The organism is Streptomyces rhizoryzae (assembly GCF_023155275.1).
GTDB classification, from domain to species: domain Bacteria; phylum Actinomycetota; class Actinomycetes; order Streptomycetales; family Streptomycetaceae; genus Streptomyces; species Streptomyces rhizoryzae.
This window is the reverse complement of the sequence record NZ_JALMUV010000018.1, coordinates 1-111871: the sequence shown is the minus strand read 5'-3', so window position 1 is coordinate 111871 and position 111871 is coordinate 1. Positions and strand designations below refer to the sequence as shown.

Here is a 111871-nt window from a genome sequence, read left to right as displayed (position 1 = left end):
GAAGTGCTCGGGCAGCAGCTGCCGGCGCGTGCCGGTGTAGTCGGCGAGCGCGTCGAACACGTCCTCCGGATCCGCCGCGATCTCCCGCTGCGTGGTGGCTTCTACCTGCCCCATGTGTGCCTTCCTCCAGTAGTCGGCTGCCGGACCTGGTGCGCCGCCAACCCGCGGTGCGCGGTCAAGCCAACCACCCCGGGGCAGCGCGCCCAAATCCGGGCCGCCGCCCCCGAAGCGAACGTGTGTTCTATTATCGAGCCGGGGGGTCGGCCGGATCGCAACAGGAGCCCCGATGCGCTGGGACAATCTGGGCGAAAGCCCGTCCGCGCTGTTCGGCGCGGATGTCGTCACCCGTACGGTGGACACCCCCGAATTCCGCGGCATCACCTTCCACGAGGTGCGCGCCCGCTCCCTCGTCAACCGCGTCCCGGGCGCCTCCCGGATGCCGTTCGAATGGACCGTGAATCCGTACCGCGGGTGCAGCCACGCCTGCGTCTACTGCTTCGCGCGCCGGACGCACAGCTACCTCGACCTGGACACCGGCCTCGGCTTCGACTCGCAGATCGTGGTCAAGGTCAACGCCCCCGAGGTACTGCGCCGGGAGCTGGCCGCGCCCCGCTGGCGCGGCGACCACATCGCGATGGGCACCAATGTCGACTGCTACCAGCGGGCGGAGGGCCGGTACGGCCTGATGCCCGGCATCCTCGCGGCGCTGCGGGACCGCGCCAACCCGTTCTCGATCCTCACCAAGGGCACCCTGATCCTGCGGGACCTGGAGCTGCTGCGGCAGGCCGCCGCGGTCACCGACGTCGGCATCTCGGTCTCGGTCGGCTTCCTGGACCGCACGCTGTGGCGCACCGTGGAGCCCGGTACGCCCGCGCCCGAGCGGCGGCTGGACGTGGTGCGCACCCTCACCGCCCACGGGATCCCCTGCGGCGTCCTGATGGCGCCGGTGATCCCCTTCCTGGCCGACGCCCCGGAGCAGCTGCGGGCCACGGTGCGGGCGCTCGCCGAGGCGGGCGCCGACTCGGTCACCCCGCTCGTGCTGCACCTGCGGCCCGGCGCCCGCGAGTGGTTCATGGCCTGGCTGGCCCAGCACCACCCGCACCTGGTGCGCCGCTACGAGGCGATGTATGCCGGCGGCGCCTACGCCCCCACGGGGTACCAGCGCCGGATCACCCGCCAGGTCCACGAACTGGCCGCCGAGTACGGGCTCGGGCCGTCCCGGCCGGGCCGGGCCCGCCGGATCCCGCCGGAGCCCGCTCCGGCCCCGGCTCCCGGGAAGGCCGCCGAACGGGCCGCGCAGGGCACGCAGTTGACGCTGCTCTGAGCGGTCGTGGCGCGCCTCCTGCGCGCCTGTGGCGGCCGTTCCGGGACCCCGGGCGGCGGCCCGCCGGTCAGGACACCCGGACCGCCGGAGCAGCCTCCAGGGCGCGGGCCAGGCGGTCCCTGGCGGCCGTCTGCGCGGCGATCCGGCGGTCGATGACGGCGAGCCGCTCGCGGGCGATCCGCAGGCCCGCCGCCGAGGGCGGGGCGGTGGACAGGTCGCCGTCCAGGCACGCCCGGAAGCAGGCGACGTCGGCGAGGGTCAGGCCGGCGTCGAGGAGGTACCGGATGTTGCGGACCCGGACGGCGGCGCGCTCGTCGTAGACGCGGTAGCCGTTCGCGGCCCGTTCGGAGCCGATCAGGCCCGCGCTCTCGTACTTGCGCAGCGCGCGCGGCGAGACGCCCGTGCGGTCCGCCAGTTCACCGATCCGCACCGGACCGCCTCCCCTCGTCCCACCGGTCCGGCGGCCCGGTCCGGCCGCCGCGCCCCGGCCCGGACGTACGCTACCGGCCGGGTCAGCCGATCACCGCGCCACCGTCCACCGGGAGGATCACCCCGGTCACGAAGGACGCGCCGGGGGCGGCGAGCCGGGTGATGGCCCAGGCCACCTCCTCGGGGCGGCCGGTGCGCCCCATCGGGGTGTGCGCGATCTGCCAGGACCGCACGGCCGCCTGCTGCTCGGGGGACAGGCCCTGGTGGTCGCCGATCGGGGTGTCGATCGCGCCGGGGGCCACGCCCACCACCCGGACGCCGCGCGGCGCCAGCTCCACCGCCCAGCTGCGGGTGAGGAGTTCCAGGGCGGCCTTGGTGGCGGCGTAGACGGCGTTGCCGGGCCAGGCCCGCTGGCCGACCGAGGTGCTGAGGTTCACCACCACTCCCCCGGTGCGCTCCAGAGCGGGCAGTGCCTCCTGGGTGAGCAGCACCGGCGCGACCAGGTTGGTGGCCAGCTGGGGCGCCATGGACTCCTTGGTGTGGCTGCCGAGCGCGCCGCTGCCGACCACCGCGGCGTTGTTGACCAGGACGTCCAGCCGGCCGTGCGTGGCGAGGGTGTGCCGGATGACGGCCGCGGGGGCACCGTCCGCGGTGAGGTCGGTGGGGAAGGGGGTGATCGTGCCGCCGCCGGCCGTTTGCGCGGCGGTCTCGGCGAGCGGGCCCGGGCGGCGCCCGACCGCCACCACGCGCGCTCCCTCGGCCGCGAACGCGCGGGCGGTGGCCCGGCCGATGCCGGTGCCGGCCCCGGTGACGACGACGACCCGCCGTGCGGTGCGGGAGGGGGCTGCGGACTCGGGAGGTGTCTGTGCCATGCCGGGGAGTCTGCGACCCTGCCCCCAGGGGCAGGGTCAAGCCCGGCGGTCACCGAGGGCGTCCGGCCGCGGCCGGATGCGGTTGACCGCCGTCCACCGGGGCCCGACCCTCGGTGGCAGGGACCGGACGAGAGGCGGAGAGGATGCGCGGTGAGGGGTGGGAGGCCGGCGGGGCCTCGTGGGGGACGGCGGAGCAGCCGGTGTGTCCGGTGCGCGTACGGGAGATGACGGAGGCCGATCTCGACGCGGTCTCGGCGGTGCGGATCCGCGGCTGGCAGACGGCGTACCGGGGCCTGATGCCGCAGGCGTATCTGGACGCGCTGAGCGTGCCGGAGGACGCCCGGCTGCGGCGGGAGCGGTCGCGCGCCGCAGCCCCGAGGTGTGGGAGCTGGTGGCGGACCGGGACGGGGAGGTCGCCGGCTGGCTGGCGGCCGGCCCGGCCCGGGAGCCCGAACTCCCGCCGGCGGACGGGGAGTCCGGGGCCGGGGCGCCGGGCGCCCGGCTGCCGACCGCGGAGCTGATGGCCCTCTACGTGGCGCCCGGCCTGATCGGGACGGGCATCGGCCGGGCGCTGCTGGACGCCGGGACGGCCCGGGCCCGGGCGCGCGGGTTCGGCGCGATGTACCTGTGGGTGGTGCGCGGCAACGTCCGTGCCGAGCGGTTCTACCGGCGGGCCGGTTTCGCGCCGGACGGGGCGGTGGCGGCGTCCGACGTGGCCGGCCGGCGCGTCCCGGAGGACCGCTACCGGCGCCGGCTGCGGTAGGCGGGGACGGGGCTCCGCCGGACGGGCGCCGGAAGCGGTCAGTCCCCGGGGGCGCCACCGCCCGGCCGCGGTCCGCCTTCCGCGCGCGGTGCGCCGTCGGCGGCCGGGCCGCCGAGGGCCGGGCCCGGTGCCGGCGGGTCCTCGTGGACGCCGAGCCGGGCCAGCGAGGCGGCGGCGGCCGCGGCCAGCCGGGGGTGTCCGGCGGCCGCCCGCAGTGCCGGTACGGCCCGTTTGTCGCCGAGCGCGCCCAGGCCCTCCACACAGGCCAGCGCCACCCGCCAGTAGGGGGTGTGCGGGGTGAGCAGCCGCTCCAGGGTGGCGATCAGCGCGGGCACGGACTGCGGGGCGCGGAGTTCGGCGAGCAGGCGGACGGGGTGCAGGGCGTAGGCGGTGCGCAGCGGGTTGGTGGCGAGGGCGGCCGCGGCACGGGCGGTGCGCGGGTCGTTGAGCCGGCCCAGGGCGTGCGCGGCGGTGGCGCAGCGGACCGGCTCCCGGTAGTTGAGCAGCAGTACCAGGGTCTCGAAGGCGCGTTTGTCGCCGGCGCAGCCCAGGATGAAGGCGGCGATCTCCCGGGCCCACAGGGGCCGCTCCACCGCGGTCAGCATCCGGGCCAGTTCCTCGCGCCCCGCGGGGGTGTTCTTGCGGGCCAGGCCGAGCAGCCGTTCGTAGGCGACCAGATCCTGCGGTGAGCGGAGTTCGGCCCGCACCCGGTCCGTCAACTCGTGGAATTCGTCTTCCATTTGCCGCTCCCCTCCCTGCCGGCCGCGCCCGTCCGTGCGGCGTGGCCCGCACCACAACCTCATGCCCCGCCTTACCCCTGGCGCTTCGGTTACCCACCGGTTAACCTGCTGTCACGAGCAGTACCCCTGCTCGGGCGGCCTGGTGACGCAGCCGCCGGAGTGTGACGTCGGTTCGGCACACCCACCGCACCACGTGTGCGCGGGCACCGCGGCCCGCGCCGCGCCTTTCGCACAGTACGCCCCACAGGGAAGCGGCACGGCCTCGGGACAGGGCCCGCCGCCCCCTCCACCGCACGGCGCCGGCCGCGGCGCACGTGGCTTTCCGGGGCTTTCGCCGCCGGTCGGCCGCGCAGTGCCGCGGGCCCTCGCGCCCGTGCGCCCACCCCTTTGAGTCGTCACTCTTCCCCCTTGCCGGGGAACACCCTCAGGAGTCTCGCGATGGGCCCTCAGTCCACCCCTGATCTCGCCCCTGTCCCCTCCTCCCCCGCCGCCCCCTCCGCTGCCCTGCCGCTGGCCACCGTGGCCGTCGTCGGCCTGGGCACCATGGGCACCGGTATCGCCGACGTGCTGGCCCGGGCCGGCCGCGAGGTGATCGGCATCGATACCGACGAGGCCGCGCTGCGGCGGGCCCGCACCGCCCTGGAGGACTCCACCGCCCGCGCCGTGCGGCGCGAGCGGATCACCGAGCGGGAGCGGCAGGAGGTGCTGGCCCGCTTCCGCACCTCCGGCGACCTCCGGGCCGCCCGGGACGCCGACCTCGTCATCGAGGTGGTGCCGGAGGACTACGACCTCAAGCGGGAGGTCTTCGCGGCGCTGGACGCCGTCGTCCGCCCGGACACCGTCCTGGCCACCGGCACCAACGCCCTGTCGGTGACCCGGCTGGCCGCCGACTCGCAGCGCCCCGAGCGGGTGCTCGGCCTGCACTTCTTCAACCCCGCACCGGCCATGAAGCTGGTCGAGGTGGTCTCCTCGGTGCTCACCGCGCCGGCCGCGGTCGCCGCCGTCACCGCGCTCGCCCGCGAGCTGGGCAAGGACCCGATCGCGGTCGGCGACCGCCCCGGGTTCGTCGCCGACGGCCTGCTGTTCGGCTACCTCAACCAGGCCGCCGCGATGTACGAGTCGAAGTACGCCACCCGCGAGGACATCGACGCGGCGATGCGGCTGGGCTGCGGTCTGCCGATGGGCCCGCTGGCGCTGCTCGACCTGATCGGCGTGGACACCGCCCGGACGGTCCTGGAGGCGATGTACGCGGCCTCCCGCGACCGGCTGCACGCCCCCGCGCCGATCCTGGGCCACCTCGCCGAGGCGGGTCTGACGGGCCGTAAGGCGGGGCGCGGCTTCTACACCTACCGGGCGCCCGGCTCCGCGACCGTCGTGCCGGACGAGCGCACCCCGGCCGCCGCGGGTGGCGGGGAGCCGGCCGGGCGGCCGGTCCGCAGCGTCGGTGTCGCCGGTTCCGGGACGATGGCCGGCGGCATCGCCGAGGTGTTCGCCAAGGCCGGCTACACCGTGGTGCTGGCCGCCCGCGGCCAGGAGAAGGCCGAGCGCGCCAAGGCCCGGATCGCCGCGTCGCTGGAGCGTGCGGTGGCCAAGGGGCGGCTGACCGCCGAGGCGCGGGACGCGGCGCTGGCCGCGATCACCCCGGCCGGGTCGCTGGACGCGTTCGCCGACGTCGACCTGGCGGTGGAGGCGGTGGCCGAGGACCTGGCCGTCAAGCAGCAGCTGTTCGGGACGCTCGACAAGATCTGCAAGCCGGGCGCGGTGCTGGCCACCACCACCTCCTCCCTGCCGGTCGTGGCCTGCGCCCGGGCCACCTCCCGGCCGCAGGACGTCATCGGCATGCACTTCTTCAACCCGGCGCCGGCCATGAAGCTGGTCGAGGTGGTCCGCACGGTGCTGACCGGGGACGCGGCGCACGCCACCGTCCGCGAGGTGTGCGCCGCGCTCCGCAAGCACCCGGTGGACTGCGGCGACCGGGCCGGTTTCATCGTCAACGCGCTGCTGTTCCCGTACCTGAACAACGCGGTCAAGATGGTCCAGGAGCACTACGCGTCGCCGGACGACATCGACGCCGCGATGAAGCTGGGCGGCGGCTACCCGATGGGCCCGTTCGAACTCCTCGACGTGGTCGGGCTGGACGTGTCGCTGACCATCGAGCGGGTGCTGCACGCCGCGTTCCGCGACCCCGGGCTGGCCCCCGCGCCGCTGCTGGAGCACCTGGTCGCGGCGGGCTGCCTGGGCCGCAAGACCGGCCGCGGCTTCCGTGAGTACGCCCGGCGCTGACCCGCGGCGGCGCCCACCGGACGGGGGCGGCTGGGGCGGGCTGCTGGAGCCGCGAAGCGGCCGGTACGGCGGCCCGCCCCAGGTCACGGGCCCCGCGGCGGTACCTCATGCCGCGGGCCGGGTGAATATGCAGTACCGTCCCCACATGTCCCAGCCCGCTCGCCCGCAGCCCTCCGACGCCTCCGGCACCACCCCTCCCGGCACCCGCCGGGCGGCCGCGCAACGCCTGAAAATGCGCCGTGAACTGTCGGCCGCCGCCATGGAACTGTTCGCGACGAAGGGCTACGAGGCGACCACGGTCGACGAGATCGCGGCCGCGGCGGGCGTGGCCCGGCGCACCTTCTTCCGCCACTTCCGCTCCAAGGAAGAGGCGATCTTCCCCGACCACGACGACACGCTGGTGCGCGCCGAGGCCGTCCTGGACGCCGCGCCGCCGCACGAGAACCCCCTCGACACGGTGTGCCGCGGCATCAAGGAAGTCATGCGGATGTACGCGTCCGCGCCGGCGGTGTCGGTGGCCCGCTACCGCCTCACCCGCGAGGTACCCACCCTCCGGGAGGCCGAGATCGCCTCGGTGGCCCGCTACGAGCGGCTGTTCACCCGCTATCTCCTGGGCCACTTCGACGAGGGCGCGCACCGCGAGGGCGACGACGACCCGCTGCTGGCCGAGGTCGCCGCGTCCGCGGTGGTCACCGCGCACAACCACGTGCTGCGCCGCTGGCTGCGGGCCGGTGCGGAGGGCGATGTGGAGGCCCAGCTCGACCACGCCTTCGCAATCGTCCGGGAGACCTTCGGCGCCGGGATCGGCGCGGGCCGGGCGTCCACGGAGACCCCGCCGGCGACGGTGTCCCGGGAGGGCGAGGTGCTGGTGGCGGTCGCCCGCACCGACGCCCCGCTCGACGAGGTGATGCGCACCATCCGCAAGGCCCTCACGGAACGCCGCTGACCGGCGGCCGGCACCCGCCGGCCAAGGCCCCGACCCGCACCGCCCTGCCCCGCCGTTCCCCGGCCGCGCAGGGCGGTTCGCCGTTCCGCGCCGACGCGGCCCTCACCCGAACGGCGTACCCGGGCCCCCGCCCACCGTCCGCACACCCTCCGGTACACAACGGGACGAAATACCCCACCAGCGGCCGTTCTGCCGCTCATGCGTGGCGCACGGATGACATCTGAGGGAAATTCTTGGCACTCAGTGTCTTGTCGGCTGGCACGCGGTGTCATACGTTGGAGGTGTCCGGGCGGCCGGCACACCGGGAAAATCCCGGTGGGGCGGCTGTCCCCGCACCGTACTTCCGCGCGCCCGGACGCCTGCGTCACAGGCACCCATCCGCGCCCACCGGCGCGAGGCCGGCACCACCGCCGAACCGACGGCACCACCCCGCTGCACCTCCCCCGACGTTCCCTCAAGCCGTTCCCTACCTTTCCCCGAGCTCTCCACTGCGTTCGAGCAGGGGATGCCCCAACGCCGGAGGCACACCGTGAACCAGATACTCGACGCGATCCTCGCTCCGGACACCACCCGCGAGGACTTCGCCGCCCTCCCCCTCCCCGAGTCCTACCGCGCGGTCACCGTCCACAAGGACGAGACCGAGATGTTCGCCGGGCTGGCCACCCGCGAGAAGGACCCCCGCAAGTCGCTGCACGTCGAGGACGTGCCGGTGCCCGAACTCGGGCCGGGCGAGGCCCTGGTGGCCGTGATGGCCTCCTCGGTGAACTACAACTCGGTGTGGACCTCGATCTTCGAGCCGCTGTCCACCTTCGGCTTCCTGGAGCGCTACGGACGGCTCTCGCCGCTGGCCAAGCGGCACGACCTGCCGTACCACGTGATCGGCTCGGACCTGGCCGGTGTGGTGCTGCGAACCGGGCCCGGCGTCAACGCCTGGGCGCCCGGCGACGAGGTCGTCGCGCACTGCCTCTCGGTCGAGCTGGAGTCCTCCGACGGCCACAACGACACCATGCTCGACCCCGAGCAGCGGATCTGGGGCTTCGAGACCAACTTCGGCGGCCTCGCCGAGATCGCGCTGGTCAAGTCCAACCAGCTGATGCCCAAGCCGCGGCACCTGAGCTGGGAGGAGGCGGCGGCGCCGGGCCTGGTCAACTCCACCGCGTACCGGCAGCTGGTCTCGCAGAACGGCGCGGCCATGAAGCAGGGCGACAACGTCCTGATCTGGGGCGCCAGCGGCGGACTCGGCTCGTACGCGACGCAGTTCGCGCTGGCCGGCGGCGCCAACCCGATCTGCGTGGTCTCCAGTGAGCAGAAGGCGGAGATCTGCCGGAGGATGGGCGCCGAGGCGATCATCGACCGGACCGCGGAGGGCTACCGGTTCTGGAAGGACGAGCACCACCAGGACCCCCGGGAGTGGAAGCGCTTCGGCAAGCGGATCCGCGAACTGACCGGCGGCGAGGACGTGGACATCGTCTTCGAGCACCCGGGGCGGGAGACCTTCGGCGCCTCCGTCTACGTCACCCGCAAGGGCGGCACCATCGTGACCTGCGCCTCCACCTCCGGCTACCAGCACGAGTACGACAACCGCTACCTGTGGATGTCGCTGAAGCGGATCGTCGGCTCGCACTTCGCCAACTACCGGGAGGCGTGGGAGGCCAACCGCCTGATCGCCAAGGGCAAGATCCACCCGACGCTGTCGAAGACGTACCGCCTGGAGGAGACCGGCCAGGCCGCCTACGACGTGCACCGCAACCTCCACCAGGGCAAGGTCGGCGTGCTCTGCCTGGCCCCCGAGGAGGGCATGGGCGTGCGCGACGAGCAGCTGCGCGCCAAGCACCTCGATGCCATCAACCTGTTCCGCGACACACCGGCGGAGCGGACCGGCGACACCGCCGACAACGCCTGAGGACAGGTCTCATGACTGAGCGTCAGAAGGATCGTCCGTGGCTGATGCGGACGTACGCCGGGCACTCCACCGCCGAGGCGTCCAACGCGCTGTACCGGCGCAACCTCGCCAAGGGCCAGACCGGCCTGTCGGTCGCGTTCGACCTCCCGACGCAGACCGGTTACGACCCCGACCACGTCCTGGCCCGCGGCGAGGTGGGCCGGGTCGGGGTCCCGGTGTCCCATCTCGGCGACATGCGGCGGCTGTTCCAGGACATCCCGCTGGAGCAGATGAACACCTCGATGACCATCAACGCCACCGCGATGTGGCTGCTGGCCCTCTACCAGGTGGTCGCCGAGGAGCAGGGCGCCGACGTCAGCGCGCTCCAGGGGACGACGCAGAACGACATCGTCAAGGAGTACCTCTCGCGCGGGACGCACGTCTTCCCGCCCGGGCCCTCGCTGCGGCTGACCACCGACATGATCACGTACGCGGTCAACCACCTCCCCAAGTGGAACCCGATCAACATCTGTAGCTACCACCTGCAAGAGGCCGGGGCCACCCCGGTCCAGGAGATCTCGTACGCGATGTCCACCGCGATCGCCGTGCTGGACGCGGTGTTCGCCTCCGGCCAGGTGCCCGAGGAGCGGCGGGGCGACGTCGTGGCCCGGATCTCGTTCTTCGTGAACGCCGGCGTCCGCTTCGTCGAGGAGATGTGCAAGATGCGCGCCTTCGGCCGCATCTGGGACCGGATCACCCGCGAGCGGTACGGCGTCGAGAACCCCCGGCACCGCCGCTTCCGCTACGGCGTCCAGGTCAACTCGCTGGGGCTGACCGAGGCGCAACCGGAGAACAACGTCCAGCGGATCGTGCTGGAGATGCTGGCCGTCACCCTCTCCAAGGACGCCCGGGCCCGCGCCGTCCAGCTCCCCGCCTGGAACGAGGCGCTGGGCCTGCCGCGCCCCTGGGACCAGCAGTGGTCGCTGCGCATCCAGCAGGTCCTGGCGCACGAGTCGGACCTGCTGGAGTACGAGGACATCTTCGCCGGGTCGCACGTCGTCGAGGCCAAGGTGGACGCCCTGGTGGCCGACTGCCTGGCGGAGATCGACCGGATCCAGGAGATGGGCGGCGTGATGGCGGCCGTGGAGTCCGGCTACCTCAAGTCGCAGCTGGTGTCCGCGCACGCCGAGCGGCGGGCCCGGATCGAGTCCGGCGAGGAGAAGATCGTCGGCGTCAACTGCTTCGAGGGCACCGAACCGAACCCGCTGACCGCCGATCTGGACACCGCGATCATGACGGTGGACCCGGCCGGCGAGGAGGGCGTCGTGCGGGCCCTGCACACCTGGCGCGACAACCGGGACGAGCTGCGCGCCCAGGAGGCGCTGTCGGCGCTGAAGAAGGCCGCGGCGGGCGACACCAACCTCTTCCCGGCGACCCTGGAGTGCGCCCGCGCCGGTGTCACGACCGGTGAGTGGGCCTGGGCGCTGCGGGACGTCTTCGGCGAGTACCGGGCGCCGACGGGCGTCTCGGGGGCGCCGGTGGCGGTGGCCGCCGCGGCCGGTTCGCCGCTGGCCGCGGTCCGCGAGAAGGTCGCCCGGACGGCCGGCGAGCTGGGCGGCGGCCGGCTGCGGCTGCTGGTCGGCAAGCCCGGCCTGGACGGCCACAGCAACGGTGCCGAGCAGATCGCCGTACGGGCCAGGGACGCTGGCTTCGAGGTGGTCTACCAGGGCATCCGGCTGACCCCGGAGCAGATCGTGGCGGCGGCGGTCGCCGAGGACGTGCACTGCGTGGGGCTGTCGATCCTGTCCGGGTCGCACGCCGCGCTGGTGCCGGACGTACTGGACCGGCTGCGCCGTGCCGGCGCCGCCGACCTGCCGGTCGTCGTCGGCGGCATCATCCCCGCCGCGGACGCGGCGGCACTGCGCGAAGCGGGTGTCGCCGCCGTCTTCACCCCGAAGGACTTCGGGATCACGGAGATCATCGGCCGTATCGTCGACGAGATCCGCACCGCGAACCAACTCGACCCCCTGGAGGTCCCCGCATGAGTGCGCCTGTGCAGCGGCTGCGTCCGCGCCGTTCGTGTCTGGCGGTGCCCGGCAGCAACCCGCGCTTCCTGGAGAAGGCCCAGGGCCTGCCGGCCGACCAGGTCTTCCTGGACCTGGAGGACGCCTGCGCGCCGCTGGCCAAGCCGGAGGCCCGGCACACCATCGTGAAGTTCCTCAACGAAGGCGACTGGACGGGCAAGACGCGGGTGGTGCGGGTCAACGACTGGACCACCGAGTGGACCTACCGGGACGTGGTCACGGTCGTCGAGGGCGCCGGGCAGAACCTCGACTGCATCATGCTGCCGAAGGTCCAGGACGCCTCGCAGGTGGTGGCGCTGGACCTGCTGCTGACCCAGATCGAGAAGACCATGGGCCTGGAGGTCGGGCGGATCGGCATCGAGGCGCAGATCGAGAACGCCAAGGGCCTGGTGAACGTCGACGCGATCGCCGCGGCCTCGCCGCGCCTGGAGACCATCATCTTCGGCCCGGCGGACTTCATGGCGTCCATCAACATGAAGTCGCTGGTGGTCGGCGAGCAGCCGCCCGGCTACCCGGCGGACGCCTACCACTACATCCTGATGCGCATCCTGATGGCCGCGCGGACGCACGACCTCCAGGCCATCGACGGCCCGTACCTCCAGATCAAGAACGTCGACGGGTTCCGCGCGGTGGCCGGCCGGGCGGCCGCGCTGGGCTTCGACGGCAAGTGGGTGCTGCACCCGGGCCAGGTGGCGGCCGCCAACGAGGTCTTCTCACCGTCCCAGGAGGACTACGACCACGCCGAGCTGATCCTCGACGCGTACGAGTGGCACACGTCCGAGGCGGGCGGGAAAAAGGGGTCGGCGATGCTCGGCGACGAGATGATCGACGAGGCGAGCCGCAAAATGGCGCTGGTGATCGCCGGAAAGGGCCGGGCCGCCGGCATGGCCCGCACGTCCGTTTTCGAAGCCCCGGAGGCATGAGCGCGATGCAATTCGGCCGCACCTACGAAGAGTTCACCGTCGGCGACGTCTACAAGCACTGGCCGGGGAAGACGGTCACCGAATACGACGACCACCTTTTCTGCCTGCTGACCATGAACCACCACCCGCTGCACATGGACAGCAACTACGCGGAGCGGACCACCGACTTCGGCCGGAACGTCGTCGTCGGCAATTACATCTACTCGCTGCTGCTGGGCATGTCGGTGCCCGACGTCTCCGGAAAGGCCATCGCCAATCTGGAGATCGAGTCGCTGCGGCACGTGGCGCCGACCTTCCACGGCGACACGGTCTACGGCGAGACGACGGTGCTGGACAAGACGCCGTCGAAGTCCAAGCCGGACCGCGGCATCGTCCACGTCGAGACCCGCGGCTACAAGCAGGACTCCACGCTGATCTGCGTGTTCCGCCGCAAGGTGATGGTTCCCACGGCCGCCTACATCGAGGAGCGCGGCGGCGAGCAGCCCGGCCGCCCCGAACCCGCGGCCCCCACGGCCGGAAAGGAGAAGTGACCGATGGCGCGGCTGGCACGAACCGAGGGTCTGACCGACATCCAGCGGGAAATCCTCTCCACCGTCCGCGACTTCGTGGACAAGGAGATCCTTCCCGTCGCCACGGAGCTGGAGCACCGCGACGCCTACCCGGTGCAGATCGTCGAGGGGCTGAAGGAACTCGGTGTCTTCGGGCTGATGATTCCCGAGGAGTACGGCGGCCTGGGTGAGTCGCTGCTCACCTACGCACTGACGGTCGAGGAGATCGCCCGCGGCTGGATGAGCGTGTCGGGGATCATCAACACCCACTTCATCGTGGCGTACATGCTCAAGCAGCACGGCACGCAGGAGCAGAAGGACTATTTCCTGCCGAAGATGGCGGCGGGCGAGATCCGCGGCGCCTTCTCGATGTCCGAGCCGGCGCTCGGGTCGGATGTCTCGGCCATTTCCTCCAAGGGGGTGCGGGACGGCCGGGATTACCTCCTGACCGGCCAGAAGATGTGGCTCACCAACGGCGGTTCGTCCACCCTGGTGGCGGTGTTGTGCCGGACCGACGAGGGCCACCCGGAGGGCACGCCTCCGCACAAGTCGATGACCACCTTCCTGGTCGAGAAGGAAGCGGGCTTCGGGGAGGTCCGGCCGGGGCTGACCATCCCCGGCAAGATCGAGAAGATGGGCTACAAGGGCGTCGACACCACCGAGCTGATCATGGACGGGCTGCGCATCCCGGCCGACCGGGTCCTCGGCGGCGAGACCGGGCGTGGCTTCTATCACATGATGGACGGCGTCGAGGTGGGCCGGGTCAACGTGGCCGCCCGCGGCTGCGGGGTCGCCCAGCGCGCCTTCGAGCTGGGCGTGGCGTACGCCCAGCAGCGGCAGACCTTCGGCAAGCCGATCGCCCAGCACCAGGCGATCCAGTTCAAACTTGCCGAAATGGCGACAAAGGTGGAGGCGGCCCATGCCATGATGGTTAATGCCGCACGCAAAAAGGACTCCGGGCAGCGAAACGACCTGGAAGCGGGCATGGCCAAGTACCTGGCCTCGGAGTACTGCAAGGAGGTGGTCGAGGACGCCTTCCGCATCCACGGCGGCTACGGCTTCTCCAAGGAGTACGAGATCGAGCGCCTCTACCGGGAGGCCCCGATGCTCCTCATCGGCGAGGGCACGGCCGAGATCCAGAAAATGATCATTGGCCGTCGGCTACTTGAGGAGTACCGGATCCAGGGGTGAACGCCCCTTTTCGGGGGATTTCCGGTAGATAAAGATCACACCCTGTCATCGTTCTTCGGCCACGGATTGGCTCTGGCTCTTGGCCAGTTGCCGCTCGCAACCGATAGCATCCCAGGAAAGCCGCCGTCCCCCGTATCCATACGCGGCATCCTCCGCTACGAAGGTCATCCATGCCCCACAGCCAATCCTCTGCACAACGCGGTCGCGTCCGCCTCGCGCGCGGAGCATCGCCGTGGCTCCTGCCGACCGTGGCCACGGCGGCGGTCAGCCTGGTCCGTGCCCGCCGGTCGGGACGCTGGGCCGCCGTCGCCGTGCCCACCACCGCACTCGCGGCGGGCATGCTGTGGTTCTTCCGCGACCCCGAGCGAGAGATCGCCACGGGCCGCGTCATCTCTCCGGCCGACGGCGTGGTGCAGAGCATCATGCCGTGGAAGGACGGGCGCACCCGCGTCGCGATCTTCATGAGCCCGCTGAACGTGCACGTCAACCGCGCGCCCCTGGCGGGCACCGTGACGTCCGTGGAGCACATCCCCGGCGGATTCGTTCCGGCGTTCAACAAGGAGAGCGAGAACAACGAGCGGGTCGTCTGGCACTTCGACACCGAGCTGGGCGACATCGAGATGGTGCAGATCGCCGGCGCCGTCGCCCGGCGCATCGTCCCCTACGTGCCCCAGGGCACCAAGGTCGAGCAGGGCGAGCGCATCGGTCTGATCCGCTTCGGCTCGCGGGTGGACGTCTACCTTCCGGAGGGCGTCGAGCCGGCGGTCGAGGTCGGCCAGGCCACTACCGCGGGGGTGACTCGCCTTGACCGTGATTGATCCCGAGACCCAGGCGGGCTGGGCACCGGAGAACGACGACGATGACGACATGCCGCTGTCGACGCGGCTGTCGATAGCGGACACCCTCACTCTCGGTAACGCCATCTGCGGCTTCATGGCCGTGTACTTCACCACCACCGGCGTCCTCATCCCGCACCTGACGGGCACCGAGGACGGCGGGATGGCGCGGCACAGCGCCGCGATGGCCGTGATCCTGATGCTGCTCGCGTCGGTCTTCGACCTTTTCGACGGCCTGGTGGCGCGCAAGCTGCGGGCCTCCGCGATGGGCGCGGAGCTGGACAACCTCTCCGACCTGATCAGCTTCGGGCTGGCCCCCGCGTACTTCGTCGTGACCTGGGGCATGGTCGCCCAGGACGCGCACCAGCGGGTGTCGGTGGTCGCGGCGGTGGTGGTGCTGCTGGCGGTCGTGCTGCGGCTCGCCCGCTTCTCCTGCGTCACCCTGCGCGACGGCATCTTCCAGGGCATGCCGAGCCCCTTCGGCGCCCTGACCGTCGTCGCGATCGTCCTGCTGGAGCTGCCGTTCCTGCCGACGCTGCTGGCGATCATCGGGGTGGCCTGGCTGATGGTGAGCCGGGTCGAGTACCCCAAGCCGCGGGGCCGGCTCGCGGTGGCGATGCTCAGCTGGATCGTCCTCAGCATGGGCATGCTCGCCGCCTGGGCCCTGGACGCCCCCGGCGGCCAGCTGCTGCTCCAGACCGGCTGCTCGCTCCAGATCGTCCTGGGCGCCATGATCCCGGTCTTCGCGACGGCCCGGCGGGTCAACACCTTCCGCGACAACCGCCGCGAGTCCCGCGCCGAATCACGCGCCGCGCACCAGCCGTAACGGGCCGCGCACCAATACCCGGGAGGCCCCGGGCGGAACTCCTCCGCCCGGGGCCTCCTCGGCGTTCACGGGCCATGCGGCCCCCTGGGGCCCGCGGCCTCAGACCAGGAAGTCGCGCGCCAGCTGCGCCGCCGCCCGCTCCAGCAGCGGACCGGCCTCGGCCATGCTGCGGGCCGGGTCGGGCTCCAGATCCGCCAGCGCGTACGCGCGCCGGATACCGGCCGCGGCCAGCGCCTCCTGGGACAGCTGGAGCCGCCCGCACACCGCGGCCACCTCGATCCCGGCCTTGCGGGCCGCCGCGGCGACCCCGGCCGGGGCCTTGCCGTGCAGGGTCTGCGCATCGAGCGACCCCTCACCGGTGATCACGAACGTGGCCCGGGCCAGCGCCGGCGCGAAGCCCAGCACGTCCAGCATCACGTCGATCCCCGGCCGGAACGCCGCGTCCAGCCCCACCAGCGCGCCGTAGCCGATACCGCCCGCCGCACCGGCACCGGGCGCCAGCGCGTACTCGGCGGCCTTGGGGCCGACGGCCCGCTCCAGCACCTCGGCGAAGTGCGCCAGCGCCGCGTCCAGGACGGCGACGTCCGCCTCGCTCGCCCCCTTCTGGGGGCCGTAGACCGCCGGGGCGCCCTTGGGGCCGGTCAGCGGATTGTCGACATCGCTGGCCAGCACGATCTCCGTACGGGCCAGCCGCGGGTCCAGGCCCGACAGGTCGGCGGTGGCCAGCTCCCGCAGCCCGCCGCCGCCAGGGCCGACCGGCGCGCCGGAGGCGTCCAGGAACCGCGCGCCGAGCGCCGCCAGCATGCCCGCGCCGCCGTCCGTCGTGGCGCTGCCGCCGACCCCGAAGACGATCGAGGTGGCCCCCGCGTCCAGCGCCGCGAGCAGCAGCTCGCCGGTGCCGTACGTGGTGGCCGTCAGCGGCGCGAAAACGCCCTTCGGGAGGAGCTGGAGGCCCGACGCCTCGGCCATCTCCACCACCGCCGTACCGTCCTCGCGCAGCGCGAAGGTGGCCGTCACCGGCTCGCCGGTGGGCCCGGTGACCCGCGCCTCGTGCCGGGCGAAACCGGCCGCGAGGGCCGCCGCGGTCGTCCCGTCGCCGCCGTCGGCGACCGGCACCGCCGCCACGTCCAGCCCGGGGACCACGTGCCGCAGCCCGGCCGTGACGTGCTCGGCGACCTCGACGGCCGTGAGCGAGCCCTTGAACTTGTCCGCGGCGATCAGCACATGTGCTGTGTTTGTCCTTGCTGCGTCCGCCACCGTGTTTCCCCTTGCTTTCGAACTGGCAGTCGCGCCGCTGCGACCTTATCCGGCCGACACCCCCGGCGAACAGAGCGAATGCGGAGCACCCGGCCGCAACGGGGCCGCGGGGGCCGGCCGGGCGGCTCGGGGCGGGGGGCTGCGGTGACCTGGGGCGGGGGCTCACCCGGGGGCTCATGGTGCTGCTCACCCGGGGCGCGCGGGCGGGCCGGAGCCGGCCACGCCTCCTGCTCCTCTCGCTCCTCCCGCCGGGCGCCACGCGCCCCGTCCGCTCCCCCTCCACCGGCCCTCCGCTCCCCCGGTCCTCCTTCTCCGCCCTGCCGTCGAGGGCCTGGGGGGTGTCCGTAAAGTCGCGTCGTTCGCCCGGAGGGCGGCCGGGCGGTGTCCGGTGCGTGCTCTCGGCGTGCCGGGCGCCGGACGGCAGACGGGACGTTGCGGACATCCCCTAGGCTCGCGCGCGTGACAACCAGGGACTACGCCACCTACCTCGCCGGACTGCCCCGCGTGCTCGCGGGCGCGGGCGTCATCTTCCGGGACACGGAAGACCGCCTGCTGCTCGTGGAGCCCAACTACCGGGACACCTGGCTCCTGCCCGGCGGCACCATCGAGTCGGACGCCGGGGAGTCACCGCGCCAGGCCGCCCGCCGGGAGACCCTTGAGGAGATCGGCCTGGACATCGAACCGGGGCCGCTGCTCGCCGTCGACTGGGTCCGCAGTCGGGCCCGGCCGCCGCTGGTGTCCTACCTCTTCGACGGCGGAGTGCTCAACGCGGAGCAGTGCGCGGCCATCCGGCTCCAGGAGGAGGAACTCCTGTCCTGGCGCCTGCTCCCCTGGGAGGAGGCCGGGGCGCTGCTCGCGGACGACCTGCGGCTGCGGGTCCGCGCCGCCCTGGACGCCCTGGAGACCGGCCGCGGCCCGGCGGAACTGGAGGACGGCCTCCCGCCGGCCGGCCGCACGGCGACGGAGCCGGCGGGCTAGGGAGCCCCCGCCGAGGGCACGCCACCGAGGGCGCGCCGCCCCGCCCGCTTCTGCGCCCGCCGGCACGCGGCGGGGCTGCCGCCCCGGCCGTGCGGGCCGGCGGCCGACGCCCCGGCGGGGCCACGAACGGCTGCGGCGCCTGGTACCCCGGTATGAGAACCACGGGTTGATTCCTCCCGTGCCCCTTCGCCCTAGCCTCATTCCCATGAAAGAGATCGCGGCACGCATCGCGCGGGTGCCGGGAGTCGTCGGGGTGACGCTCGGGGGCAGCCGCGCACGGGGAACGAACCGACCCGATTCCGACTGGGACCTGGGGCTCTACTACCGCGGGGCACCGGACCTGACCGCACTGGAGGCACTGGCGGCGGAGGTGACCGGCGGCCCCGTCGAGATACACCCGCCGGGCGCCTGGGGCCCGTGGGTCAACGGCGGGGCGTGGCTGGTCATGCCCGACGGCAGCCATGTGGACTGGATCTTCCGGGACCTCAACCGGGTGCGGCAGGTCTGGGCGGACTGCCGCGCAGGCCGCTTCGAGACCGGTATGCAGGCCGGGCACCCGCTCGGCTTCTGGTCGCCCGCCTATGCGGGCGAGGTCGCCCTCGGCAGGGTCCTGATCGATGGGACCGGCGAGCTGACCCGCCTCCAGGAGGAGACCCGCACCTATCCGGAGCCCTTGCGCACGGCCCTGACGGACACCGCCGTCTGGGACGCGGGCTTCTCGGCCGCGATGGCCGCCAAGTCCGCCGCGGCGCAGGACGTCCTGCACGCCGCGCTGTGCCTGTCCCGCGCCATCGGCGCCCTCGTCCAGGCCCTCCACGCCCACCACGGCGTCTGGTGCCTCAACGAGAAGGGCGCCCTCGCCGCGGCGGCCGCCCTTCCCCACACCCCGCCCGGCTTCGCCACCCGCGCCACCGCCCTCCTCGGCGAACTGGGCCGGACCCCGGAGGAGTTGCGTCGCTCCCTGACCCTGGCAGAGCAACTGATCACCGAAGTCCGGGAGACCGTCGCGACGGATCGCGGCACCCACATGACGGTTCGTGGCAACCACGGCGATCGGGGGGAGGACTAGGGAGCGAAGAGACGGGAGCCAGGGGTGGGGTGAGCAGGGGTGGGGTGAGCAGGGGCGGCGTGAAGGGGAAGGCGGAGCGGTCGGAGGCGGGGTGGCCGGCGACCACCCCGTCAGGTGCTGACGCCGACGGCGCGGCGGTAGGTGGTGGGGTCGGGGATGAGGTCGAGCATGGCGCGGGCGACATCGGCGCGGGGGATGGAGCTGCCCGCGGGGCCGGCTTCGACGGCGTGGCGGTAGTGGCCGGTGCCCGGCTTGTCGAGCAGGCGGGGCGGGCGTACGGAGGTCCAGTCGAGGTCGGTGGTGCACAGGACGGCTTCCATCCGCTCCAAGTCGGTGTAGACCTCCTTGAGAACGGCCCAGAGCAGCGGGCTGAAGACGCGGCGGCTGAGGAACGGCTGGCCGGCGCCGGTGCGGTTGAGCGGGCCGGCGCTGACCACGAGGAGGCGGCGGGCACCGGCCGCGGCCATCGCCTCGGTCACCGCGCGGGCGGAGGTGGAGGCGGGCCGCAGCGGGTCGTGGCGGCCGGCCTGGCCGATGCCGGAGAGGACCGCGTCGGCGCCCCGCATGGCGGGTTCGAGGGAGGCGGCGTCCAGGGGGTCCGTTCGCAGGACCGTCAGGCGCGGGTCGCGCCGGGTCAGCTTCTCCGGGCTGCGCAGGGCGGCCGTGACGTCGTGCCCGTCGGCCAGGGCGTGGTTGACGATCTCCCGGCCGACGCCGCCCGAGGCTCCGACGACGGTGATTCTCATGGTTCCTCCAGCCGGTCCGAGGTGCCGTGCCACCACCGACAAGGGTAGTGAGTGAGCGCTTACCCACGAGTGTGGGTGAGTGTTCACTCACTTGTCAATGTAGGCTCACGTCCATGAGCCATGGACCCTCCGCGCCGCTGTCCGGAGGCGCTCTGACGCGCTCCCGGATCCTGGACGCCGCCGCCGCGCTGATGACGAACGTGGGGTTGGCGCACACGACCACCAAGCAGATCGCCAGGGAAGCGGGGTGCTCCGAGGCAGCTCTGTACAAGCACTTCCGGAGCAAGGAGGAGATCTTCGTACGGGTCCTGCACGAGCGGGTTCCGCAGTTCTCCGAGACGCTGGCGGAGTTGCCGGAGCGGGCCGGTGACGAGCGGGGGCCGGCCGAGCACCTCCGGGACGTGACGCTGGCGGCCCTGCGGTTCTACCGGCGGTCCTTTCCGATCGCGGCGTCGCTGTTCGCCAGTCCGGAGCTGCTGGCGACGCACCGGCGCAAGCTGGACGAGCTGGGCGCCGTGGGGCCGCAGAACGCGGGGCAGCACCTGGCGGCGTATCTGGCGGCGGAGCAGAAGCTGGGGCGGCTGGCGGCCGCGGCGGACCCGTACGCGATGGCCAACCTGCTGATCGGGGCGTGTTTCCACCGGGCCTTCCTCGACCTGTTCTTCGCCGGGGAGGCGCCGGAGGGGGCGCTACGGCCCGCGGACGAGGAGGAGTTCGCGACGGAGACGGTGCGGGCGTTGCTGGGCGGGACGGGCGTCTGACCGGTCGCGCCCGACTGCCCCGTTCCCGCGGGTGGGGCGGAGGGCGGGGCCGGGCGGGGGCGGGGCCGGCCCCGCCCGGCCTCGTCCGAGCCGGTTCCACCTCCGGGGCCGCCTGGGCCGGCCAGCCGGCCGAAGCCAAGCCGTCCCCTGCCCCAGCCCGGTCGTCCCCCTCACGCAGGCCATCCCCCCGAGCGGCCCCAGGCGCAAGCCGTCGCCAAGCGCAAGCCGTCGCCAAGCGCAAGCTGTCACCAGGTACAAGCAAGCGCAAGCTGTCACCAGGTACAAGCCGCCCCCAAGCACGAGCCGGCGCCGGGCGCAGGCCACCGTCAGGCACCAGCTGTCACCGGGCCGAGGCCGTCGTCAGGCGCACGCCTCCGGGGGGAACAGGCCGTCCTCGGCGCGTTCGAAGGTGAGGAGGCGGCGTTTGCGGTCGAGGCCGCCGCCGTAGCCGGTGAGGCTGCCGTTGGCGCCGACGACGCGGTGGCAGGGGACGATGATGCCGATCGGGTTCCGGCCGTTGGCGAGGCCGACGGCGCGGGCCGCAGTGGGGACGCCGAGCCGCTCGGCGAGTTGGCCGTACGAGACCGTCTCGCCGTAGGGGATGGTGCGCAGGGCCGCCCAGACGCGGCGCTGGAACGGGGTGCCGCGCAGGGTGAGGGGCAGGTCGAAGGCGGTCAGTTCGCCGCGGAAGTAGGCACGGAGCTGGGCGATGGCCCGGGCGAACGGCGGGACGGCGGGGTCCGCGGGCGCGCCGAAGGTCTCCTCGGGCGGCCGGTGGCGCTGGCCGGCCATGTAGAGGCCGGTGAGGGTGTCGCCGTCGGCGACGAGGGTCAAGGGGCCCACGGGGGTGTCGGTGAGGACGGTGTGTGTGAGGACGGTGGGGGTGCGGGGGCCGGTGGGGGCGGTGGCCGGGGCAGGTGGGGTCATGGCGGGGCTCAGTTTCCGGGGAGGTGGTTGATGGGGTGGTCGTCGGTCGCCCAGAGGTACTGGACGGCGTAGGCGCGCCAGGGGCGCCAGCGGGCGGAGTGGCGGATCAGGGCCGCCGGGGTCGCGGGCAGGCCGAGGCCGGCGGCGGCGCGGCGCAGGCCGAGGTCGGTGGGGGTGAACGCGTCGGGGTCGCCGAGGGCACGCATGGCGATGCACTCGACGGTCCAGGGGCCGACGCCGGGGAGCGCGGCGAGGCGGGCGCGGGCCTCGTCCCGGTCGCTGCCGACGCCGAGTTGCAGGGTGCCGGTGGCCAGGGCGTCGATGACGCCGGTGAGGGTGGCGCGGCGGGTGCGGGGCATGGCGAGGGATTCCGGGTCGAGTCCGGCGAGGGCGGTGGCGGTGGGGAAGAGGTGGGTGAGGCCGCCGCCCGGGTCGTCGACGGGCCGGCCGTGGGCGCGGACCAGGCGACCGGCGTGGGTGCGGGCGGCGGCGGTGGAGACCTGCTGGCCGAGGACGGCGCGGACCGCGAACTCGTCCGGGTCGGCGGTGCGCGGCACCCGGCGGCCGGGAGCCTTGTCGACCAGGGGTGCCAGCTGGGGGTCGGCGCGGAGGACGTCGTCAACGGCTTCCGGGTCGGCGTCGAGGTCGAGCATCCGGCGGCAGCGGGCGATGGCGCCGGCCAGGTCGCGCAGGTCGGTGAGGGAGAGCCGGCAGTCGATGTGGTCGGGGCGCGGGGCGAGGGCGGCGATGCCGTGCCCGTAGGGGAGGGCGAGCGTGCGGCGGTAGGCGCCGTCGCGCCACTCCTCGACGCCGGGGACGGCGGTGGCGGCCAGGTGGCCGAAGAGGTTGTCGGGGTTGAGGGGTTGGCGGAAGGGGAGCCGCAGGGCGAGGGTGCCGGGGGTGGCGGCGCGGGTGCCGGGGCCGGCTCGGCCGCGGAGTTCGGTCGGGGAGAGGGCGAAGACCTCGCGGACGGTTTCGTTGAAGCTGCGGATGCTGGCGAATCCGGCGGCGAAGGCGATCTCGGCCATGGGGAGCGCAGTGGTCTCGATCAGGAGCCGGGCGGTCTGCGCGCGCTGGGCGCGGGCCAGGGCGAGCGGGCCGGCGCCGAGTTCGGCGCGCAGTTGCCGTTCGATCTGGCGGGGGCTGTAGCCGAGGCGGGCGGCGAGGCCGGGCACGCCTTCGCGGTCGACGATGCCGTCGGCGATCAGGCGCATGGCGCGGGCCACGAGGTCGGCCCGTTCGTTCCACTGCGGGGAGCCGGGGCTGGCGTCCGGGCGGCAGCGTTTGCAGGCCCGGAAACCGGCCTGCTGGGCGGCGGCGGCGCTGGGGTAGAAGCGCATGTTGCGGGGCTTGGGGGGCACTACCGGGCAGCTGGGCCGGCAGTAGATGCCGGTGGTGAGGACGGCGGTGTAGAACCAGCCGTCGAAGCGGGCGTCCTTGGACTGCACGGCGCGCAGGCAGCGCTCGGTATCGGTGTGCATGTCCTCCAGGATTGCTCAGTGGAACGGGGCGCGGCTGGCGGAAATCCGACATCAACCTCGGCTCATCTGGGGGCCTGCGGATCGCTCACCGAGGGCGGGAGGCCACTTATCGGGGCTTGCGGAACGGTCGCGTGGAGGGCGGGCGGACAAGGTCCGGGCGCGCCTGCGGATCGACCGCCTTGGGCGGGCGGGGGGCGAAGGCGGAGGCGAGGCCCTGCGTCCGCGGAACGGGGGCCTTGTGGCACGGGCTTCGCTCGTCGGGGCGCCCCGACGGATCGGTCTGCCGGGTGCCGGGGTGGGTTCGCCCGCCCGGGGCCGCTCCGGGGCCGCCGAGCGGGCCGTCCGCGGCCGGCGGTCGTCCGTCCACGGCCGAGGCGCCGGATTGCGCCCCGGGCCCACCCGGTCTCCCCCGCCGGTCACCCCTCGGCCAGGGCCGCCTCGTACGCCTCCCGGGCGCGGTCGTTGAAGACCACGAAGCGGATCTCGTCGAAGGCGGTGGGGTCGCTGGCGAGCGCGGCGCGGACGGTGGTGACGGCGGTGCGGGCGGCGTCGGGGAGCGGCCAGCGGTAGACGCCGGCGGAGATGGCGGGGAAGGCGACGGTCCGGGCGCCGAGTTCGGCGGCGGTGCGGAGGGACTGGGTGTAGCAGGAGACGAGGAGCGCGGTGCGGTCCTCCGTGGCGGAGTGCACCGGGCCCACGGTGTGGATCACCCAGCGGGCGGGGAGGCGGCCGGCGGTGGTCGCGACGGCCTGGCCGGTGGGCAGACCGCGGCCGTAGTGGCCGGCGCGCAGGGCGCGGCACTCGGCGAGGATGTCCGGGCCGCCGCGGCGGTGGATCGCGCCGTCCACGCCTCCGCCGCCGAGCAGGGAGGAGTTGGCGGCGTTGACGACGGCATCGACGGCCTGGGCGGTGATGTCGCCCTGGACGAGGGTGAGGGTGCTGCGCATGGGACGAGCCTAGGTCCGCGGGCGGGCGGGCGGGAGGGCACCGCCCCGCACCGCCGCACGCCCCCGCCCGGCACGGTGCGCCTCCACCTCGCCCGGCCCGGACCCCGGCCCGACCCATTCCCCTCGTCAGCGTCCCCCTCCCCCGCTCGCAGCGTCCTCCGCGATCTGGCCCCCGTCCTGGCCCCCGTCCTCGCCCCCGTCCCCGTCCGGCACCCACCGGAGCACGTCGCCCGGCTGGCAGTCGAGGGTGCGGCAGATCGCGTCGAGGGTGGTGCAGCGCACCGCTTTGGCGCGGCCGTTCTTGAGTACGGCGACGTTGGCGGGGCTGATGCCGACGGCGGCGGCGAACTCGCCGACCGACAGCTTGCGCCGGGCGAGCTGGACGTCGAGGTCGACGATGATCGCCATCAGATCACCCCGGCGATCCCGGTGGCCAGCTCCGTCGCCTTCCGCAGCAGGCTGCGCAGGGTGGCGGTGAACATGGCGAACGAGGCGCCCAGGCCGGCGCCCGCGAGCGCGGCGGTCAGGGCGCTGATGACCTCCATGCCGTCGTCGGGAGAGGGGATCTCGGCCACGGCCAGGTGTCCGGCGACACCGGGGCCAGCAGGGTCGCCGCGGTCGCGGCGCCGGTGATGAGGTCGACCCGGCGGAAGGCCCGCGGGGTGAAGAGGGCGCCGCGCCGGACCATGGCGAGCAGCCTCCAGCCCGCGGCGAGAGCCACCCGGACGCAGGCGACGCCGAGAATCGCCACCGTCGCGTAGGGCGCGGCGAAGGGGGCGTAGGGCTCCGACGCGCCGATCGACCGCCCCCTCAGCCGCGCCCGCCGCGCAGGCGGCGCCAGACGGCCTTGGCGGCGTAGTGGCCGGACATGCCGTGGACGCCGGGGCCGGGCGGGGTGGCCTGGGAGCAGAGGTAGACCGCGGGGTGGGCGGTCTCGTAGGGGACGCGGGTGAGCTTGGGGCGGATGAGGAGGCGCAGGCCCGCGGCGGAGCCGGTGGCGGTGTCGCCGCCGACGTAGTTGGCGTTGCGGGCGGCGAGCTGCGGGGGGCCGGCGACGGCGCGGGCCAGGACGAGGTCGCGGAAGCCGGGGGCGAACCGCTCGATCTGCCGCTCGACGGCGTCGGTGGCGTCACCCTCCCAGCCGTTGGGGACGTGGCCGTAGGCCCAGAAGGTGTGCTTGCCCTCGGGGGCGCGGGTGGGGTCGATCAGGCTGGGCTGGGCGGTGATGAGGAAGGGGACGGAAGGGTCGCGGCCTTCGGTGGCGGCGGCCAGGGACGCACCGATCTCCCCGCTGGTGGGGCCGATGTGGACGGTGCCGGCGCGGCGGGCCTCGGCGGCGGTCCAGGGGACGGGCCCGGAGAGCGCGTAGTCGACCTTGAAGACGCTGGGGCCGTAGACCACGTCGCGGTAGGCGTTGCCCAGGCCGGCGATCCGGGCGAGGGCGGTCGGGGAGGTGTCGAAGACGTAGGCGCGGGCGGGCGGGAGGTCGTCCAGGCGCTTGACCTCGAAGCCGGTGTGGACGGCGCCGCCGTGCGCGCGCAGCAGGCCGGCCAGGGCGTCCGAGACGGCCTGGGAGCCGCCGCGCGGCACCGGCCAGCCGTTGGCGTGCGCGGCCAGGGCGAACATCAGGGCCAGACCGCTGGTGCCCGGACCGCGCAGCGGGGCGTTGGCGTGCGCGGCGAGGCCGGCGATCAGGCCGCGGGCCTTCTCGCCGGTGAAGCGGCGGTTGAGCAGGGCGGCCGGCTGGGCGGCGACCAGGCCGAAGCGGGCGTAGGTCACCGGGTCGCGGGGCAGGCCGAGCCACTGGGTGCGGAGGAAGTCGTGGGCCATGGTGTCCCACTTGCCGATGAAGGGGGCGACCAGGCGGCGGTAGGTGCCCGCGTCGCGCGGCCCGAAGGACATCGCGGTCTCGCCGACGGAGTGGGCCAGCACCGCGGCGGTGCCGTCGGGGAACGGGTGCGCCATCGGCAGCTCGGGGTGGAGCCATTCCAGGCCGTGCCGGTCCAGGGGCATGGCGCGGAAGGCGGGCGAGCCGACGCCGAGCGGGTGCACGGCGGAGCAGGGGTCGTGGCGGAAGCCGGGGAGGGTGAGTTCCTCCGTACGGGCTCCGCCGCCGAGGGCGTCGCGGGCCTCGAAGACCTCCACGGACATCCCGCGGCGGGCGAGTTCGACCGCGGCCGTCAGGCCGTTGGGCCCCGAACCGATCACCACGGCGTCGAGCATCGTCGGCACCTGCGCCACTCCCCTCGTGTCCGACCCTCGCCGGTGAGGATCAGTTGGCGGCCGCCAGCAGTCCGAGGATACGCCGGGCCGTGGCGGCGTCCCGTGCCGCGGTGAAGGGGAGGGCGTTCCCGCCTCCGATGCGGAAGGGCTGCCCGGCGACCGTACCGCTCGCGCCGCCGGCTTCGTGGACGAGGAGGAGTCCGGCGGCGTGGTCCCAGGCGTTCTCCCAGCTGAAGGCCGTGGCGTCCAGCCGGCCCTGGGCTATGTGGAGGTACTCCAGGCCCGCCGAGCCGCAGGGGCGGGGGGCGACGCCGGGGGTGTCGAGGGCGGCCAGTACGCGCTTCTGGGCGTCGGTGGTGAAGTCCGGGTGGGAGGTGGCGACCTCCAGGGCGGCGCCGGGGGCGGGGTGGCCGGCGGTGAGGCGCTCGCCGCCCAGCCAGGCGCCGGCGCCGCGGCGGGCGGTGGCCAGCTGGCCGAGCGCGGGGGCGTACGTCCAGGAGGCGAGGACCTCGCCGTGGTGGGCGAGGGCGACCAAGGTCGCGAAGCCGGGGTCGCCGTGGACGAACTGGCGGGTGCCGTCGACCGGGTCGACGATCCAGACGGGGGCGTCGCCGTGCAGGGCGCCGAGGACGGCGGGGTCGGCGTGCACGGCTTCCTCGCCGACGACCCGGGAGCCGGGCAGCAGGGCGGTGAGGGCCGCGGTGAGGTGCTCCTCGGCGCGCCGGTCGGCGGTGGTGACGAGGTCGTGCGGGCCGTTCTTCTGGACGACGTCCTCGGCGGCGAGCTGGCGGAAGCGGGGCATGATCTCGTCGGCGGCGGCCCGGCGGACGGCCGTCTCGACGGCGGCCGGGTCGAACGCGGCCAGCACGTCGGCCGCGGTGGCCGCGGTGGCCGCGGCGGTGGGGGTGAAGGCGTCGGTGAGGTCCGTGGTGGCTCCCTGGGTGGGGGTGTGCAGTGCTTCGATCATGCGTCCATCGAACCATGCCGCACTGACACTCCGGCCGGCGCCGGGGTGAACTCCGGGTGCCGCCGGGGCAACGGGCGGGTGCCGCCGGAGACCGTGCGCGGGCCTCGGGGCAGCACCCGCCCCGCCGTCGTTTCCGCAGGCCGGCGCGGTGCCGCGGGGGTGGGTGCGGGGTGGTTGCGCGGGCGGTGGTGACGGTCAGCGGCCGACCGCGTACCCCTGCATCCCGCGCGGGTTGGCGGCGGCCGAGAGCACCCCGGTCTCCGGGTCGCGGCCCACCGCGGACAGCCGGCCCTCGGACCACGGCGCACCCACCGTGACGTCGTGCCCCCGGCGGCGCAGTTCCCCGATGACGCCCTCGCCGAGGCGGGACTCCACGGTGACGCCGCCCGGCCGCATGGCGCGCGGGAAGAAGGAGCCGGGGAAGGAGTCGTTGTGCCAGTTCGGGGCGTCGATGGCGCCCTGGAGGTCGAGTCCGCCGCGCCGGTGCGGGCGGAGCGCGACGGCCAGGAAGAAGTGCAGCTGCCACTGGTCCTGCTGGTCGCCGCCGGGGGTGCCGAACGCCAACACGGGCACGCCGTCGCGCAGGGCGAGGGAGGGGGTGAGGGTGGTGCGGGGACGGCGGCCGGGGGTGAGGGAGTTGGGCAGGCCCTCCTCCAGCCAGGCCATCTGGAGGCGGGTGCCGAGCGGGAAGCCGAGGGCGGGGATCACCGGGTTGGACTGGAGCCAGCCGCCGGACGGGGTCGCGGAGACGAGGTTGCCCCAGCGGTCGGCGATGTCGATGTGGCAGGTGTCGCCGCGGGTGGTGCCGTCCCGGTCCACCTCGGGGGCGACGGCGGGCGGCTCCCCGCGTCCGGTGCCGCGGGCCACGGTCGGCTCCCCCGCCCCGCGGGCCGCGGCGCCCGCCGGGCCCGCGCCGCGCTCCCCGGCGGCGGCCGCCAGCACGTGCGCGCTCAGCCGCGGGGTGCGGCCCCCGGGGCTGCCGGGCCGCAGCGCGTACGAGGCGCCGGGGCCGATCAGGGCGCGGCGGGCGGCGTTGTAGTCCGCGCCGAGGAGGTCGGTGAGCGGGACGTCGGCGGCATCGCCGTACCACGCCTCGCGGTCGGCCATGGCGAGTTTGCAGCCCTCGATCAGCAGGTGGACGTAGTCGGGGCTGCCGTACGCGGGCAACTCCTCGGGGAGCAGGGCGAGTTGCTGGAGGAAGGCGGGGCCCTGGGTCCAGCCGCCGGCCTTGGCGACGGTCCAGCCGCGCCAGTCGTGGGTGACCGGCTCCTCGTAGGTGGCGGTGAAGGCGGCCAGGTCGTCGCCGGTGAGGGTGCCGGCGTGGCGTTCGCCGGAGGTGTCCATGGCGGGGCGGGCGGCGAAGTCGGCGAGCGCCTCCCCGATGAAGCCCTCGCGCCAGATGCGGCGGGCGGCGTCGATCTGCGCCGCCCGGTCCGCGGAGGCCGCCTCGGCCTCGGTGAGCAGGCGGCGCCAGGTGGCGGCCAGCGGCCGGTTGGTGAGGAGTTCGCCGGGGCGGACGGCGCGGCCGCCGCGGAGGTAGAGCGCGGCGGAGGTGGTCCACTCGGTCTCGAAGAGCTCCCGGACGGTCTCCACGGTCTCCCCTATCCGCTCGACGGCGGGGTGGCCGTGCTCGGCGTAGCCGATGGCGTAGCGCAGCACCTCGGCCAGGGACTTGGTGCCGTGGTCGCGCAGCAGCAGCATCCAGGCGTCGAAGGCGCCGGGGACGGCGGCGGCGAGGGGGCCGGTGCCGGGCACCAGGTCGAGGCCGAGGGAGGTGTAGTGGGCCACGGTCGCGCCGGCCGGGGCGGGGCCCTGGCCGCACAGCACCCGGACCGGTCCGCCCGCGGGCGCCAGGAGGATGGGGACCTCGCCGGCCGGCCCGTTCAGGTGCGGTTCGACGACGTGCAGCACGAACCCGGCGGCGACGGCGGCGTCGAAGGCGTTGCCGCCGTCCTCCAGGACGGCCATCGCCGACTGGGACGCCAGCCAGTGGGTGGTGGCGGCCATCCCGAAGGTGCCTTGGAGGGTGGGGCGGGTGGTGAACACGAAACGGCTCCTCGTCGCGGCTCGTCGGGTCGCTGATCACCGGTACCCTCCCGCACGTCCCCGGCCTTCCACCAGCCTCCCCCGGTGTGCGGCGGGCGTGCCGGGCGGTGCGTCCCGGGTGTGCGGAAACCGGGTCGCCGGGCCCCGCCCCGTTCCGTACGCTCGGCGCATGAGCAGCAGCGACGGCCGGCCGGGGGGCCGCCCCCTGGTCGCGATCCTGACCGGGGCCGGCATCTCCACCGACTCCGGGATCCCCGACTACCGCGGTCCGAACGGGCTGTGGCGGCGCGACCCGGAGGCCGAGAAGCTGGTCACCTACGAGGCGTACATGGCCGACCCGGAGATCCGGCGGCGGTCCTGGCGGATGCGGCAGCAAAGCCCCGCGTTCCGGGCCCGGCCGAACGCCGCGCACGAGGCGGTGGCCCGGCTGGAGCGGTCCGGGACGCCGGTGCGGGTGCTCACCCAGAACGTGGACGGGCTGCACCAGCTCGCCGGGATGCCGGCCCGGAAGGTGCTGGAACTCCACGGCACGGTCCGCGAGGTGGTGTGCACCGGCTGCGGGGCGCGGTCCCCGATGGCGGACGCGCTCGCGCGGGTGGCGGCGGGCGAGCCGGATCCGGCGTGCCGGGAGTGCGGCGGGATCCTGAAGTCGGCGACGGTGATGTTCGGGGAGCGGCTGGATCCGCGGGTGCTCGGCGAGGCGCTGGCGGTGGCGAAGGCCGCCGAGCTGTTCTTCGCGGTGGGCAGCACGCTCCAGGTACAGCCGGCCGCGTCGCTGGCCGGGGTGGCCGCGGAGCACGGCGCCCGGCTGGTGATCGTCAACGCCGAGCCGACGCCGTACGACCCGCTGGCCGCCCAGGTGGTCAGGGAGCCGATCGGGACGGCGCTGCCGCGGCTGCTGGACGCGCTGGGCTGACCCCGCCGCGGCTCCGCCCGGGGCCGCCCGCGGTCCGGTCCGTCGTGCCGGGAATGCGGGTGGCCGCGTTACGGTTGACGCCGCTGTCGGCCGCGTGCCGTGCGGGGGATTCGGGCAGCCGGTCGTGGAAGGACGGAGAGGGCCGTGCAGGGCAAGCACCACGGTGAGTACAAGGTGCCGGGCGGCAAGCTGGTGGTCGTCGATCTGGACGTGGCCGGCGGGGCGCTGCGCGGCGTCCGGGTCGCCGGGGACTTCTTCCTGGAGCCGGACGAGGCGCTGGACGCGATCAACGGCGCGCTGGAGGGCGCCCCGGCGGACACCGACGCGCGCGGGCTGGCCGCCCGGATCGACGCGGCGCTGCCGGCCGGCGCGGTGCTGTTCGGCTTCAGCAGCGAGGCGGTGGGCATCGCGGTGCGGCGGGCGGTGGCCGGGGCCCGGGAGTGGACCGACTTCGCCTGGCAGATCATCCACGAGGGCCCGCAGTCCCCGGAGCTGCACATGGCGCTGGACGAGGTGCTGACGGGGGAGGTCGCGGCCGGGCGGCGGCCGCCGACGCTGCGGGTGTGGGAGTGGGACCGCCCGGCGGTGATCATCGGCAGTTTCCAGTCGCTGCGCAACGAGGTCGATCCGCAGGGCGCGGCGCGGCACGGTGTCACGGTCGTGCGGCGGATCTCCGGCGGCGGCGCGATGTTCGTCGAGCCGGGCAACACCATCACCTACTCGCTGTGCGTGCCCAACTCCCTCGTGCAGGGCCTGAGTTTCGCGGACAGCTACGCCTATCTGGACGACTGGGTGCTGGCGGCCCTCGGCGACATGGGCATCCGGGCGTGGTATAAGCCGCTGAACGACATCGCCACCGAGGCCGGGAAGATCGCCGGGGCGGCGCAGAAGCGGGTGGTGGCCGGCGGTGGCGCGGTGCTGCACCACGTGACGATGTCGTACGACATCGACGCGGAGAAGATGGTGCAGGTGCTGCGGATCGGCCGGGAGAAGCTGTCCGACAAGGGCACCACCAGCGCGAAGAAGCGGGTGGATCCGCTGCGGCGGCAGACCGGGCTGCCGCGGGCGGAGGTGATCGACCGGATGATCGCGTCGTTCCGCGCCCGGTACGGCGGTGCGGCGGGCGCGGTCTCGGCGGCGGAACTGGCCCGGGCCCGGGAGCTGGCCGCGGGCAAGTTCGCCTCCGCCGAGTGGCTGACGCGGGTGCCGTGAGACGCGGCGCGCCGGGGCCGCCTCAGCCGTTCAGTGCGGGGATGACCTCGCTCCCGTAGGCGTCGATCACCGCCTCCTTGGCGTCGTGCATGGCGTACAGCGCGAACTGGTCCACGCCCAGTTCCCGGAGGCTGCGCAGCTTCTCGATGTGGGCGGCGACGGGCCCGACGAGGCAGAAGCGGTCGACGATCCCGTCGGGGACGAACGCGGTGTCGGGGTTGCCGGAGCGGCCGTGGTGCGCGTAGTCGTAGCCCCGGCGGGCCGCGATGTAGTCGGTCAGCTCGTGCGGGACGGCGCCCGAGTCGGTGCCGTACTTGGCCACCAGGTCGGCGACGTGGTTGCCGACCATGCCGCCGAACCAGCGGCACTGCTCGCGGGCGTGGGCGAGCGCGGCGGGCGAGTCGTCCGCGGTGACGTAGGCGGGGGCGGCGACGCAGACGGTGACGTCGGACGGGTCGCGGCCGGCCGCCGCGGCGGCGTCCCGGACCGCCTTGACCATCCACTCGGTCAGGAACGGGTCGGCCAGCTGGAGGATGAACCCGTCGGCCTCCTCGCCGGTCATGCGCAGCGCCCGGGGGCCGTAGGCGGCCATCCAGACCGGCAGGTGGGCGCCGTCGCGCACCCAGGGGAACCGCACGACCGTGCCGCCGCCGAGGTCGGCCTCCTCGCCGCGCGCCAGGGCCCGGATGACCTTGGCGGCCTCGCTTATCCGCGCCAGGGTGTTCGGCTTGCGGCCGGCCACCCGCATCGCGGAGTCGCCGCGGCCGATCCCGCACACCGTGCGGTTGCCGTACATGTCGTTGAGGGTGGCGAAGGTGGAGGCGGTGACCTCCCAGGTGCGGGTGCCGGGGTTGGTGACCATCGGGCCGACCGTGAGGCGGCTGGTCTCGGCCAGGATGCGGCTGTAGATGACGAACGGCTCCTGCCACAGCACGCACGAGTCGAACGTCCAGCCGTGGGTGAAGCCGGCCGCCTCCGCGCGCTGCATGAGGGCGACGACCCCGGAGGCCGGCGGGTCGGTCTGCAGGACGAGTCCGAAATCCATGGTGGTGCCCCCTGGTTCTCAGGTCAGGTACTGGCAGGTGCCGCGCGGGGTGTAGAGGCCGTGTCCGGCTCGGCCGGTGAACTCCCGGTCGGTGATGACCGGTTCCCCGCGGGAGAGGACGGTCTGAACGCGCCCGGTCAGCCGGCGGCCCTCGTAGGCGGAGTAGTCGACGTTCATGTGGTGGGTGGCGGCGGAGACGGTCTGCTCGGCGTGCGGGTCGTAGATGACGAGGTCGGCGTCGGAGCCCGGCGCGAGGGTGCCCTTCTTCGGATGGAGGCCGAACATCCGGGCCGGGGCGGCGCAGGCGATCTCGATCCAGCGGCGGCGGGAGAGGTGGCCGTCGACGACGGCCTGGTGGAGCAGGTCCATGCGGTTCTCCACGCCGGGCAGCCCGTTGGGGATCTTGGAGAAGTCGCCGCGGCCCAGCTCCTTCTGCCCGGTGAAGCAGAACGGGCAGTGGTCGGTGGAGACCACCTGGAGGTCGTCGCGGCGCAGCGCCCGCCAGAGCGCCGCCTGGTGCTCCCGGGGCCGCAGCGGCGTGCTGCACACGTACTTGGCGCCCTCGAAGCCCGGTTCGGCGAGGTTGTCGGTGGACAGGAAGAGGTACTGCGGGCAGGTCTCGCCGAAGACCGGGAGTTCCTCGGCGCGGGCGCGCGCCAGTTCGGCGGCGGCCTCCCGGGCCGAGACGTGCACCACGTACAGCGGGGCCCCGGCGACCTGCGCCAGGCGGATCGCGCGGTGGGTGGCCTCCGCCTCCAGGAGCGCCTTGCGGACCTCGCCGTGGTGGCGCGGGTCGGTCTCACCGCGGGCCAGGGCCTGCTGGACGAGGACATCGATGGCGAGGCCGTTCTCGGCGTGCATCATGATCAGGCCGCCGTTCCCGCCGGCCCGCTGCATGGCGCGCAGGATCTGCCCGTCGTCGGAGTAGAAGACCCCCGGGTACGCCATGAAGAGTTTGAACGAGGTCAGGCCCTCGGCGACGAGGCCGTCCATCTCCCGCAGCGTCGCGTCGTTGACGTCCGAGACGATCATGTGGAAGGCGTAGTCGATCGCGCACTGGCCGTCGGCCTTGGCGTGCCAGGTGTCCAGGCCGGCCCGCAGCGCCGCGCCCCGGGACTGCACCGCGAAGTCGATGATGGTGGTGGTGCCGCCCCAGGCCGCCGCGCGGGTCCCGGATGCGAAGGTGTCCGAGGCGGAGGTGCCGCCGAACGGCAGCTCCATGTGGGTGTGCGCGTCGACGCCGCCCGGGATGACGTACCGGCCGGTGGCGTCCAGGACGCGGTCGGCGCCGGCGGTCCAGCCGGTGGCGGCGGGGCTGTCGGAGGCGGCGAGGGCGGCGATCCGGCCGTTCTCGATCAGGACGTCGGCGTGCACTTCCTCGGCGGCGGTGATGACCAGTCCGCCCCGGACGACCGTACGGCTCATCTCGGCTCCCTACCTGGCGCCGACTGCGCGGCGCCGGCTGCCTGACACTACGTCACAAGCTGGTCTACACCCGTAGATTCCGGACGGGAAGGAGACACCGTAGAAGCATGGCACCGGCGGTGGCAAGAGCGCGCCGGCTCCCCGGCGGGCCGGGCGGTGTCGCGGCGGCGGTCAGCCGGGTGGCCGAGCGGCGGGACACGCCGGGTGCGGGGGCCGGGCGCGCGGAGGGGTGCGGGGGCGGCCGGATGGGCAGGTAACAGACCCCGGACCCACACCTTCGTAAGTCATTGCGGAACGGCACCTTCACTGTCGGCACCCAGGACGTCGGAAAGCACCCGATGACGTCAGAAAGGCGATGCGCCATGGAGCAGAGCACACCGTGGGAGTTCTCCGACGACCGCGGGCGCCTGGTGGTGGCCGGAGAACGGCCGGAACGGATCGTGGCGTACATACAGGCGGGCGCGACGCTGTGGGACCACGGCATCCGCCCGGCAGGCATCTTCGGCTCCCAGCACGACGGGGTGGCGGCCGACCCGGCCAAGGCCGGTGAGCTGCCGCTGGACGGGATCCGCTACCTCGGCTCGGGGTCCGCGCTGCACCCGGACACCCTGCTGGAGGCCCGCCCGGACCTCGTCGTGGCGGTGACCTACGACGGCGAGCAGGTCTACGGGCTGGCGGCGAAGACCGCGCAGGAGCTGGAGGAGCAGGTCCCGGTGGCGACCGTCGCGGTCGGCCCGGGCCGCAGCCTGCCCGAGGTGCGGGAGCGCTTCGCGGCACTGGCCGGCTCCCTGGGCCACGGTGAACCGCTCGCGCTGGCACGGGAGTTGGACGCCGCCGAGGACGAACTGCGGCGGGTGACCGGCGGCCCGGAGCGGCCGCGGGTGGTGGCGCTCTCGCCGGCCGGCCCCGACAGGGTGCACCTGGCCCGGCCCGGCACCTGGCCGGACCTGCGGGCGCTGGCCGAGCACGGCGTGGAGCTGCCGGAACCGGCCGCCGGCGCCGGGGCGAACTGGTCGACCGTCGGCTGGGCCGAGGCCGCCGCGCTCACCCCGGACGTGGTCCTGCTCGACGTACGGGCCAACGCCGCCCGCGTCCAGGCACTGCGGACCGACGAGCACTGGCGGGCCATCGAGGCCCGCGCCCGCCTCCTGCCCTGGAACCCGGAAGCCCCGGTCAGCCGCCGCGCCCACACCCGCTTCTTCACCGAGGTCGCCACCGCGCTCCGGGCGGCAGCCGGCCGCGCCTAGCGCCCCGGCCCCGCGTCGCCCCTACTCCCCTCCCCCGCCCGCCAGTTGGTCCTGGGTGTGGCGGAGGGCGGCTGCGAGGAGGGTGGCGCCCTGCTCGGCTTCGGCGACGGTGAGGGTCAGGGGCGGGGCGATGCGCAGCGCGGCGCCGCCGCGGCCGCCCTTGCCGATCAGCAGCCCGCGTTCCCGGGCCGCCTCCAGGACCAGCGAGGCGGCCTCGGGCGAGGGTTCGTCGGTGCCCGGGCGGACGAGTTCGACGCCGATCATCAGGCCCCGGCCGCGGACCTCGCGGACCAGGTCGAGGCCGGCCGCCACCGCCCGCAGCCGTTCGATGAGCAGTCCGCCGACCCGCCGGGCGTTGCCCTGGAGGTCGTGGTCGAGGAGGTAGGTGAGGTTGGCCAGGCCCGCGGCCATGGTGACCGGGGTGCCGCCGAAGGTGGAGAGGGAGTTGGCGGGCAGGCAGTTCATGATGTCGGCGCGGGCCACCACCCCGCCGATGGACATGCCGTTGCCGATGCCCTTGGCGAAGGTCAGCAGGTCGGGCGGGCCGTTGTCGGCGTGCGCCTGCCAGCCCCAGAAGTGGTCGCCGGTGCGGCCCCAGCCGGTCTGCACCTCGTCGCTGATCCACAGGATGCCCTCGCGGGCCAGCACCTCGCGGAACGCGGCGTAGAGGCCGTCCGGCGGGGCGGTGAACCCGCCGACGCCCTGGATCGGTTCGGCGATCAGTGCGGCGACGCCGCCCGCGGTCTGGCCGAGCAGGTCCGTCAGATCCGCGGTGCAGGCCGCGATGTAGTCGCGGTCGGACAGCTCCGCGAACGGGCCGCGGGAGCGCACCCCGCCGTGCACGTAGAGGGTTTGCAGCGGCGAGAGGCTGGTCGGTGACCAGCTCTGGTTGCCGGTGATGCCGATGGCCGAGAAGGAGCGGCCGTGGTAGCTGTTGCGCATCGCCAGGATCTGGTTGGACCGGCGGTAGGTGGTGGCCAGCAGCAGCGCGGTGTCGTTGGCCTCGGTGCCGGAGGTGGTGAAGAAGACCCGGGCGTCGGGGATGCCGGAGAGCGCCGCGATCCGCTCGGCCAGCTCGATCATGGGGCGGGAGAGGTAGAGGGTGGAGGTGTGCAGGATGCGGCCGGCCTGCTCGCTGACCGCCTTGGTGACCTCCGGCAGCGCGTGCGCGGTCATGGTGGTGAGGATGCCGCCGAAGAAGTCCAGGTAGCACGTGCCGTCGGCGTCCCAGACGTGCCGGCCCTCGCCGTGCGTCAGCTCCAGCGGCCGCTCGTAGTACAGGCTGAGCCAGGACGGCAGGACGGCTCGGTGGCGGGCGTGGAGGTTCCCGTGGTCGTGGGTCACGGGCGCACCAGCCCGTCGTAGGCGTCGGGGCGGCGGTCGCGGTAGAACGCCCACTGCTGCCGCACCTGCTCGATCAGGCCGAAGTCCAGGTCGCGAACGACCAGTTCCTCGTCGGTGTCGCTGGCGGGGTCGCCGACGAACCGGCCGCGCGGGTCGACGAAGTAGCTGGTGCCGTAGAAGTCGTTGTCGCCGTACTCCTCCACGCCGACGCGGTTGATCGCGGCGACGAAGTACTCGTTGGCGACCGCCGCCGCGGGCTGCTCCAGCTTCCAGAGGTAGCCGGACAGGCCGCGGGAGGTGGCGGAGGGGTTGTAGACCAGCTGGGCGCCGTTCAGGCCGAGCTGCCGCCAGCCCTCGGGGAAGTGGCGGTCGTAGCAGATGTAGACGCCGATCCGGCCGGCGGCGGTCTCGAAGACCGGCCAGCCGGCGTTGCCGGGCCGGAAGTAGAACTTCTCCCAGAACCCCTTGACCTGCGGGATGTGGTGCTTGCGGTAGGTGCCGAGCACGGTGCCGTCGGCGTCGATGACGGCGGCGGTGTTGTAGTAGAAGCCGGTCTGCTCGACCTCGAAGACCGGGACGACGATGACCATGCCGGTCTCCCGGGCCAGCGCCCGCATCCGCTGCACGGTCGGGCCGTCCGGCACCGGCTCGGCCCAGCGGAAGTGCTCGGGGTCCTGCACCTGGCAGAAGTACGGGGCGTTGAAGACCTCCTGGAAGCCGATCACCTTCGCGCCCTGCGCGGCGGCCGCCCTGGCGTGCTCCTCATGCTTCGCGATCATCGATTCGGTGTCGCCGGTCCAGGACGCCTGGACCAGTGCGGCACGCACAACATCGGCCATGAGCTGCTCCTTTGTCGCTGCGCCGGCCCGCGGCGGGCGGTGTCGCGCGGTGCCGGCCCGCGGCCGCGTGGACCTTTCGCATGTGGAGGCGACCGTAAGGCGCGCCACGGACCGTGGCAAGACCATCTCTCCGCGCGGCGCGGCGCGCCGGCCGGCCGGGCCCGCGCCGCCCCGCTCCGGCTGTACGACAGAGAACCTTGCAAGCCCACCTTGCAAGTTTGCCTGTCGTTCTCCTAGGCTCGGGGCATGTCCGACACGACCGTGCCCGACCAGGGCGGGGAGCGGCTGGCCACCGACCTCGGGGCGAGCGTCTCCCTGCTGATGCGGCGGCTGCGCGCCGCCTCGCCGCAGGGCGAGCTGACCCCCACCCAGCGCGCGGTGCTGGCCCGTGTGGACGCCGAGGGGCCGTCCACCATCGCCGCGCTGGCCCGGGCCGAGCTGGTGCGCCCGCAGTCGATGCGGGTGACGGTCGGCGCGCTGGAGGAGCGCGGCATCCTCGCCCGCAGCCCGCACCCCACCGACGGCCGCCAGGTGGTCTTCTCGCTCACCGAGGAGGGCCACCGGGTGCTGGCCGAGGTCCGGCGGGCCAAGAACAACTGGCTCGCGGTGGCCATCGCCGAGCGGCTCACCGACGCCGAGCGGCGCACGCTGGCCGAGGCCACCGCGCTGATACGACGGCTGACCGACGCATGAGCGCGTCCGGCGCCGACCGGACCCGGACGGAGCCCGGCCGCACCGGCGGTCCGGCCGCGGCGTGCGGCGGGCCCGCGCGGGAGGAGCGCGGGTTCGGTGCCCGCCTGATGACGCCGCTGCTGCTGGGCTCGCTCCTCAATCCGGTCAACTCGACGATGATCGCCACCGCGCTGGTCGCCATCGGCGCGGACTTCCGGGTCGGGGCGGCCGACACCGCCTGGCTGATCTCGGCGATGTACCTGGCCAGCGCGGTGGGCCAGCCGTCGCTGGGCCGGGTCGCGGACCGGTTCGGGCCGCGCCGGGTGTTCGCCGCCGGTGCGGTGCTGGTCTGCGCGGCGGGCCTGGTCGGGGCGCTGGCGCCCACCTTCGGCTGGCTGATCGTCTCCCGGGTGGTCCTCGGGATCGGCACCGCGGCCGCGTATCCGGCGGCGATGGCGGTGCTGCGCGCCGAGTCGCGGCGGGTGGGGCGGACCACGCCGCGCCGGGTGCTGGGGCGGATCTCGCTGGCCGCGCTGGCCAGTGCGGCGGTCGGCCCGAGCCTCGGCGGGCTGCTGGCCGCGACCGCGGGCTGGCGGGCGGTCTTCGCGGTCAACGTGCCGCTCTCGCTGCTGGCCCTGGCCGGGGCGCTGGCCTGGCTCCCGCCCGACCGGGACAGGCCGGCGGCGGAGGCGGGCGGCGGGCCCGGCGCGGCGGCCCGCGGCTCCCTCGACCCGTTCGGCATCGCGCTCTTCGCCTCCGCGCTGACCTGCGCGATGTTCTTCCTGCTGCGGCTGGACGCGCCGCCGTGGCCGCTGCTCGCACCGGCCGGGGTGCTCACCGCCGCCCTGGTGCGGTGGGAGCTGCGCCATCCGCGGCCGTTCCTGGACCTGCGGATGCTGGCCCGCAACCGCGCGCTGGCGCTGACCTACCTGCGGCACGGGCTGGCCTACCTGGTCATCTACTGCGTGCTGTACGGCTTCAGCCAGTGGCTGGAGCAGGCGCACGGCTTCTCGTCCTTCCACGCCGGGCTGGTGATGCTGCCGATGTCCGGCGCGGCCGCCGTCTGCTCGCTGGCCGGCGCCCGGGCGAAGGGCATCCGCGCTCCGCTGGCCGTCGCCGCCTGCTGCCTGACCGCCGGCAGCGCGGTGTTCCTGCTGCTGCGCGGTACCAGCCCGCTGCCGGTGCTGCTGGCCGCCGGGGCGCTCTTCGGCGTCCCGCAGGGCCTGGCCTCCACCGGCAACCAGGCCGCCGTCTACGCCCAGGCCCCGGCCGACGGCGTGGGCGCGGCGGCCGGGCTCCAGCGCACCGCCCAGTACCTCGGCGCGATCACCGCCTCCAGCCTGATCGGGCTGGAGTACGGGACGCGCGCGACCGACGCCGGTCTGCACGCCATCGCGCTGACCGGCGCGGTGCTCGGTGCGGCGCTGCTCGCCCTCACGCTGGCCGACCGGTCCCTGCGCACCGCGGGCCACCGGACCGCCGCCTGACCCTGTCCACCCCTCGACTGCCGTACCGAAAACAGGAGTTACCGTGCCCGTCAGCACTCTCGACGCCACCACCGCGCTGGTCCTGATCGACCTCCAGAAGGGCATCACCGCACTGCCCACCGTCCACCCCGCGGAGGGGGTCGTGGCCCGCGGGGCCCGCCTGGCCGCGGCGTTCCGGGAGCGCGGGCTGCCGGTGGTGCTGGTGAACGTCACCGGCGGCGCGCCGGGCCGCACCGAGGCGGCGCGGGCGGCGGGCGGCACCCCGCCGGCCGACTGGGCCGAGCTGGTGCCCGAACTGGGCCGGCGGCCCGGCGACCTCCTGGTCACCAAGGAGCGCTGGGGCGCCTTCCACGGCACCGCGCTCGACGCCGAGCTGCGCCGCCGCGGGGTCACCCAGCTCGTCCTCGGCGGGATCGCCACCAGCATCGGCGTGGAGTCCAGCGCCCGCGCCGCGCACGAGCACGGCTACCACGTGACGGTGGCGACCGACGCGGTGACCGACCTCGACGCGGACGCGCACGAGAACAGCGTGCGGCGGATCTTCCCGCGGCTGGGCGAGACCGGCACCACCGAGGAGATCATCGCCCTGCTGGGCTGAGGCCGCCGGGCGGGTCCGCCGGGGGCTCCCCGGCGGGCCGCCGCTCGTGCCACCGCAGAGCGTCCTGGAGCTGGGCGGCCAGCGCGATCAGCCGGGGCTCGCCGTGCGCCGGACCGAGCAGCTGGGCGCCCAGCGGCAGGCCGTCCGCGCTGAAGCCGGCCGGCACGCTGATGCCCGGCCAGCCCAGGACGTTCCACGGCCAGGCGTACGGGCAGGCGGCGATCATGGCCTTGTCGGTCTGCCAGCCGCTGAGCCGGGCGAGGGCGCCGATGCGCGGCGGCGGGGTCGCGGTGGTCGGCGTCAGCAGCACGTCGTAGGGGCCGAACAGCGCGCCGATGCGGCGCCGCTGGCGCTGCTCGACGGCGCGGGCGCGGCGCAGTAACGGGCCGCCGAGCAGCCGCCCGAGCCGGGCCGCCTCCTGGGTGCGGCGGTCCAGCAGCCGGGGGTCGGGGACCCGGGCCGCCCACTCCCCCACCCCGGCCGTGGCGCGCGGGAGGAAGGCCAGGCCGATCAGCCCGTAGTCCGGCTCGGCCTCCTCGACGAGGTGGCCCAGACCGGCCAGGGTGCGGGCGACGGCGGTGACCGCGGCCCGGACGTCGGGGTGCAGCGGTTTGCGGGTGAAGGTGGTGGCGGTCCGCCAGGACAGCGCGATCCGCAGCCGCCCGGGGTCCCGGCCGGCCGCCTCGCGGGCGGCGACGGCCGGCGGCCGGTGCAGGTCGCCGGGGTGGTTGCCGGCGGCGGCGTCCAGCAGCAGCGCGGCGTCCTCGACGGTGCGGGCCAGCGGGCCGATCCCGGTGATGCCGTGGAACGCCTCGGGGTCGGGCCAGGTGGAGATCCGGCCGCGCTGCGGTTTGATGCCGACCAGGTGGGACCAGGCGGCGGGGATCCGGACCGAGCCGGCGCCGTCGGTGCCCAGGGCGGCGGGGACCAGGCCGGCGGCGACCGCGGCGGCCGAGCCGCCGGAGGAGCCGCCGGGGGTGTGCGCCAGATTCCAGGGGTTGCGGGTCTCGCCGAAGGCCGGGCCCTCGGTGAACGGCCACTGGCCCAGCTCGCAGGAGTTGGTCTTGCCGACGATGACCGCACCGGCCGCGCGCAGCCGCCGGACCACCTCGGCGTCGCGCCGCTTGGGCGGGAACTCCCCGGCGCAGCCGAACGCGGTGGGCTCGCCCGCCACGTCGGTGTCGTCCTTGACCGCGACCGGTACGCCGAGCAGCGGCAGCCGCTCGCCCGCCGCGAGCCGGCGGTCGGCCTCCGCGGCCTCGGCCAGGGCCGCCTCCGCGCGGACCCGGCGGAAGGCGTTGACGGTGTCCTGGGTGGCGGCGATCCGGTCCAGGGCGCGCTGCACCAGGGCGGTGGCGGTGACCTCGCCGCCGGCCAGGGCCCGGGCCTGCTCGGCGAGTCCCTCCCACCGGCCGTCCGGATGGCCGGCCGCGGCACCGGGCGCCGGGGGGCGGGGGCGGTCCGCGGCCGGCGCGGACCGGCGTTCCTGGCTCTCGTCGACGCTCACGCTGCGTGCCCTCCCTGGGACCGCCCATTCGAACGAACGGTCCCAGGAGGCTAATCGGCACCCCGGGGGGCGGCAACGACGCCGCGCGGCGCGGCAGGGCGACGACACACGGACGGCACACACCGCCCGCCGGGGCGCCGCGGCGGTGTCACGGGGCCGGGTGGACCACCATGGCCGAGCCGCCGCCGCGCCGGACCTTCTCGGCCGCGGCGAGCCAGCGGCCGTCCGGCAGCCGCTGCACTCCGGTGGCCGCGCCGATCTCCGGGTTGAGCTTGAAGGTGTGGCCGAGGGCTTCGAGCCGGCGGCGGAGCGGGCTGTTCCACAGCGCCGGTTCCAGTTCGGTGGCGGCGGCGTTGCGCTGGCTGGCGCGCGGGGCGGCGATCGCGTCCACCAGCGGCATCCCGCGGTCGAGGTGGTTGAGCAGGGTTTGCAGGACGGTGGTGATGATGGTGGCGCCGCCGGGCGAGCCGACGGCGAGGACCGGGTCGCCGTGGCGCAGTACGACGGTCGGGGAGATCGAGGAGCGCGGCCGCTTGCCGGGGCCGGGGAGGTTGGGGTCGGGCACCGCGGGGTTCGCCGGGGCGAAGGAGAAGTCGGTCAGCTCGTTGTTGAGCAGGAAGCCGCGGCCGGGGACGGTGATGCCGCTGCCGCCGGTCTGCTCGATGGTGAGGGTGTAGGTGACGATGTTGCCCCACTTGTCGGCGGTGGTCAGGTGGGTGGTGTTCTCGCCCTCGTAGGTGGTGGGGGCGGCCGGGCCGGCGGTGCGGCAGGGCTCGGGGTGGCGCGGGTCGCCGGGGGCGAGCGGGCTGGTGAGCGCCTTGTGGTCGTTGATCAGGCACTCCCGGGAGGCGGCGAACCGCTTGCCGGTGAGGCCCTTGACGGGCACGTTCTCGTAGGCCGGGTCGCCGACCCAGCGGCCGCGGTCGGCGAAGGCGATCCGGCTGGCCTCGATGTAGCGGTGCAGGAACTGCTGCTCGGTCAGGTGCGAGAGGTCGGTCTTCTCCAGGATGTTGAGCGCCTCGGCGACACTGGTGCCGCCGGAGGAGGACGGGGCGATGCCGTAGACGTCCAGGCCGCGGTAGGTGGTGTGGGTCGGCCGGTGGCTGACCGTGCGGTACGCGGCGAGGTCGGCGGCGGACAGGTCGCCGGGGCGGACCGTGCGGGTGGCGCCGGGGCGGACCGGGGGCTTGTTGACCGTGCGGACGACGTCCCGGCCGATCGCGCCCCGATAGAGGGCGCCGGTGCCCTTGGCGCCCAACTCCCGGTAGGTGCGGGCCAGATCGGGGTTCTTCAGGGTGGAGCCGACGGCCGGGAGCTTGCCGCCGGGCAGGAAGAGGGCGGCGCTGGCCGGGAAGTCGCGGAACCGCGCCTCGTTGTCGGCGGTCTGCTGCCGGAAGGTCGCGTCGACCGTGAAGCCCTGCTCGGCGAGCTTCTCGGCGGGGCGGAGCACCTGCGCCAGCGAGCGGCTGCCCCACTTCTTCAGGGCGCTGTCCCAGGTGGCGGGGGTGCCGGGGGTGCCGACGCTGAGGCCGCTGGTGACCGCGTCGGCGAAGGGCAGGGGGGTGCCGTTCTCCAGGAAGAGGTCCTTGGTGGCGGTGCGCGGGGCGGTCTCCCGGCCGTCGAGGGTGCGGACGGTCTTCGTCCGGGCGTCGTAGTAGACGAGGTAGCCGCCGCCCCCGATGCCGGAGGAGTAGGGCTCGGTGACGCCGAGGGCGGCGGCGGTGGCGACCGCCGCGTCGACCGCGTTGCCGCCCTTGCGGAGCACCTCGATGCCGGCGGCCGAGGCGTCCGCGTCGACGCTGGCGACCGCGCCGCCGTAGCCGGTGGCGACCGGTGTCTTGGCGGGGGCGGCGGGGTCCGGTGCGGGCTGGGGCCGGGCGGCGGCGGCCGGGGCCGCCAGCAGGGAACCGGCCAGCGCGGCCGTTATCCCCAGGACGGTGAGACGTCGGGTGTGGGACATACCTGGACTTCCTCCACGGGCGGTGCGAGGGGCGGCAGGGGCCGGAGCCTACCGGCGTCAACAGCGCGCCGACAGGGGGCGGTTCGCGGGGCCCGCCCGGCCGCGGGCACGGGCCGGGACAGGCCGGACGGCCCGGGAGCGAGCCGTACGGTCCGGCCGTACCGGCAGGTACCGGGGCAAGCGGTGCCGGCCGGGCGCCCGGCCTCGAACACCCGGCCGGGCAGCCGCTACGCTCGCCCGCCATGGACGACACCCTGCTGCTGACCGCGGCGGCGGCCCTCGTGGTGGGGCTGGCCGCCGGCTGGGCCGGGCAACGGGCCGTGGCCCGCCGGAAGCTGACCCGGGAACAGCGCTTCTTCGGGCTGCCCGCCGGCTCCGAGTGCGTGGTGGTCACCCACCGGGACAGCGCCTCCGCCCATTGGAGCATCCCGCGCCACGACGCGCTGGCGCTGCTGGGGTTGGCCGCGGTGATCGAGAACTGCGGGGCGCACCCGGAGGTGGCCCCGCACGACACCGGGCTCCAGGGCTTCGGGGCCCGTACGGAGTTCTGCATCGGCGACCCGACCGCGCACCGCCGGCTGGCCGCGCACCTGGCGAACCTGCTGCCGGGGGTGGCGGTCCATCCGGGTGACGCGGCCGGCGCCGGCCGGGGCACGTTCACCGTCGGCGGGACCGCGTACCGGATGGAGCCGGGGGCGGTGGAGTACGTGCTGCTGGCCCGGCTGACGGCCGGGGAGGGCGGCCGGCCGGTGTTCCTGGCGGCCGGTCAGCGGCCGGTCACCCTCCGGGCCGCGGTCCGCCACCTGGTCCGCAACCGGGCCCGGCTGGCCCGCCGGTACGGCGCGGACGGGCAGTTCGCGCTGGTGCTGAAGGTGGTCAACTCCCAGGCGTACGGGCCCGATGTGGTGGAGCTGGTGGCCGATGTCAGCAAGGCGGCGGCGGCCCCGGCGGAGTCCCGGGGGCAGCACCGGGCGGCGGCCTGAGCGGGGTTGACCGACGGGCGGCGGCCCGGAGTCTCTGCCAGGCTCGGGGGTATGGCCGCCCGTCCGCGTTCCGCCCTCCTGCACTGGACCGGTGTGCTGCCGATCGCCGGAGTGGTGCTGCTGGTGCTGGTGTGGGGGCGGTCGGTGCCGCCGGTGCTGGTGGCGGTGGAGTCGCTGTTCCTGGCCGCGGCGGTGCTGGCCGCGGTGCACCACGCCGAGGTGATCGCGCACCGGGTGGGCGAGCCGTTCGGGTCGCTGGTGCTGGCGGTCGCGGTGACCACGATCGAGGTGGCGCTGATCGTCACGCTGATGGCGGACGGCGGGGAGAAGAGCGCGGCGCTGGCCCGGGACACGGTCTTCGCGGCGGTGATGATCACCTGCAACGGCATCGTCGGACTGTGCCTGCTGGTCGGTTCGCTCAAGCGGAAGGTGGCGGTCTTCAACGCCGAGGGCACCGGGGCGGCGCTGGCCACGGTCGCCACGGTGGCCGGGCTGAGCCTGGCGCTGCCGACGTTCACCACCAGCGCCCCGGGGCCGCGGTTCTCCGGTCCGCAGCTGGTGTTCGCGGCGCTCGCCTCGCTCGCCCTGTACGCCCTGTTCGTGGCCACCCAGACGATCCGGCACCGGGACTACTTCCTGCCGGTGACGACGTCCGGCGAGGTGATCGCGGGCGAGGACCACGCCGATCCGCCGTCCGCCCGGGTGGCGCTGCGCAGCCTGGGCCTGCTGGCGGTGGCGCTGATCGCGGTGGTGGGCCTGGACAAGGCGGTGTCGCCGACCATCGAGGCCGGGGTGGCGGCGGCCGGCCTGCCGTCGTCGGTGGTGGGCGTGGTGATCGCGCTGCTGGTGCTGCTGCCGGAGACCATCGCGGCGGTCCGGGCGGCCCGCCGGGACCGGGTGCAGACCAGCCTCAACCTCGCGCTGGGCTCGGCGATGGCCAGTATCGGGCTGACCATCCCGGCGGTGGCGCTGGCCACCGTGTGGCTCAAGGGGCCGCTCGTCCTGGGCCTGGGCGCCAGCCACATGGTGCTGCTGGTGCTGACGGTGGTGGTCGGCACGCTGACGGTGCTGCCGGGCCGCGCCACCCCGCTCCAGGGCGGTGTCCACCTGACGCTGCTGGCGGCGTACATCGTGCTGGCGGTCAGCCCCTGAGGCAGGCACCGGAACGGGGGGCCGGGGCGTCCCGGACGGCGGCCACTCCGACGGCGGACCGCGGGCCCCGACCGCGGGAGCCGATCGGGTAGCCGGCCCGCGCGGCGCGGTGTCGCTGCGCCGCCCGGCCCCGCCCGCGTGAGAGCCCAGGGGCATGACCTCCGACAAGCTCACCGCGGCCCGGCGGACGGTACTGCGCGCCGGTGTCGTGCTCGGCACCCTGGCCGCGGCCCGCGTCGTCCTCGCGCCGGACGGCGGCGCGCCGGCCCCGGAGGGTTCCGTGCGGCGCGCCCGGGGCGTCCCGGGGAGTGCGGCCGGTCCGCCCGGGGGCTACCGGCTGCGCCCGATGGCCGGTGAGACCTCCCGCTCCGGGCCGGGTGCCTCGCCGCCGCGCGCCGAGGTCGCGTTCACGCTGCCGGACCGCGGCCGGGAGGTCGCGCTCACCTTCGACGACGGCCCGGACCCGCGCCACACCCCGGAGATCCTCCAGGTGCTGCGCCGGTACGGCGTCCGGGCCACCTTCTTCGTCGTCGGCGAGTGCGCCCTGGCCTTCCCCGACCTGCTGCACGCCCTCGCCGACGAGGGCCACGCCATCGGCAACCACACCTGGACCCATCCCCAGCTCACCGCCCTCCCGCCCGACGCGGTGCGCGGCGAACTCGGCCGCACCAGCGCCCTGATCGAGGAGGTCCTGGGGGCTCCCCCGGCCCTGGCCCGGGCCCCGTACGGCGACTGGGACCCGCTGTCGCTGGCGGTCTGCGCCGAGCTGGGGATGTCGCCGGTCGGCTGGTCGGTGGACTCCCAGGACTGGACCCGGCCCGGCCCGGAGCGGATCGCCGACACGGTGCTGGACGCGCTGGGGCCGGGCGCGATCGTGCTGTGCCACGACGGCGGCGGGGACCGCGTCCAGACCGTCCAGGCGCTGGAGTGGTACCTCCCGGAGCTGCTGGACCTGGGCTACGACCCGGTGCGCGTGCCGCGCTGAACGAACCGGGCCGCGCCGAACCGGGCCGGGGGCCGGGGCGTGAGAGCGGTCACGCCGCGGCCCGGAACGCCAGATAATGGTTTATCGTTCAATTGGAGGCGCCCAAAACGGGCCGCTTCCCCTCAGACCGCCCCGGTCGGGTTCCCCCGTCCGGCCGGGGCTTCCCCCCTCCCCGGCCCCCGGCCGCCACCCGTCTCGCTCCCCCGGCATGCCGCCGCGCCCGAACGCGCCTTGAATGCGAGGCATGTCGTTGCCGAATGCGCCGGACGCGCCCGTCCGGCCCGGGACCCGCCGGCCCGCGGGGACACTGCGGCGCCTCGGCGAGTGGTGCGCCCGCCACGCGCTGGCCGTCCTGGTGCTGTGGCTGGCCGGACTGGCCGCGGTCCAGGTGCTCCAGCGGACCACCGGCGGCGGGTACGCCGACGACCTCACCCTCCCCGGCACCCCCTCCGCCCAGGGGCGGGCGGTGCTCACCGCGCACGAACCGGCCACCGCCGGGCCCGCCGGAGCCGTCGTCCTGCACGCCGCCCGGCCGCTGACCGGCTACCGCACCCAGCTCACCGCCGCGGCCCGCGCCCTGCGCGCGCTCCCGGAGGTGCGCACGGTGCGCGGCCCGCTGCCGCCGCCCGGCGCGCCCCCGCCGCCCCCGCCGCCCGCCGGACGGCTCTCCACCGACGGCCGGACCGGCTACCTCACGCTCCGCTTCCGGGTCCCGCCGGCCGCCCTGGGCCCGGACGTGCTGGCCGGGGCGGACCGGGCGGTGGCCCCGCTGCGGGCGGCCGGCGTCCGGGTCGAGTACGGCGGGGCGCTGGGCGACGCGGCCCGGCCCGGCGGCGGCCGGCTCGGCCGGGCGCTGGCCCTGGCGGCCGTGGCGCTGCTGCTCCTGGCCTGGCCGCTGGGCGTCCTGGCGGCCGGACTGCCGCTGCTGACCGCGCTGATCGGGGTGGTCTGCGGGCTGGGCTGCCTGGGGCTGCTGGCCGCCGCGCTCCCCCTGCCGGCCGTCTCCCCCGCGCTGGCCGCCATGACCGGGCTCGCGGTGGGCACCGACGCCGCGCTGCTGCTGCTCGTCCGGCACCGCCGGCTGCTGCGGGACGGCGCGGACCCCGCCGTCGCGGCGGGGCGGGCGGTGGCCACCACCGGGCGGGCGGTGCTGGTGTGCGGCGGCGCGGTGCTGCTCGCGGCGGCCGGTATGGCGCTCGCCGGCGCCGGGTTCGTCACCGGGCTGGGCGCCGCCCTCGCACTCACCGTGCTCACCGCCGTCCTCGCGGCGCTCACCCTCGTCCCCGCGCTGCTCGGGCTGCTGGGCCGGCGGGCCGCCCGGGGGCGGGCGCGCGGGCCGGCGGCCGGCGCGGCACCGGGCGAGCGGGCGCCGGGCACGGATCCGCGCCCCGGGCCGGGGGCGCGCCGGGCCCGGTGGGGCGCGGCCGCCGGGGCGCTGGTGGCGGTGGCGCTGGCGGTCCCGGCGTGCGCGCTGCGGCCCGGCCACCTCGACGCCGGGGCGGACCCGCCCTCGACCACCGGCCGCCGCGCCCACGACCTGGTCGCCGCGGCGTTCGGGCCCGGCGCGACCGGACCGCTGACGCTGGTCATCGACCGCGCCGCGGTCCCCCAGGCGGACCGCCCGGCGCTCACCGAGCAGGCCCGCCGGGCCCTCGCCCGCGTCCCGGGCGCCGCCGCGGTCACCCCGCTGCGGGTCTCCCCGGACGGCGCGGTGCTGACCGCCACCGCCTACTCCGCGCACGCCCCGCAGCACCCGGCCACCACCGCGCTGCTGCACCGCCTGACCGGCTCGGTGCTCCCCGGGGCGGTGCGCGGCTACGAGGCGCACGGCTACGTCACCGGCGCCACCGCCACCGCCGCGGAGTTCCGGGACCTGGTCGCCGCCCGGCTGCCGCTGCTCCTCGCGGCGGGCGCCGGGCTGGCGTTCCTGGTGCTGCTGCCGGTCCTGCGGGGCGTGCCGGCCGCGGCGGTGACCGCGGTGGCCGGTCTGCTGCCGGTCGCCGCGTCGTACGGGGTGGTGGTGGCGGTCTTCCAGTGGGGCTGGGGCGGGCCGGCGCTGGGGGCGCCCGGGCCGGTGCCGGTGGAGAGCTGGGTGCCGGTGGTGCTGTGCGCGGTCCTGCTGGGCACCGGCACCGGGCGGGCCGCGGTCCTGGCGGCGCGGGCCCGGGCGGGCCGGCCGGGCGCCGCCGGTCCGTGGCGCGCCGCCCGGGCGCTGACCTGGGCCGCGCTGGTCATGGCCGGGGTCTTCGCCGCCTTCGCGCTGAGCGACCGGACGGCGGTGCGGACCGCCGCTCTGGGGCTGGCGGCCGGGGTGCTGACCGACGCGGTGCTGGTGCGGCCGCTGCTGGTGCCCGCCGCGCTGGCGCTGCTCGGCCCCCGGGCGCGGTGGCTGCCGTGGTGGCTGGACCGGGTGCTGCCGGCGGGCCGGCCGCGCGCGGCGGAGCCGCCGGCCGGCCCGCCGCCGGAACCGGTCGGCCCGCTGGTCGGCGCCGGGCCCCCGGACCGCTGACCCCGGGCCCGTACGGCGGCCGCGCCGGGCGGCCCGGCCTGCGGGGAGCCCGGCCTCCGCCGATCATCGTGGTATGGCCCCGCCCCCCGGGCACGGCGCCCCCGCCGCGCACCCGTACCCCGTGATCCGGCCGATGCTGGCCGTCATGGGGCCGCTGCCGCCCGAGCCGGAGCAGCCGGCCTGGGCGTTCGAGGCCAAGTGGGACGGGGCCCGGTGCGTGGTGAACAGCCCCGGCGACGGCACCGTCCACCTGGTCACCCGGGCCGGCAACGACGCCACCGCCACCTACCCCGAACTCGGCCCGCTCGGCGCGCAGCTGCGCGGCCGGCCGGCGGTGCTGGACGGCGAGGTGGTGGTGCTGGACTCCGCCGGCCGCCCCGACTTCGGGCTGCTCCAGCGCCGGATGGGCGTGACCAACCCGCGCCGCAGCGCCCGGCTGGCGATGGAGATCCCGGTGCAGCTGGTGCTCTTCGACGTGATGTACCTGGGCGGGCCGCTGCTGGCGGCGCCGTACCACGAGCGGCGGGCGGTGCTCTCCGGGCTGGGGCTGGCGGGGCCCAACTGGTCGGTACCCGGCTACGTGGCCGGCCACGGGCGGCAGGCGTGGGAGGCGGCGGTGCACGGCGGCCTGGAAGGGGTGCTGGCCAAGCGGCTGTCCTCGCCGTACCTGCCGGGGGTGCGGTCGGACGACTGGGTGAAGACGAAGTACCTGGAGACCCTGGACATCGTCGTCGGCGGCTGGACGGAGGGCCGCGGGGCGCTCCGCGGGCTGCCGGGGTCGGTGCTGGCGGGGGTGGCGGAGCCGGCCGGGCTGCGGTTCGTGGGCGCGGTCGGCTCGGGGCTCTCCGCGCACGAACGGCGGGAGCTGGCGGGCTACTTCGGGGTGATCGGGGCGGACCGCTCGCCGTTCGCCAACCCGGTGGACCTGGCGGGGGTGCACTGGACCGAGCCCCGGCTGGTCGCCGAGGTCACCTTCACCGGCTGGACGGCGACGGGGCGGCTCCGGCATCCGGTCTGGCACCGGCTGCGGCCCGATCTGACCCGGCTGGACTGACCGGCGGCGGGTCCGGGCCCGGCCACGGCCGTGGGACGGCACGGCCGTGCGCCGCCGCGGGCGGGCCGCGCGGACCGGCCCGGCCGGGTCAGCGGCGGCAGAAGTCCGCGAAGGCCACCGAGCCGCCGCCGTTCTCGTCGTCGGTCCCGAGGATCCCGGTGCGCGAGCCGGGCAGGCAGGTCAGCGCCTCGACCTTGTGGCCGGTGACCGCGGCGAGCCGGTGCGGCGCGCCGGACACCGCGAGCCGGATCCGGCCCGCGCGGTCCACGGTGATCCGCCCGGCGTCGTAGAGGGCGGAGGCGAAGGGGCCGTCGTCACCGGGGTCGGCGGCCGAGGAGACCGTCAGCCGGCCGTCCGCGGCGAGCTTCACGTCCGAGGCGTGGCGGACGTTCTCGGTCGGGTAGGGCGCCCGGAATTCCGCGGCGGCCGGCTTCCCGAAGGAGTTGTCCGCGGGATTCCACTCGGCCGCCGAAAGGGTCGCCGGCCGGTCGTCCTGGCCGCGGTCCGCCCACACCGCGACGGTTTTGCCGCGGACGACGGAGAGCGCGAAACCCTCGTAATTGGCGTCCGGGGAAATGCCCGGCAGCCGGAATACCGCGACCACCTTCGCGGTGTCCTTCCCGTGGACGACGCGGTAGGCGGTGCCGCTGCTGGCCAGCGCCACGAACTCGTGGGGGCGGCCGGGGACCGCGTCGATCGCCTCCAGGTCCACCGGCAGGTCGCCGACCCACTCCAGCGGCCGCACCCGCGGTGCGGCGTCCGGACGCAGACCCAGCGCCACCAGGCGGTTCTGGCCGGGCTTCTTGTTGTCGCGGACCCCGACGGCGTCGACCGCGGCGCCGTGCCGGGCCTCCACCGCGAGCCCGCTGAGGCCGGCGGTGATGCCGTCGCCGACCCGCTGCCAGCCGTCCGCGGCGGGGCGGGACGCGGCGGCCGGGCTGTGCTCCTGTGCGGTGGCCGTCGTCGGTGCCAGCAGTGCGGCACCGACGACGACCACGCCTATGGCTCTTTTGATCATCGGGCGATGATAGGCGACGCCCGTCCCCTACCGGCGAGTTGGTCTTTTCTTTTCCCGGCCCTTCCCCTGGCCTTTCCCGGCCCGTTCCGGTGGCGTTCCGCTTCCGTTCCGCTTCCGCTCCCGGCCCGGTTCCGCGAGCGTGCCGGACATTCCGCCAGGATTCACCGTGCGCCGGGCGGCTGACGCACCGGGAATACCCCGGCGGACGCGGGAAGACTCTCCGCAACGGCGCTCCCGCCCCACCGCCCCCGACGGAAGGACCCGGTGATGCCCGACCCCGGCCCCGCACCCGGCAGCGACCACGACGGCGCGCCCGACGGCGGCGCGGACAACGGCGGCGGCGACGGCAACCGCGCGTACGGGCACAAGCCCTTCCGGCGCGCCCGCAGCCACTTCGCCGACCGGATCACCGCCGACGGCCGCGACGGCTGGCCGGTGGCGGCGGGGCGCTACCGGCTGGTGGTCAGCCGCGCCTGCCCCTGGGCCAGCCGCGCGGTCATCTCCCGGCGGCTGCTCGGCCTGGAGGACGCCCTGCCGATGGCCGTCGCCGACCCGATCCAGGACGACCGCAGCTGGCGCTTCACCCTCGACCCGGACGGCCGGGACCCGGTCCTGGGCATCCGCTTCCTGGGCGAGGCGTACCGGGCCCGCGAGCCCGGCTACTCCGGCGGCGTCAGCGTCCCGGCGATCGTGGACGTCCCCAGCGGGAAGCTGGTCACCAACGACTTCCAGCAGATCACCCTGGACCTCGCCACCGAGTGGACGGCGCTGCACCGGCCCGGTGCGCCCGACCTCTACCCGCAGCAGCACCGGGACGAGATCGACGCGGTGATGGACGGCGTCTACCGGGACGTCAACAACGGGGTCTACCGCGCCGGTTTCGCCACCGGCCAGGAGGAGTACGAGGAGGCGTTCGGCGCGCTCTTCCGGCGGCTGGACGCGCTCTCCGAGCACCTGTCGCACCGGCGCTACCTGGTCGGCGACACGCTCACCGAGGCCGACATCCGGCTGTTCACCACCCTGGTGCGGTTCGACGCCGTCTACCACGGCCACTTCAAGTGCAACCGGTTCAAGCTGGCCGAGGACCCGGTGCTGTGGGCGTACGCCAAGGACCTGTTCCAGACGCCCGGCTTCGGCGACACGGTGGACTTCCACCACATCAAGCAGCACTACTACCGGGTGCACACCGGCATCAACCCCACCGGCATCGTGCCGCTGGGCCCGGAGCTGTCCGGCTGGCTGACCCCGCACCACCGGGAGGAGCTGGGCGGGCGGCCGTTCGGCGACGGCACGCCCCCGGGGCCGGTCCCGCCGGCCGAGGAGGTCCCGCTCCCGGGGCGCCCCTGACCCGGTGGCCCGCCGGCCGCACCGCTCCGCCGCCCGGCCCCGCACCCGACCGCCACGGGCACCGAAAGTCGGGTCCGGCAGGCTTGGCCTTCCTCAGCGTGAGCTGTGCAAGGGAAGGGGACCGGGGTGCTGGAGCGGCTGAACGACGCCATGGAGCACATCGAGCGCCACCTCGACGGAACGGTCGGGGCGGCGGAGCTGGCGCGGATCGCCATGACGTCGGAGTACCACTTCCGGCGGATGTTCTCCGCACTGGCCGGGATGCCGCTGTCGGAGTACCTGCGGCGCCGGCGGCTGACCGTCGCGGGCGCCGAGGTGCTGGCCGGTGAGCGGACGCTGCTGGACATCGCGGTGCGGTACGGCTACGGGTCGGGCGAGGCGTTCGCCCGTGCGTTCCGGGCCGTGCACGGCGTGGGACCGGGCGAGGCCCGGCGGACCGGCGCGGCACTGCGCTCGCAGCCCCGGATGGCCTTCCGGCTCGTTGTCGAGGGGAGCAGCAGTATGGAGTACCGGATCGTGGCGAAGGCGGAGTTCCGGGTGGCCGGGAGGAAGGCCCGGGTGCCGCTGGTGTACCAGGGCGTCAACCCGGCCATCGCGGACTTCGTCCAGGGGCTGGGGCAGGAGACGGTGCAGCGGATCGCGGCGCTGTCCGACCAGGCCCCGGAGGGGATCGTCGCGGTCTGCGACGACCTCGACCCCGGCCGCGCCGAGGGCAGCGAACTGGACTACTGGCACGGTGTGGTGACGAATCGTCAGGTCCCTGCCGACCTCGACGTGCGCAGCGTGCCGGCCGGGACGTGGGCGGTGTTCGCGAACACCGGCCCGTACCCGCAGGCGCTCCAGCAGCTGTGGGCGGACGTCTACGCCCAGTGGTTCCCGTCGAACCCGTACCGCAGCCGGCCGGGGCCGGAGATTCTGCGCACCCGTCCCGCGGCGGACGGGGCGACGGCGACCTCGGAACTGTGGATACCGGTCGAGCGGACCGGGGGGTGAGTCCCGGGCCCCGGCGCGCGCGGCCGCGCCGGGGCCCGGCCGCGCGGTGGGCTACTCCGCGCCCGCGTCCTCCGGGGCGCGGCGGGCCAGCGCGGCCAGCACGTCGAGGGCCTCGGCCAGCACGTCGGCGGGCGGGGCGGACAGCGCCAGCCGGACCGCGTTGGGGGCGTGGCCGGGGCCGGCCGTGAACGCCCCGGACGGGGAGACCGCGATACCGCGGCGGGCGGCGGCGGCCACGAAGGTGTCGGCCCGCCAGGGGTCCGGGAGCTCCCACCAGCAGTGGTACGACTGCGGGTCGGCGCGCAGCCGGAATCCGGCCAGGCGGTCCGCGGCGATCCGGCGGCGGGCCGCCGCGTCGGCGCGTTTGGCCTCCTCGACGGCGGTGGCGGTGCCGTCGGCCAGCCAGCGGACCGCGGCCGCCAGGGCGAAGCCGGAGGCGGTCCAGCCGCCGGAGCGGAGGGCGGCGGCGAAGGCGGGGCCGGCCCCGCCTTCGGGGGGCACCAGGAAACCGAGGGTGAGGCCGGGGGCGAGCCGTTTGGAGAGGCTGTCGACCAGGACGGTGCGCTCCGGTGCGAGGGCGGCGAGCGGGGCCAGGTCGGGGCGGAGGAAGCCGTAGACCGCGTCCTCGACGGCGTACAGGTCCAACGCGCGCAGTTCGGCGGCGAGTTCAAAGCGGCGGGTGGCGGGCATGGTGGTGCCGAGCGGGTTGTGCAGGGCGGGCTGGAGGTAGACCGCGCGCAGCGGACCGGCGCTGCGCAGGGCGCCGGGGACGATTCCGTCCGCGTCCATCGCCAGCGGTACGAGGGTGATCCCGAGGCGGGCCGCGATGCCCTTGACGACGGGGAAGGTCAGCGTCTCGACGCCGAGCCGGGTGCCGGGCGGGGCGAGGGCGGCGAAGGCGGCGGCGAGGGCCTGCCGGCCGCTGCCGGCGAAGAGCAGCCGGCCGGGGTCGGGGGCCCAGCCGGCGCGGGCGAGGTGGGCGGCGGCGGTCCGCCGGGCGGCCGGGGTGCCGGCGGCGCCGGCCGGGTGGAGCGCCGCGGTCAGCGCGTCGCCCTGCTGGAGGAGGCCGCCGAGGCCGGCGGCGAGCAGCGCCGGCTGGTCGGGCAGGACCGGGAGGTTGAGTTCCAGATCGACGCGGTGGCCGCCCGGTTCGGCGAGCGCGGGATCGGCCGGCGGCGGTGCCGTGCGGACGAAAGTGCCGCGGCCGACCTCGCCCACCGTCAGGCCGCGGCGGGCCAGTTCGCGGTAGACGCGGTGCGCGGTGGAGGCGGCGATCCGCCGCTGCCGGGCGAACCGGCGCAGCGGCGGCAGCCGGTCCCCCGGGCGCAGCCGGCCGTCCTCGATGGCCGCGGCCAGTTCCTCCGCGATGGTGCGGAAGTCGTCCCCCGCCATGTGCGTACCCCTTCCCGGATTGCACCGAGCACATTGTTCCTATTGTGCCGAGACAATGCCGCTCATAGCATCGAGCCGTCAACTCCCCGGCGCAGCAAGGCCGCAGCTGGTGCGGCGAGAAGGGATGCCCCATGCCGACGTTCCACTCCGGAGAGATCTCGGTCGCCTACGAGGACGAGGGCAGCGGTGAGCCGCTGCTCCTGCTCCACGGCCACCCCTTCGACCGCTCGATGTGGCGGCCGCAGACCGCGCACTTCGGCCGCGCCGGGATGCGGGTGATCGTGCCCGACCTCCGGGGGTACGGCGGGAGTTCGGTGGTGCCCGGCAAGACCCCGCTGGAGGTCTTCGCCCGGGACGCCGCCGCCCTCCTGGACCACCTGGGCATCGGCCGGTGCGTGCTCGGCGGGCTGTCCATGGGCGGGCAGATCGCGATGGAGTTCCACCGGCTGTTCCCGGAGCGGATCCGGGCGCTGCTGCTCGCCGACACCTTCGCGGCGGCGGACACCGCCGAGGGCCGCGCGGTGCGCCTGCGCACCGCGGAGCGGCTGCTGGCCGAGGGCATGGACGGGTACGCACGGGAGGCGCTGCCGAAGATGATCGCGCCGTACCACGTGACCGCGCTGCCGGAGGTCGCCGCCCACGTCCTGGGCATGATGCGCGGCGCCCCGCCCGAGGGCGCCGCGGCCGCACTGCGCGGCCGGGCCGAACGCCCCGACTACACCGGCATGCTGCCGCGCATCGCGGTGCCCACGCTCGTGGTCGTGGGCGGGGACGACGTGTTCACGCCGGTCGCCGACGCCCGGCTGATCCACGAGGCGGTGCCCGGCTCCCGCCTGGCGGTGATCGAGCGCGCCGGCCACCTGCCCAACCTGGAGCAGCCGGCGGAGTTCAACGCCGCCCTCGCGGAGTTCCTCCAGTCCCTGCCGGCACCCACCGCCGCCGACCGCTGATCCCGACGGCCGCCCCGCCCCGCCCACCGGCCCGACGCCCCGCCCCCGGGCCCGCGCCCAGCGCCCCGCGCGGCACGCGCGGCACGCGCCCCGCGGCACCCGCCCGGCGGCGGACACCACCCGGCGCAGCGTGGGCGGCGCCGCTCGCCGCCCCTCGCCACCGGCCTCCACCACCCCGTCCCACCACCCCCTCACACCTCGATCACACCACTGTCACCTCCCGAACCACCCGCACTGCCCGCACCCTCTCCCCCACCCAACTCACCCGTATCGGGCGGGCGTTACCCAGCCGTAACCTACCGACGGGTTACCCCAGGTAAGCGCCAGACCGTACTCTCCAGTCACTTCGGGCTCCGGGCGCCCCCTCCTGTACTGCGACAGCGTCCGGGCGGCCCGCGTCGAGATCTGGAGCAGAAGATGACGCCCTCCCGCACCACGCCGCGCGCCGCGATCGGCACCGTCTGCGCGGCGGTGCTCGCCACGTCGGTCCTGACCGCCGCTCCGGCGAGCGCGGCGCCCCAGGCACCCGCCCGCACCGCGTCCGCCGCCCGCCCGGCGGCCGCCGGTGAGCCCGTCCTGCGGTTCACCGACATCGAGGGCGCGGGCGGCATCACCCTCAAGGCGAACGTCTTCACCCCGGCGGGCGCCGACGGCACCCACCGCTTCCCGCTCGTCGTGCTGCCCACCAGCTGGGCGATGCCGCAGGTCGAATACCTCGCGCAGGCCCGGAAGCTGGCCGCTGCCGGATACGTCGTGGTCGGCTACAACTCGCGCGGCTTCTGGCAGTCGGGCGGGCAGATCGAGACCGCCGGCCCGCTGGACGTCGCGGACGCCTCCAAGGTGATCGACTGGGCGCTGGCGCACACCCCGGCCGATCCGCACAAGGTCGGCATGGCCGGGGTCTCGTACGGCGCCGGGATCAGTCTGCTGGCGGCCGGGGCGGACAAGCGGATCAAGGCGGTCGCGGCGCTCAGCGGCTGGGCGGACCTGATCGGCTCGATCTACAGCGGCCGCACCCCGCACCTCCAGGCCGCCGCGGTGCTCGGCGGCCTGGGCGCCCTGACCGGCCGGCCCAGCCCCGAACTCCAGCAGGTGCTCAAGGACTTCATGAGCGCGAACATGGCCAAGGAGCAGGACATGATCGCCTGGGGCCGGGAACGGTCGCCCGCCACCTACCTGGACCGGATCAACGCAGGCGGCGCGGCGATCCTGCTCGGCAACGCCTGGGGCGACTCCCTCTTCCCGCCCGACCAGTACGCGGCGTTCTTCGAGAAGCTCAAGGGGCCCAAGCGGCTGGAGTTCCGCCCCGGCGACCACGCCACCGCCGAGGGGCTGGGCCTGCTCGGCCTGCCCAACGACACCTGGAACGACAGCAAGCGGTGGCTCGACCACTACCTCAAGGGCGTCGACAACGGCATCGACAGGGAGCCGCCGGTGCTCCTGAAGTCCCGTTCCACCGGCGCCTACGAGGGCTACCGGAGCTGGCGGGACGTTCCCTCCGCCCACCGCAGGATCCCCCTGGACGGGACCCGGGAGATCCGCACCGGCACCGACTCCGGCGCCGACGGCGGGGTGGTCTTCCTCTCCAGCATGCTGGACCAGTTCCTGCGGCTGCCGCCGATGGCGTCCATACCGCTGCTGCCGCGCTCGGCCGCCGCCGTCTGGCAGTCCGCGCCGTACGCGAGCGGGCAGCGGGTGCGCGGCACCACCCGGCTGCACACCACCGCGACCAGCACCGCCGCCGACGGCACCGCCATCGCCTACCTCTACGACGTCGGTCCGCTGGGCCTGGGCAAGCTGGTCACCCACGCCCCGTTCACCTTCCACGGCAAGACCCCCGGCCGGTCGTTCGGCGTGGACCTGGACCTCTTCGCCACCGCCTACGACGTCCCCGCCGGGCACCGCCTCGCGCTGGTCGTGGACACCGTCGACCCGCTCTACGTCGCGCAGAACCCGGCCGGTGCGCGGCTGGCGTTCTCCTCCCCGGCGGCCGACCCGTCGTACGTGTCGGTGCCGGTGCGCGACTGAACCGCCGCCCGCCCTCCCGGCCGTCCCGGCCGGTCGCCGCAGGGCGGTCCTAGGGCCCCGGCCGTACGGCCCGCGCCCGAAGCGGCGGCCGGGAGGCGGCCGTTACGCTCCCGATCATGAGCTCTCTTCCCCCGGCCCGCGACGCCGGACAACGCAAACGGGACGCACTGCGGCGGCTGGCGGAGGACGAGGACGCCTGGGTCTCGTCCACCGCCGCCGACGGCACGCCCGCCCTGGTGCCGCTCTCGTTCGCCTGGCACGGCGAGCGCCTGGTGATGGCCACCAAGGACCGGAACCGAACCGCCCGCAACCTCGCCGCCCGCCCGGAGAGCCAGGTGGCGCTGGGCACCACCCGGGACGTGGTGCTGTTCCACTGCACCACCGAGGTGCTGGCGAGCGACGCGCTGCCGCGGGACGCCTCGGACGCCCTCTCGGCCAAGCTCGGCTGGGACGTGTACGGCCGGGAGGGCTGGGTCTTCCTCCGCTTCACCCCGCGGCGGCTGCTGGTCTGGCGCGAGGCGAACGAGCTGCCCGGGCGGGAGCTGATGCGGGACGGCGCCTGGGTGGTCTGAGGCCGGCCGGGCCGGCGGGCCGGTCAGCCGTGCGCCCGGTGGTCGCCGGTGCGCAGGGTCGCCGGTTCCGGCGCCGCCACCTCGCCGGGCTCCACCCTGGGGTTGCGCCGCTGCCGCCGGGCGGCCCAGGTGGCCAGCCAGGACAGCAGCATGCACAGGCCGATGTAGACCGGTGAGATGACCAGGACGACGGGGATGAACGGCAGGTCGTAGTCGAGGTTGGCGGCGATCAGCTTGCCGGCGTGCAGGAACTCCTCGTAGGTGATCAGGAAGCCCAGCGAGGTGTCCTTCAGGGCGACCACCAGCTGGGAGATGATCGCCGGCAGCATCGCCCGGACCGCCTGCGGCACCAGGACGTGCACCATCACCTGCGTCTTGCGCATCCCCAGCGCGTAGGCGGCCTCGCCCTGGCCGCGCTCCACGGCATGCACGCCGGAGCGGAACACCTCGGCCAGCACCGAACCGTTGTACAGCGCCAGCCCGCTGACCAGCGCGGTCAGCGGCTCGGCGCGCAGCGCCACATAGATGAAGAAGATCATCACCAGTACCGGCATGGCCCGGAAGAACTCCACCAGCACGGTGCAGGCCCAGCGCAGCGGCCGGTGCGCGGAGAGCCGTCCGGCCGCCAGCACCGCGCCCAGCGCCAGCGCCAGCACCGCCGCCAGCCCGAACGCCCGCAGGGTGTTGGCCAGTCCGGTCAGCAGCAGGTCCTGGATGCCCTGGTAGAGGAACGGCGTCCACTTGGCGGCGGTGAACTGGCCGGTGCGGAAGAGCAGGACCAGGACCCAGCCGAGCAGGGCCAGCAGCACCAGCGTCCCGGCGATCCCGAACCAGCGGTGGCGGCGCCGGGCCCGCGGGCCCGGCAGGTCGTACAGGGCGGCGCTCACCGGGCGACTCCGTAGTGCTTCTCCAGCGCGTTGAAGAGCGCGCTGAGCGTCAGCGTGACGAGCAGGTAGCCGACCGCGATCCACACGAACGACCAGATGATGCTGTAGCCCAGCTCGTTGAGGGGTTTGTAGACGCCGAGGAGTTCGGTGACGCTGAACGAGCCGGCGATCGCGGAGTTCTTGGCGAGCGCGATCAGCGTCGAGCCGAGGGGCGGGATGACCGCGCGGAACGCCTGCGGCAGCACCACCAGGCCGAGCGTCTGGCGGAAGGTCATGCCCAGGCTGCGGGCCGCCTCGCCCTGCCCGGTGGGCACGGTCCCGATCCCGGCCCGGACCGCCTCGCAGATGAACGCGGAGGTGTAGCAGCCCAGCGCCAGCACGGCGAAGAGGGTGAACGGCAGCACCAGCCCGAAGCGCGGCAGGCCGAGCAGCACCGCGAAGAACAGCAGCGTCAGCGGGGTGTTGCGCAGCACCGTCACCCAGGCCGTGCCGAAGGCCCGCAGCGGGCGGACCGGGGCGACCCGGAAGGCCGCCATCACCAGGCCGAGGGCCAGCGCCAGCAGCGCGGACCAGACGGTCAGTTCGACGGTGCCCAGCAGGCCGTCGCCGTAGAGGGCGAGGTTGTCGAGGAGGACGTTCATCGGTCGGTTCCTTGGCTCATCGGGGCGCCGGATAGCGGTCGATCGGTGGCGGCGCGGGCGCCGGCACCCCGGACAGCCCGAGCGTGGCCCGGTACGCGCGGCGCCAGGTGCCGTTCCGCTCGGCGGCGGCCAGCGCGTCGTCCAGCGCGAACCGCAGCGCGGTGTCGCCGCGCCGCACCCCGATGCCGTACGGCTCCCGGGAGAACGGGCGGCCGGTGAGCTTGAGTTCGCCGGGCGCCTTGGCGGCGTAGCCGAGCAGGATCGCGTCATCGGTGGTGACCGCGTCGACCTGGTAGGTCAGCAGGTTGTCCACGCACACCGAGTAGGTGTCGTAGGCGACCAGCACGGCCTTGGGGTAGTCGGCACGGATGCGCTGGTAGGGGGTGGAGCCGGCGGCCGAGCAGACGCGTTTGCCGGCCAGGTCGGCGGGGCCGTGGATACCGTTCTCGTCCCGGCGGACCAGCAGCGACTGGCCGGCCAGGTAGTACGGGCCGGCGAAGCCGACCTGCTGCTTGCGCTTGGCGTTGATGGTGTACGTGCCGACGTAGAGGTCGATCTGGCCGTTCTGGAGGGCGGTCTCGCGGTTGGCGGAGGCGATGGTGCGGAACTCCACGGCGCGGGGCGGGAAGCCGAGCGCGGCCGCCATCATCCTGGCGATCTCGATGTCGAAGCCGCGGTAGGTGCCGCCGGCCGGGTCCCGCTCCCCGAGGTAGGGCTGGTCCTCCTTGACGCCGATGACGAGCCGGCCGCGGCGCTCGGCGGCCGTCCAGGTCGGCGAGGCGGGCAGGCGGAAGCCGGTGGCCACCCGGTAGTGGGGCAGGTCGCCGGGGCGGGGGCCCTTGGCGGGCGGGCTGCCGGGCCGGCCGCAGCCCGCCGCGGCCGGTGCGAGGAGCGCGAGCAGCGCGGCGGCCAGGAGCAGCCGGCGGCGGCGCGGCGGGGTGGCGGGGTGCGGCATCACGGCGGCCGTTCAGTGCTTGAGGATCTTGGCGAGGAAGTCCCGGGCGCGTGCGCTGCGCGGGGCGGCGAAGAACTCCTCGGGCGGCCGGTCCTCGATGATCCGGCCGTCGGCCATGAACACCACGCGGTGCGCGGCGTAGCGGGCGAAGCCCATCTCGTGGGTGACCACGACCATGGTCATGCCCTCCCGGGCGAGCTGCCGCATCACCTCCAGCACCTCGTTGATCATCTCGGGGTCGAGGGCCGAGGTGGGCTCGTCGAAGAGCAGCGCCTTGGGGTCCATGGCCAGCGCCCGGGCGATGGCGACGCGCTGCTGCTGGCCGCCGGAGAGCTGGGCGGGGTACTTGCCGGCGTGCGCGGCGAGGCCGACCCGGTCGAGGAGTTCGCGGGCCCGCCGCTCGGCGTCCTCCTTGCGCTTGCGGCGGACCTTGACCGGCGCCAGGGTCACGTTGTCCAGCACGGTCCGGTGCGCGAAGAGGTTGAAGGACTGGAAGACCATGCCGACGTCGGCGCGGACCCGGGCCAGCGCCCGGCCCTCCTGGGGCAGCGGGACGCCGTCGAGCGTGATGGTGCCCGATTCGATGGTCTCCAGGCGGTTGATGGTCCGGCACAGGGTGGACTTCCCGGACCCGGAGGGGCCGATGACCACCACCACCTCGCCGCGGCCGACGCGCAGGTCGATGTCCTGGAGGACGTGCAGCGCCCCGTAGTGCTTGTTGACCCCGCGCAGCTCGATCAGCGCGTCACCGGCCATGCCGACCCGCCCCCTCTCATCCGTACGGCGGAGAGATTCGCAACTTACCCGTACGAATGGGGCACTTCGCCGATGACACGCGCGGCGCGGGCCGAACGCCGCGGCGGGTCAGCCCTCGGCGACCTCGGCGTAGACCTGGCAGAGCTCGGGGGCGCCCTCGTCTGCCCACTCGCGGCCGGCCGCGACCACGTCGATCTCCCGGCCGGAGCCCAGCCGCACCACCGGCCGGCCGTCCGGGCGGACCTGCCAGACCGCGCCGCGGACGGTGCGGACGACGACCGTGCCGAGGTAGAGCCCGGCGTCGTTGCCGAGCCAGGGCAGCACCTCGGGGTCGTCCCGCCAGACCGGCTGGAGCTGGTCCAGCGCCTCCAACGACCGCTGCGAGTCGTCGAGTTCGACCCCCGCGGCGGCCGCCTGGTCGCGCAGCAGCTCGCATGCGGAGAACAGCTCGACGACGCTCCCGGGGTCCGCCCGCACCGACTCGGCGAGCGGCACCGCACCGGCCGCGTCCGGACGCCTGCGCCACTTGTCCAGGAAAGACAGGTTCATGGTGCGAGGGTCCCATCCGGCCCCGCGCCGGGGCCACAGGCGCGCGGCAGGCCGCGCGACCGCCGGCGCACGCCCGGCGTCAGACGTCCAGGTCCACCACCACGGGGGCGTGGTCGGAGGCGCCCTTCCCCTTGCGCTCCTCGCGGTCGACGTAGGCGTCCGAGACGGCCTTGGCGAACGGGGCGTTGCCGTAGACCAGGTCGATGCGCATACCGCGGTTCTTGGGGAAGCAGAGCTGGCGGTAGTCCCAGTAGGTGTAGGGGTGGTCGTACTTCAGCGGGCGGGGCACCACGTCGGACAGGCCGGCCTCGCGCAGGGCGCCCAGGGCGGCCCGCTCGGCCGGGGTGACGTGCGTCAGCCCCTCGAAGACGGCCGGGTCCCAGACGTCGTCGTCGGTGGGCGCGACGTTGAAGTCGCCGAGGACGGCGAACGGGCGGCCGGCCGCCGCGTCCTCGGCGACCGCCGTGCGCAGGGCCGCGAACCAGTCGAGCTTGTAGGCGTAGTGCGCGTGGTCGACCTCGCGGCCGTTGGGTACGTAGACCGACCAGACGCGGGCCGGGCCGCAGGTCGCGGAGACCGCGCGGGGCTCCTGGACGCCGTCGTACTCCGGGCCGCCGGGCAGGCCGCGGACCACGTCCGACAGGCCCACCCGGGAGATCACGGCGACGCCGTTCCACCTGCCGTCGGCGTTGACCGCGGCGTCGTAGCCGAGCGCGCGGAGCTGGTCGTGGGGGAACTGCTCGGCGGAGCACTTGGTCTCCTGGACGCACAGCACGTCCGTACCGGTCTTCTCCAGCCAGGCCAGCAGCCGCGGGAGGCGGGCGGTGATCGAATTGACGTTCCAGGTGGCGATGCGCATGTCCGTAAACCTACAGCGCGGCACCGACAGTCAGCCCACGTCGGTGCGGGCGCCCGGGGAGAGCCGGCCGTGGTCGGTGCCGCCCAACTTGTCGATCATGGAGTCGTAGACCGGGCGGGCGTGGTCCTGCAACAGGCTGTCGTGGATGTCGAGGGCCCGGCGCGGGGCGACCGCGCGGACGTAGTCGATGACCTCGGCGATCTTGTTCCAGGGCGCGTGGACCGGGAGCAGGAGGGTGTCGACCGTCCGGCCCTCGGGGACGGTCAGCGCGTCGCCGGGGTGGAAGACGGCGCCGCCGTCCAGCAGGAAGCCGACGTTGGTGATCCGCGGGATGTCCGGGTGGATCACGGCGTGCAGCTGCCCGTGCACCTCGACGTCGAAACCGGCCGCGGTGAAGGCGTCGCCCTCGCCGACGGTGTGCACCCGGCCGGGGAAGGCCGCGGACAGCTGGTCGGCGACGCTGGCCAGGGTCCAGATCTCGGCGCCCGGGCCGGCCTCCATGGCACGGCGCAGCCGCCCCTCGTCGAAGTGGTCCAGGTGCTCGTGCGTCACCAGGATCGCGTCGGCGCCGACGGCGGCGTCCTCCTCGCTGAACGCCCCGGGGTCGATCACCAGCGTCCGCCCGTCCTTCTCGATCCGGACGCAGGCGTGGGTCTTCTTGGTGAGTTCCATGAGGCCATCTTGCCGCGCGGGGCGGCGGCGCGGGCGGGGCTGTGGACGAGCACCGGCGCGCCGCCCGCGGCGGCGCAGGCGGCGGGCTCCCGCCCTCACGTGTCCGGTGTCGTCTCCTCCTGGATGACCTTCTGGGCCACCGCGAAGGCGGTATTGGCGGCCGGCACGCCGCAGTAGACCGCGGTGTGCAGCAGCACCTCCTTGATCTCCGCGGGGGTGAGGCCGTTGCGGAGGGCTGCGCGGGTGTGCAGCGCCAGCTCCTCGCGGTGGCCGCGGGCGACCAGCGCGGTCAGCGTGATGATGCTGCGGGTGCGGCGGTCCAGCCCGGGCCGGGTCCAGGTCTCGCCCCAGGCGTAGCGGGTGAGGAAGTCGTGGAAGTCGGCGGTGAAGTCGTCGGTACCGGCCTCGACGCGGTCGACGTGGGCGTCGCCGAGCACCTCGCGGCGGAGTTTGACGCCCTGCTCGTAGGTGGCGCCGCGGACCTGGGCGGGCCGGGACAGGCCGGACTCGATGGCGGGCGGGGCGTGCGTCGGCATCGGCGGCGCGATCTGCGGTTTCGGGGCGGCCGCGCCGATCGCCGGCGGGGTGCCGGGGCCGGGCTTGTCGTGCCAGGCGGTGGAGAAGTGCCGGATCAGCAGCTCGGTGACGGCCGCGGGCTGCTCCACCGGGGCCAGGTGCGAGGTGCCCGGGATGAGCGCCAGGCTGGCGTCGGGTATCCCGGCGACGAGGGCGCGGGCGTCGGTGGTGGGGGTCACCTGGTCCTCGGCGCCGGCGACGACCAGGGTGGGCACGCCCACCCGGCCGAGCGAGGACCGCACGTCGTAGGCGGCCAGCGCCTCGCAGGCGGCGATGTAGCAGCCGGGGTCGGTGGTCCGCACCATCTGGACGGCCCATTCGACGATGGCGTTCTGGGCGCCGGCGAAGCCGGGGGTGAACCAGTGCTCGGGCGCGGTGCGGGCGATCGGGTCCAGTCCGTTGGTGCGGATCACCACCCCCCGCTGGCGCCAGGCGTCGGCGGTGCCGTAGCGCGGGGACGACGAGACCAGGGCGAGCGAGGTGACGCGGTGCGGCCGGGTCAGCGCCAGCTGGGTCCCGACGGCGCCGCCGACGTCGCAGCCGGCGTAGCCGAAGCGCTCCACGCCCAGCGCGTCGAGGGTGGCGACCAGGCGGTCGGCGAGCTCGGCGACGGAGCTGGCCGCGTGGGCGGGCGATCCGCCGTGGCCGGGCAGGTCGAAGCGGATGACGCGCCACTGGCGGGTCAGCTCGGGGATCTGCCGGTCCCACATGTGCCAGGTGGTACCCAGGGCCGCCCCCAGAACCAGGACCGGTGCGCCTTCTGGTCCGTCAGAGCGGTACTGGAGGGTGTGCATCGCTGTCTCACTCACGCCCCGCACCGTCTCACATCTCACAATTTCTCACATGCTTGGGTCGGCACCCCGTACCGGCCATCCCACGTTGCAGCGGCTTCGCGAAGATCTTCCATGTCCGGCTTGACGTACCACCTTTTGGTAGTTTTCACGTTCGTGTGTCCGACCCACCGCGCAAAGATATGGTCCGGGACACCGTTGTTCGCCAGGAAGGTGAAGCGACGTTCCCGTTCACCGGCCCTGGACTTCATGCCCTTCTCCCCCGCATATCGGTTGCCCATCATCGTGCGCGTAGGGGCACTGACGAGCGCGGCGTTGTCCCCTGAACGAACGTTTTTGAACCTCCCGGACACTCCGGAGCACCCCCTCCTCTCTCTTCTTGCGTTCTTCTTTGCGCGCCTTACCTCGAATGGTCGGGTACCGGGCCACGTTCACGGGTACCGGCCCGAGCTTCCCCCGAACGCGATCCCGCGTGATCCGATAGGCGGAAAGGGTGGTTTCTTCCAGGTCTTCCGCATTCATGGCCAGCCATCGGTCACGCCATTCATCCAGGGTGGGGCGTGGACACTCCCACAAGTAAGGGCACGGTGGCCATCGGGCCAGCAGTAGCCGAGAGCCGCTTATTCACCTCCGTGTTGTGTCGTCGCGGCACCGTCCGTGGATTTCGCAACGGTGGCACGGCGCCCGCCGGGGCGGGGGCGCGAGTGGTGGCCGCGGGCAACCGGAGCGGAAGGTGGTCGGCGGCCGGCCTCTGGCTAGGGTGATCAGGACAGCCCGGCGGGGCCGTGTGCAGCCAACAGGAGGTAACAGGTGGGGCCGTTCGATCCCCCGCTGATACGCGTGCCGGTCGGTGAGGGCTCCGACCGCTGGGTCAGCCGGACAGCACAGCGCCGGGTCCTGCTCGTGGTGCACAACGTCACGTCCGCCGGGCGGCTGCTGGACATCGCGCCGCTCTTCCACGACGACCTCCGGGTGCAGCTGCTGGTCACGTCGACAGGGTCGTCCGCCTTCCAAGGGGGGATACGCGAGCTGCTTGCCGAGCTGCGGTTGCCGGTGCTGCCCTGGGAACAGGCGCTGACGACGCCCGTGGATCTGGCCGTTTCCGCGAGCTTCGGGGGTCAACTGCACTGCCTGTCAGGGAAGTTGAGCGTCCTGTCGCACGGTGTCGGATACACTAAAAAGCTGGCTCAGCCGGGAGCCGGGAGCCGGGAGCCGACGTTCGGCCTGTCGCCGGAGTGGCTGCTGGCGGACGGCAAGCCGTTCGTGGACGGGCTCGTGCTGTCGCATCCGGAGCAGCTGGAACGGTTGCGCCGGGTATGTCCCGAAGCGGAAAAGACAGCGGTACTCGCCGGCGACCCCTGCTTCGACCGCATGCTGGCCGGCCGCCCGCACCGGGAGCGGTTCCGGCGCGCGCTGGGCGTGCGCCGTGGACAGCGGCTCATCGTGCTGAACTCGACCTGGAATGCGGAAGGTCTCTTCGGGGACGGCGGCGGCCAGGACCTCTTGCCGAGCCTGCTGCCCCGGCTCGCCGCCGAGTTGCCGGCCGACGACTACCGGCTGGCGGCCGTCCTGCACCCGAACATCTGGTACGGGCACGGCCCAGGCCAGATCCGGGCGTGGCTCGACCGTGCCTGCCGCAGCGGGCTGGCCCTGATCGACCCGGTGCACGGCTGGCGCCAGGCCCTCCTGGCGGCCGACGCGGTGCTGGGGGACTTCGGAGCCGTGTCCTACTACGCCGCGGCCCTGGGCATCCCCGTGTCGCTGGCGGCGGACGGCGAGGAGAAACTGGACCCCGAGGCACCGCTCGCGTCGTTCGTACGGAACGCGCCGCGGCTCGACCCGTACGGCCCGCTGCGGGAACAGCTGGCGGAGCTGCTGGCGCGGCACCGGCCGATGGCCGGACCGGCCGAGTTCACCAGTTCCGCGCCGGGCGCCTCGGCGGAACTGCTGCGGCGCCACTTCTACACGCTGATGGGCCTCCCCGAGCCGGCGACGCCCGCGCTGCTGGAGCCGCTTCCGCTGCCGCCGTACGACCCTCCCCGGCTGACCCACCCGCTGGACGTCCGTACGCGCGTCCGCGGCACGGACGTGGTGATCGAACGCTCCACGGGCCATCCGTACGGTGCCGCCGGCGAGACGCACCGCGCCGTGCACGAGGACACCCGCAACCCCGGGGACCTCGAAACCGCCGATGTGATCTGGCGTGCGGGACGGCCGGACGACCCCCGCCTGGGCAGCCCGGACTCCTGGGCCGCGGAGATCCTCCACCGGTATCCGCACTGCTCCCTCGCCGCCTACGTGAGCGGGCCGGACCGGTGCACCGTGCGCAGCCGCGGCCATGGCGCACTCCGGCTGTCGGCCGGGCCGGGGGCGGACGCCGACCCGGCGGCCCACGCCTCGGCGCTGCACGCGTGGCTGGTCAGCGGTGGTGAGGTGAGCCCCGGCGGGACGACGCTCCGGGTGCACGCCGCGGGCGGCGTGCACCCCGTCGAAGTACGCCGGTGACGCCCGCCGCTATGCCGGAACCTGGCAGCGCCGGCGCAGCCGAGCGAGGTACGCCAGATGGGGCGTGGCTCCCTCGGGACCGAGCAGGCGTTCGGCTTCGGAGATCCGGGCCAGCGCCGCGGCGTTCTCACCGGCGGCGTGCAGCGTCTCGGCGAGGTCGGTGAGGACCCGGCCCTGGTTGTACGCCTCCCCCTGCGCCACGAAGAAGTCCCGTGCGCTCTCAAGACGGTTGCGGGCTTCCGCGAGCTGCCCCCGACCGCAGAGAGCACGTCCCTGATGGCGTTCGATCAGAGCGAGGGCCCTCGGGAGATCCGCCGCACCGTCCTGCCCGGGCGCGATCCGCCGGTACAGCTCCCCCGCCTCGGTGAAGTGCTCGTATGCCGCTTCGTACTGCCACCGGTTCAGCCTCAGCAGCCCCAGCAGCTCCACCGACGACGCCTCGCCCAGCAGATGGCCCGCCGCGCGCTCGGCTGCGACGGCGGCGCGCGCCTCGCGGTCAGCCTCGTCCCACCGCCGCAGTTCGCCGAGGCAGTGGCTGAGCTGGAAGTGGAGCGCGGCCGCCGCGCGGGAATGGGGGCGGTGCTCGTCGGCGCAGCGCGCGGCGATCCGGAGCGCGGGCAGCACCTCGTCCCAGTACCCGGCCTTCAACTGGAGCGGCCACAAGGAGCGGGCCAGGCGCACCGCCACGTCGGCGCGCCCGTATTCCCGGGCCAGGAAGACCGCGCGGACCACATTCGCGGCCTCGGCGCGCAACGCCGCCATCCCCGCGGCCTCGTCGCGGTACGGCGCGCCCTCCGCGGGCGCCTCCTCGACCCGCCAGCTCTGCGGAAGTGCGGCGTGTGCGGCGTGCAGCGCGCGGTTCAGCAGGCGGTCGAGGGCCCGCGTCACCGCCGCAGCCGACTCCGCGATCCCGTGCTCCCGGCCGGCGGCGTCCGCCAGATGACGCCCGACCTCAGGGCGGAAGCGGTAACGGCCCTCGCCCAGCGGCTCGACCAGCTCCGCCTCCGCCGCTTCGGTGAGCCTTCGGGCAGCTTCCGCCGGATCGACCTCGGCGGCGGCCCCGGCCAGGCCGGCATCGAACGCGGGCCAGCCGCCCACCGCGGCCAGGCTGCACAGCCTCGCCGTCTCAGGACCGAGCCGGCGGCACACCGCCAGCGCCACCCCCTGCACCGGAGAGTGCGCCGGGGGCTCGTCCGCCGCGCCCGGGAGCGGCGGCTCCTCCGCCAACAGACGCATCGCCGCTGCCTTCAGGGCGAACGCGTTACCCGCGCAGCGGGTCAGCAGCGCCGGCAGCTGCGGCTTGGCGAGGGCGACCTTCTCCGGGCCGGCGACCTTCCTCAGCATCGCCACCGCGTCCCGCTCCTTCAGCCCGGGTACGGCGATGCGCTCCGCCTCCAGCGCGAACGGCGGGCCGGACGCGATCACCAGGAGGAAGACCTCAGGAGTCGCCGGGATGAGGTTGCGGACCTGTGCGACCGAGGAGGCGTGGTCGATCACCACCAGGGCCCGGCGGCCGGCCGTCAGACGCCGGTAGAGCTCTTCGCGCCCGGCCTCGGTCGGCGGAATCCGGTCCCGTCCGACGTCCATCCTCCGCAGCAGTTGGAGGAGGACGGCCGACGGCGCCGGACCGTCTTCCGCGGCGGCGTCGCGGAGGTCGACGTAGAACTGCCCGTCGGGATACCGGGCGATCCGGCCGGCTCCCCAGGCGAGGGCGACCGCGGTGGTGCCGATGCCCGGAGGCCCGTGCAGCAGCGCGACCCGCGGCCTCCCCGCGGCCGGCCGGGTGGCCTCCCGCGTCAGCTCCCGCACCACCCGCTTGCGGTCGGTGAAGTTCCTGGTGGCGGGAGGCAGCCCCGGCCCGGGACCCAGGCGCGGCACCGAGTCCGGCAGAAGGCCCAGGAGTTGGGCCCATTCGCCGTTCCGCGGCGCATCCTGGCTCAGCCGCGCATGCAGCGCGTGCGCCAGGACCTCACGCCCCTCCGGCGAGGCCGGCAACGGCGCCTCCCGTCCCAGGGTCCGCCTCACCAACGCGCCCGTGGACAGCAGCACCTGCTTGCCCATCTCCCCGGCGGCGCCGTTTCCCACCGCGGCGAGAAACGCAGTGAGCGCACCCACCGTGACGACCTCGAACACGTCGGCCCCTCCCTGGTCCCGTGGTGCGGCCCCGGTCGGTCCGTACCCCCGCCGAAGCGTCCTGGGAAGACGATCCGGCCACCAACTCGCCTGCGTCCTGCCGGAGTACCTGCGGCCCGGGGAGCGTCGATGCCCCCGTCACGCCGCCTTCCCCTCTGATCCACGACAGTACCCCACGTGCCCTTACGGCAGTCGGCTACCGTTCGGCGGAACCAGAGGGAGGGCCCGGGTGTCGAGCCGCATACGACGACGGATCGCGGGAGTGCTGGGGGCCGCGCTGCTGACCGGCGTGGCGTTGGGCTGTGCACGGGACGAGGGGACGGCACGTCGTGTCGGTGGGCGGTGCCGGTTCGGCCTGCGAGCTGCCGGTCACGTTCGAGATCCCGGCGCCGACGAGCGCACCCGCAGGATCTGCGACCGGGCGCAGTCCTCCCTACGGTTTGCCTGACCTCGAACGCGGTGGTGTTTCAGTCCCTCGCCGAGGCGACAGCCCGGGCCGGGGCGGCCACGCGTCCGCCCCGGCCGGCCGCTCCCGGCTCTGCGCAGGCGTCGGCGATGGCCTGGGTGTCCCAGTAGAACGGACGGACCTCGGTGATCCTCCCGTCCTTGACGGTGATCGTCTGGAGAATCGGAAAGGAGAGTTCACGGCCCGTCGCACGAGCACGAGCACGAACCTGGGTGAGTACCACCGCAGTCTCACCGGTGGCGAGGAACTCTTGCTCCACCATGTCGAATGACTCCCAAGCGGCACCCATCGCGAGGAAGAACCGCGTCAGGCCCGCGTGCCCACGCCAGGTGCCGCCATAGGGCAGAGCATCGGCTTGATGCAGTACGACATCCGGTGCGAAGAAGGGGGCGAGCAGATCGAAGGAAGCCTGGCCAGGCCCTCCGGCCGCCAGGTATTCCGCCTCAGCCGCATACATGCCGGTGAGGACCGTAACCGAGTGTGGAGTGGAGGACATCGTCATGCCGTCAGTGTGCTCAGGAGGGGCGGACCACGCTGGCGGCAATCAGACATCGCTGTCCCCGCACAGTGCCGGCACTTTCCCCATCTGCCCTGGCTGTGGTGACCCGCGGCTCGGCGGAGCAGGTAAGGCGCGGCCTGCTGCCACCCCTGCTCTTGCTTCTCACCCCTTGCCGGTGTGCGGCTGCGGACCGAGCGCCACCGTCGTCGTGACCCGGACGAGCGAGGGGCTGCTCGGCACCGAGCCGAAGCCGAAGCGGACGGGCGGCTCCACCGGCGCCCCGCCCCCGAGGTCGACGCCTTCGAAGGACGCGGAGAGCAGGCGGACCGGCCGCAGGTCCCGTGCGCCGTACCACTCGCGGCGGCCCCCGCCGGCGCTCCCCCGGGTCCGCACGCCGGGCAGCAGCAGGCGGGCCGGCAGGTCCGCCAGGGCGCTCCAGGCCGGACGCCGGGCGAGGGCCCCGGGCACGGCCCGCAGCAGCAGGCCCAGCGGCCCCCGGCTCCCGGTGACGAAGCGGAGGTCCAGGGCGCCGGCGGTGACCGTCCAGGTGCTGCCCGCGACCTGGACCCGCACGGGGACGACGCGGACGGAGTCGAAGGCGTAGGTGCGGGCGATGAACTCCGCGGTCTCTCGGGTGGGGGCGAGCAACAGCCGTTGCCCGCCGGCCCGTTCCAGCATCACGTCGCCGAACGGGCCGAACGGCGACCGCTGCCAGTGGCCGAGCACGATCCGCGTCCCGGAGCAGGTGCCCAGGCCCGCGATCCACCCCTCGAAGCGCAGCAGCGTCTGCACCGCCTGCGGCGGGAAGGGCCCGTGGACGACCGCCTGCGTCAGCCCGCCCGCCCGCAGTGCCGGGAGCCGTACCCCTTGCCCGGCTTCGAACGCCCTCACGCAAGGCCGGTACCCCGCGTCCGGCCTGCGGAAACAGCCGCGGGCCGGTGCCCCGTGCACCGCGGGCGCGGCCGCTCAGGCGGGTGCCGCGGTGGACAGCCGGAGCCGGAATGCCGCTGGGCAGCGTGCGGGCGGGGAACAACCGACAGGGCGGTCCTCGGCGCCCCGGCCCCGCTCACCGACCGCTTTCGAACTCGCCATGTCGGGGACACACCGGTGGATGACGCGATCCCGGCACCCGGGTCAGGAGGGGGCGGCGGTTCCGCCGGGAGCAGCTCAGAACCGTACGGTCGAAACGGTGTAGACGACCGGGTGGCCGGGCTCGTCGTAGCTGACCACGATCCGCTGGGAGGGCTGGGGGGCCGGGCGGTCGACCGCCACACCGCGCCAGGGCCAGTCGGCCCGGAAGTCCCAGCCGACCTTGGCGGCCTGCGCGGGCGGGATGGTGAGCGCGCCCTCCTTGAGCGCGGCGGTGCTGGTGCCGACGGCCGCCAGGTACTTGTCCAGGCCCCAGTCGTTGGTGCGGAACTGCACGAACAGCGAGCTGGTCTGCCAGGAGTTGGTCTCGTAGTAGTAGACCGGGGTGGAGCCGATGGGCACCGGGACGTCGTAGATCCGCTGCTGCAACCGGGAGGGGAAGGCGTTGGTCAGGCCGGTGGCGGCGGCCTCGGCCTCCTTGTCCTCGCCGCTGTCGCGGCTCTGCTCGGCGGAGATGACGATGTAGCCGGCCGGGATGGTGATCAGCAGGAAGATCACCAGCGCCATGAGGAAGGGGCGGCGGGTCCGCGGGCGGGGCGGCGGGCCGGGGTGGTCGTCGGACACGGTCTGCGGTTCCGGTTCGGTCATCGGCGGCCGGCCCGTTCGTAGCGTGCGGTGCGCTCGGCCCGGCGGCGGTTGGCGCGCCGGAAGCGGCGGGCCACCAGGCGGGCGAGGTCGGCGGCGCCGACCATTCCGGCCTCCGGGCCCAGCTGCGCCTTGGCGATGGTGGCCTCGGGGCGGTAGCCGCGGCCGGTGAGGTGGCGCCGGAAGGCGTCCCGGGCCGGGCCGATCAGCAGGTCGTCGGCGGCGCTGACGCCGCCGCCGATGACGAAGCAGGACGGGTCGAGGGCGGCGGCGAGGTTGGCGATGCCGACGCCCAGCCACTGGCCGATGTCCTGGAGGAGTTCGACGCACATCGCGTCGCCCTCCCGGGCCAGCTCGGTGATCAGCGGGCCGGTGATGTCGCCGATCCGCCCGCCGACCCGCTCGATGATGTTGTACGCGACCGGGGAGTCCGCGGCGGCCAGTTCGCGGGCCTCGCGGACCAGGGCGTTGCCGGAGCTGTACTGCTCCCAGCAGCCGCGGTTGCCGCACGGGCAGCGGTGGCCGCCGGGGACCACCTGCATGTGGCCGAACTCCCCGGCCACCCCGTACCGGCCGCGCTTGACGGCGCCGTCCTCCAGGATGGCGCCGCCGATGCCCGTCCCGAGGGTGATCATCACCAGGTGGTCCTCGCCGCGGCCGGCGCCGAACCGCCACTCCGCCCAGGCGGCGGTGTTGGCGTCGTTGTCGACCATGACCGGGACCGCGAGGCGCTCGGCGAGGCGGTCCCGCAGCGGCTCGTTGCGCCAGTTCAGGTGGGGGGCGAAGAGCACCCGGGAGCGGTCGGCGTCCACCCAGCCGGCCGCGCCGATGCCGACCGCGTGCACGTCGTGCCGGTCGGAGAGGTCCAGCACCAGCTCGGTGATGGTGTCCTCGACGACCTTGGGGCTCTTGGACTTGTCCGGCGTCTCGGTGCGGACCTTCTCCAGGATCGCGCCGTCGGCGTCCACCACCCCGGCCATGACCTTGGTGCCGCCGATGTCGATGCCGACGGTGGGCACCCGGGGGGCGGTGAGGTGGGAGCGGCGCTCCCGGGCGCCGACGGTGCGCAGGACGGTGGCGCGGGCGGACCCGCGGTGCGCCCGGTCCCGGTACATGCTCATCGGCTCACCCCTCGGACCTGGTCGCGGGTACGGCTGCCGGGGCGGCGGCCGGGACAGCCGGGCCGGCTGCCGTTACGGTCTTCGCGGCTGCGTGCGCGCAAGAGTCGTCTCGTCCCTGCGGGTCTCGGGGAGGCCGGGGCCTCGGCGGATGGTCCGGTGCGATTGTGCATCACCGGCGGCGCCCGGCGCACCGCGGTCCCGGGCGGCACGCCCCCCACCGGCGGGGAGCCGGTGCGGGGCGCGGCAGCATTCACCCGGGCCGGTGACCGCCGGGGAACTCCGCGGGGGCGGTGCGGGCCAGCTCGTGGCTGAGCTGCTCCAGCTCGCTGCCGCCCGCCATTTGCCGGGTCAGCTCCGCCAGCTCGATGTCCGCCTTGAGGTGGCTGCCGGCCATCGTGCCCCGCTTGAGGAGAATGAAGCGGTCGCCGACCAGGTAGGCGTGGTGCGGGTTGTGGGTGATCAACACCACGCCCAGCCCGGCGTCCCGGGCGGCCGCGACGTACTTGAGGACGACGCCGGACTGCTTGACGCCGAGCGCCGCGGTCGGCTCGTCCAGGACGAGGACCTTGGCGCCGAAGTACACGGCGCGGGCGATGGCCACGCACTGCCGCTCGCCGCCGGAGAGGGTGCCGATCGGCTGGTCGACGTCGCGCAGGTCGATGCCCATCCGCAGCAGCTCGGCGCGGGTGGTCTCGCGCATGGTGCGGACGTCGAGCCGCCTGAACGGGCCGACGCCGGTGGTGGGCTCGGAACCCAGGAAGAAGTTCCGCCACACCGGCATCAGCGGCACCACGGCGAGGTCCTGGTAGACCGTGGCGATGCCGCGGTCCAGGGCCTCGCGCGGGGAGCCGAGCCGGGTCTCCTCGCCCTCGATGCGGAAGGAGCCGGCGTCGTGCCGGTGCAGCCCCGCGATGATCTTGATGAGGGTGGACTTGCCGGCGCCGTTGTCGCCGAGGACGCAGGTGATCTCCCCGGCGTGCACCTCCAGGGACACCCCGGTCAGCGCCTTGACGTTGCCGTAGAACTTGCTGACGTCGTCGAGTGCGACGAGCGCGGTCATGACGTGGCCTCCGCCCGCTTGCGGACCCAGGCGTTCAGCAGCGTGGCGAGCAGCAGCATCGCGCCGAGGAAGAACTTGTACCAGTCCGGGTTCCACTGCGCGTAGACGATGCCCTTGCTGGCCATGCCGAACAGCAGGGCGCCGACCGCGGCGCCGATCGCCGAGCCGAAGCCGCCGGTCATCAGGCAGCCGCCGACCGCCGCCGCGATGATGTACAGGAACTCGTTGCCGACGCCGTCGCCGGACTGGATCGCGTCGTACGAGAACAGCAGGTGCTGGCCGGAGATCCAGGCGGCGAACGCGACGCCGAGGTACAGGCCGATCTTGGTGCGGGTGACCGGGACGCCGACCGCGCGGGCCGCGTCCGCGTTGCCGCCCACCGCGAAGATCCAGTTGCCGGCCCTGGTCCGCAGCAGGATCCAGGTGGCCACCGCGACCAGCGCCAGCCACCACAGGATGGTGATCTGGATGTCCACCCCGCCCACGGTCAGGTGGGAGGCGAAGACCGCGCGGGCCGAGTCGAAGCCCTCCATGTCGGCGATGGACTTGGTCGAGACGGTGCCGCTGATCAGCTTGGTGAAGCCCAGGTTCAGGCCGGTCAGCATGAAGAAGGTGCCCAGCGTGATGATGAAGCTGGGCAGCTTCGTCCGGGTCAGCAGCAACCCGTTCAGCGCGCCGAAGCAGAGGGTGACCAGCAGCGACACCCCGACGCCGACCCAGGTGTTGGCGGTCATCTGGTAGCTGAACATCGACGACACCAGCGCCGAGCTGACCACCATCACCCCGGCCGAGAGGTCGAACTCCCCGCCGATCATCAGCAGCGCCACCGGGACGGCCATGATGCCGATCGTCGAGGACGCGTACAGGACCGTGGAGAGGCTGGCCGGCCGCAGGAACGGCTCGGCGACCAGCGAGAAGAAGACGAACACCGCGAGGGCGCCGACCACCGAGCCCAGCTCGGGGCGGCCCATCAGCCGGCGCGCCAGGGAGCGCCGCACCAGCCGCTCGTCGCCCCCGCCCCCGCCTCCGGTGCGTGCGGGGGGCGCCGGGGCCTCGGCCGCGCTCATCGGGTCCCCCGCTTCGTGTAGTCCTGGAGCGCGGCGGCGTCGTCCTTGGTGATGACCTGCGGTCCGGTGAACACCGGCCGGCCGCCGCCGAGGACGTCGGCGTTGTACTTGTACAGCCACAGCAGGTCGACCGCCTGGTAGCCCTGGAGGTAGGGCTGCTGGTCGACCGCGAAGCCCAGGGAGCCGTCCTTGAGTCCGCCGGCGACCTGCGCGTTGAGGTCGAAGGTGTCGACCTCGGCCTTGCTGCCGGCCTGCTCCCTGGCCTTGACGGCGGTGGGGGCGAACGGCGCGCCGAGGGTGACCACCGCGTCGATCGACGGGTCGGCCTGGAGCTTGGACTCGATGGACGCCTGCACGTCGGGCATGTTGGTGCCGTCCACGTACAGCTTCTCCAGGTGGCCCTTGAAGGTCTTGGCGGCCCCGTCGCAGCGCTGCTCGTGGCCGACGTTGCCCTGCTCGTGCAGGACGCACAGGGCCTGCTTCTTCCCGCGCCTGGTCAGCTCCTCGCCGACCGCCTCGCCGGCCACGCCCTCGTCCTGGCCGACGTGGGTGAGCGCGCCGAACGCCTTGGACTCCTCGGCGCCGGAGTTCACCGTGATCACCGGGATGCCGGCCTGCTCCGCCTTGTGCACCACGTCCTTCATGGCGTCCGGTTTGGCCAGCGAGACGATCAGCCCGTCGACCTTCTGGTCGATGTAGGACTGCACCAGCTGGCTCTGCCGCTGGGCCTCCTTGTCGTGCGCGTAGACAAAGTTGATGTTGTCCTTGTCGGCGGCCTGCTGGGCGCCCTTCTGGACGATGTCCCAGAACGTGTCGCCGTCCCCGGAGTGCGTGACCATCGCGACGGTCCACCGGGGGGTGTGCACGGCGGCCCGGCCGCCGGCGGTCTGCGCGGCGCGCTCCTCCTCGGCGCGCTTGCCCCCGGTGCTGCTGCACCCCGCCAGGGAGGCGCCGAGTACCGCCGCCGCCAGCGCGGCGCCCACGACGCGTCCTCTTCTTCGAACCCTTGCCACGAGGACTTGCCTTTCCCGCTCTTGTCGCTGTCCGGGGTCTGTCTGGTGTCGCCGCGGCGCCGGCGGGCCGGACCGGGCAACCGACCAAGTATCGGTTACCGGCGTTCTGTACCGATTCATGGGGTCCCGGCCCCGGTGGAGGCGTGCCGGGTGGTAAGGGTGCGCGAGTCCCCGGGCCGGATCGTTCCGGGCCGGGCCGTGCCGACGCAGTGCATGGTGGACCGCCTTCGTTCCCCCGCCGCCGGATTGCGGCTGGTGGAGATCTAACGGCGCCCGCGGATCCGCGTCAATGGTTTGTCCGAACATTCTGATGGCTAGACGCCGCACGCCTCACGGCCGGACCAGCAGCTGGAACTCGAAGGCGTACCGGGACGCGCGGTAGACGTGCGCGCCGAACTCCACCGCGCGGCCGGTGTCGTCGTAGGTGGTGCGCTGCATGGTGAGGAGCGGGGCGCCCTCGGTCTCGTCGAGCCGGGCGGCCTCCTCGGCCGTCGCGCCGCGGGCGCCGACGGTCTGCCGGGCGCTGTGCAGGGTGATCCCGGCGGCGCGCATCAGGCGGTACAGGCCGGTCTCCTCCAGGGCGGCGGTGCGAAGCTCCAGCAGGCCGGCGGGGAGATGGTTGCGCAGGTGGGCGACCGGTTCGCCGTGGGCCAGCCGCAGCCGTTCGACCAGCACGACCTCGTCGCCCTCGGCGACGCCCAGCGCGGCGGCGACCTCGGCGTCCGCCGCGGTGGTGGTGTTCAGCAGGACCCGGGTGGCCGGTTTCTGGCCGGCCGCCTCCAGGTCGTCGTAGAGGCTGCTCAGCTCCAGGGGCCGCCTGACCTGGCTGTGCACGACCTGGGTGCCGATGCCGCGGCGGCGGACCAGCAGGCCCTTGTCGACCAGCGACTGGATCGCCTGGCGCACCGTGGGCCGGGACAGGCCGAGCCGGCCGGCCAGTTCGATCTCGTTGCCGAGCAGGCTGCCGGGGGCCAGCCGGCCGTTCTCGATGGCGGCCTCCAGCTGCTGGGCCAGCTGGAAATAGAGCGGGACCGGACTGTTCCGGTCCACGCTGAACTGGACGGGGCCCCGGGCGCCCGCGGTGTGTGTCTCGCGTTTCCCCACGGTCGCGAGCGTATCCGCCCGCACAGATGACGGGAAGTCCGGAGGTCACATTGTCCGGACAAGGCGGGTTCCTACCAGGGCAGCGGACGGCCGTCGCGGAAGAAACCGCCGGTCGGGCCGTCGTCCGGGAGCGTCGCCGCGTGCCGCACGCTCGCCGCGCCCTCGGCGACCGGCCGGCCGCCCGGCCCGCCCAGGTCGGTGGCCACCCACCCCGGGCAGACCGCGTTGACCAGGACGCCGTCGGGCCGCAGCTCGGCGGCGAGCATCCGGGTCAGCGCGTTGAGGGCGGCCTTGGAGGCGGCGTAGGCCGGGGGGCCGCCGCCCATGTTGGTCAGCGAGCCGGCCTCGCTGGAGACGTTGACGAGCCGGGGGTGGGCGGAGGCGCGCAGCAGCGGTGCGAAGGCGATGGCCGTCCGCCACGGCCCGTAGAGGTTGGTCTCGGCCGCCTCGCGCACCGCGGCCAGGTCGGCGGTGACGGCCCGCTGCCAGGTGTCGTACGCCACCGCGGCGTTGTTGACCAGGACGTCCAGCCGGCCGAAGGCGTCGGCGACGCGGGCCGCGGCCCGGGCGACGCTGCGGTCGTCGGTGACGTCCAGCCGGAGCGGGCGGATGTCGGCGGTGCCGGGCCGGGCCGCGGCGCGCAGTTCCGCGGCGGCCCGCCGGGCGGCCTCCCCGGAGCGCCCGGTGAGCAGCACCGTGTGGCCGAGCCCGGCGAGCTGGCGGCACACCTCCCGGCCGATGCCCCGGGTGGCACCGGTGACGAGGGAGACCGGGGTGGTGGACGGGACGGGGGCGGCGAACCCGTCCCCGTCGGCGCGTCCGCGGGGCGCGGGGGCGGCGGGCGGCACGGCGGCTCCGGGGGTGGCGGGCGGCATGAGGACTCCTGGGGTCGCGGGCGCGGGGGGGGGAACGAGGGAACAGGGGGTGGGTGGTGGCGCGGTGCCGGAAGGGTGGCGGGGCGGGGCGGGAGGCCCGGGGGCGAGCGTCCGGCGGGTCCCGACGGCCTGCCCGGTCCCGACGGTCCGGCACGCCCGGCACGCCGGCCCCTCAGTGGCCGGCCTGCGCGCTCACCCGGCGGTGTCCCGCGCCAGTGCGCGGATGCCCGCGGCCAGCAGCAGTGCGCCCAGCAGCGGGCCGGCCGCCGCGATGCCGACCGTGGCCCCGATGCCGAACTGCCCGGACAGCGCGCCGAACGACAGCGGCCCGACGGCGGCACCGGCGAACAGCCCGCCCTGCATGGCCGCCCCGGCCCGGGCGCTCTCCCCGGGCAGCAGCCGCATGGTGGCGGCGAGCAGCAGCCCGGTCCAGCCCCAGCCGCCGGCCACCGCCAGCAGCGCGCCGGCCACGAACGCCGCCGGGGTGCCCACCACGATCAGCGCCAGCCCGGCGCTGCCGGTGAGCATCATCGCGGTGACCGTCCACGGGATCCGGTGCGGCGCGCGGTCCGCCAGCCCGCCGGAGGCGAGCCGGACCGCGATGCCGAGCACGCTCGCCAGCATCTCCAGGGTCCCTGCGGTGGCCGCGGTGAAGCCCGACGCGGTGCCGATCTGGATGAAGTACGCCGCGCCCACGTTGCTGCCGATGGTCGCCAGGGCCGCGGCGGCGGTCCAGGCGGCGAGCACCCGGCCGACGGTGCGCGGGGCGGGCGCCGCGGCCGGCCGGGCGCCGGTGCCGGCCCGCCCCGCGGGCGCGGCCCCCGGCGCGTCGGCCCCGGACCGGTCCGGGCGGGCCGCGGCCGCGGCGGTCAGGGCGAGCAGCGCCAGCCCGGCCGCCGTCCACAGCGCGGGCCGCCAGCCGTGCGGGGCCGCGACCAGCGTGACCAGCAGGCCGGGCAGGAACGGCCCGGCGCCGAGCGCCGCGCCGAACAGGCCGCCCGCGAAGGAGTGCCGGCCGGGCGCGATGTCGGCCGCGATCACCCGGGCCGCGACCGGCTGGGTGAAGGCGTTGCCGAACCCGGCGAGGGCGAGCAGCAGGCACAGCTCCCACAGCCGGCTCGCCGTCGCCAGCCCGGCGAGCACCGCGGCCGCCAGCAGCCCGACGGCGCCGAGCACGGCCCGGACCTGCAACCGCGGCACGATCCGGCGGGCCACCGGGGCGCCGGCCGCGGTGCAGGCGAAGAAGCAGGTGACGGCGGCGCCGAAGGCGGTGCCGGACAGGTGCAGGGACCGCTGGACGGGCGCGGCCAGGGCCGGCGCCATCAGGCCCGGGGTGACGGCCGCGACGCTGACCACGACGGTGGCGACCAGGCGGCCCCAGCGGCTGCGGCCCGCCGGCCCGGCGGGCGGCGGGACCGGCCCGGCGGACGCGGTTTTGGCCAACGGGCGGCGACCTGCGGGGAGTTGGCGATGCGGGGAGGAGGTCATGCAGTGATCCTCCGGCCCGCCGCCCCTCCCCGTCCAAGACCTTTTCTGATAGCCAGGGGTTATGGACGCCCACATCCGCGATCTGCGGTACTTCCTCGCCACCGCCGAGGAGTTGAACTTCACCCGGGCCGCGGCGCGGCTGTTCATCTCCCAGCCGGCCCTCAGCAAGCAGATCCGCCAGCTGGAGGAGGGCCTGCGGGTCCAGCTGTTCCGGCGCGACCGGCGCATGGTGGCGCTGACCGCGGCCGGCGACGCGCTGCTGCCCCGGGCCCGCGAGGTGGTCGCGCTGTGGGACGAGGCCCAGCGGGCGGTGAGCGACGCGGCGGCCGCCGAGGCCGCGGTGCTGACGCTGGGGGTGTCCACCAGTGTGGGCCGCGGTCTGCTGCCCGCCCTGCGGGCGCGGTTCGCCGAGCGCCGCCCCAACTGGCGCGTCCGGGTACGGCAGATCGCCTGGGACGACGCGACCGCGGGCCTCGCGGACGGCACCACGGACCTGGCGCTGCTGTGGCTGCCCTTCCCCGGCCAGGAGTCCTTCGCGGTGGAGGTGGTGGCCACCGAGGCGCGCTGGGTGGCGCTGCCGGCCGGGCACCGGCTCGCCGCCGCGGACGGGATAGCCTTCGCCGACCTGCTCGACGAACCGTTCCTGGCGCTCCCGGAGACCGCCGGGGCGCTGCGCGACCACTGGCTCGCGGTGCCGGAGCGCGGCGGCCACCCGGTGCGGATCGGGGCGGTGGTGTCCGGTGCGGACGAGACGTTCGAGGCGGTCGCGGAGGGGTTGGGCGTGGTCCTGCTGTCCGCCGGGAACGCCGCGCTCTACCAGCGCCCCGGCGTGGTCGCCCGGCCGGTCGGCGGCCTGGCGCCCAGCCGCCTGGCACTGGCCTGGCGCGCGGACGACCACCGGACGGTGCTGCGCGACGCCGTCGAGGCGGTCCGGCAGGCCGCCCCGGGCGCCTGACACCCCGCCGGCCGCGGCGCGGCTACTTCATCCAGGCGTCCTCGTACGCCCGGTACGTGCCGTCGTGGGTGGCCAGGTGCACCCACTGGTCGACGTACTGCGTGAACGGGCTGTCGCCGCGGGGCAGGGCGTACGCCTTCTCGGAGAAGGTGAACGGCTGGTCCGGGTGGACCGCGCACAGCTCCGGGTGGATCTTGGCCTGGTAGCGGGTCTCGCTGGCGTCGGTCATCATCACGTCCGCCCGCCCGGCGATGATCTCGTCGAAGATCGTGGTGTTGTCGGGGTGGACGAGGAGGGTGGCCCGCTTGAGGTGGGCGCGGGCGAACTGCTCGTTGGTGCCGCCGGGGTTGACCACCACGCGCACGCCGGGCCGGTCGATCTGCTCCAGCGTCCGGTAGGCGTCCTGGTCGGCGCAGCGCACGACGGGCGTCTTGCCGTCGGTGCGGGTCGGTGTGCTGAACGCGACGGACCGGGCCCGGGCGAGGGTGATCGAGACGCCGCCCATGCCGATGTCGCAGCGCCCGGCGACCAGGTCGCCGACCAGCCCGGACCAGGTGGTGGCGACGTAACGGGGCGTGGCGTCCAGGCTCTTGGCGAGGTCCGCGGCCATGTCGATGTCCACCCCGCGGTAGTGGCCGGTGGCCGGGTCGCGGTAGGTGAAGGGGCGGTAGTCGCCGGTGGTGCAGACCCGCAGGACGCCGCGGCGCGGGACCTCGTCCAGGAGGGTGGCGGTCCGGTGGCCCGGCCGGGCCCCGGCGGCGGTGCCGCCCGCGGCCGGGGCGGCGGCGTACGAGGCGGCCGGGGCGGCGGCGGTGACGGCGAGCAGGCAGGCGAGGGCGGACAGGGCCGCGGCGCGCTTCATCGTGGGCTGACTCCCGATCAGGTGGACGGAAGCGCACAGCGTGGCAGAGCCCGGCCGCCCGGTGAACCCCCTGCCCGCCTCGTGGGACGCACGGCCGGGCGCCTGCGCGGCAGCCGCCCGGCCCGTAAGGCCGCCGCCGGCCCGGCCTGCGGTCAGTCCTCGTACAGGTCGGGCGCGCCGGCCCGCCCCGGCCGCTCCGGCACCGCGTCGGCGAGCCGGGCCAGCAGATCGGCGACGCGCTTGGCGACCGTCTCCCGGTCGCCCTCGGCCAGGGACGGGCCCATGCCCACCGCGACGGCGCCGGCCGCGATCCACTGCGGCGCGGTCTCGGGCGTCACCCCGCCCGCCGGGATCAGCGGGGCCTGCGGCAGGGCGGCGCGCACCTCGCCGACCCAGGAGGGATGGCGGCCGGCGGCCGGGAACAGCTTGAGCGCGTCCGCGCCCAGCTCCAGGCCGCGCACGGCCTCGGTCGGCGTGGCGACCCCGGCGAAGACCGGGATGCCGTAGCGGTGGCCGGTGCGGATGACGTCGGCGTCCAGGCTCGGCGAGACCAGGAAGCGGGCGCCGGCGTCCACCGCCATCCGGGCCGACGCGGCGTCAAGGACCGTACCGGCGCCGATCACCGCGTCCTCGCCCAGCTCGCGGGAGAGGGTGGTGACCGCCTCCAGCGCGAACGGCGTGGTCAGGGATATCTCCAGGCTCGTCAGGCCGGCCGACAGCAGGGTGTCGGCGGTGGCACTCGCCTCGTCGTAGGTCTTGCTGCGGACGATGGCGAAAACGCGCTGCGCCAGTGCGGCCCGGGTGATCTCCCAGCGATACACGGCAGTTCGCCGTCCTTCCTTCTTCTCCGACGCCCGTGCCGCGGTGGCGCGGCGCACGGCGGACCAGCACTTCCTGCGGGCGCGCCGCGCCGGCCGGCCGTTCCCTGGCCCCTTTGCCGCCGATGCCCGCCCCTTCCTCGTTTCTGCCGAAACGCTACCGGCAGCCGCTGCCCATCCTCTCGCGGGGTGCGCCCCTGTGCGCCCCTTCTGCCGAGAATGACCGCGGGAGAGGGCGAAGTGGCAGGTGGGACGGGGGGAGCGCAGGGGAGTGCGGGGGAGCACAACGGCGGCCGGGGTGCCTGGGCACCCCGGCCGCCGGACGGTCGGTCAGGTGGTGGTACGCGCCGGCCTCAGCAGCCGAAGTCGACGAGGTCGAAGGTCGCGTAGTGGTCCGCGGTGTAGTAGTCCTCCTGGCTCTTCTGGCCGGCCACGATGCGCCGGGCACCGCGGTCCGGGGAGCCCGGCGTGACCACGGTGTACTCGTGGTAGTAGCCGCTCTTCTGGGCCGGGAGGACGCCCTCGCGGTTGTCGAAGACCGTGCCGTCCTTCGGGTACGGGTAGGGACCGCCCTTGGCGATCAGGTCGAGGGTGTCGTGGGCCTGCGACGGCAGCTTGGAGTAGCAGACGCTGCCGACCGCGTCGGTGTGGACGGCGGCGGTGCGGACCGCGGCCGGGTGCGCCGTGGCGGCGGGCGTCGCGGCGACCGCCGTGCCACCGAGGAGAAGGGCCGAAACGAGGGCGCCGGCGGCGCCGATCCTGGTCATCCGTGGGGGGATTCTCATGCGGACCAGCATGACGCGCGTAGACATGCCCCTGTCAATCCCAACGGGCGGAAGTTTCCCGGGAGTTCACAGGGACCCCGCACGGTCACCGCAATCCGTCCGGAATGTACCGATTGCCCCCGCGCGGCTGTCTTGCCTCTGAGGCAAAACTTTTGCCTCTCAGGTGAAGGCTGGCTATACCGGAACCATGACCGAGCCCCCCGTCCCGCCCGCCGGCCCCGCCCCGGAGGAGCTGACCACCGTCGCGCCCCGGCTGCGGGAGCTGCGGCGGCACAGCGGGCTGACGCTGGAGACCGCGGCCCGGCGGGTGGGGCTGTCGCCCGCCCACCTCTCGCGGCTGGAGACCGGTCAGCGGCAGCCGTCGCTGCCGATGCTGCTCGCGCTGGCCAGGACCTACGGCACCACGGTATCCGATCTGCTCGGCGAGACCGCTCCGGAGCGGGACCCGATCATCCGGGCCGGCCGCGCCGAACCGTACGGGGCCGGCGGCTGGACGTACCGGACCGCCGGCGGCGCCGGCCGCGCCATGCAGGCGCTGCGGGTGCACGTCCCCGAGCGGGCCCAGGGCGATCTGGTGCGGGTGCACCCGGGCGAGGAGTGGCTCTACGTCCTCACCGGGCGGCTGCGGCTGGTCCTCGGCGACGCCGTGCACGTCCTGGAGCCCGGCGACGCCGCGCACTTCGACTCGCTCACCCCGCACCGGCTGGCCGCCGCCTCGCCCGGCGGCACCGAGCTGCTGTTCGTGCACACGCTGCTCCAGAGCGGTGCCGCCGAGCTGTGCCTGGGGGGCCGCCTGCCGGACCACCGCGGCGGCTGATCCGCACCGCCCGCCGCACCGCCCGCGGCACCGCCCCGGCGCCCCTCCCGACCGCCGCGCCGCCCCGGCGGCCGAACCACCCCGCGCCGCCGCCCGCCCCGTTCACCCGTTCCGGAAGGGAAGGACTGTCCACCGTGCCCCAGACCCCCGACCCCGCCCCGTCCACGCCCCCGGCCCCCCGCCGGTACGTCGAGAACAAGCCGCCGCGCGGCCTGTACGTGCGGGTCTTCATCTACGTCGTCGCCACCCACGTGCTGCTGGCCTTCATGAGCCTGCTGGTGATCATCGCCAAGTCCCGCTGACGCCCCCTTGCCCCGCCCGGCGATCGGGTGAACCCTGCTGCCGCATGGTGCCCGGCGCGCGCCCGGCGGCCCCCGGCGCGACGCACGCACCAGACTCGTCCGTGAACCTCGCCGCTCCGAGGAGGACCGAAGGATGCACCGTACGCGCACCGCGGCCGTCACCGCCCTCGCCACCGCCCTCGCCGTGGTCCCGCTGGCGGGACTGGCCGGGCCCTCCGGCGCCGCGCCGGCCACCGGGACCGCGGCGGCGCCGGCCGCCCGGGACCGGACCGCCCCGACCGCCCTCTCCCCCGTTCCCCGGTCCGTCCGCGAGCGCCCCGGCCACGCCACCGTCACCGCGTCCGTGGACCTCGTCGCCGGACCGCACGCCGACGCCCCGGCGCTGGCCCTGGTGGTCCGCGCCCTGAAGGACGCCGGTGCGCGGCACGTCGTACGGACCGGCCGGGCCACCGCCGGCAGCGGGCGGCTGACCGTCTACGTGGACGGACCCGGTGCCCGGCGGGCGCTCGCGGAGCTGGGCGCGCGCGGCACCGCGGACCTGCCCGCGGAGGGCTACGCGCTGGCCGCGGGCAGCGGCCGGATCGCCCTGGCCGGCCGGGACGCCGCCGGCACCTACTACGCGGCGCAGACCCTGCGCCAGCTGCTGCCGCACCGCTCCCGGCCCGGTGCGGCGGTCCGCGGCACCGCCGTCCGGGACTGGCCGGCCACCCCGCTGCGCGGCGTCGTGGAGGGCTTCTACGGCACCCCGTGGTCGCACACCGCCCGGCTGGAGCAGCTGGACTTCGCCGCCCGGCACAAGATGAACCTCTACGTCTACTCCCCCAAGGACGACGCCTATCTGCGGGAGAAGTGGCGCGACCCCTACCCCGCGGACCGGCTGGCGCGGATCGAGGAGCTGGTGGACCGGGCCCGGGCCCGGCACGTGGCGTTCACCTACGCCCTCTCCCCCGGGCTGTCGGTCTGCTACAGCTCGGAGGCCGACGTCCGGGCGCTGATCGCGAAGTTCGCCACGCTGTGGGAGGCCGGGGTGCGGACCTTCGCGGTCCCGCTGGACGACATCAGCTACACCACGTGGAACTGCGCCGCCGACCGCGAGAAGTACGGGACCGGCGGCGGGGCGGCCGGAAGGGCCCAGGCGGAGCTGCTCAACCGCGTCCACCGGGAGTTCATCGCCCGCCACCGGGGCGCCGAGCCGCTCCAGATGGTGCCGACCGAGTACGCCGACCTCAAGGCGACGCCGTACAAGAAGGCGCTCGCCACCCGCCTGGACCGCGACGTGCTGGTGGAGTGGACCGGCGTGGGCGTGATCGCGCCGACGCTGACCGCCGGTCAGGCGCAGCAGGCCCGGCGGCTCTACGGGCACCCGATCCTGCTCTGGGACAACTACCCGGTCAACGACTACGTCAGCAAGCGGCTGATGCTCGGGCCCTACAACGCCCGGGGGGCCGGGCTGCCGGGCGCCCTGGCCGGGATCACCGCGAACCCGATGATCCAGCCCACCGCCTCCGACCTGGCCCTGGCCACCGTCGCCGACTACTCCTGGAACGACCGCGGCTACGACGCCCGCGCCTCCTGGCGCGCGGCCCTGGACGAGCTGGCCGGCGGCGACGCCCGGGCCGCCCGCGCCCTGCGGGCCTTCGCCGACGTCAACTACAGCTCGGCCATCAACCCGCACCAGGCGCCCGAACTGGCCGCCGCCGTGGACCGGTTCCGCGCCGACGGCCGGGCCGACCGGCTGGACGCGGTGCTGCGCGACCTGCGGGACGCGCCGGGGGTGCTGCGCGACCGGCTGCCCGGCCACGGATTCGTCCGGGAGACCGCGCCGTGGCTGGACGCCACCCGCGCCTGGGCGGACGCGGCCCGCGACGCGCTGCGGCTGATCGAGGCGACCCGGTCCGGCGACGAGGCGGCCGCCCGCCGGCTGCGCGCCCGCATCCCGGAGTCGGTGGCCAGGGCCAGGGCGTACGTGTACGTGGACCTGAAGGGCAAGCGGATCCCGGTGGTGGTCGGCGACGGGGTGCTGGACACCTTCGTCGCGGACGCGCTGGCCGGGCGGGGCGGGCAATGAGGTGATCCCCGGCGGCCGGCGGGCCGCCTGCGCGCCCGGGAGGGGGCCGGGGCCTACGCTGGGGCCCCGCCCCGCGCCCCGGAGGAGACCGCCATGGCCCGACCCGCCGCCGGTGCCCCGCGGCCCCGCGCCGCCGACGTCCTGGCGGAGGCGGTCCGCGCGCTCGCCCCGGAGGACGGCGCCAACCGGCTCGTCCGGCGGATCGCCGCGGGCTCGGCGCCCCGTTCGGTGTTCAGCACGCTCGCCCTGGAGCAGTACCACGTCCTGACCGCCGACCGGATCAGCTTCCAGCACCTGGCACGGCGCGCGGACGGCGATCCGCCGGTGGCCGACTTCTTCGACCTGCTCGCCCAGGGGGAGACCCGGGCGCTGGCGCGGCTGGCCGGGCTGGCGGACGCCTGCGGGCTGACCGACCGGGAGATCGCCGGGTACCGGCCGCGCCCCGGCTGCCAGGCGTTCCCGTCGTACACCGCCCGGCTGGCGCTGACCGCCGGGCCCGCCGACGCGGCGATCGCGCTCACCGCCAACTTCGCGTCCTGGGGCGGCTACTGCGCCGCCGTGCACCGCGCGATGGCCGAGCACTACGGCTTCCCCGACGCGGCCCGCGGCTTCTTCGCGCTGTTCGCCGAGCCGGCGCCCGAGCTGGCGGAGGCGGCCCGGGCGGCGGTGCAGGAGGGCCTCGACACCGGCCAGGCCCGGCCGGCCGCGGCGCACCGCCACGGGTACCTCCTTCAGGCGTACGAGGTGATGTTCTGGAACTCGGTGGCGGAGTGATCCGTTGCAGCCGGTGACGGCCCGCGGCGGGCGCGGGCCGGGACCGGACGGCGGACAGGGGGCGGATCGGGATGGCGGGGACCGGCGCGGGGCCGGCAGCGGCGGGCCTGGCGGAGCGGGCGGCCGGCGCGGTGCGGCTGGCGGTCGCGGCGGGCCGGCGGGCCACCGCGGCGGACGGCGGCGGCAGAGCCGGCCCGGAGGAGGCGCTGCGGGCCGGACTGGCCGCCGCCTTCCCGGCGGACGCGGTGTGCGGCGGGACGGCCGGGGCGCCGCCGGGCCCGGCCGGGCCGCGCTGGGTGCTCGGCACCCCGCCCGCGCCCGGCGCCCCGGACGCCGCGGTGCGGATCGCCTACGAGGACGCCCGCGGGCCGGCGGTCGGTGTCCTCCACCTCCCGGCGGCCGGGCGGACGGTGGTGGCCGTGCGCGGGCGGGGCTGCCGGCTGCTGGCCGGGGACGCCGGGGATCCGGCGGGCGGCCGGGCGGCGCGGGCCGGGGCGCGGACGGAGCTGACCGGCGCCCGGACGCTGACGGACGGCCCGGCGGGCTGGCCGGAGCCGCTGCTGACGGCGCTGCACCGGCGGGTCGCCCTGGTGGCGTCCGGCGGCGGGGCCGCGGAGGTGGTCGCCGGCCGGGCGGACGCCTGGGTGAGCGCCGGGCCGCTGGCCTACGGGGACCGCGCGCCGCTGCCGGTGCTGGCCGGTGAGGCGGGGGCCCGGGTCACCGACCTCGCGGGCCGGCCGGTGCTCACCGGCGACGGGTCGGCGCTGGTCACCGGCGGGCCGCTGCACGGGCCGTTCCTGGCCCTGCTGGCCGAGGCGGCCGGGCACGAGCCGAAGCCGGTGGTCAGCGACCCGTGTCCCGGCTGGGCCGCCGAGGGGGCCGCGCTGGCGGAGCGGATACGGGCGCTGCTGGGCCCGTCGGCGCTGCGGGCCGAGCACATCGGCAGCACGGCGGTGCCGGGGCTGGCCGCCAAGCCGGTCTTCGACCTCCAGGTGAGCGTGGCCGATCTCGCCGCGGCGGACCGGGAGTTCGGCGGGCCGCTGGCCGGTGCGGGTTTCGTCCGCGGGCCGTACGAGCACGACCACGTCCCGGCCGGGTGCGGGGACGGGCCGGAGCGGTGGGCGAAGCGGTTCTGGGCGCGGCGCGGCGGGCCGGGCCCGGACGTCAACCTCCACGTCCGCCGGGCCGGTGCGCCGAACGAGCGGCTGGCGCTGCTGTTCCGCGACTGGTTCCGGGCCCACCCGGAGGCGGTGCCGGCCTACGCCCGGTTCAAGCGGGAGCTGGCCCAGCGGGTCCCCGACCTCGGCGCGTACACCGAGATCAAGGACCCGGTGGTGGATCTGGTGGTGGGGGTCGCCGAGGCGTGGGCGGCCCGGGCCGGCTGGCGGCCCTGACGAACTGACGGCGCGTCAGGACCGCGTGGCCGTGCGGGTGTTGCTGTCAGCCGCCCAGTTCGCGGTGGCGGGCGGCGAGCCGGGCCGCGCCGTCCTCGGTGAGCGAGCCGTGCAGCCGGAGCCGGGCGATCCCGCCGTCGGGGTAGATGTCGAGCCGGACGTGGGTCACCGCGGGCGCGTCGTCCAGCAGGAAGCGGTGGACGGTGTCGGGCCGGAGCCGGGTGCGGGGCAGCAGCACGGTCCACGCGCCGTCCTCGCCGTCCCGGCCGGTCAGCTGCGCCCAGCCGGCCGCGTTGCCCTTGAGGTAGCCGGTGTCGATCTCCACGGCGCGGATCACGGCCTGCCCGGTGAGGCGGTAGCGCACCCAGTCGTTGCCGCTGCCGCGGCGGCGCCGGGTCTCCCAGCCGTCGTCCATCTTGCGGGAGCGGCCCGGGCGGATGGTGTTGGTCGGCGAGGAGTAGAAGCGGTCCGAGGCGTCCTCGACCTGGCCGCCGTTCTCCAGCGCGGCGAGGTCGAAGGTGCCGAGCGCGGCCAGCCAGCGGGGCGAGGGGAGGACCTCGCCGTGCACCCGCAGGCGGGCGACGCCGCCGTCGGGGTGCTGGTTGAGCCGGAGGTGGGTGAAGCGCTGCTCGGCGTGGACGGCGAAGCCGTTGGCGGCGTGCCCGCCGATGGCGGTGCGCGGGACGAGGGTGGTCCACTTGACGCCGTCGGCGAGGAGGTCCTCGGGCGCGGGGGAGCCCTCCACGCAGGCGCCCTCGACGCTGACCGACTGCGGGTAGTTGCCGCGGAAGTGGGCGGTGTCGACGACGATGCCGCGGATCACGCCGGGCGCGCCGAGCCGGATCAGCGCCCAGTCGTGGTCGCCCTCGGCCGGGAAGGGGTGGTCCCCGTCGGTGCCGCGCCGGCGCCGGGTCTCCCAGCCGTCCATGATCTTGCCCTTGTGGCCGAACGCCTCGGGGTCGAAGTGGGCGGCCTCGGGCTTCAGGAGGTTCTCCCGCTCGGCGAAGAACTCGTCGTTGGCGGCCAGCACCCCGGCGCCCAGCCGCCGGTCGGCGAGGTCGGGCAGGTGGGAGAAGGGGAAGCCGGCCGGGCCCGGGGAGCGGTAGTCGGCGTAGGGGTCGCCGCCCCCGTAGGGGCTGGCGTCGCCGGTGTAGCGGGGGAGGTCGCCGGTCGTCATGCGCGCGGCCTTTCGAGGAGTTCGCCGGTGGGCTCGGCGAGGGTGGTGCCGTCGTTGATCTTCCGCCCGCGCAGCCAGGTGGAGCGGACGACGCCGTACAGCGTCTTCCCGGCGTAGGCGGTGATCTTGTTGCGGTGCTGGAGCTCGGCGGGGTCGACGGTGAAGGTCGCGTCGGGCGAGAGCACCGCGAAGTCGGCGTCCCGGCCGGGCTCGATGGCGCCCTTGGCGCCGAGGCCGACCAGGGCGGCGGGGGCCGCGGACATCCAGCGGACCACGTCCTCCAGGCTGTGGCCGCGCTCGCGGGCCGCGGTCCAGATGGCGGGCAGGCCGAGCTGGAGCGAGGAGATGCCGCCCCAGGCCGAGCCGAAGTCGGGGGTCTTGAGGTCGACGGTGGAGGGCGAGTGGTCGGAGACGATGCAGTCGATGGTGCCGTCGGCCAGACCCTGCCACAGCGCGTCCTGGTTGCCGGTCTCGCGGATCGGCGGGCAGCACTTGAACTCGGTGGCGCCGTCGGGGATCTCCTCGGCGGTCAGGGTGAGGAAGTGCGGGCAGGTCTCCACGGTGATCCTGACGCCGTCGGCGCGGGCGGCGGCGATCATCGGCAGCGCGTCGCTGGAGGACAGGTGCAGGACGTGCACCCGCGCGTCCAGCTTCCGGGCGAGGTCGATCAGCCCGGCGATGGCCTCGTTCTCCGAGGACCGGGGGCGGGAGGCGAGGAAGTCGGCGTACTTGGGGCCGTGCGCCTCGGGGGCCGCGGCCAGGTGGCCGGGGTCCTCGGCGTGCACGATCAGCAGGCCGCCGAAGCCGGCGATCTCGCCGAGCGCCGCGGCCAGCTGCTCCTGGTCGACCTCGGGGAACTCCTCCACGCCGGAGGGCGACAGGAAGCACTTGAAGCCGAAGACACCGGCCTCGTGCAGCGGGCGCAGGTCCTTGACGTTGCCGGGGATGGCGCCGCCCCAGAAGCCGACGTCGATATGGGCCTTGCTGCGGGCCACCTCGCGCTTGACGTCGAGGTTCTCGGTGGTGGTGGTGGGCGGGAGGCTGTTGAGCGGCATGTCCACCAGGGTGGTGATCCCGCCCGCGGCGGCGGCGCGGGTCGCCGTCCAGAAGCCCTCCCAGTGAGTGCGGCCCGGGTCGTTGACGTGTACGTGGGTGTCCACCAGGCCGGGCAGCAGGACGTCGTCCCCGAAGTCCTCCACCCGCGCCCCGGCCGGGGCCTCGGCGTCGTGCGGCAGGACGGCCGCGATCTTCCCGTCCTTGACGGCGACGGACGCGGCGCGCGTCCCCTCCGGGGTGATGACGCGAGTGGAACGCAGCACCAGCTCTATTTCGGACACCCAGTACCTCCCATATCGTTGCTTCATGGTCGCGGGTCGGCGCCTGCGGGCGCGACTGCCGCGGGCCGTGCCGCCCCCGGCGCGGAATGCGGGGGAATCCCTTGAAGGGCGGGCGGACCCGCCCCTTTTCGGAATTCAACAGTCTGTTGAATGAGTTTTCACTCCGGAACCCGGCCCGTCAAGACCCCTTCGCGGCGGCCGGCCCGGCGCTCACGGCGGACCGCCCGAGCTCCGCCGGCTCCTCCGCGCCCCCCGCGCTGACCTGCGACGGGATGATGTCCTGCGGGATCGGCCCGGCCGTCGCGGCGGACCGGTCGCGGCCCGAGACCAGGACGTAGAGCAGCGCCGAGAGCGCCATCCCGAAGATCCAGGAGAACGGTGCCACGGCGTCGAAGAGCGGTATCAGCGCCAGCGAGGCGGAGACCGCGGCGGCCGGGACGAAGGCGATCACGGCCTTCGGGTTGTAACCGCGGCGGTAGTAATAGGCCCCCGCGGCGTCGGCCGAAAACAGCGCGTCGACATCGATCCGGCCCCGCCGCACCAGGTAGTAGTCCACGAGCAGGATCGCCACCAGCGGGCCGAGGAAGGCCCCCAGCGCCCCCAGGAAGTACTGGATCACCAGCGCCGAGGAGTACAGCTTCCAGGGCATCACCAGCACCGCCAGCACCGCGGTGATCATCCCGCCGCGCTTGAAGTCCAGGTACTTGGGCAGCAGGTTGGCGAAGTCGTAGGCGGGCGAGACGAAGTTGGCCACGACGTTGATGCCGATGGTGGCGACGATGAAGGCGAGCGCGCCGATGACGGTGACGACCGGGTTGTCGATCTTCTGGATGACCTTCACCGGGTCGTAGATCGCCTCGCCGAAGACCGCGATGGTGCCCGCGGTGACCAGCACGGCGACCACCGCGAAGGCGGTGAAGTTCACCGGCAGCCCGATGAGGTTGCCCCGCCGGTAGGAGCGGTGGTCGGGCGTGAAGCGGGCGAAGTCGGCGTAGTTGAGGACCAGCGTCAGGAACGTGGCCACGGTCAGGCTGACCGCGATCAGGGACTGCTGGACCTGCTCGGTGCCGCTCAGGCCGGTCAGGCTGCGGGTCAGCGAGATGTCGCCGTGCGCCCTGACCAGGAGGTAGACCGCCAGCGCCAGCACCACCAGCCAGACCACCGGCCCGGTCGCGAAGTCCTGCACCTTGCGGATGAACTCCATGCCCCGGGTCAGCAGGGCCGCCTGGAGCCCCCACATCAGCATGAACGCGGCCCAGCCGAGGGTGGACAGCCCCAGCACCGCGTTGTGGTGGTAGGCGTCGAGGCCGGGCGCCACCTGGAGCGTCAGCAGGACCACCGCGGTGGAGGCCAGCCAGGTCTGGATCCCGTACCAGGCCACCGCCATCACCGCGCGCAGCAGCGCCGGGATGTTGGCCCCGTAGACGCCCCAGCTGGCCCGGGCGAGAACCGGGTACGGGACGCCGGTGCGGTGCCCGGCGTGCCCCATCCGGTTCATCAGCCAGTAGACCAGGGTGATGCCGGCCAGCAGCGCGGCGAACACCTCCCAGGCGGGCAGGCCCAGCACGAAGAGGCTGGCGGCGAAGGCGTAGTTGCTGATCGCGTGGGTGTCGGACATCCACAGCGCGAAGACGCTGTACGTGCCCCAGCTGCGCCGCGCCGCCGGGGCGAGGTCCGCGTTGTGGAGCCGGGGGTCCGGGGGCGCCGGACGGGCGTGCGGGGATGTGCTCATGGGTCCCTCCCGGGGGCGGGTTGGGTGGAGCTCGGCAGGGCGGGTCGGGTGGAGCGGCGGGGGCGGGGCGGGCGGAGCTCGGCGGCGCGGGCCGGGCGGAGCTCAGCGGTCAGTCGTCAGATGCCTGATGTCTTGCCGGAACGCGCGGTGGGCACGGCGGAGCCGACGCCGGCCAGGTGGCGGCTGAGCGGCCAGGAGCCGATGGCCTTGGGGCGCGGCGAGGCGAAACTGCGGCCGGTGCTGGTGGTGAGCCCGAGGCCGGCCACCGCCTCGGCGAACTTCACCGCGGCCGCGACGCCGTCCACGACCGGCACGCCCAGTTCGGCGGCGACCCGCTCCTGGAGCCCGGCCATCCCGCCGCAGCCCAGGCAGATCACCTCGGCGCCGCCCCGGACCACCGCACGGGCGGTCTCGGTGATCACCGCGACGGTCCGCTCCGGATCCTCCTCCAGCTCCAGCACCCCGAGCCCGGTGCCGCGCACCCCGGCGCAGCGCTGGAGCAGCCCGGCGGTCAGCAGCCGGTCCCGGATCTGCGGGACGGAGCGGTCGAGGGTGGTGACGATGCCGTACGCGTGGCCGAGCAGCATCGCCATCTGCGCGGCGCACTCGGTGATGTCCAGGACGGGGACGTCCAGCAGCTCCTGGGCGCCCTCCCGGCCCGGTTCGCCGAAACCGGCCATGACCAGGGCATCGAAGGGGGTGTCCAGGGTGGCGAGCCGGTCCAGGACGGCGGCGGCGCTGAGGTAGCCCTCGAAGTGGCCCTCGATGGACTCGGGGCCCCAGAGGGGTTCGGTGGCGAGGATCTCGGTGCCCGGTGCGGCGGCGGCGGTGGCGGTGGCGCGGATGGCGGCGGTCATGGAAGCCGTGGTGTTCGGGTTCATGACGAGAAGGCGCATGACGCTCCAGCGATTTGGAGGATTCCACAGAATGGACAGTAGCTTTCGCGCAGCAGAACGTAGCTATGGCCACTGGTACCGTCAAGGGATCTCGGGCAAGGAGCTGCCGCCTCGGGACATACGGGCCCTGACCGGCGGGAACGAGTGTGCGATAGGCCGTGTGCCGGCGCGGTGCGACCGGTAGGCTGCTCCGGTCGGGCCCGGCGCCCGCAAGGCAGAGAGCCGAGACCGATCCGACCCGCCCCGAAAGGAACGCGACGTGCCGCCGTCCAGCGCCAGCACCTCCGCCGCCGATGCCAAGCCCGCAGGGGCCAGCGGCGGGGTCCAGTCCCTCGAGCGCGCCTTCGACCTCCTGGAGCGGATGGCCGACGCCGGCGGCGAGGTGGGCCTGAGCGAGCTCTCGGCCAGCAGCGGCCTGCCGCTGCCCACCATCCACCGCCTGATGCGCACGCTGGTCGCCTGCGGCTACGTCCGCCAGCAGCCCAACCGCCGGTACGCCCTCGGCCCCCGCCTGATCCGGCTCGGCGAGAGCGCCTCCCGGCTGCTGGGCACCTGGGCCCGCCCGTTCCTGGCCCGCCTGGTGGAGGAGACCGGCGAGACCGCCAACATGGCCCTCCTGGACGGCGACGAGATCGTCTACGTCGCCCAGGTCCCCTCCCGGCACGCGGTGCGGATGTTCACCGAGGTCGGCCGCCGGGTGCTGCCGCACTCCACCGGCGTCGGCAAGGCCCTGCTGGCCAACCACCCGCCGGAGGAGGTCCGCGCGCTGCTCGGCCGCACCGGGATGCCCGCGGCGACCGACAAGACGATCACCGACCCGGAGCGCTTCCTCGACGCGCTCGCCGACGTCCGCCGGCTCGGCTACGCGGTCGACGACAACGAGCAGGAGATCGGCGTGCGCTGCCTGGCGGTCCCGGTCCCCAACTCGCCCACCTCCGCGGCGATCTCCATCTCCGGCCCGACCGGCCGGGTCACCGAGGCCGCCACCGACAAGATCGTGCCGGTGCTCCAGGACGTGGCGGCCCAGCTGTCGGTCGCGCTGGCGAACCAGGCCCCGGCCTGACCGTCCGGCCGGGCGGCCGCCGAGGCCCCGCCCGGCCGTCAGCCGAACCCCTCGATCCGCGCCCGCACCTCGGACAGCGCCGGCGACAGCGCGCTCACCGAGCCCACCGCCCCGGTGAGCAGCAGCAGCGAACGGCGCAGCCGGGCCGCCTCCGGCCGGCCGCGGACCGTCATCGCGGCCAGTGCGGCCAGCTCCTCGTCGGCGACCGCCCGGTCCGGTAACTCCCCGGGCAGGACCGCCAGTTGGCGGCGGAGCCGGTCCACCGCCCGCCGCAGGCCACCGACGTCCGGCGCGCCGGGGTCCCCGGCCGTCCGGCTGTCCTCGCACAGCTCTTCCACAACGATGGCGCCCTCCACGGCCGTTGGGCCCTCCACGGTGCCGGACAGTTAACGCCACCGGGTGCCGGGGCGCCATACGGAGGGCCGAAAAACCGGATCACCGGCCGGTCCGGACCCGGCGGGCCGCTCCCGGTGCCGGCCGTCAGGAAGTCGACCCGGGGCCCTGCGCACCACGCCAGACCCGTACGTCGAGGGTGATGTACCGGCTCGGCTCCGACTCCCCCGAGGCGCCCCGGTAGCTGAGCAGGGCGACCGTGCCGCTGCTGGTGGTCAGGCAGATCTGCGAGCCCTTGCCGAGCAGCGGGAGCGGGATGGTGTCGGTGTAGCGGGTGTCGTGGCGGCAGGTGTCGAGCGAGCCCTGCTGACCGGTCTTGAGCAGGACCAGGGTGCTGCCGTTGCGGGTGGTGAGCCGGCCGCCCGCGAGGTCGCTCCCGTCGAGCGCGACATCGCCGCCGCCGTCCAGGGCCTTGGGGGTGATCGGGTCGTCGGACATCGCCAGGCGGTAGCTGAAGGGCAGGTCGATGCCCTTGGTGTCGGCGGGCGCCGGGTCCTGCCGGGGCGTCTCCGGGGTGGGGCGGCCGGTGCCTCCGGTGCCGGGTGTGGCGGCGGGCGCCGGGGTGCCCGTGGCCTTCGCCCGCCCGCCGGGGGCCTCGCTGCCGGCGGCGGCCTTGCGGTGGTCCGGCATCAGGAAGTAGACCGCGCCGCCGCCCACGCCGACGAGGGCCAGCGCGCAGACCGCGACCAGGGCGGCGAGCGGCCCCTTGCGCTTCTTCCCCGGCGGCTGCGGGGCCGGGAAGGGGGCGGTGGCCGCCGGGGCGGGCGGGGCCGGGACGCCGGGTGCGGCCGGCGGTGCGGCGGGCGGTGCCGGGTGGGCCGCGGCCGCGCCGTAGGCGGGCGGGCCGAAGCCGGGCGGCGGGGTCCGCGGGGTGTCCAGGGCGGTGGGGACCGGGGCGACGGGCGGCGCGGCCGGGGGCTGCGCGGGGCGGGCCGGGACGCCCGCCGCGGGGGCCTCCAGGGGCGGCGGCGGGGTGGGCCGGGGCGCGGGGGCGGCGGCGCGGGTGGTGATGTCGGCGGCGACCGCCGCCGGCAGCCACTCCTCGGGGCGGCGCAGCTGGGTCTCCCCGGACGCGGCGCCGCACAGCGCGATCACCTCGGCGACGGTCGGCCGGGCCGACGCCTCCTTGGCCAGGCACCGGCCGATCAGGTCCCGCAGCGCGTCCGGGAGCCCGGAGAGGTCCGGCTCCTCGTGGACGATGCGGTAGAGGACGCCGTGCGAGGTGCCCTCCCCGAAGACCGGGCTGCCGCCCGCCGCGTACGCCGCGACCTGGCCGAGCGCGAAGACGTCGGTGGCCGCGGTGACGGTGGCGCCGGTGGCCTGCTCCGGGGCCATGAAGGCGGGCGTGCCGACCGTGACGCCGCTGCCGGTCAGGGCGGTGGCGTCGGCGGCCCGGGCGATACCGAAGTCGATCACCCGCGGGCCGTCGGCGGCCAGCAGGACGTTGGACGGCTTCAGGTCGCGGTGCACGATGCCCGCGCCGTGGATGACCTGGAGGGCCTCCGCGATCCCGGCGACCAGCAGCAGCACGGTGGGGACCGGCAGCGGGCCGTGCTCGGCGACGGCCGCGGAGAGCGCGGGCCCGGGCACGTAGGCGGTGGCGAGCCAGGGCACCGGCCCCTCGGTGTCGCTGTCGATGACCGGCGCGGTGAACAGCCCCTGGACGCGCTGCGCGGCCTGCACCTCCTGGGCGAACCGGCGGCGGAACTCGGTGTCCTCGCTGAACTCCGGGCGGATCACCTTGATGGCCACCGGCCGGCCGCCGGGCGTGTAGGAGAGGTAGACCTTGCCCATCCCGCCGGCGCCGAGCTTCGCCGTCAGGCGGTACCCCGCGATCACCCGCGGGTCGTCGCCCGCCAGCGGCTGGAAGATCCCGGACGGCTCCGCACCGTTCACCACTACGTCCCCCGACTCTCCTCGCGGACCCGCTGACATGCCTGCGCCACCGCGTCCGCGGCGGCCGGAGGTCCGCAACGGAGATGCACCTTATCCGGCCGGACGGCGCACCGTGACATCGCGGCCCGGGCCCCGGGCGGCCCCTGCCGGGCATATACCGCACGGCCTCCGAAACCCCACCGATCCGCCGTACGCGCTGTGGAGTTGACGGCCCGCCAGGTACGGCACTGCACTGCTCCCCGTCGCGCGCCCGCGCACCGGAACGCGCCCGTCCGCGCGCGGTTACCCCGGCCCCGATCTGACCATGCGTCAGCACGTGCGTTCCCCTGGGCATCCGTTGGCGTGGGCGTATGGCATGGAAGGGATATGCCGGAGCACGGTGGAGCATTCTCCCTTCCATGGAAATATCCGGCATATCGCCGGATTGCAGCTCCCCGGTGCGCCGGAAGGCCGGCGCACCGGATCCCTGACCCACCGGATCGGAGAACGCCATGACAGCCACCCCCGACCCCAGTCCGGACCCCTCCCCCAACGCCCGGCGGATCAGCGTCGTCCAGCTGATCTGCCGCGCGTACGGGCTGACCGACGCCTCGGAGATCACCGAGGAGCACATACACCGCTTCGTCAGCGAGCGGCGGCAGGCCGACGCGCGGACGCAGGCGCTCCGGGACCGGCTGCGGCCCCGGATCCCGCGCCAGCGCGCGGCGGGGGACGCGGCCTGACCGGGGGCCGCCCGGGGCGCCGCGCCCGGCCATGGGGTAAGCAGGTCCCATGGCACATCCAGGGGAGCGCGCAGGCGCCGGGGGGCAGGCGGAGGCCGTACGGCCCGAGGGGATGAAGGTGGCCGGGCTGCTGCTCGCCGCGGGCGGCGGGCGGCGGCTGGGGGGACGGCCCAAGGCGCTGCTCGGCCACCGGGGACGCCCGCTGGTCGAGCACGCCGCACGGGTCCTGCGGGAGGGCGGCTGCGGGCCGGTGCACATCGTGCTGGGCGCCGCCGCCGACACCGTCCGCGCCCGGGCCGACCTGACGGGCTACGGCGTGTCGGTGAACCCCGACTGGGCCCGGGGGATGGGCTCGTCGCTGCGGGTGGGGCTGGCCGCGCTGGCCGGTTCGGGGGCGGACGCGGTGGTGGTCTCCCTGGTCGACCAGCCGGGCATCGGGGCGCAGGCGGTGGCCCGGGTGGTGGCCGCGGCCACCGGGCGGGACGCGCTGGCGGCCGCCGCCTACGGGGGCGAGCGCGGGCATCCGGTGCTGTTCGGGGCCGGGCGCTGGGCGGACATCGCGGCGGGCGCTTCGGGCGACCGCGGGGCACGGGACTACCTCAGGCGGCACGCCGGTGCGGTCACCCTCGTCGAGTGCGGCGACGTGGCCGAGGCGTACGACATCGACACGCCGGAGGATCTGGCGCGGCTGGAGTGAGCGGCGGCCGCCCGGCGCAGGCAACCGCCGGGCGGCCGCCGCCGCACATTCTGCGGCGGAGCGGGCCCCGGGCGGCCGGAACGGGCGCCGCGCCGGGACGGTGACGGGAAAACGGCGCCCCGGTGCGGGAGTGATGGAGAGTGACCGGTGTGGCACCGAGCGCCATTCGATCACCACTTCTGTCGACTCAGAGAATCTCGATATCAACAAACCATTGAAGTTCCGCGATAAGGAAACTAGTCTCCACTGGTCAGAAGCGCCCTGTACCCGAACGGCGCCCGCGACCGTATCTCGGAGCCCGCGGCACCCCGTGCCGCCCGGGTGCCCCGGCGGCCGCCAAGGCACCGCCGCTGAATGGAGTGACAGCTCATGTCCGCACCAGCGCCGTCCCCGCTGGCCATCGTCGAAGTCGACCCCGCACACACCCCGGAACGGCAGGACGAGGTCCTCACCGACGCCGCCCTCGCCTTCGTCGCCGAGCTGCACCGGCGGTTCACCCCCCGCCGGGACGAGCTGCTCGCCCGCCGCGCCGAGCGCCGCGCCGAGATCGCCCGGACCAGCACGCTGGACTTCCTCCCCGAGACCGCGCACATCCGCGCGGACGAGAGCTGGAAGGTGGCCGAAGCGCCCGCCGCGCTCATCGACCGCCGGGTGGAGATCACCGGTCCCACCGACCGCAAGATGACCATCAACGCGCTCAACTCCGGTGCGAAGGTGTGGCTCGCCGACTTCGAGGACGCCTCGGCTCCCACCTGGGAGAACGTCGTGGGTGGCCAGCTCAACCTGATCGACGCCTACGAGCGCCGGATCGACTTCACCGACGCCCGCACCGGCAAGTCCTACGCCCTGAAGCCGGCCGAGGAGCTCGCCACCGTCGTGATGCGGCCGCGCGGCTGGCACCTGGAGGAGCGCCACCTGGAGTTCGAGGGCCGCCCGGTCCCCGGCGCGCTGGTCGACTTCGGCCTGTACTTCTTCCACAACGCCCAGCGCCTGCTGGACCTCGGCAAGGGCCCGTACTTCTACCTGCCGAAGACCGAGTCGCACCTGGAGGCCCGCCTCTGGAACGACATCTTCACCTTCGCCCAGGACTACGTCGGCATCCCGCAGGGCACCGTCCGCGCCACGGTCCTCATCGAGACCATCACCGCCGCGTACGAGATGGAGGAGATCCTCTACGAGCTGCGCGACCACGCCTCGGGCCTGAACGCCGGCCGCTGGGACTACCTCTTCTCCATCGTCAAGAACTTCCGGGACGGCGGCGCCAAGTTCGTGCTGCCGGACCGCAACGCGGTCACCATGACCGCCCCGTTCATGCGGGCCTACACCGAACTGCTGGTCCGCACCTGCCACAAGCGCGGGGCGCACGCCATCGGCGGCATGGCGGCCTTCATCCCCAACCGCCGGGACCCCGAGGCCAACGAGAAGGCGCTCGCCAAGGTCAAGAACGACAAGGACCGGGAGGCCGGCGACGGTTTCGACGGCTCCTGGGTCGCGCACCCGGACCTGGTGCCGGTCGCCCGCGCCTCGTTCGACGCGGTCCTCGGCGACAAGCCGAACCAGAAGGACCGCCTCCGCGAGGACGTGGACGTCAAGGCCGCGGACCTCATCGCCATCGACTCGCTGGATGCCAAGCCCACCTACCAGGGCCTGGTCGACGCCGTGCAGGTGGGCACCCGCTACATCGAGGCGTGGCTGCGCGGCCTGGGCGCCGTCGCCATCTTCGGCCTGATGGAGGACGCCGCCACCGCCGAGATCTCCCGCTCGCAGATCTGGCAGTGGGTCGACGCCGGTGTCGTCTTCCAGGACGGCGAGCACGCCGGCACCAAGGCCACCGCCGACCTGGTCCGCGAGGTCGCGGCCCGCGAACTGGCGGCCATCCGCGCCGAGATCGGCGAGGAAGCCTTCGCCTCCGGCACCTGGCAGCAGGCCCACGACCTGCTGCTGAAGGTCTCCCTGGACGCCGACTACGCCGACTTCCTGACCCTGCCGGCCTACGAGCTGCTGGTCTGAGACGCGCGGACCGAAGGGCCCGTCCGCTCCCCCGTGCTCCGGGGTGCGGGCGGGCCCTTCGCCCTGCGCCGGGCCGCCGGCCGGTCAGCCGAGGGCCGCGCCCAGCGCGACGAAGGCGCAGATCAGGACGGCCAACAGGGCCAGCAGCGGCGCGGCGAAGCGGAGGTAGGCGTCGTAGCCGACCCGGGCGAGGGAGACGCCGCCCATGATGACGGCGGTGGTGGGGACCCAGAGGTTCATCCAGCCGCTGGCGGCCTGCCAGGCGGTGACGGCCAGCGGACGGGCGACGCCGGCGAAGTCGGCGAGCGGCGCGAGGATCGGCAGGGCGAGGGTGGCGTGCCCCGAGCTGGAGGGGATCAGGAACGCCAGCGGGAGGTTGACCAGGAAGACCAGCACGCCGAAGAGGGCGGGCGGGGTGCCCGCGACCGCGCCCTCGACGGCGTGCAGCACGGTGTCGGTGACCTTGGCGTTGTTCATGATCGCGGTGGCTCCCCGGGCGAGGACGATCACCAGGGCCGGGGCGAGGAAGTCGGCCGCGCCCCCGGTGAGCGCGGCGCTCAGCCGCCGCTCCCCCAGCCGCGCCACCAGCCCCACCAGCACCGCGCCGGCCAGGAACAGCGCCGCCAGCTGCGGGAAGGACCAGTCCGGTTCCCAGGCGTACGGGGGCGCGTCGGCCCGGCCGGTGAGGGCGCCGGACCACGGGATCACCGAGAAGACCATCAGGCCGAAGAGCGCGGCGACGATCCCCAGGACCGCCTTGTGGAGGCCGGTGAGCGGCGGTGGCTCCGCGGTGTCCCGGGCGGTGCGGTGCTGCGCGCGGTCCCCGGGGAGGAAACCGCACAGGGAGCGGCCGGGGTCGGCGCGCACCCGGCGGGCGTAGCGGATGACGTAGGCGGTGGTGGCGGTGGTCAGCACCAGCCACATCGCACCGCGCAGCGCGATGCCGTCGCCGAGCGGAACCTCGGCGGCCGCGGAGGCGACACCGGTGGCGAACGGGTTCACCGTGGAGCACAGCACGCCGATGCCCGCGCCGAGGATGATCGCGCCGGCCGCCACCAGCCGGTCGAAGCCGAGGGCCAGCACCAGGGGGACGATCAGGCCGTAGCAGCCCAGGGTCTCCTCGGCGAACCCCTCGACCGTGCCGAGCAGGGAGAACACCGCCATCAGCGCGGCGATCAGCAGGGCGCCGCGGTCGCGCAGCCGGTGCGCCAGGCGGCCGATCCCGCGGTCCAGCGCGCCGGTGGCGAGGACGACGGTGAGGAACGCCCCGATGGCCAGGACGAAGAGGAACACCCCGGCGCTGCCGTACAGCTGTCCGGAGAGGTCCGGGCCGACCAGGCCGGTCCGGGCGTCCCGGACGCCGTAGAGGCCGTTGGCCGGGGAGAGGAAGAGGTCGCCGAGCCGCTCGGCGGCGGAGCGGCCGGACGGCTCGCGGTGGTAGGTGCCCTGGAGGGGCCGGCCCGCGGCGTTCCGGGCGTAGCTGCCGGACGGCAGGACGCAGGCCAGCGCCCAGACGGCGAGGGTGACGAGGGCGAGGACGGTGAGGGCGCCGGGGAAGGCGGCGCGGCGCCGCGCGGAGCCGTCCGGTGACGGCTCCTCAGGTGGGCGGGTGCCCGGGGGTCCCGGGGCGGGCCCGGGGTCGCTCCGCTCCTGGGGCACGGCGGCTCCCCTCTCCACGGGGCGGCCCGGCCGCGGGGCCCGCCCGGTGGCTCGTGTTCCGGCGCACCGGCCGGGGCGCTTCCCGGCATTCGGTGCGAAGCGCAGCATAGCCGGGTGGGACGGGCGGGGGACGGCTGACGGGACGGGCGGGAGACAGCCGGCGGGACGGGCGGGAGCCGGCCGACGGGGCAGCGGGGGCCCGGTCGGTGCGGCGGCGGGGGCCGGTCGGTGCGGCGGCGGTGCGGCAGCGCCGCGGACCAGCGCGGATACTATGGGCGTAGTAACGGAGTTGTAAGGGCGGGTGGAGCGTTGGCGCGGCGGCGGGAGCAGGTGCTGGACGCGGCGGTGGAGGTCCTGGGGGGCGAGGGGGCCCGGGGGCTGACGTACCAGGCGGTGGACCGGGCCGCGGAGGTGCCGACGGGCACCACGTCCAACTACTTCCGCAACCGCGCGGCGCTGCTCGGCGGCATCGTGGAGCATCTGCTGGCGCTGGAGCGGCGGGAGTGGGAGGCGTTCACCGGCGGGCCGCCGCCGGCCGGGCCGGGCGAACTGGCCGAGGCGCTGGCCGGGTTGGCCCGGCACGCCGCGGGGCCGGGGCGCGCCCGTACGGCCGCGCGGTTCGCACTGCTCCTGGAGTCCGCGGTGCGGCCGGAGCTGCGCGCGCCGCTGGCGCGGGCGCGCCAGGCGGTGCTGGAGCGGAGCACGGAGTGGGTGCGGCGGCTGGGGTCCGCGGCGCCGGAGCGGCACGGCCGGATCCTGGTGGACCACCTGGAGGGGGTGGTGATGCGCCAACTCGCCTTCCCGGGAGGGGCGTTCGACCCGGCGGAGGAGATGCAGTCGCTGGTGGGCGGCCTGCTGGGCGGCGCACCGGGCGCGGGCGCGGGCCCAACCCCCTGACGGCCGCGGGCGGTTGGCGCGCGGACGGCTGTACGGGCCTTCCGGAGTCTGGTAGGAAAGCTTCCTAACGATTGGGGACTCCCCCACGGCCACTCCGACAGGAGGACTTCATGCGCTCCCGATCGATAGCCAGGGCCGCCGCCCGTACCGCCCTCGGGCTCGCCCTGCTCGCCGCGCCGGCCACCGCGGTGGCGGCCGCCGCCACCGCCCCGCCGGACCGTGCCCCGGCGCAGGCCGCGCCCCGCACCGCGCCGCACGCCGCCGGGCTGGACGACCCGGTGAAGAAGGAGATCGCCATGCGGCTGGTCTCCAGCGCGGAGAACTCCTCTCTGGACTGGAAGGCCCAGTACAAGTACATCGAGGACATCGGGGACGGCCGCGGCTACACCGGCGGCATCATCGGCTTCACCTCCGGTACGCACGACATGCTGGAGCTGGTCGAGCTCTACACCCGGCGCAAGCCCGGCAACGTCCTGGCCGGGTACCTCCCCGCACTGCGCAGGGTGGACGGCAGCGACTCGCACGCGGGCCTGGATCCGGACTACCCCAGGGACTGGCGCACGGCGGCGCAGGACCCGGCATTCCGCACCGCACAGGACGACGAGCGGGACCGGGTCTACTTCAACCCGGCGGTCAAGCGGGGGAAGGCCGACGGCCTGGGCGTGCTGGGGCAGTTCATCTACTACGACGCGCTGGTGATGCACGGCGACGGCGGCGACCGGACCGGCTTCTCCGCCCTCCGCGAGCGCGCCCTGGCCAAGGCCGCGCCGCCGGCGCGGGGCGGCGACGAGAAGACGTACCTGAACGCCTTCCTGGACGCGCGGGTGTGGGCGATGAAGCAGGAGGAGGCGCACAGCGACACCAGCCGGGTGGACACCGCGCAGCGGGTGTTCCTGAAGAAGGGCAACCTCGACCTGCACACCCCGCTGGACTGGAAGGTCTACGGGGACCGCTACCACCTCGACTGACGGGCCCCGCACAGCCCAACGGCCCGTAGGGAGACGGCGGTTGCCGGGTCCGTACGGGCCGTTGCCGGTGGCGCTGGGCTGTCAGTGGGCGGTGGCGGAGGCGGCGGTCTCGCCGTCGTCCATCCGGCCGCGTTCGGGCTGCTGGGGGATCTCGGGGACGTCGGCCAGGGCGTGCGGGTCGGGGGCCGGATCGGCCGCGTCGCCGGCGCGCTTCCGGCCGAGGTGGTTGAAGGCGAGGTTGAGGACGATGGCGACCAGGCAGCCGGTGCTGATACCGGAGTCCAGGACGACCAGCAGGTCCTTGGGGAAGTTGTGGTAGAACTCCGGCGCCGCGATGGGGATCAGCCCGATGCCCAGGGCGGCGGCCACGATCAGGGAGTTCTCGCCCTTCTCCATGGCGGCGGTGGCCAGGGTCTGCACGCCGCTGGCGGCGACCGAGCCGAACAGTACGATGCCCGCACCGCCCAGGACCGGCAGCGGCACCAGGGAGATGACCGAGGCGGCCACCGGGCACAGGCCCAGCAGGATCAGGATGCCGCCGCTGGTCGCCACCACGAAGCGGCTGCGCACCTTGGTCATCGCCACCAGGCCGATGTTCTGGGCGAAGGCGCTGTTGGCGAAGCCGTTGAACAGCGGGCTGATCGCCGTACCGAGGGTGTCGGCGCGCAGGCCGCCCTCGATGGTGCGCTCGTCGGCGGGACGGCCCACGATCTTGCCGAGGGCGAGCATGTCGGCGGTGGACTCGGTCATGCAGACCAGCATCACGATGCACATCGAGATGATCGCGGCGACGTCGAGCTGCGGGGCGCCGAAGTGGAACGGCGTCGGGAAGCCGACCAGGCTCGCCTTGGTGAGCACCGAGAAGTCGGTGAGGCCGGCGGGGATGGCGAGCAGGGTGCCGACGACCAGGCCGAGCAGGATGGCGATCTGCTGGAGGAAGCCGCGCAGCGTCCGGCGCAGCACCAGCACGATCAGGAAGGTGACCGCGGCCATCCCGATGTTCTTCAACGAGCCGTAGCCGGCGGCCTGTTCACTGCCGCCCTGGGACCAGCGGAAGGCGACCGGCAGCAGCGAGACACCGATCAGGGTGATCACGGTGCCGGTGACCACCGGCGGGAAGAAGCGGACCAGTTTGGAGAAGTAGGGCGCGAGGAGGAAGCCGAGGACACCGGCGACGATCACCGCACCGAAGATGACCGGCAGGGCGTCGTGCGGGCTGTGCTCCTTGGCGATCGCGACGATCGGGCTGACGCCGGCGAACGAGACACCGTTGACGAACGGCAGCTTGGCTCCGACCTTCCAGAAGCCCAGGGTCTGGAGGAGGGTGGCGATACCCGCGGTGAAGAGGCTGGCGCCCATCAGGAACGCGGTCTCGGTGGGGCTGAGCCCGCAGGCGGGTCCGATGATCATCGGCGGGGCGACCACGCCCGCGTACATCGCGGCCACGTGCTGCAGGCCGCTGGTGAACATTTTGAAGGGCGGGAGGGTCTCGTCGACCGGGTGCTTCCGGTCCCCCTCCGACTTCTGCCCGGTAGGTGCGGCCACTGCGGGCCTCCTGTCGATTTCTGCTCCGCCGTCAGCGGCGGTGCGAGCCTGTCACGGAGGTCGTGCCATGTGGTGCGGTGGTGCCTGGTGCAGCGCTGGTGAGCGTGCGGAAGGCCGCGCTTGTGGCGCGTGGGCGGCTGGTGTGGGGAGTGGACCGGCCCGGGGGTACGGGAATCGTCCCGTACCCCCGGGTCCGGCGCTTGCGGGCCCCGCTCGGGTCCGCAAGCTCAGCCGGGAGCCGTCCCTCCCGGCCGAGTCTTCGGCCGTGCCGCGTCCGGGGGGATCAGCCCTCGGCCGCGATACGCGCCAGACGCTGCGCCTCGGCCCGCGTGGAGCGGGCGATGGCGTCCTCGTCGATGTTGGTGAGGTGGTTGTCCTCGACCACCGGCCTGCCGTCGACCAGCGACAGCGTGACCGGGGCGGCCGGCCCGAAGACCAGCGCGGTCACCGGGTCGGCGATCGAGGAGTGGCCCAGGCCGTCGAGCTTCCACAGCACCAGGTCGGCCAGCTTGCCGGGCTCCAGGGAGCCGATCTCGCTGGTCCGGCCGAGGACCTGGGCGCCGCCGTAGGTGCCGAGCCGCAGCGCCTTGCGGGCGTTGAGGGCGGCCTCGCGGTGGGCGCCGAGGCGGTTGATGAGCAGCGCGTTGCGCAGCTCGGTGTGGAGCTCGCCGGACTCGTTGGACGCGGTGCCGTCGACGCCGAGGCCGACCGGGACGCCGGCCGCGAGCATGTCGGGGACGCGGGCGATGCCGGCGGCCAGCCGGGCGTTGGAGGACGGGCAGTGCGCCACGCCGGTCTTCGTACGGGCGAAGGCGGCGATGTCGGAGTCGTTCATGTGGACGCAGTGCGCCATCCACACGTCCTCGCCGAGCCAGCCGGTGGACTCGAAGTAGTCGGTCGGGCCCATGCCGAACAGCTCGTGGCAGAACTTCTCCTCCTCCACGGTCTCCGAGCCGTGGGTGTGCATCCGCACGCCCTTGCGGCGGGCGAGCGCGGCGCCCTCGCGGAGGAGTTCGGTGGAGATGGAGAACGGCGAACAGGGCGCCGCGGCGATGTGCACCATCGAGCCGAAGGAGGCGTCGTGGTGCTTGTCGATGGCCTCCTCGGTGCCCAGGAGGGCGCCCTCGGTGGTCTCCACGGCGAAGTCCGGCGGCAGGCCGCCGTCCTTCTCGCTGCGGTCCATCGAGCCGCGGGCCAGGGTGATCCGGGCGCCGATGTCGGCGACCGCGGCCAGTTCGGCACCGACGAGGTCGCCGGCACCCCGCGGGAAGACGTAGTGGTGGTCGGAGGCGGTGGTGACCCCGCCCTTGACCATCATGCCGAGCGAACCGTGGGTGGCCGCGGTCAGCATCGCCGCGTCGATCCGGGCCCAGGTCGGGTAGAGCGCGACCAGCCAGTTGAAGAGGTTGTGGTCGGTGGCCAGGCCCCGGGTGATCCACTGGTAGAAGTGGTGGTGGGTGTTGATCAGGCCCGGGGTGACCAGGTGGCCGGTGCCGTCCACCCGGCGGACGACGTTCTCCAGCCCCTCGGGCGCCTTGCCGGCGCCCAGGGACTCGATGATGTTGTCGGCGACGACGACGTAGCCGCTGGCGTACTCGGTGTCGTCGGCGTCGACCGTCGCGATGGCGCAGTTCTCGATGATGATGCGCTGCTTCACCGCGCTGTCAGGGGATGCCGATGCTGCCATGTTGCTTCCTCGTTCTTTCCGTGGCGGTTGGGCACGGCATGGCCCTACGGGATTTGAGTGCCGGAGCCGGGCGAGGCGGCTGACAGTACCGCTGCCCGTGCGGTGCTCCGGGTGCCGAGATGGTTGAAGAACAGGTTGAGCAGGACCGCGACCAGGGCTCCGGCGCTGATTCCGGAGCCGAGCACGGTCTGTGCCCAGGCGGGGAACCCGGCGTAGAAGGTCGGCGCGGCCAGCGGGATGATCCCCGCGCCGAGCGACACGGCCACCAGGATGATGTTGGAGCTGTCCTCGAGCCCTGCTTCGGAGAGCGTGCGGATGCCACTGACCGCGATCGATCCGAACAGGACGATACCCGCGCCGCCGAGGACCGGCATCGGCACCAGCGAGACCACGGCGCCCAGGACGGGGAAGGCGCCGAGGACCAGCAGGACCGCGCCGGCGAGCGCGACGACGTAGCGGCTGCGGACCCGGGTCAGCGAGACCACTCCGACGTTCTGCGCGAAGGCGCTGGTCGGGAAGCCGCCGAAGACGGGACCGAGGAGAGTGGCGATACCGTCGGTGCGCAGACCGCGGGTGATGGTGGTGCTGGTGGTCTTCCGGTCGCAGATCTCGCCGAGGGCGAGCATGCCGGCCGAGGACTCGGTCATCAGCACCAGCATCACGATGCACAGGGACAGGATCGCGGCGGGCTGGAATTCCGGCGCTCCGAAGCCGAACGGGGTGGGCAGCGCGGCGATCGGCGCCGAGCGCAGCCCGTCGAAGCCGGCCATGCCGAACGGGATCGCGGCGAGGGTGCCGACGACCAGGCCGATCAGCAGCGCGACCTGCTTGAGGAAGCCCTTGGCGAAGCGCTGGATGAGCAGCACCACGAGGAGGGTGAAGCCGGCCAGCGCGAGGTTCTTCATGGAGCCGAAGTCGGCGGCGTGCTTGTCGCCGCCCTGCGCCCAGCCGACCGGTACGGGCATCAGCGTCACCCCGATGAGGGTGATCACGACGCCGGTGACCAGCGGCGGGAAGAAGCGGAGGAGCCGGCCGAAGAACGGGCCGATCGCCAGGCAGAAGACGCCGGCGCACATCACCGCGCCGTAGATGGCGGGGAGTTGGTGCCCCTTGGCGGTGTTCTCGGCGATGGCGAGGATGGGGGTGATGCCGGCGGAGCTGGCCGCGTTGACGAACGGGAGGCGGTTGCCGACGAAGGTGCGCAGACCGAGCGTCTGAAGCAGGGTCGCGAGCCCGGCGATGAGGAGGCTCGCGGCGATCAGCCGGGTCCGGCCCGCGCCGTCCAGGCCGACGGCCTGGCCGATGATGAGCGGAGGGGTGACGACGCCGGCGTACATCGCTGCGATGTGCTGGAGCGCGGCGGGGACCAGCCGCCTGACGGCCGGCTTCTCATCCACCGGGTGGACCGGTGGGGCGGGGTGGTGCGGGGCTTGCTCTTGCTGTGCCATGGGTCGTTCCCCTCGGAAATCGCGTCCCCTCCCCGCTGCGGGGTGGGGAGGGGACGCGAGGCACGGCGTTGCGTCGAAGAGCCGTCAGAGGTTGGTGAGATCCATCGGGATCCGGGCTTCGACACCGTCGCGCAGAACAGTGGCTTCGATCAGGCCGTACGGGCGGTCCGCCGCGTAGTAGACCTCGTTGTCGTTCTTGAGCCCGAACGGCTCCAGGTCCACCAGGAAGTGGTGCTTGTTGGGGAGCGAGAAGCGGATCTCGTCCACCTCGGACCTGTTGTTGATGATGCGCGACCCCATCTGGTAAAGGGTCTGCTGGAGGGAGAGGCTGTACGTCTCCGCGAACGCCTGGAGCATGTGCTTCTTGACCTGCTCGTACGAACGCTCCCAGTTGGGCATCCGCTGCTCGTCGGAGGTCCAGTTGAAGCGCCAGCGGCTGGCCACCTGCGTGGCGAGGATGCGGTCGTACGCCTCCTTCAGCGTCGTGTACTTGTCCTTGATGTACCCCCAGAACTCCGAGTTGGTGGAGTTCATCACGATCAGGTCCTTCAGACCCGAGATGACCTGGAAGTTCTCACCGTCGAAGGTGATCTCGGTGAGGCGGACCTCCTGGCCCTTGCGGACGAAGGAGTGCTTGACCTCCTCGGCCCCGATGAAGCGGGAGTTGCCGTCCGCGGTCTCGATACGCTCCCAGGCGTACTCCTCGATCCGGATGCGGGCCCGCTTGATCGGCTCCTGGCTGGTCACGAAGTGCCGGGCCAGGTGGATGCCGAACTGCTCGGCCGACTCGATCCCGTACTCCTTGGCGAAGGCGTACACGGTGTTCTTGGTCGTGTCGGTGGGCAGGCAGTTGGCGTTCGAGCCGGAGAGGTGGACCTCCTCCAGGTCGCCCGAGAGCGCGACCGAGACGTTGAGGTCCTTGATGTGGTGCGTGGCGCCGTCGCGGGTGATCTTGACGACGCGGTTTTCCGCCTTGCCGTACTGGTTCTGGCCGAGAATCGTGGGCATGTCGGTGCTAGCTCCCTCGGTATACGGAGTAGCCGAACGGGTTGAGCAGCAGCGGTACGTGGTAGTGCTCGCCCGGCTTGACGGCAAAGGTGATTGCCACCTCCGGGAAGAAGGCTCCGCTGTCCCGTAGCGCGGGGGCGTCCTGCTGTTCCTCGGCTTGCTGGTTTTCGCTGTGCTGATGTGAAACGAAGTACGCCTCGGTCTCGAACGCGATGCGTACGTGGGTGGTGCCCGCCGGCAGGGCCGGCAGATCCTTGCAGCGCCCGTCGGCGTCGGTCTTCCCCGCGCCGTGGGACGTCCAGGCACCGCCGCTGCCGGAGCGCACCGAGAGCGTGAGGGCGACGCCCTCCGCGGGGCGGCCCACGCTGGTGTCCAGGATGTGCGTGGACACCGACGTCGCCGCAGCCGTCTCGCTGCTCATACTGGGTCTCCTTCTGCGATGCGGTTCAGGCGGATGCGGTTGATCTTGCCGAGCTCCGCGCGGACGATCTCGCGTTCCTGCTCCGGCGTGTTGTCGATCCGGTCCCGGACCGCATCGCGCATCTGCTCCCCGGTACGGCCGGAGGCGCAGATCAGGAACACGTGCCCGAACTTGTCCTGGTAGGCCAGGTTGAGTTCGAGCATCTCCGCCTTGAGCTCGTCGGAGGCGCCGGCCATACCGCTCTGCTCGCGGTTCGAGGTGGGATCGCCCGGCTTGGGCCGTCCGATCGGCGGGTGCCCGGCCATCGCCTCCGCCAGGTCCTCCGCGGTCAGCTCGGCCATGGCGGCGTCGCTCGCGGCGTACAGGGCGTCGGGGGTGGGGTAGGGGCGCTGGGCGACGATCTTGCTCCCCCAAGCCCGGCTGGCACACACCTCGTGCAGGGCGGCCTGAGCCTCGCTGGCATCGGCGGTGTTGAACCGGGTAAGCCCTTGGGGCGTACTCGAAGACACGGGAAGCCTCCGTGGCCTGGTGCTGGACAGCTCTGTTTGGCTGGAAACAGCTAAGACCTCCGGCAACACCACGTCAACACTTTGTTGAAAAGTCGGCAACACAAAAGCCGCCGCCCGGGGTTGCCGGACGGCGGCTCGCGGCCACCGGAGGGGGAGTTGCGCCCCGTTCGCCTCAGTCGGCGTTCTTCGCGGCGCTTTCCCTGTTCAGGTAGTTGTACACGGTGAAGCGGCTGACGCCGAGGGCGCCCGCGACCGTCTCCACCCCGTGCCGGACGGAGAACGCACCCCGGCTCTCCAGTATGCGGACCACCGACTGCTTGGTCCTGCGGTCCAGCTCCGACAGCGGCATCCCGTGCCGGCGCTCCAGCTCCGCGAGGATGTGGTCGAGGGACTCGGACAGGTGGGGCAGCCGCACGGCCACCCGGTCCTGCCCCTCCCAGGCCAGGACGACGTCGTCCCCGCGGGCCTGCTCCGGTGCGACCATCCGGCCGCCCATCGCATCCACCAGCGGTTTGACCGCCTGCACGAACGGGTGGTCCGCGGGCTCCGTCACGTCGCGTCCCCCTCGCCCTCCGGCGCGCCGTCCCGGCGGCCGTCCCCGATCACGTTGACCTGGAGGGAGACCCGGGTGGCGCCCGCCGCCAGGGACTTCCTCAGCAGCGCCTCGACCGCGCCCAGCACCCGGTCGGCGTCACCCTCCGCGGTGTTGCCGAACGGGCCGACGTCGACCGCGTCCAGCCCCGCGCCGGTGACGATCTCGCGGGCCACCACGGCGTGGGCGGGTGCCTCGTCCAGATCGAACGGCTCCGTCGTGAACTCAACTCTCAATCGCACGCGGTTCAACCTACGCGCGGTTCGGCCCGGCGACCAGAAATTGCCCCCGGCCCCCCTTGACAGCTTCCCCGCCCGCCCGGCAGTGTTCCATTACGCAGAAAGTAAGTTCCGCTATCCGGAAGGAGCGCCGGGCCCTATGGGTTTCACGGACACGCGCTTCAA

The 111871-nt window shown here is 74.6% G+C and carries 102 protein-coding genes and 1 pseudogene (1 of these 103 cut by a window edge); 43 read left to right on the top strand and 60 right to left on the bottom strand.

Features of this window, described 5'->3' with window-relative positions; genetic code table 11:
• Positions 1–114 carry the 5' portion of an SRPBCC family protein gene (locus tag MUU72_RS16930; protein WP_248014100.1) on the bottom strand. It extends 330 nt beyond the left edge of the window, so the window shows 114 of its 444 coding nt (coding positions 1–114); the start codon lies at positions 112–114; its stop codon lies beyond the left edge, outside the window.
• A 172-nt stretch (positions 115–286) separates the two neighbouring features.
• Here MUU72_RS16930 and MUU72_RS16925 point away from each other — a divergent pair, with 172 nt between their 5' ends.
• Positions 287–1324, top strand: coding sequence for an Rv2578c family radical SAM protein (locus MUU72_RS16925; protein ID WP_248014099.1), 1038 nt, complete (start codon positions 287–289; stop codon positions 1322–1324).
• Positions 1325–1391: 67 nt separating this feature from the next.
• On the opposite strand, the gene MUU72_RS16920 is transcribed toward MUU72_RS16925, so the two are convergent.
• Together MUU72_RS16920 and MUU72_RS16915 are read right to left on the bottom strand one after the other, a co-directional pair.
• Positions 1392–1754 (bottom strand): MerR family transcriptional regulator, encoded by a 363-nt coding sequence (locus MUU72_RS16920; RefSeq protein ID WP_248014098.1) that lies wholly within the window; start codon positions 1752–1754, stop codon positions 1392–1394.
• 82 nt (positions 1755–1836) lie between these two features.
• Positions 1837–2625, bottom strand: coding sequence for an SDR family NAD(P)-dependent oxidoreductase (locus MUU72_RS16915; RefSeq protein WP_248014097.1), 789 nt, complete (start codon positions 2623–2625; stop codon positions 1837–1839).
• 224 nt (positions 2626–2849) lie between these two features.
• Between MUU72_RS16915 and MUU72_RS16910 the strand changes: the two are divergent.
• Positions 2850–3388 (top strand): annotated as a pseudogene (locus tag MUU72_RS16910) (GNAT family N-acetyltransferase).
• 38 nt (positions 3389–3426) lie between these two features.
• On the opposite strand, the gene MUU72_RS16905 reads toward MUU72_RS16910, so the two are convergent.
• Positions 3427–4128 (bottom strand): HEAT repeat domain-containing protein, encoded by a 702-nt coding sequence (locus tag MUU72_RS16905; RefSeq protein WP_248014096.1) that lies wholly within the window; start codon positions 4126–4128, stop codon positions 3427–3429.
• 438 nt (positions 4129–4566) lie between these two features.
• Between MUU72_RS16905 and MUU72_RS16900 the strand changes: the two genes are divergently transcribed.
• The 9 genes from MUU72_RS16900 to pssA all read left to right on the top strand — a co-directional run bounded on the left by MUU72_RS16900 (position 4567) and on the right by pssA (position 15647).
• Positions 4567–6411 (top strand): 3-hydroxyacyl-CoA dehydrogenase family protein, encoded by a 1845-nt coding sequence (locus MUU72_RS16900; RefSeq protein WP_282504174.1) that lies wholly within the window; start codon positions 4567–4569, stop codon positions 6409–6411.
• Between the two features lie 145 nt (positions 6412–6556).
• Positions 6557–7357, top strand: coding sequence for a TetR family transcriptional regulator (locus MUU72_RS16895; RefSeq protein WP_248014095.1), 801 nt, complete (start codon positions 6557–6559; stop codon positions 7355–7357).
• Positions 7358–7862: 505 nt separating this feature from the next.
• Positions 7863–9260, top strand: a complete 1398-nt coding sequence (ccrA, locus tag MUU72_RS16890; protein ID WP_372503135.1) for a crotonyl-CoA carboxylase/reductase — start codon at positions 7863–7865, stop codon at positions 9258–9260.
• 11 nt (positions 9261–9271) lie between these two features.
• Positions 9272–11284 carry an ethylmalonyl-CoA mutase gene (locus MUU72_RS16885; protein WP_248014093.1) on the top strand — a complete coding sequence of 671 codons (2013 nt, stop codon included), beginning with the start codon at positions 9272–9274 and terminating at the stop codon, positions 11282–11284.
• Positions 11281–12246, top strand: a complete 966-nt coding sequence (locus MUU72_RS16880; protein ID WP_248014092.1) for an HpcH/HpaI aldolase/citrate lyase family protein — start codon at positions 11281–11283, stop codon at positions 12244–12246. Before MUU72_RS16885 ends, MUU72_RS16880 begins: the two co-directional genes overlap by 4 nt.
• 5 nt (positions 12247–12251) lie before the next feature.
• Positions 12252–12776 carry a MaoC family dehydratase gene (locus tag MUU72_RS16875; protein ID WP_248014128.1) on the top strand — a complete coding sequence of 175 codons (525 nt, stop codon included), beginning with the start codon at positions 12252–12254 and terminating at the stop codon, positions 12774–12776.
• Positions 12777–12779: 3 nt separating this feature from the next.
• Positions 12780–13985, top strand: a complete 1206-nt coding sequence (locus MUU72_RS16870; RefSeq protein ID WP_248014091.1) for an acyl-CoA dehydrogenase family protein — start codon at positions 12780–12782, stop codon at positions 13983–13985.
• Between the two features lie 170 nt (positions 13986–14155).
• Positions 14156–14803, top strand: coding sequence for a phosphatidylserine decarboxylase (locus MUU72_RS16865; protein WP_248014090.1), 648 nt, complete (start codon positions 14156–14158; stop codon positions 14801–14803).
• Positions 14790–15647, top strand: a complete 858-nt coding sequence (pssA, locus tag MUU72_RS16860) for a CDP-diacylglycerol--serine O-phosphatidyltransferase (RefSeq protein WP_248014089.1) — start codon at positions 14790–14792, stop codon at positions 15645–15647. The genes MUU72_RS16865 and pssA overlap by 14 nt, the downstream gene beginning before the upstream one ends.
• A 99-nt stretch (positions 15648–15746) precedes the next feature.
• Here the strand turns inward: pssA and MUU72_RS16855 are convergent, their stop codons facing one another.
• On the bottom strand, positions 15747–16871 hold the full coding sequence (locus tag MUU72_RS16855) for a glycerate kinase (RefSeq protein ID WP_248014088.1): 1125 nt from the start codon (positions 16869–16871) through the stop codon (positions 15747–15749).
• 492 nt (positions 16872–17363) lie between these two features.
• Here MUU72_RS16855 and MUU72_RS16850 point away from each other — a divergent pair, with 492 nt between their 5' ends.
• Together MUU72_RS16850 and MUU72_RS16845 are read left to right on the top strand one after the other, a co-directional pair.
• The gene (locus tag MUU72_RS16850; protein ID WP_248014087.1) at positions 17364–17882 is read left to right on the top strand and encodes an NUDIX domain-containing protein; all 519 of its coding nucleotides are present in this window, start codon (positions 17364–17366) and stop codon (positions 17880–17882) included.
• A gap of 205 nt (positions 17883–18087) precedes the next feature.
• Complete coding sequence (locus tag MUU72_RS16845) at positions 18088–18951, top strand: nucleotidyltransferase domain-containing protein (RefSeq protein ID WP_248014086.1); 864 nt, start codon at positions 18088–18090, stop codon at positions 18949–18951.
• A 110-nt stretch (positions 18952–19061) separates the two neighbouring features.
• Here MUU72_RS16845 and MUU72_RS16840 read toward each other — a convergent pair whose 3' ends face one another.
• Positions 19062–19697 (bottom strand): NAD(P)-dependent oxidoreductase, encoded by a 636-nt coding sequence (locus MUU72_RS16840; RefSeq protein WP_248014085.1) that lies wholly within the window; start codon positions 19695–19697, stop codon positions 19062–19064.
• A gap of 113 nt (positions 19698–19810) precedes the next feature.
• Between MUU72_RS16840 and MUU72_RS16835 the strand changes: the two genes are divergently transcribed.
• Complete coding sequence (locus MUU72_RS16835) at positions 19811–20458, top strand: TetR/AcrR family transcriptional regulator (RefSeq protein WP_248014084.1); 648 nt, start codon at positions 19811–19813, stop codon at positions 20456–20458.
• Positions 20459–20818: 360 nt separating this feature from the next.
• Here the strand turns inward: MUU72_RS16835 and MUU72_RS16830 are convergent, their stop codons facing one another.
• The 9 genes from MUU72_RS16830 to MUU72_RS16790 all read right to left on the bottom strand — a co-directional run bounded on the left by MUU72_RS16830 (position 20819) and on the right by MUU72_RS16790 (position 29049).
• Positions 20819–21385, bottom strand: coding sequence for a methylated-DNA--[protein]-cysteine S-methyltransferase (locus MUU72_RS16830; protein WP_248014083.1), 567 nt, complete (start codon positions 21383–21385; stop codon positions 20819–20821).
• Between the two features lie 8 nt (positions 21386–21393).
• Positions 21394–22866 (bottom strand): DNA-3-methyladenine glycosylase 2 family protein, encoded by a 1473-nt coding sequence (locus MUU72_RS16825; protein WP_248014082.1) that lies wholly within the window; start codon positions 22864–22866, stop codon positions 21394–21396.
• 416 nt (positions 22867–23282) lie between these two features.
• Positions 23283–23813: an O-acetyl-ADP-ribose deacetylase gene (locus MUU72_RS16820; RefSeq protein ID WP_248014081.1), complete on the bottom strand. Its 531-nt coding sequence runs from the start codon at positions 23811–23813 to the stop codon at positions 23283–23285.
• Positions 23814–23939: 126 nt separating this feature from the next.
• Entirely contained in the window at positions 23940–24221 is a 282-nt protein-coding gene (locus tag MUU72_RS16815; protein WP_248014080.1) for a helix-turn-helix domain-containing protein, read from the bottom strand.
• Positions 24221–24388 carry a hypothetical protein gene (locus MUU72_RS16810; RefSeq protein WP_248014131.1) on the bottom strand — a complete coding sequence of 56 codons (168 nt, stop codon included), beginning with the start codon at positions 24386–24388 and terminating at the stop codon, positions 24221–24223. The genes MUU72_RS16815 and MUU72_RS16810 overlap by 1 nt, the downstream gene beginning before the upstream one ends.
• On the bottom strand, positions 24337–24564 hold the full coding sequence (locus MUU72_RS16805) for a DUF2975 domain-containing protein (protein WP_248014079.1): 228 nt from the start codon (positions 24562–24564) through the stop codon (positions 24337–24339). Before MUU72_RS16805 ends, MUU72_RS16810 begins: the two co-directional genes overlap by 52 nt.
• A gap of 59 nt (positions 24565–24623) precedes the next feature.
• The gene (locus MUU72_RS16800; RefSeq protein WP_248014078.1) at positions 24624–26045 is read right to left on the bottom strand and encodes a phytoene desaturase family protein; all 1422 of its coding nucleotides are present in this window, start codon (positions 26043–26045) and stop codon (positions 24624–24626) included.
• A 40-nt stretch (positions 26046–26085) separates the two neighbouring features.
• Complete coding sequence (locus tag MUU72_RS16795; RefSeq protein ID WP_248014077.1) at positions 26086–27003, bottom strand: inositol monophosphatase family protein; 918 nt, start codon at positions 27001–27003, stop codon at positions 26086–26088.
• A gap of 195 nt (positions 27004–27198) precedes the next feature.
• Positions 27199–29049: a gamma-glutamyltransferase family protein gene (locus tag MUU72_RS16790; protein WP_248014076.1), complete on the bottom strand. Its 1851-nt coding sequence runs from the start codon at positions 29047–29049 to the stop codon at positions 27199–27201.
• 169 nt (positions 29050–29218) lie between these two features.
• Here MUU72_RS16790 and MUU72_RS16785 point away from each other — a divergent pair, with 169 nt between their 5' ends.
• On the top strand, positions 29219–29965 hold the full coding sequence (locus MUU72_RS16785; protein WP_248014075.1) for an SIR2 family NAD-dependent protein deacylase: 747 nt from the start codon (positions 29219–29221) through the stop codon (positions 29963–29965).
• A 144-nt stretch (positions 29966–30109) separates the two neighbouring features.
• On the top strand, positions 30110–31177 hold the full coding sequence (lplAB, locus tag MUU72_RS16780; RefSeq protein WP_248014074.1) for a lipoate-protein ligase LplAB: 1068 nt from the start codon (positions 30110–30112) through the stop codon (positions 31175–31177).
• 22 nt (positions 31178–31199) lie between these two features.
• Here lplAB and MUU72_RS16775 read toward each other — a convergent pair whose 3' ends face one another.
• The gene (locus MUU72_RS16775) at positions 31200–32222 is read right to left on the bottom strand and encodes a TIGR03842 family LLM class F420-dependent oxidoreductase (protein ID WP_248014073.1); all 1023 of its coding nucleotides are present in this window, start codon (positions 32220–32222) and stop codon (positions 31200–31202) included.
• Between the two features lie 18 nt (positions 32223–32240).
• Positions 32241–33647 (bottom strand): dihydropyrimidinase, encoded by a 1407-nt coding sequence (gene hydA / locus MUU72_RS16770; protein ID WP_248014072.1) that lies wholly within the window; start codon positions 33645–33647, stop codon positions 32241–32243.
• Positions 33648–34009: 362 nt separating this feature from the next.
• Here hydA and MUU72_RS16765 point away from each other — a divergent pair, with 362 nt between their 5' ends.
• On the top strand, positions 34010–34894 hold the full coding sequence (locus tag MUU72_RS16765) for an ABC transporter substrate-binding protein (protein ID WP_248014071.1): 885 nt from the start codon (positions 34010–34012) through the stop codon (positions 34892–34894).
• A gap of 21 nt (positions 34895–34915) precedes the next feature.
• On the opposite strand, the gene MUU72_RS16760 is transcribed toward MUU72_RS16765, so the two are convergent.
• Both MUU72_RS16760 and MUU72_RS16755 read right to left on the bottom strand, forming a co-directional pair.
• A complete protein-coding gene (locus tag MUU72_RS16760) occupies positions 34916–36238 on the bottom strand; it encodes an aspartate aminotransferase family protein (RefSeq protein ID WP_248014070.1) in 1323 nt (440 codons plus the stop codon).
• Entirely contained in the window at positions 36235–37077 is an 843-nt protein-coding gene (locus tag MUU72_RS16755) for a nitrilase-related carbon-nitrogen hydrolase (protein WP_248014069.1), read from the bottom strand. Before MUU72_RS16755 ends, MUU72_RS16760 begins: the two co-directional genes overlap by 4 nt.
• Before the next feature lie 246 nt (positions 37078–37323).
• Here MUU72_RS16755 and MUU72_RS16750 point away from each other — a divergent pair, with 246 nt between their 5' ends.
• Genes MUU72_RS16750 through MUU72_RS16740 form a run of 3 tightly spaced genes read left to right on the top strand, consistent with a single transcriptional unit; the run spans position 37324 to position 39834 of the window.
• Positions 37324–37770, top strand: coding sequence for a MarR family winged helix-turn-helix transcriptional regulator (locus MUU72_RS16750; protein ID WP_282504171.1), 447 nt, complete (start codon positions 37324–37326; stop codon positions 37768–37770).
• Positions 37767–39236: an MFS transporter gene (locus MUU72_RS16745; protein WP_248014068.1), complete on the top strand. Its 1470-nt coding sequence runs from the start codon at positions 37767–37769 to the stop codon at positions 39234–39236. Before MUU72_RS16750 ends, MUU72_RS16745 begins: the two co-directional genes overlap by 4 nt.
• Positions 39237–39279: 43 nt before the next feature.
• Complete coding sequence (locus MUU72_RS16740; RefSeq protein ID WP_248014067.1) at positions 39280–39834, top strand: isochorismatase family protein; 555 nt, start codon at positions 39280–39282, stop codon at positions 39832–39834.
• Here MUU72_RS16740 and MUU72_RS16735 read toward each other — a convergent pair.
• The gene (locus MUU72_RS16735) at positions 39815–41341 is read right to left on the bottom strand and encodes an amidase (protein WP_372503134.1); all 1527 of its coding nucleotides are present in this window, start codon (positions 41339–41341) and stop codon (positions 39815–39817) included. The two genes, MUU72_RS16740 and MUU72_RS16735, sit on opposite strands and share 20 nt — an antisense overlap.
• Before the next feature lie 148 nt (positions 41342–41489).
• Positions 41490–43301, bottom strand: a complete 1812-nt coding sequence (gene ggt, locus MUU72_RS16730) for a gamma-glutamyltransferase (protein ID WP_248014066.1) — start codon at positions 43299–43301, stop codon at positions 41490–41492.
• 242 nt (positions 43302–43543) lie between these two features.
• Between ggt and MUU72_RS16725 the strand changes: the two genes are divergently transcribed.
• From MUU72_RS16725 to ligD, 5 genes are all read left to right on the top strand, one after another.
• Entirely contained in the window at positions 43544–44284 is a 741-nt protein-coding gene (locus MUU72_RS16725) for a hypothetical protein (RefSeq protein WP_248014065.1), read from the top strand.
• 51 nt (positions 44285–44335) lie between these two features.
• Positions 44336–45436 (top strand): calcium:cation antiporter, encoded by a 1101-nt coding sequence (locus MUU72_RS16720; RefSeq protein ID WP_248014064.1) that lies wholly within the window; start codon positions 44336–44338, stop codon positions 45434–45436.
• A gap of 154 nt (positions 45437–45590) precedes the next feature.
• Positions 45591–46421: a polysaccharide deacetylase family protein gene (locus MUU72_RS16715; RefSeq protein ID WP_248014063.1), complete on the top strand. Its 831-nt coding sequence runs from the start codon at positions 45591–45593 to the stop codon at positions 46419–46421.
• Positions 46422–46665: 244 nt separating this feature from the next.
• Positions 46666–48930, top strand: coding sequence for an MMPL family transporter (locus MUU72_RS16710; RefSeq protein ID WP_248014062.1), 2265 nt, complete (start codon positions 46666–46668; stop codon positions 48928–48930).
• A 73-nt stretch (positions 48931–49003) separates the two neighbouring features.
• The gene (ligD, locus tag MUU72_RS16705) at positions 49004–49984 is read left to right on the top strand and encodes a non-homologous end-joining DNA ligase (RefSeq protein WP_248014061.1); all 981 of its coding nucleotides are present in this window, start codon (positions 49004–49006) and stop codon (positions 49982–49984) included.
• Between the two features lie 88 nt (positions 49985–50072).
• Here ligD and MUU72_RS16700 read toward each other — a convergent pair whose 3' ends face one another.
• Complete coding sequence (locus MUU72_RS16700; protein WP_248014060.1) at positions 50073–51002, bottom strand: hypothetical protein; 930 nt, start codon at positions 51000–51002, stop codon at positions 50073–50075.
• 267 nt (positions 51003–51269) lie between these two features.
• On the opposite strand from MUU72_RS16700, the gene MUU72_RS16695 reads away from it, so the two are divergent.
• Positions 51270–52349: a glutathione S-transferase family protein gene (locus MUU72_RS16695; RefSeq protein WP_248014059.1), complete on the top strand. Its 1080-nt coding sequence runs from the start codon at positions 51270–51272 to the stop codon at positions 52347–52349.
• A 126-nt stretch (positions 52350–52475) separates the two neighbouring features.
• Positions 52476–53342: an AraC family transcriptional regulator gene (locus MUU72_RS16690; RefSeq protein ID WP_248014058.1), complete on the top strand. Its 867-nt coding sequence runs from the start codon at positions 52476–52478 to the stop codon at positions 53340–53342.
• 51 nt (positions 53343–53393) lie between these two features.
• Here the strand turns inward: MUU72_RS16690 and MUU72_RS16685 are convergent, their stop codons facing one another.
• Positions 53394–54734 carry an aminotransferase-like domain-containing protein gene (locus MUU72_RS16685; RefSeq protein ID WP_248014057.1) on the bottom strand — a complete coding sequence of 447 codons (1341 nt, stop codon included), beginning with the start codon at positions 54732–54734 and terminating at the stop codon, positions 53394–53396.
• A 131-nt stretch (positions 54735–54865) separates the two neighbouring features.
• On the opposite strand from MUU72_RS16685, the gene MUU72_RS16680 reads away from it, so the two are divergent.
• The 3 genes from MUU72_RS16680 (at position 54866) to MUU72_RS16670 (ending at position 58284) form a co-directional block, all read left to right on the top strand.
• The gene (locus MUU72_RS16680; RefSeq protein WP_248014056.1) at positions 54866–55684 is read left to right on the top strand and encodes an alpha/beta fold hydrolase; all 819 of its coding nucleotides are present in this window, start codon (positions 54866–54868) and stop codon (positions 55682–55684) included.
• Between the two features lie 417 nt (positions 55685–56101).
• Positions 56102–57712, top strand: a complete 1611-nt coding sequence (locus MUU72_RS16675) for a CocE/NonD family hydrolase (RefSeq protein ID WP_248014055.1) — start codon at positions 56102–56104, stop codon at positions 57710–57712.
• A 116-nt stretch (positions 57713–57828) separates the two neighbouring features.
• Entirely contained in the window at positions 57829–58284 is a 456-nt protein-coding gene (locus MUU72_RS16670; RefSeq protein WP_248014054.1) for a pyridoxamine 5'-phosphate oxidase family protein, read from the top strand.
• Between the two features lie 23 nt (positions 58285–58307).
• Here the strand turns inward: MUU72_RS16670 and MUU72_RS16665 are convergent, their stop codons facing one another.
• The 8 genes from MUU72_RS16665 to pcaDC form a co-directional block, all read right to left on the bottom strand.
• The gene (locus tag MUU72_RS16665; protein ID WP_248014053.1) at positions 58308–59171 is read right to left on the bottom strand and encodes an amino acid ABC transporter permease; all 864 of its coding nucleotides are present in this window, start codon (positions 59169–59171) and stop codon (positions 58308–58310) included.
• The gene (locus tag MUU72_RS16660) at positions 59168–59812 is read right to left on the bottom strand and encodes an amino acid ABC transporter permease (protein ID WP_248014052.1); all 645 of its coding nucleotides are present in this window, start codon (positions 59810–59812) and stop codon (positions 59168–59170) included. The genes MUU72_RS16665 and MUU72_RS16660 overlap by 4 nt, the downstream gene beginning before the upstream one ends.
• A gap of 16 nt (positions 59813–59828) precedes the next feature.
• Positions 59829–60767 (bottom strand): glutamate ABC transporter substrate-binding protein, encoded by a 939-nt coding sequence (locus MUU72_RS16655; protein ID WP_248014051.1) that lies wholly within the window; start codon positions 60765–60767, stop codon positions 59829–59831.
• A 12-nt stretch (positions 60768–60779) separates the two neighbouring features.
• Entirely contained in the window at positions 60780–61523 is a 744-nt protein-coding gene (locus MUU72_RS16650; RefSeq protein ID WP_282504170.1) for an amino acid ABC transporter ATP-binding protein, read from the bottom strand.
• 108 nt (positions 61524–61631) lie between these two features.
• Entirely contained in the window at positions 61632–62072 is a 441-nt protein-coding gene (locus tag MUU72_RS16645; RefSeq protein ID WP_248014050.1) for a DUF6278 family protein, read from the bottom strand.
• Positions 62073–62151: 79 nt separating this feature from the next.
• Positions 62152–62931, bottom strand: a complete 780-nt coding sequence (locus MUU72_RS16640; protein ID WP_248014049.1) for an exodeoxyribonuclease III — start codon at positions 62929–62931, stop codon at positions 62152–62154.
• Between the two features lie 30 nt (positions 62932–62961).
• A complete protein-coding gene (locus tag MUU72_RS16635; protein ID WP_248014048.1) occupies positions 62962–63603 on the bottom strand; it encodes an MBL fold metallo-hydrolase in 642 nt (213 codons plus the stop codon).
• 95 nt (positions 63604–63698) lie between these two features.
• Positions 63699–64973 (bottom strand): bifunctional 3-oxoadipate enol-lactonase/4-carboxymuconolactone decarboxylase PcaDC, encoded by a 1275-nt coding sequence (pcaDC, locus tag MUU72_RS16630; RefSeq protein ID WP_248014124.1) that lies wholly within the window; start codon positions 64971–64973, stop codon positions 63699–63701.
• An 807-nt stretch (positions 64974–65780) separates the two neighbouring features.
• On the opposite strand from pcaDC, the gene MUU72_RS16625 reads away from it, so the two are divergent.
• Entirely contained in the window at positions 65781–67475 is a 1695-nt protein-coding gene (locus MUU72_RS16625) for a hypothetical protein (RefSeq protein WP_248014047.1), read from the top strand.
• A gap of 9 nt (positions 67476–67484) precedes the next feature.
• Here MUU72_RS16625 and MUU72_RS16620 read toward each other — a convergent pair whose 3' ends face one another.
• The 11 genes from MUU72_RS16620 to MUU72_RS16570 all read right to left on the bottom strand — a co-directional run bounded on the left by MUU72_RS16620 (position 67485) and on the right by MUU72_RS16570 (position 79990).
• A complete protein-coding gene (locus tag MUU72_RS16620; RefSeq protein ID WP_248014046.1) occupies positions 67485–69608 on the bottom strand; it encodes an ATP-binding protein in 2124 nt (707 codons plus the stop codon).
• 467 nt (positions 69609–70075) lie between these two features.
• Entirely contained in the window at positions 70076–70576 is a 501-nt protein-coding gene (locus MUU72_RS16615; RefSeq protein ID WP_248014045.1) for a nuclear transport factor 2 family protein, read from the bottom strand.
• Positions 70577–70735: 159 nt separating this feature from the next.
• Entirely contained in the window at positions 70736–71365 is a 630-nt protein-coding gene (locus tag MUU72_RS16610) for a hypothetical protein (protein ID WP_372503137.1), read from the bottom strand.
• Positions 71366–71740: 375 nt separating this feature from the next.
• Positions 71741–72310 (bottom strand): hypothetical protein, encoded by a 570-nt coding sequence (locus MUU72_RS16605; RefSeq protein WP_248014044.1) that lies wholly within the window; start codon positions 72308–72310, stop codon positions 71741–71743.
• Positions 72307–73428: an ROK family glucokinase gene (locus MUU72_RS16600; protein WP_248014043.1), complete on the bottom strand. Its 1122-nt coding sequence runs from the start codon at positions 73426–73428 to the stop codon at positions 72307–72309. The genes MUU72_RS16605 and MUU72_RS16600 overlap by 4 nt, the downstream gene beginning before the upstream one ends.
• A gap of 250 nt (positions 73429–73678) precedes the next feature.
• Entirely contained in the window at positions 73679–74488 is an 810-nt protein-coding gene (locus tag MUU72_RS16595) for an ATP-binding cassette domain-containing protein (RefSeq protein WP_248014042.1), read from the bottom strand.
• Positions 74485–75555, bottom strand: a complete 1071-nt coding sequence (locus MUU72_RS16590) for an ABC transporter permease (RefSeq protein ID WP_248014041.1) — start codon at positions 75553–75555, stop codon at positions 74485–74487. The genes MUU72_RS16595 and MUU72_RS16590 overlap by 4 nt, the downstream gene beginning before the upstream one ends.
• Positions 75552–76568, bottom strand: coding sequence for a sugar ABC transporter substrate-binding protein (locus MUU72_RS16585; RefSeq protein ID WP_443743062.1), 1017 nt, complete (start codon positions 76566–76568; stop codon positions 75552–75554). Before MUU72_RS16585 ends, MUU72_RS16590 begins: the two co-directional genes overlap by 4 nt.
• A 330-nt stretch (positions 76569–76898) precedes the next feature.
• Entirely contained in the window at positions 76899–77672 is a 774-nt protein-coding gene (locus MUU72_RS16580) for a GntR family transcriptional regulator (protein ID WP_248014039.1), read from the bottom strand.
• Between the two features lie 71 nt (positions 77673–77743).
• Positions 77744–78547 carry an SDR family NAD(P)-dependent oxidoreductase gene (locus tag MUU72_RS16575; RefSeq protein ID WP_248014038.1) on the bottom strand — a complete coding sequence of 268 codons (804 nt, stop codon included), beginning with the start codon at positions 78545–78547 and terminating at the stop codon, positions 77744–77746.
• A gap of 192 nt (positions 78548–78739) precedes the next feature.
• The gene (locus tag MUU72_RS16570) at positions 78740–79990 is read right to left on the bottom strand and encodes an MFS transporter (protein WP_248014037.1); all 1251 of its coding nucleotides are present in this window, start codon (positions 79988–79990) and stop codon (positions 78740–78742) included.
• A 106-nt stretch (positions 79991–80096) separates the two neighbouring features.
• On the opposite strand from MUU72_RS16570, the gene MUU72_RS16565 reads away from it, so the two are divergent.
• Positions 80097–80990, top strand: a complete 894-nt coding sequence (locus MUU72_RS16565) for a LysR family transcriptional regulator (RefSeq protein ID WP_248014036.1) — start codon at positions 80097–80099, stop codon at positions 80988–80990.
• A 22-nt stretch (positions 80991–81012) separates the two neighbouring features.
• Here MUU72_RS16565 and MUU72_RS16560 read toward each other — a convergent pair whose 3' ends face one another.
• From MUU72_RS16560 to MUU72_RS16550, 3 genes are all read right to left on the bottom strand, one after another.
• On the bottom strand, positions 81013–81852 hold the full coding sequence (locus MUU72_RS16560; protein WP_248014035.1) for a transporter substrate-binding domain-containing protein: 840 nt from the start codon (positions 81850–81852) through the stop codon (positions 81013–81015).
• Between the two features lie 152 nt (positions 81853–82004).
• Positions 82005–82673, bottom strand: a complete 669-nt coding sequence (locus MUU72_RS16555) for a bifunctional 4-hydroxy-2-oxoglutarate aldolase/2-dehydro-3-deoxy-phosphogluconate aldolase (RefSeq protein WP_248014034.1) — start codon at positions 82671–82673, stop codon at positions 82005–82007.
• Positions 82674–83023: 350 nt separating this feature from the next.
• The gene (locus MUU72_RS16550) at positions 83024–83455 is read right to left on the bottom strand and encodes a guanyl-specific ribonuclease (protein WP_248014033.1); all 432 of its coding nucleotides are present in this window, start codon (positions 83453–83455) and stop codon (positions 83024–83026) included.
• A gap of 187 nt (positions 83456–83642) precedes the next feature.
• Between MUU72_RS16550 and MUU72_RS16545 the strand changes: the two genes are divergently transcribed.
• The 5 genes from MUU72_RS16545 to MUU72_RS16525 all read left to right on the top strand — a co-directional run bounded on the left by MUU72_RS16545 (position 83643) and on the right by MUU72_RS16525 (position 88810).
• Complete coding sequence (locus MUU72_RS16545; RefSeq protein WP_248014032.1) at positions 83643–84272, top strand: helix-turn-helix domain-containing protein; 630 nt, start codon at positions 83643–83645, stop codon at positions 84270–84272.
• Positions 84273–84406: 134 nt separating this feature from the next.
• Positions 84407–84574, top strand: a complete 168-nt coding sequence (locus MUU72_RS16540; RefSeq protein ID WP_248014031.1) for a DUF6126 family protein — start codon at positions 84407–84409, stop codon at positions 84572–84574.
• A gap of 133 nt (positions 84575–84707) precedes the next feature.
• On the top strand, positions 84708–86642 hold the full coding sequence (locus tag MUU72_RS16535) for a glycoside hydrolase family 84 protein (protein ID WP_248014030.1): 1935 nt from the start codon (positions 84708–84710) through the stop codon (positions 86640–86642).
• Positions 86643–86735: 93 nt separating this feature from the next.
• Positions 86736–87416, top strand: coding sequence for a thiaminase II/PqqC family protein (locus tag MUU72_RS16530; protein ID WP_248014029.1), 681 nt, complete (start codon positions 86736–86738; stop codon positions 87414–87416).
• 71 nt (positions 87417–87487) lie between these two features.
• The gene (locus MUU72_RS16525; protein ID WP_248014028.1) at positions 87488–88810 is read left to right on the top strand and encodes an inositol monophosphatase family protein; all 1323 of its coding nucleotides are present in this window, start codon (positions 87488–87490) and stop codon (positions 88808–88810) included.
• 46 nt (positions 88811–88856) lie between these two features.
• Here the strand turns inward: MUU72_RS16525 and alc are convergent, their stop codons facing one another.
• The 4 genes from alc to MUU72_RS16505 form a co-directional block, all read right to left on the bottom strand.
• Positions 88857–89987, bottom strand: coding sequence for an allantoicase (gene alc, locus MUU72_RS16520; RefSeq protein ID WP_248014027.1), 1131 nt, complete (start codon positions 89985–89987; stop codon positions 88857–88859).
• Positions 89984–91351 (bottom strand): allantoinase AllB, encoded by a 1368-nt coding sequence (gene allB, locus MUU72_RS16515; RefSeq protein ID WP_282504169.1) that lies wholly within the window; start codon positions 91349–91351, stop codon positions 89984–89986. The genes alc and allB overlap by 4 nt, the downstream gene beginning before the upstream one ends.
• 151 nt (positions 91352–91502) lie before the next feature.
• Positions 91503–93056, bottom strand: coding sequence for an NCS1 family nucleobase:cation symporter-1 (locus MUU72_RS16510; RefSeq protein ID WP_248014025.1), 1554 nt, complete (start codon positions 93054–93056; stop codon positions 91503–91505).
• 116 nt (positions 93057–93172) lie between these two features.
• On the bottom strand, positions 93173–93952 hold the full coding sequence (locus tag MUU72_RS16505) for an aspartate/glutamate racemase family protein (RefSeq protein ID WP_248014024.1): 780 nt from the start codon (positions 93950–93952) through the stop codon (positions 93173–93175).
• 259 nt (positions 93953–94211) lie between these two features.
• Here MUU72_RS16505 and MUU72_RS16500 point away from each other — a divergent pair, with 259 nt between their 5' ends.
• A complete protein-coding gene (locus tag MUU72_RS16500) occupies positions 94212–95015 on the top strand; it encodes an IclR family transcriptional regulator (protein ID WP_248014023.1) in 804 nt (267 codons plus the stop codon).
• Positions 95016–95053: 38 nt separating this feature from the next.
• Here the strand turns inward: MUU72_RS16500 and MUU72_RS16495 are convergent, their stop codons facing one another.
• Both MUU72_RS16495 and MUU72_RS16490 read right to left on the bottom strand, forming a co-directional pair.
• Positions 95054–95389 (bottom strand): DUF5955 family protein, encoded by a 336-nt coding sequence (locus MUU72_RS16495; RefSeq protein ID WP_372503127.1) that lies wholly within the window; start codon positions 95387–95389, stop codon positions 95054–95056.
• 106 nt (positions 95390–95495) lie between these two features.
• Complete coding sequence (locus tag MUU72_RS16490; RefSeq protein WP_282504168.1) at positions 95496–97343, bottom strand: serine/threonine-protein kinase; 1848 nt, start codon at positions 97341–97343, stop codon at positions 95496–95498.
• A 452-nt stretch (positions 97344–97795) separates the two neighbouring features.
• Here MUU72_RS16490 and MUU72_RS16485 point away from each other — a divergent pair, with 452 nt between their 5' ends.
• The 3 genes from MUU72_RS16485 to aceB all read left to right on the top strand — a co-directional run bounded on the left by MUU72_RS16485 (position 97796) and on the right by aceB (position 100733).
• Positions 97796–98026, top strand: coding sequence for a hypothetical protein (locus tag MUU72_RS16485; protein ID WP_248014021.1), 231 nt, complete (start codon positions 97796–97798; stop codon positions 98024–98026).
• Between the two features lie 112 nt (positions 98027–98138).
• The gene (locus tag MUU72_RS16480) at positions 98139–98723 is read left to right on the top strand and encodes a nucleotidyltransferase family protein (protein WP_248014121.1); all 585 of its coding nucleotides are present in this window, start codon (positions 98139–98141) and stop codon (positions 98721–98723) included.
• 369 nt (positions 98724–99092) lie between these two features.
• Complete coding sequence (gene aceB, locus MUU72_RS16475) at positions 99093–100733, top strand: malate synthase A (protein ID WP_248014020.1); 1641 nt, start codon at positions 99093–99095, stop codon at positions 100731–100733.
• A gap of 84 nt (positions 100734–100817) precedes the next feature.
• Here aceB and MUU72_RS16470 read toward each other — a convergent pair whose 3' ends face one another.
• Entirely contained in the window at positions 100818–102500 is a 1683-nt protein-coding gene (locus MUU72_RS16470) for a YfcC family protein (protein ID WP_372503126.1), read from the bottom strand.
• Between the two features lie 201 nt (positions 102501–102701).
• On the opposite strand from MUU72_RS16470, the gene MUU72_RS16465 reads away from it, so the two are divergent.
• Positions 102702–103289, top strand: coding sequence for a TetR/AcrR family transcriptional regulator (locus MUU72_RS16465; RefSeq protein WP_248014018.1), 588 nt, complete (start codon positions 102702–102704; stop codon positions 103287–103289).
• A gap of 110 nt (positions 103290–103399) precedes the next feature.
• Complete coding sequence (locus MUU72_RS16460; protein ID WP_248014017.1) at positions 103400–104257, top strand: chitosanase; 858 nt, start codon at positions 103400–103402, stop codon at positions 104255–104257.
• A gap of 81 nt (positions 104258–104338) precedes the next feature.
• On the opposite strand, the gene MUU72_RS16455 is transcribed toward MUU72_RS16460, so the two are convergent.
• From MUU72_RS16455 to MUU72_RS16420, 8 genes are all read right to left on the bottom strand, one after another.
• Positions 104339–105802, bottom strand: coding sequence for a nucleobase:cation symporter-2 family protein (locus MUU72_RS16455; protein WP_248014016.1), 1464 nt, complete (start codon positions 105800–105802; stop codon positions 104339–104341).
• 283 nt (positions 105803–106085) lie between these two features.
• A complete protein-coding gene (locus tag MUU72_RS16450; protein WP_248014015.1) occupies positions 106086–107489 on the bottom strand; it encodes an 8-oxoguanine deaminase in 1404 nt (467 codons plus the stop codon).
• A 44-nt stretch (positions 107490–107533) separates the two neighbouring features.
• Positions 107534–108937 carry a nucleobase:cation symporter-2 family protein gene (locus MUU72_RS16445; RefSeq protein WP_248014014.1) on the bottom strand — a complete coding sequence of 468 codons (1404 nt, stop codon included), beginning with the start codon at positions 108935–108937 and terminating at the stop codon, positions 107534–107536.
• 84 nt (positions 108938–109021) lie between these two features.
• A complete protein-coding gene (gene pucL / locus MUU72_RS16440) occupies positions 109022–109945 on the bottom strand; it encodes a factor-independent urate hydroxylase (protein WP_248014013.1) in 924 nt (307 codons plus the stop codon).
• Positions 109946–109952: 7 nt separating this feature from the next.
• A complete protein-coding gene (uraH, locus tag MUU72_RS16435) occupies positions 109953–110366 on the bottom strand; it encodes a hydroxyisourate hydrolase (RefSeq protein WP_248014012.1) in 414 nt (137 codons plus the stop codon).
• Positions 110363–110875, bottom strand: coding sequence for a 2-oxo-4-hydroxy-4-carboxy-5-ureidoimidazoline decarboxylase (gene uraD, locus MUU72_RS16430; protein ID WP_248014011.1), 513 nt, complete (start codon positions 110873–110875; stop codon positions 110363–110365). Before uraD ends, uraH begins: the two co-directional genes overlap by 4 nt.
• A 172-nt stretch (positions 110876–111047) precedes the next feature.
• Entirely contained in the window at positions 111048–111428 is a 381-nt protein-coding gene (locus MUU72_RS16425) for a helix-turn-helix domain-containing protein (RefSeq protein WP_248014010.1), read from the bottom strand.
• Positions 111425–111709, bottom strand: a complete 285-nt coding sequence (locus tag MUU72_RS16420; protein WP_248014009.1) for a thiamine-binding protein — start codon at positions 111707–111709, stop codon at positions 111425–111427. Before MUU72_RS16420 ends, MUU72_RS16425 begins: the two co-directional genes overlap by 4 nt.
• Positions 111710–111871: the final 162 nt, after the last annotated feature.

Coding starts and splice junctions, on each gene's coding strand:
- MUU72_RS16925 (WP_248014099.1), top strand. CDS start 287: ATGCGCTGGGACAATCTGGGCGAAAGCCCGTCCGCGCTGTTCGGCGCG.
- MUU72_RS16915 (WP_248014097.1), bottom strand. CDS start 2,625: ATGGCACAGACACCTCCCGAGTCCGCAGCCCCCTCCCGCACCGCACGG.
- MUU72_RS16905 (WP_248014096.1), bottom strand. CDS start 4,128: ATGGAAGACGAATTCCACGAGTTGACGGACCGGGTGCGGGCCGAACTC.
- MUU72_RS16900 (WP_282504174.1), top strand. CDS start 4,567: ATGGGCCCTCAGTCCACCCCTGATCTCGCCCCTGTCCCCTCCTCCCCC.
- MUU72_RS16895 (WP_248014095.1), top strand. CDS start 6,557: ATGTCCCAGCCCGCTCGCCCGCAGCCCTCCGACGCCTCCGGCACCACC.
- ccrA (WP_372503135.1), top strand. CDS start 7,863: ATGCCCCAACGCCGGAGGCACACCGTGAACCAGATACTCGACGCGATC.
- MUU72_RS16885 (WP_248014093.1), top strand. CDS start 9,272: ATGACTGAGCGTCAGAAGGATCGTCCGTGGCTGATGCGGACGTACGCC.
- MUU72_RS16880 (WP_248014092.1), top strand. CDS start 11,281: ATGAGTGCGCCTGTGCAGCGGCTGCGTCCGCGCCGTTCGTGTCTGGCG.
- MUU72_RS16875 (WP_248014128.1), top strand. CDS start 12,252: ATGCAATTCGGCCGCACCTACGAAGAGTTCACCGTCGGCGACGTCTAC.
- MUU72_RS16870 (WP_248014091.1), top strand. CDS start 12,780: ATGGCGCGGCTGGCACGAACCGAGGGTCTGACCGACATCCAGCGGGAA.
- MUU72_RS16865 (WP_248014090.1), top strand. CDS start 14,156: ATGCCCCACAGCCAATCCTCTGCACAACGCGGTCGCGTCCGCCTCGCG.
- MUU72_RS16845 (WP_248014086.1), top strand. CDS start 18,088: ATGAAAGAGATCGCGGCACGCATCGCGCGGGTGCCGGGAGTCGTCGGG.
- MUU72_RS16840 (WP_248014085.1), bottom strand. CDS start 19,697: ATGAGAATCACCGTCGTCGGAGCCTCGGGCGGCGTCGGCCGGGAGATC.
- MUU72_RS16835 (WP_248014084.1), top strand. CDS start 19,811: ATGAGCCATGGACCCTCCGCGCCGCTGTCCGGAGGCGCTCTGACGCGC.
- MUU72_RS16830 (WP_248014083.1), bottom strand. CDS start 21,385: ATGACCCCACCTGCCCCGGCCACCGCCCCCACCGGCCCCCGCACCCCC.
- MUU72_RS16825 (WP_248014082.1), bottom strand. CDS start 22,866: ATGCACACCGATACCGAGCGCTGCCTGCGCGCCGTGCAGTCCAAGGAC.
- MUU72_RS16820 (WP_248014081.1), bottom strand. CDS start 23,813: ATGCGCAGCACCCTCACCCTCGTCCAGGGCGACATCACCGCCCAGGCC.
- MUU72_RS16815 (WP_248014080.1), bottom strand. CDS start 24,221: ATGGCGATCATCGTCGACCTCGACGTCCAGCTCGCCCGGCGCAAGCTG.
- MUU72_RS16795 (WP_248014077.1), bottom strand. CDS start 27,003: ATGATCGAAGCACTGCACACCCCCACCCAGGGAGCCACCACGGACCTC.
- MUU72_RS16785 (WP_248014075.1), top strand. CDS start 29,219: ATGAGCAGCAGCGACGGCCGGCCGGGGGGCCGCCCCCTGGTCGCGATC.
- MUU72_RS16775 (WP_248014073.1), bottom strand. CDS start 32,222: ATGGATTTCGGACTCGTCCTGCAGACCGACCCGCCGGCCTCCGGGGTC.
- hydA (WP_248014072.1), bottom strand. CDS start 33,647: ATGAGCCGTACGGTCGTCCGGGGCGGACTGGTCATCACCGCCGCCGAG.
- MUU72_RS16765 (WP_248014071.1), top strand. CDS start 34,010: ATGGAGCAGAGCACACCGTGGGAGTTCTCCGACGACCGCGGGCGCCTG.
- MUU72_RS16755 (WP_248014069.1), bottom strand. CDS start 37,077: ATGGCCGATGTTGTGCGTGCCGCACTGGTCCAGGCGTCCTGGACCGGC.
- MUU72_RS16750 (WP_282504171.1), top strand. CDS start 37,324: ATGTCCGACACGACCGTGCCCGACCAGGGCGGGGAGCGGCTGGCCACC.
- MUU72_RS16745 (WP_248014068.1), top strand. CDS start 37,767: ATGAGCGCGTCCGGCGCCGACCGGACCCGGACGGAGCCCGGCCGCACC.
- ggt (WP_248014066.1), bottom strand. CDS start 43,301: ATGTCCCACACCCGACGTCTCACCGTCCTGGGGATAACGGCCGCGCTG.
- MUU72_RS16725 (WP_248014065.1), top strand. CDS start 43,544: ATGGACGACACCCTGCTGCTGACCGCGGCGGCGGCCCTCGTGGTGGGG.
- MUU72_RS16720 (WP_248014064.1), top strand. CDS start 44,336: ATGGCCGCCCGTCCGCGTTCCGCCCTCCTGCACTGGACCGGTGTGCTG.
- MUU72_RS16715 (WP_248014063.1), top strand. CDS start 45,591: ATGACCTCCGACAAGCTCACCGCGGCCCGGCGGACGGTACTGCGCGCC.
- MUU72_RS16710 (WP_248014062.1), top strand. CDS start 46,666: ATGTCGTTGCCGAATGCGCCGGACGCGCCCGTCCGGCCCGGGACCCGC.
- ligD (WP_248014061.1), top strand. CDS start 49,004: ATGGCCCCGCCCCCCGGGCACGGCGCCCCCGCCGCGCACCCGTACCCC.
- MUU72_RS16700 (WP_248014060.1), bottom strand. CDS start 51,002: ATGATCAAAAGAGCCATAGGCGTGGTCGTCGTCGGTGCCGCACTGCTG.
- MUU72_RS16695 (WP_248014059.1), top strand. CDS start 51,270: ATGCCCGACCCCGGCCCCGCACCCGGCAGCGACCACGACGGCGCGCCC.
- MUU72_RS16685 (WP_248014057.1), bottom strand. CDS start 54,734: ATGGCGGGGGACGACTTCCGCACCATCGCGGAGGAACTGGCCGCGGCC.
- MUU72_RS16680 (WP_248014056.1), top strand. CDS start 54,866: ATGCCGACGTTCCACTCCGGAGAGATCTCGGTCGCCTACGAGGACGAG.
- MUU72_RS16675 (WP_248014055.1), top strand. CDS start 56,102: ATGACGCCCTCCCGCACCACGCCGCGCGCCGCGATCGGCACCGTCTGC.
- MUU72_RS16670 (WP_248014054.1), top strand. CDS start 57,829: ATGAGCTCTCTTCCCCCGGCCCGCGACGCCGGACAACGCAAACGGGAC.
- MUU72_RS16660 (WP_248014052.1), bottom strand. CDS start 59,812: ATGAACGTCCTCCTCGACAACCTCGCCCTCTACGGCGACGGCCTGCTG.
- MUU72_RS16655 (WP_248014051.1), bottom strand. CDS start 60,767: ATGCCGCACCCCGCCACCCCGCCGCGCCGCCGCCGGCTGCTCCTGGCC.
- MUU72_RS16650 (WP_282504170.1), bottom strand. CDS start 61,523: ATGGCCGGTGACGCGCTGATCGAGCTGCGCGGGGTCAACAAGCACTAC.
- MUU72_RS16645 (WP_248014050.1), bottom strand. CDS start 62,072: ATGAACCTGTCTTTCCTGGACAAGTGGCGCAGGCGTCCGGACGCGGCC.
- MUU72_RS16640 (WP_248014049.1), bottom strand. CDS start 62,931: ATGCGCATCGCCACCTGGAACGTCAATTCGATCACCGCCCGCCTCCCG.
- MUU72_RS16635 (WP_248014048.1), bottom strand. CDS start 63,603: ATGGAACTCACCAAGAAGACCCACGCCTGCGTCCGGATCGAGAAGGAC.
- pcaDC (WP_248014124.1), bottom strand. CDS start 64,973: ATGCACACCCTCCAGTACCGCTCTGACGGACCAGAAGGCGCACCGGTC.
- MUU72_RS16615 (WP_248014045.1), bottom strand. CDS start 70,576: ATGACGATGTCCTCCACTCCACACTCGGTTACGGTCCTCACCGGCATG.
- MUU72_RS16605 (WP_248014044.1), bottom strand. CDS start 72,310: ATGACCGAACCGGAACCGCAGACCGTGTCCGACGACCACCCCGGCCCG.
- MUU72_RS16600 (WP_248014043.1), bottom strand. CDS start 73,428: ATGAGCATGTACCGGGACCGGGCGCACCGCGGGTCCGCCCGCGCCACC.
- MUU72_RS16595 (WP_248014042.1), bottom strand. CDS start 74,488: ATGACCGCGCTCGTCGCACTCGACGACGTCAGCAAGTTCTACGGCAAC.
- MUU72_RS16590 (WP_248014041.1), bottom strand. CDS start 75,555: ATGAGCGCGGCCGAGGCCCCGGCGCCCCCCGCACGCACCGGAGGCGGG.
- MUU72_RS16575 (WP_248014038.1), bottom strand. CDS start 78,547: ATGCCGCCCGCCACCCCCGGAGCCGCCGTGCCGCCCGCCGCCCCCGCG.
- MUU72_RS16565 (WP_248014036.1), top strand. CDS start 80,097: ATGGACGCCCACATCCGCGATCTGCGGTACTTCCTCGCCACCGCCGAG.
- MUU72_RS16560 (WP_248014035.1), bottom strand. CDS start 81,852: ATGAAGCGCGCCGCGGCCCTGTCCGCCCTCGCCTGCCTGCTCGCCGTC.
- MUU72_RS16550 (WP_248014033.1), bottom strand. CDS start 83,455: ATGAGAATCCCCCCACGGATGACCAGGATCGGCGCCGCCGGCGCCCTC.
- MUU72_RS16545 (WP_248014032.1), top strand. CDS start 83,643: ATGACCGAGCCCCCCGTCCCGCCCGCCGGCCCCGCCCCGGAGGAGCTG.
- MUU72_RS16535 (WP_248014030.1), top strand. CDS start 84,708: ATGCACCGTACGCGCACCGCGGCCGTCACCGCCCTCGCCACCGCCCTC.
- MUU72_RS16530 (WP_248014029.1), top strand. CDS start 86,736: ATGGCCCGACCCGCCGCCGGTGCCCCGCGGCCCCGCGCCGCCGACGTC.
- MUU72_RS16525 (WP_248014028.1), top strand. CDS start 87,488: ATGGCGGGGACCGGCGCGGGGCCGGCAGCGGCGGGCCTGGCGGAGCGG.
- alc (WP_248014027.1), bottom strand. CDS start 89,987: ATGACGACCGGCGACCTCCCCCGCTACACCGGCGACGCCAGCCCCTAC.
- allB (WP_282504169.1), bottom strand. CDS start 91,351: ATGAAGCAACGATATGGGAGGTACTGGGTGTCCGAAATAGAGCTGGTG.
- MUU72_RS16510 (WP_248014025.1), bottom strand. CDS start 93,056: ATGAGCACATCCCCGCACGCCCGTCCGGCGCCCCCGGACCCCCGGCTC.
- MUU72_RS16505 (WP_248014024.1), bottom strand. CDS start 93,952: ATGCGCCTTCTCGTCATGAACCCGAACACCACGGCTTCCATGACCGCC.
- MUU72_RS16490 (WP_282504168.1), bottom strand. CDS start 97,343: ATGTCAGCGGGTCCGCGAGGAGAGTCGGGGGACGTAGTGGTGAACGGT.
- MUU72_RS16485 (WP_248014021.1), top strand. CDS start 97,796: ATGACAGCCACCCCCGACCCCAGTCCGGACCCCTCCCCCAACGCCCGG.
- MUU72_RS16480 (WP_248014121.1), top strand. CDS start 98,139: ATGAAGGTGGCCGGGCTGCTGCTCGCCGCGGGCGGCGGGCGGCGGCTG.
- aceB (WP_248014020.1), top strand. CDS start 99,093: ATGTCCGCACCAGCGCCGTCCCCGCTGGCCATCGTCGAAGTCGACCCC.
- MUU72_RS16470 (WP_372503126.1), bottom strand. CDS start 102,500: ATGCTGCGCTTCGCACCGAATGCCGGGAAGCGCCCCGGCCGGTGCGCC.
- MUU72_RS16460 (WP_248014017.1), top strand. CDS start 103,400: ATGCGCTCCCGATCGATAGCCAGGGCCGCCGCCCGTACCGCCCTCGGG.
- MUU72_RS16450 (WP_248014015.1), bottom strand. CDS start 107,489: ATGGCAGCATCGGCATCCCCTGACAGCGCGGTGAAGCAGCGCATCATC.
- MUU72_RS16445 (WP_248014014.1), bottom strand. CDS start 108,937: ATGGCACAGCAAGAGCAAGCCCCGCACCACCCCGCCCCACCGGTCCAC.
- pucL (WP_248014013.1), bottom strand. CDS start 109,945: ATGCCCACGATTCTCGGCCAGAACCAGTACGGCAAGGCGGAAAACCGC.
- uraH (WP_248014012.1), bottom strand. CDS start 110,366: ATGAGCAGCGAGACGGCTGCGGCGACGTCGGTGTCCACGCACATCCTG.